We start from the raw sequence: 109,160 nt of genomic DNA on the forward strand, positions 1-109,160 counted from the left end.
CATGAATCGTATCCATGATGTTCTCCTTTTAAACTGACCTACTCAGTATAGAAGGGGGTGTCCATTTCATTATTTTGATTGTTTGACGATTTAAATAACCAGAGCCAGAAGGCTCAAGAACGGGTCGCGGTAGCCAAAAATACACTGGCCATAACAAACACACTTCCCATCCCTCGGTTTAAATTTTTCATACCACTGGGCTTCTTAATCAAACGGCGAATCTGCTTACCACCCAAAGCATAGACATAAGCGGCAATAAATTCAGTCACGCAAAAAGTCACTCCCATCCAGAAAAATTGCATTGGCACTGGCTGAGTCAAATCCAACATCTGTGGAAAAATCGCAGTAAACAACAAAATGGCTTTCGGGTTACTCACAGCAACCAGAAATTCCTGACGCATTCTGGCAAAGTGATTGGATTTTGCCCGCACACCATTTTCCGACTCGTGTTCCTGCAAAGCCGTTGCCGCACTACGCCAAGTTTTCACGCCAATGTAGAAAAGGTAAACCACACCGAGCCACTTAATGACACTAAACCAAAATACAGACGATACAATAATGGCCCCCAAGCCCAATGCGGATACCAACATCAAGAGACTGAACGCCAAGTTACGTCCAAATACCGCAATCACTGCAGGCACAGCACCGTACTGCATACCATTGTGCATCGCGGTAAAATTATTAGGGCCAGGCCCAAGCGACAACAACATAATCAAAGGTGCGATCGTCAACCATAAACTCAAGGTCACTTCAGCTTACTCCTACACTACAATCTGTTCAGAAAACCATCAAAAAGGGGCGCAACTTTACCTTGAGTTTCATCTTCTGCCAACTGTTTTATTAGATTCTATAAACGTGTTTTTTTATCCACCTAAGAGCGGCCATCTATTCGTAAGTCAGTCATCATCATTTCTTTCGAATCTAAAGCGAATCCCTTGCCTTACTTTGTCTTTGTTATGTCGCAAAACACAACTTAAACCTACAATTTTTCCCACGTAATAAAAGACGATTTATCCACTTTTTAAACAAGAGAAAAAAAGATGACGATTTCCCATTTATTTCTGTGGCTAACGGCGACGATTTGGGGTTTTGCCTTTGTCGCGCAAAGCGTTGGAATGGAATCCCTCGGCCCATACAGCTTCAATGCGGCTCGCTTTACCTTAGCCGCTTTATCCATGTTGCCATTGGCCTATCTATTTGAACGTCATCGCAAGGCAGACATGGGCTTAACCATAAAAGCTGGCGCTATTGCCGGATTAATCCTGTTTTCTGGAGCGACGTTACAACAAATAGGCCTGCTCTATACCACAGCCGCCAACGCAGGTTTTATCACCACCATGTACATGCTCATTGTGCCGATTGTTGGCTTGTTTCTAAAACACACCATTGAACGTCATACTTGGCTGGGTATTGCTCTCGCTGTCATCGGGTTATACACCCTTACTGTGGGGCCGAACTTAAGCATTCAAAAAGGCGACGCGATTGAGTTAGCGGGGGCTTTCTTCTGGGCGGCACATGTTTTGGTGGTTGGTTACTACTCGCGTAAAGTGCCTATCATTAGTTTCTCAATCGTACAGCTAGTCATTGTGGCGGTCTTTTCTTGGATCCTTGCCCTGTTAACAGAACAGCCCACTTGGCAAAACATTCAACAAAGCTGGCTGCCATTGGTTTACGCAGGTATTGCCTCTTCTGCCATCGCGTATTCTTTGCAAACCCTAGGGCAAAAAAATGTTGCACCAAGTTCGGCGGCATTGATCCTATCAACAGAAGCCGTTTTCGCCGCTATTGGTGGGTGGTTGTTAATGGATGAGTACTTATCAACACGTGAATTCATGGGTTGCACGCTGATCTTTGTCGGCATGATCATCAGCCAGTGGCCACGCCAAAATAAAATGCCGGCCAGTGTCGCTCAATAAGTCTCTGGCGTTTTCTCACTGTCCGCCGGTATTTCACGAGATACCGGCGTCGACAATATCATCATGGTATTGGTGTCACTTAGATCGATAAGACGTTCCAGCAATTGATCGAGCTTAGACATAGAATGCACTGCCACTCGTAACACAAAAGCATAAGGCCCAGTGACATTGTAACAATCCACCACCTCGTCCAGACTCATCACCAAAGCTTTAAATTCCCGCTCTTTAGTACGATACACCTGACACTCCACCAGCGCAGTGATAGGAATACCAATTTTTTCCAAATTGACCTTAACGTGATAACCAGTAATCACGCCTGCTTCCTCTAATTTTCGGATACGCTCTGCTACCGCAGGGGCAGACAGATGCACTAATTTGCCCAACTCAGCGTAGGTCAATCGCGCATTTTCGCCTAAAGCTTTGAGTAACTTCCAATTCGTTTTATCCACATTGCGTTCCTATCAAAGGGCTTCGAAATAGAAAGGCCGCGATAAATCGCGGCCTTTGAAGGTGACAAAAGGTTGTACTGTTAGTCCACGATCAAAGAGACAAGGTCTTCTCACCACGAGCAATACCAGAAACACCTGTTCGTACTACCTCAAGCAGGTGTGCTCCACCTAATGCTTGTAGAAAACCATCCAATTTGTCGGACTCACCAACAATTTGAACGGTATAGATCGACGGCGTCATGTCCACAATGTTACCACGGAAGATATCGACCGTACGCTTCACTTCTGCTCGCTGAGCCCCCGTGGCGCGTACTTTCACCAGCATCATTTCACGTTCAATGTGCTGCCCTTCGGTCAAATCCACCAGCTTAACCACATCAATCAACTTGTTCAGCTGCTTGGTGATTTGCTCAACCACTTGATCCGAACCAAAGGTTGTCAAGGTTAGACGAGACAAGGTTGGATCGTCCGTTGCGGCAACGTTCAAAGACTCGATATTAAAGTTTCGCTGAGAAAACAAACCCACTACGCGCGACAAAGCACCAGGCTCATTTTCCATTAGTACAGAAATAATATGTCGCATAATTAGGTTCGCTCCGTCTTACTCAAGAACATATCGCGCATAGAGCCGCGTGGCACTTGCATTGGATAAACGTGCTCTTCTGGATCCACATAGCAATTGATGAAGACCAATTGATCTTGCATTGCAAACGCTTCTTCCATCTTGGCATCGAGTTCATCTTTGGTTCGGATCTCAACATACTTGTGACGATAAGCATCCATCAGTACTTTGAAATCCGGCAATGAATCCATGTAGGAGTTCGAATAACGACCTTCATAGTTCATATCTTGCCATTGGCGAACCATGCCAAGATAACCATTGTTAAGACATAAAATCTTCACTGGCAAGCCGTACTGCAAACAAGTAGACAGCTCTTGAATATTCATCTGAATACTGCCTTCACCCGTTACACAAACCACGGTTTCTTTCGGGAAGTTCATTTTGACGCCCATCGCCGCCGGTAAACCGAAGCCCATCGTGCCTAAGCCGCCTGAGTTTACCCAACGATTTGGTTTGTCAAACTTGTAATACTGAGCTGCAAACATCTGGTGTTGGCCCACATCCGAAGCCACAAATGCGTCTCCTTTTGTGGCACGCCAGCAAGCTTCAATGGCCGCTTGTGGTTTAATTTTCTCACCACTGGTGTCGTATCGACCACCGTGTACTGCACGCCATTCATCAATCTGCTTCCACCAAGTTTCCAAGGCTTCGGTATTACTCTGCTCGCCAGCCACTAATGACTGCATTTCTTCTAATACCTGAGTAACAGGTCCGACAATTGGCACATCCGCACGAATGGTCTTAGAAATTGCCGCAGGATCAATATCAATGTGAATGATTTTTGCACCAGGACAGAATTGGTCTGGATCATTAGTAACACGATCATCAAAACGCGCGCCCACCGCCAAGATCACATCACTGTGATGCATGGTCATGTTGGCTTCGTAACTGCCGTGCATGCCTAACATACCGACAAATTGACGATCCGTTCCTGGATAAGCACCCAAGCCCATCAAGGTGTTGGTCACAGGTACATTTAATGATTTGGCTAGATTGACCAATAAATCCGACGCACCACCCATGATGACACCACCACCAGCGTAAATAACCGGACGCTTAGCTGCTAACAACAGCTCAACCGCTTTTTTAATCTGACCACTGTGGCCTTTCGTCGGTGGCGTATAAGAACGCAATGAAACCGATTCAGGGTATTTGTATTCGAATTTCTCACCCGGCATGGTCATGTCTTTCGGCACGTCGATAACGACAGGACCGGGACGACCACTGGACGCAATGTAATACGCCTTTTTCATGATGGTGGGGATTTCAGAAGGATGCTTTACCGTAAAACTGTGTTTTACGATAGGACGCGAAACACCGACCATGTCGGTTTCTTGGAAGGCATCTTCACCGATCAGGTAACTCATTACCTGACCACAGATAACCACCATTGGGATAGAGTCCATGTAAGCGGTTGCAATACCAGTGACCGTATTGGTTGCACCAGGTCCAGAGGTCACCAGCACAGTGCCAGCTTTACCTGTCGCGCGCGCATAACCATCTGCCATGTGGGTAGCCGCTTGTTCATGCCTAACCAGAACGTGCTTAACATCAGATTGACGATGCAAAGCATCGTAAATGTGAAGTGCGGCACCACCTGGATAACCATAGATATATTCAACTCCCTCATCTTTGAGGAAGCGGGCGATCATTTCACCACCGGATAATAACTCCACCTTGTTACCCTCTATAGTATTTATCTGCTGTTAAAATTATTAGTGCGGCTATTGTAACCGCATACGACAAGCAGATTAAAGTTGATAGAACGAAGTTTGCTGAACTAACTGAGGTAACTTTAAAAAAAGAACACTCAAACGCAATAAATCGCAGTTGTTACACTGCCCGCGTCTTTTCGCGAGGAGAAGCATAAAATAACGATATTGCGTCATGTTATGCTTGTGCTTATCAGACTGACTCTGATTGAAATGAGCTAGTGGCTCAAAGATATGACCTTATCGACTGGATGGTGTCGATTTATAAGAGGTTAATTCTCGCTTTGAGGCGATATATTGTCAACAGCAATACACGAAAACAAACAGAAAAACTTGCTCTAATATGCGCTTCATGGTGTCATACGCAGATTATTTGATTAGGAGTTTTACCATGGCTAACGAACTAAACCAACAACGCATCATCGACGAGTTCTTACGCTGTTTCCGTAAATTATTAATGGACCCAAAACTGGCTTCTGAATTAGTTCGCATTGCCAAAGAAAACATCAATGAGCCAAATGCTTATCAACGCATTGCAGAAGAAGTGTCTAGCCAGACCACCTTGAAAATCCCAGAAGAACATACCGAAGCGGATCGTATGTTTATCAAACTGTTAATGGACGTCGTGAAAGGCGATGCCTTGCTTTACTAATCAAATTGACTTTCGCTAGGCAGCCTTTGCCTAGCGTCAAGATAAACCGGATTTTCCTTGCTGCCTTCTTCACTTTCCACACCAGACGACCTTGCAAAACTGGTCACTGATATAAAAACATGGGCAACCGAATTTGGTTTTGCCGATGCACGCATTGTGGATCCCGACCTGGGTCAACACAAAGACCAATTCAACAACTGGTTAGACAAAGGCTATCATGCCGGCATGGATTATCTTGCCAACCATGGCGACATGCGCTTCTACCCTGAACAACTCCACCCAGGCACACGCCGAGTTATTTCCTTACGCATGCACTATCTGCCGCAATCAGTGGAAACGGTAGAACGCTTGCAAACCAAAGAAAAAGCTTACATTGCTCGTTACGCATTAGGCCGTGATTACCACAAACTAATCCGTAAACGTCTCACGCAACTGGCTAAGAAAATACAAGAACAGGTTGGTGATCATGGCTATCGCGCTTTTGTCGACAGTGCGCCCGTATTAGAAAGGCAAATTGCCGAACAAGCTGGCATGGGCTGGATAGGTAAAAATACTTTATTGTTAACCCCAAAAGCAGGCAGCTGGTTTTTACTGGGTGAAATTTTTACTAATTTACCATTGCCTGTGGATAAACCAACAAAAACGCGTCATTGCGGCAGTTGTGACGCTTGTTTAACTCAATGCCCAACTGACGCCTTTGTTGAGCCTTGGGTACTGGATGCGGGCAAATGCATTTCCTATCTCACCATTGAGCATAAAGGCCCTATTCCTGAAGCGTTAAGAAGCAAAATGGGCAATCGCATTTTTGGCTGTGACGATTGCCAATTGGTTTGCCCTTGGACCAAATTTGCCAAGCACACAGAAGAAGACGATTTTCAGCCCAGACACAACCTAGATAGCGCCGATTTGATCGACCTATTTCTATGGGATGAAGAAACCTTTTTAAAAAATACCGAAGGCTCCCCTATTCGTCGTACCGGCTATGAAAATTGGCAACGCAACATCGCCGTTGCCCTAGGGAACGCCCCCACCACAGAAAAAACTATAAAGGCGTTACAACAGGCGCTTGAACACAGCACACCTTTAGTCCAAGAACATATTCAATGGGCGCTGACACAGCATCATAGTTAATCTGTTTCTTGCCTTAGGCTATTTGTCTTTCGAATAGCGAATCAAGCCTTCTTGAGCCGTCGATGCAACCAACTCTCCTTTTTGGTTAAAAATTTGTCCCCGTGCAAACCCTCTCGCTGAAGAAGCAGACGGCGAATCTGCAACGTACAATAACCACTCATCTAAGCGGAATGGACGGTGGAACCAAATCGCGTGATCCAAACTGGCTATGTTCAAATACGGGTTGCCAATGGATAAACCATGGGGCATCAAGGCGGTTTCGATAAAACCATAGTCCGTGGTGTACGCCAACATGGATTGATGAATCAATTCATCATCTGGTAACGGAGCAACACTGCGAATCCACATATGGCGCTTAGCAATACCTGGACGAGGACGGAACGGATTTTGGTTCTCCACAATACGATATTCAATGGGACGATCTGCAGTGAAAATTTCACGCACTTTTTCTGGGATTTCTTCTGCATGCGCTCGGAATAAAGACAGTTCCGACTTAAAGGATTCCGGCCCAGGTACATTGGGCATGGCGTCCTGATGATCTAACCCCAACTCTTGCAAATGGAAAGACACCGTCATCACCAAAATACTCTTACCAAACTGAGACGCTACCACACGACGTAGACTGAAACTGCCGCCATCGCGGACTATTTCCACATCATAATGAATCGGTTCGGCGGAATCACCTGGGCGTAAAAAGTAGCAATGCAATGAGTGGGGGAAACGCCCTTCTACCGTTTGCGTGGCCGCACTTAGACCTTGGCCAATAACATGGCCTCCAAACAGTTTTGGAAAACCTATGTCCTGACTACGACCGATAAACTGGGTGTCAGATACTCGTTCTAGTTTCAATAATTCAATGAGATTATTTACAACAGGGTTCAAGATGCCACTCCTCGACAACAATAATATGCATCATATTATGACGTTTTTTCACACGTCCCACGATCCGCAAATTCAGATAAAATATGAATTCCTCGAATTAATCTCGCGAAAACCGCCTTGCTACTTTACTAACACAGGTCTTTTTTGCTTTTATGACAGTCTGCAAGTGGAGAAATGTCTTGGCTACGTCTGAACTGATCGATCCTTTTGGTCGCAAAATTGATTATTTACGCATCTCGGTGACCGATCGATGTGATTTTCGTTGCACCTATTGTATGGACGAAGACGTTTCTTTTTTAGCCCGCGAACAGATTCTCTCTTTGGAAGAGATTGTCTTTGTGGCGCAAACCTTTATAGCCATGGGCACCAAACGTATTCGCATTACAGGTGGTGAACCGTTAGTTCGTAAAAACATTCTTTGGGCGATTGAGAAAATCGCCAATACCCCCGGATTAGAAGAACTCACCATCACCACCAATGGCTCACAATTAGCAAAAATGGCCCCTGCCTTATTGAACGCAGGCGTCTCACGCATCAACATCAGCTTAGACACCTTGAAAGCCGAGCGTTTTTACCAGCTAACGCGACGAGATAAGTTCCAACAGGTCATTGACGGCATCGAACGCGCAGCCCAACTGCCTTTCAAACGCTTAAAACTCAATAGCGTCATTTTAAAAGGTCGTAATGATGATGAAGTGCCAGCCTTGGCTGACTTTGCTCTAAACCGTGGTTTGGACATCAGTTACATAGAAGAAATGCCTTTGGGCGTGATCCACGATCATGATAGAGCCGCCACGTACATGTCCAGCGATGATGTGATCGAAGCGATCTCGGGACATTACCAATTAAGCCCCAGTACCATGACCACAGGTGGCCCAACACGATACTATCAAGTCGCAGGGTATGAAAATCGTATCGGTACGATTTCCCCACACAGTCATAATTTTTGCGACACCTGTAACCGCGTACGCTTAACCGCAGAGGGTCGATTGTTACTCTGCTTAGGTAACGAACACGCTAAGGACTTAAAAAGTCTCTTACGATCCAATCCAAACAATACCCCGTTACTCGAAGAACGCATTATTGATGCTTTGGCTCTCAAGCCTCAGCAGCACCACTTCAATCTAGATGAAGCGCCGCAAATACTTCGCTTTATGAGCGCAACTGGCGGCTGAGAAGGAATACAATGGCAAAAACAGCAACCCCATTTCGACCACTAAACATCAGTGTTTTAACCGTTTCCGATACTCGCACACTGGCTGAAGATACTTCTGGCGAAGCATTAATTGAGATGCTAAACGCAGCTGGTCATCACCTTAAACAGCGCCAAATCGTCAAAGACGATGTCTATCAAATGCGCGCCGTCGTTTCCCAATGGATTGCTGATGAAGACACTCATGCCGTTCTCATTACTGGCGGTACAGGGTTTTATGCTCGTGACAGTACACCAGAGGCTATGACACCTTTATTCGACAAAACCATTGAAGGTTTTGGCGAGCTGTTCCGCCAAATTTCCTATGATGAGATTGGTACATCAACCATTCAATCTCGTGCCATTGCCGGCTTAGCTAACCGCACTTTAATATTTTGCTTACCAGGCTCAACAGGCGCCTGCCGAACCGCTTGGAATGGCATTTTGAAAGAGCAATTAGATGCCACCCATAAACCATGTAACTTTGTTGGTATGTTACTTGGACCATTGGCTTCAGAGGACACCGATGGAGTTGCCTCTTAATGTCTAATTTGCTCCCTTTTGAAGAGGCTTTGACGGCAATTGAAAAGGCCGCTACGGTGCGTGTAGCAAGCGAAACCTTACCTTTACCTAAGGCGTTAGGTCGTATCTTGGCGGAAAATATTGTGGCACCGATTAACGTCCCCCCACAAGCCAATAGCGCAATGGATGGTTATGCCATTGCCTATCAAGATTGGCAAGATGGCAAAGCCTTTAGGGTTAGCCAACGCATTGCCGCGGGACAAGCACCACAGCCCTTACAAGCTGGCACCTGTGCACGAATCTTCACGGGGGCTATTTTACCCGCTGGGGCAGATACCATTATCATGCAGGAAAACGCCCAAGTTGAAGCTGAGCAGGTTCGTTTTCTGTCGACGCCACAACAAGGTGATCATGTCAGACCAAGCGGCCAAGACATGCAACAGGGACAAACCGTTGCTTTGTCTGGCCAGCAACTGAGCGCGATGCAAATTGGTCTGCTTGCCAGTTTAGGAATTACTCAAGTTAGTGTTTTTCAACCATTACGAGTGGGCATTCTAACCACAGGTGATGAATTGGTCTCAGCAGGATCCCCGCTACTAATAGGTCAAATTTACAATTCCAATGGCCCCATGCTCGACGCTTTAGTCACTGAAGCCGGACATAAGGTTACCTGCTCGCTGCACGCAGCGGATACGCCAGAAGCAACAGAACAGGCTTTGCAGCAATTGACCAAAGAATGTGACGTCATTTTATCATCGGGCGGTGTTTCGGTTGGCGAAGAGGATCATGTCAAACATGTGCTAGAAAAACTCGGTACATTACACCTATGGAAAATAGCCATCAAACCGGGTAAGCCATTGGTGCATGCAAGCTTAAATGGAGTTCCTTTTTTAGGATTGCCCGGCAACCCCAGTTCAACCTTAGTGACGTTTCATTGGTTTGCTCGTTTATTGCTATCCGTCTGTGCTGGTGCTCAAGCGACGAGACCAAAAGCTTACACAGTTAAAGCGGGATTTCGTCGTTCCAAGGCCATTCAACGAGACGAATTCTTACGAGTAACAATCCAACAGGGTAAAGCACACCCCCATGCCCAACAAAGTTCGGGCGCTTTGCTAGCGGCCTGTGAAAGCCAAGGCTATTTGCACATCAAAGCGCGAGAATCCGTAGAAGAAAACCAAGAATACGATTTTTACCCTTTTAACAGCTTCTAAGTCTTCAACCTTTTCAAAATGGCCAATGCTCACCTAAACTGATGATAGTGCACTTAAAGTAGTGCGCTTTCATCGATTAAAGAGGTGTGCAAATGAGAGACTTAAATTGGGAAAATGCTCTTTATGATCATCAACACAGCATGATCAAAAGACTCGACTCATTCCGTAAGCAAACCAAAAACGGAGAATACAGCCGTGATGAAATCATGGTAATAGAGCATTCATTTCAACTTCTCGTTGCCTCTATGCTGGACCTGGCAAAATACGTTTTAAAACATCACTACCAAGCGGAAGTACACGCCCGTAAAGATGTACTAGACGCACTGATAAGTCATCAGGATGTCACGTTCGAACAGGCTGAACAGATCAAATATTTGATCCAATTAAGAGACACCATACTGCACGATTATCTGGAAGAAAATTTCGACGATTTAGCAGAAGCCATGACGTTAAAACGCTACAGTTTAGTAGAGGTACTAACAAAAGAATGGGTCAGCCGTTTAGCCAACTTGGAGAAATAACAAGAGCTCAGGGTGTTTAAGTGGTTTGTGTTGCTTTGATAAAAGCTTGTCTTAATAAACCACGAAACCAAATGTGCGCTGAATCGTGCTGATAACTTTCATGCCAGATCATAGAATAATCAAAGCTACGCGTTTGAAATGGTAACTCGAACAACTCTATGTCGGATGCCGTCTGAACCATGTCTTCGGCGAAGAGCTTTGGCACTGTTAATAGCAGATCACTGTTCATAACGGTTCTTGCCGCTGGCACAAAGTTTGGCAAATGCACAGACACATGTCGTTTGTGCCCCAGTTTATCAAGCTCTCTGTCCACCGCAAAGAATTCACGCCGTCCTAATACCACTTGAACATGGTCTGCCTGTAAATAAGCATCGAGCGTTAATCCTTGATTAAGAAGAGGATGTTCCTTACGCGCCAAACACACCATACAGTCACTCTGCAGACGCATTGCTCGTATACCTGGTGGTGGCTCCTTCGATAACACCGACACAGCCAGATCAATATTACGTTGATCAAGCTCCGTCACCATGTCTTCATTCCAGGATTTTACATCCAATACTGCGCTGGGCGCTTCTTGTCGAAACTGATCAAGTATCTTAGGTAAGACGGTTAGCGTGCCAAAGTCTGTCGTTGATAAAGAAAAACGTCGCTGGCTTTGAGCGGGATTAAACTCAACAGGCTGTATTAAGTTTTCAAGGTTTTTCAGAGTATCAGCCAAATACGGCGCTAAGCTCTGGGTTTTCGCTGTTGCCGACAAGCCATGAGACGTTCGGATAAACAACGGATCATCAAAGACATCTCTTAAACGAGACAAAGAACGACTTACGGCAGGCTGAGAAACATTTAAACGAGAGGCGGCTTTAGTCACGTTAAGTTCTTCAATTAACACTTGAAGCACATAAAGCAAATTTAGATCGATGTCCGACAACTTTATTTCTGACACAACCACACCTCATTTAGACTTATTATTATAACTGATGATCATAACAAGCTTTTCTAGAAGACCATAGTTTTCCCGTTAAATCAGCCTAATTTCATCAATCTTACCAATAAAGAGTAGAGATCATTAGGCTTCAAGGCGTTTTATTTCTGCTGAAGTCATACCTAAAAGATATAATATCCCATCTAAACCAAGCTGGTTCATCGGGCAAGGCGCTTGTTGACGGACAAGTGGTTTGGCATGCAAAGCTACACCAAGAGCGGCCTGATTGAGCATCAACAAATCGTTGGCACCATCGCCACAAGCAATAGTTTGCGACCAATCCACTTGCTGCTCTTCCACTATTTTAGACAGCAAGAACTTTTTACGCTCACCATCGACAATCTCGCCAAGGTGTTTGCCCGTTAATGCGCCATCTTCTATTTCCAAGACATTGGCATGCACTTCACTCATCTGATATTCTGCTTGCACTCGGTCTGCAAAGTAGGTAAATCCACCAGACAATATCGCGGTATGCCAGCCAAAATGATTCAGTACTGACATCAACCTGGCAATGCCATCCATCGGTTGGATGCGCTGATAAACGCCGTCCATCACTTCACTGCTCAACCCCTTTAAAAGCGCTAATCGTTGCACGAAACTTTCCACAAAATCGATTTCGCCTCGCATGGCGCTAGCCGTTACCGCCGCAATTTGTTCACCAATGCCCGCTTCAACCGCTAATTCATCCATGACTTCTGCTTTGATTAACGTCGAATCCATATCAAAGACGGCCACACCACCCGCTTTGATGTCTAGGGCCGTGGTTTGTAGGATATGATCTATACCAGTTTCATCCGCTAAGGCGAGTAACTCCGCTCGAAACGCTTCAGCCTCGAAATGTCCCTCTACTAGCGTCACTTGAGCCACTTTTACCGCATCATGATCGTCCGACAGCAAACGCGTCTCAGTAGAAAGATCTTTACGATTTAACCAAGCATGGAACTGTTTTAAGTAGTCGGTTCCGAACGATCCAATAAGCGTGATACAAGCTGACATAAGGGCTCCTCAAATAATGTGCTGACTACTATAACAAATCGTTTTCTATTCTCTAAGCAGGATTTATCTCGCAAGACCGGTAATATGAGTAAAAATAAAAGCCTTACTGATTGTTTAGAAAAACAAAAACTTATTCGACTGGCTTTGATGCCACTTAAAGATTTCAGAAAACGGCCGTTATCATGTGTATACTTAAGTCATTGTTCTGTGTATAAGCCTAAAGGAAATGAATGGACACCCAATCAAAAAAGAAGGTTTTCTCAGCGTTCATACGTAAGCGACTCAGCGCCTCTATGATCACGGTCGCCACGTTCCTTTCATTGATGATTCTAACCGTGTGTATTTTTTGGTACACCATGACTCACGCACTGAGTAATTACCTTTCCCAGCAAACGGAAGTATTGGGCAGTAGTTTGGCAACGCAAGCGGCCTTTAATGCCACCCAATCTATTTTGACCAACGACTTACTGAGTCTAAACGTCCTGTTAAATCGTCTTGTTGTCGATGAAAATATTCTCAGTGCACGAGTCTACAATAAGAAAGATGAACTCTTGGCCGAAGCGGATAGCAGTGGTGCAAGCATCCGCTCTGAACAGGAACTTAGACCCAGTGAAAAACGTCGGGTATACAGCTCTAGTATTAAATTCCGCGATGAAATCGTCGGACACGTTCTAATCACCCTAGACAAAACCCCCGCACAAGCCACTTTGAAACACCTCAATAACTTATTAATTGGCGTGGCTATTTTTATTTCCACCATCGCTCTGCTCATTATTGCGATCCTTACACGCTGGTTATTTAATCCCATTAATGACATCCGTGATGCATTAATTAATCTGGATAAAAAACAGAGAAAGTCGACCCTTGCTGAACCGATTTATAAAGAAGCACGCTTACTCTATCAAGCGGTTACCGAAACCCGTCCGAAGAAAAAAGTGGTCAAAGTCGCCTCAGAAACCAACACCGCTGAAATTTCATCGGAAGAAGAAATCAGTCAAGTCGAAAAAGCCCAATTTGAAATTAACTTTGATGCCATCTTTGAGGAATCTAAACAACGTAGCTGCTTGCTTTATTTCGACATTCTCAATCTGGAAAAATGGCATGAAGACTTATCCCCCCTTCAGGTTGCAAATTTATTAACCCCTATCTACCGTGCTATGTTTCAAGCGAGTGAAACATACCTAGGTCAAGTTCACCAATATCAGAACGATGCCGCTATCATCCTCTTTAGTGCCGAGCACTGTGAAGATAATTTATACCTGAATGCGATTTGTACCGCTGAGCTGTTCATTGGGTTAGTCGAGAAGCTCTATGAAAATGAACTCTACGAGGATGCCCCTAGACTCGACTTCCACTTAGGTCTTCACCAAGGTAATGCGCAAGTATCACATATGATTAAGGAAGATAAGCTGGAACCAGAGAGAATTGCGGGATTACTTGAGAAAGTCGCTCAATTGAAAAAAACAGAGCATATAAACAAACTAGTCATCACAGACGACATTTTTACCTTATCACAAATCCAAAACCGTGTATTTACTAGCCTTCCCGACATCATTGAAGAAGATGATGAAGAAATTTTGGCGTACGAAGTCAAAGGATTATCGGATAAATACAGCAAAAAAATACAACAATACATCCTCGATATGACCAACTCTGAAGCCCAACCAGAACAATAAGAATATCAAGGTAAAACAAAGTACAGACGAAAAGGCCCAAATCTTATTTGGGCCTTTTTTGTCATGCTTGTAGAGATCGAAATTTATTCATTCATGCTAATCACATCGTCCAATGACAAACCTTCTTTGTCTAGGATCAGACGTAATTTACGCAATGCCTCAACTTGAATCTGACGCACGCGTTCTCGTGTTAAACCGATTTCTGCACCGACATGCTCAAGCGTACTGGCCTCATGCCCACGTAGCCCAAAACGGCGCGTAATCACCTCACATTGCTTCTCACTAAGCTCATCAAGCCATTGTTCAATGCCTTGCAATACGTCGCCATCCTGACGATCCGCTTCTGGTCCTTGATGTAAATCATCCGCTAGGACTTCCACTAAGCTTTTATCGTTGTTTTCGCCACCGAAAGATGCATCAATAGAGCTGATTTTTTCATTCAAACCGAGCATCTTTTGCACGTCTTCAACAGGGCAATCAAGCTTGTCAGCAATTTCCTCTGGACTCGGTTCGTGATCCAAGGTTTGAGTCAATTCACGAGCAGCTCGAAGGTAAACATTAAGTTCTTTGACAACGTGAATGGGTAAACGAATCGTGCGGGTTTGGTTCATGATGGCACGCTCAATGGTTTGACGTATCCACCATGTTGCGTAAGTTGAAAAACGAAAGCCTCGCTCTGGGTCAAACTTTTCGACTGCCCTAATTAGGCCTAGGTTGCCCTCTTCAATCAGATCAAGTAATGAAAGACCACGATTGAGATAACGGCGAGAAATTTTTACAACCAAACGTAGGTTACTTTCAATCATGCGCTTACGCGCCTTCTCATCACCTTTCAGTGCTAGACGCGCAAAATAAACCTCTTCTTCTGCGGATAAAAGAGGTGAAAAACCGATCTCACTCAAATACAGCTGAGTAACATCCAAACTTTTAGAAGAGTCTGCTTCCGCATATCGAGCATTAACAGCAGATTCAAATTCTTCATCTGCTGCCTCTTCTTGAAAGCCATCAAGTGTATCAAGGTCAAAGTCTCTGACGTTCGAAACCTTAGCTGTGTTTTTATCCATGCTTGCTAACTTCATACCCCCTCCTTAAAAACGCTAGTTTTTACTCAATTTTTGGGTAATACATCTAACGGATTAATCGGCTGTCCATCTCGGCGAACTTCAAAGTGAAGCAAGGGTCTATCCGTCCCCTTACCACCGATTACAGCAAGGGAATCACCAGCTCGAACACTTTGCTTTTCTTTTACTATGATTCTTTCGTTGTACGCATAGGCACTTAAGTAAACATCATCATGTTTCACGATCACTAGGTTTCCATAACCAATGAGACCACTGCCTGCATACACAACAACGCCATTTGCCGCTGCTTTCACCAAGTCACCTTTCTGTGCTTTGATGTCTATACCTTTACTACTAACCCCAGCGTTTGAAAACCCCCTCTTTACTTCTCCATCGACAGGCCAAGCCCATTTAATGTCTTTTGTAACTGGAGTCGTGGTTTTTGTTGCGACTTTTTTAGGCTCGTTACGAGTTACAGAAGTGGCTGATTTAGGTCTCACACTAGTCGTTTGAGAAGAAACCTGAGACGAGGATTTGGACACTGAAGATGACGCTCTTTTCGCCTCTCTCAAACGTATTTTTTGATTCGGATAGATGACATAAGGAGCATCAATATTATTGGCATTAGCCAAGGCGCGATAATCCAAGCCATAGCGAAAGGCAATGGAAAACAGGGTGTCACCGCTACGAACGCGATAGTATCCCGATGCGGGCACAGAAGAAACACGCGCATGATTTGACGAATAAGAAGCGGAGTTTTTATCTGGAAAATGCAGAACTTGATAAGAGCATCCTGTCAGAAAAAAGCACAACAAAACCAATTGAGCCATACTACTGACCAAGGTTTGTTTGACAGACTTTTTGTCATGACAACTAAAGATAATATTTCCCTCAAGCAATAGAATTGTAGCGTTTATTAACTTTTGTCTTCATTTCGTAAATAAATGTAAGACGCACAAAAAATCATCAAAACTCCAACTAAAATAAAAGCCATTGGCACCACCAAATCGTTCAGCAATTGGTAGTTAGGTACCTGCCAAGGCCATATTAAATCTGTTTCTACTGGTATGTTTTTATCCCCAATTTGCTCCCAACTTATGGTCACTTTCCAAGGCCAAACTTTTACTAAAGCGCCGAGCATAATGCCTGTTAAGAACGACAAGGTCATGGCATGAGCTTTGTGTAACAAATAATTGAGGAACTTGGAAAAACTCAACAAACCAACCAGTGCCCCCGCAGCAAAAATGATAATGACGGTAAGGTCGAAGCTTTTTATCGCATTCAACACAAAACCGTACATACCCATTATCAGTAAGAGAAAACTCCCAGAAATGCCAGGTAGAATCATAGCGCAGATCGCAATCATCCCTGCGAAAAACACCATAAAATTAGAGGTGTTCATAGTCGTAGGCACTAACAGTGATAGGCTTGCACCGGCCGAAATACCGACGATTAGAGCAATACCGTGACGAACAGAAAAAGACTTGACCTGCTTTAATAAGAACACCGCAGATGCCAAAATCAAACCGAAGAAAAAGCTCCACAAATAAGTAGGATACACCGCCAATAAGTGCGTAATAAGGCCCGCGATCAAAAAAATACTCGTAACCACACCGGCCCCTAACGCCAATAAAAACCCCCCATCAAAATGACGCCATAAAGCTTTCACGTCGCCTTTGAATAGCATTTGAATGCTGTCTTTATTAACGCCGCTGAGAGCCGCGATCAAACGATCATACACCCCAACAATAAAGGCAACCGTACCACCAGATACCCCTGGCACCACATCCGCGGCCCCCATTAGGACACCACTTAAATATATTTTCAGCCACTTAGGCATGTTCCAATCCTTCTAATAAAGGGACAAAGTATGCGGACTCATTGCCCAAACATTTCCAACGCTCCCCTTCTTTGCGCCAGCACCCTATTTGCGGAGTAGGGTGGTCAATCGGCATAATCAGAATGCCATTTTCTTTTAAACAATTTGTCAGAGCTAACGGGATTTTACTGGCCATGGCAGTGATAATTACGGCATCCATTTCAATACGATGAGGCCAACCTGCTTGTCCATCCGCAAACAAATGCTCGACGTTATTAATCCCCATCGAAGACAACCTTTGCTTAGCTTGTTGATACAAAGAGTGCTGCCGCTCTATAGTGTGCACCTTATTAAAAAAATGCGCCAAAATACGGGTCTGATATCCAGAGCCGGTACCAATTTCTAACACTCGACCAAGCCTGGCATATTGCAACAACCACTCCGTCATTCTGGCCACCGTTAATGGCTGACTAATGGTTTGATTTCGACCTATGGGTAAAGGGGTAGCAGAATAAGCCAAATGCGAAAACGCGGGCTCCACAAACTCATGTCGCGGAATATTGCCCATTAAAGCCAATAGCTCAGAATGAGTAATACCCTGCTCTTCAAGCTGATGAATCATCCCGGATGCTCTTGGCTCCGTATGCGTGATTAACCAATTAAGGTCATGCTGGCTCATAGTGTGACGATATCAATCCATTTTTCCAAAGAAGATTTTACTTCGTAGCAAGTCATGTCGGTGTGAATCGGCGTCACGGAAACATAGCCATTTGCCACCGCATCAAAATCCGTACCTGACGATGCGTCATACGGATCCGATAAGGCGCCGATCCAATAACTCGGCATCCCACGAGGATGCTGAGCTGAGACGGGGGCTTGTGCTTTATAGCGATAACCCAACTTAGTTACACGAATGCCTTTGATCTCTTCATAAGGCAAATCCGGCACGTTCACATTGAGCAAAACACCAGTAGGCATATTCAATGTGTGAGTGTCTTTTAACAAAGCCAATACGACTTGCGCTGCGGTCGCAAAGTGTTGATTGCCAACCAATGACACGGCTAACGCAGGACGACCTAAATGCCTTGCTTCCATGGCAGCCGCGACCGTACCAGAATAAATCACGTCATCCCCTAAATTAGGGCCATGATTAATACCGGACACAACCAGATCAACTTCCCCATCAATTACACCAGACAAAGCCAGATTGACACAATCACTCGGCGTACCATCTACTTTATACGCACGCTCCGCCACTTTACTTGGTTGCAAAGGACGAGTCAGAGTAAGCGAGTTACTGGCACCACTGCGATTACGGTCAGGCGCGACCATCAAGGTGTCATATTGCGTTTGCAGATGCTTTGATAAGGTCTGAATGCCCAACGCATCGATGCCATCATCATTCGCGATCAGAATTCTCATGATATTTCTCAGCTGATTTGTCCGTAAAATTCACCATCTCTCGCAGAATACTAGTCGCGAAACAACCTTTCGGTAACGAGAATTCCAGTATTAACTGAGCATTGCCCGTCTCTTCCTTTAGCAATTCCCAGGCCATGTTCATTGGCACTAATCTGGCTAAACGACTGTCTCGAGATAAACCAAAATCCATTAAGGCTTCAACCAGTTCTCCATGGTCTGCCAATGACGCTTTTATAGCGGCTTCTCTTTGGGGTCCCGTACCCGCCTCCCAGCCTGGGCTTAGCAAGGGCAATACCGGGCTTATCTGGCCTCGCGCCACACTCAAATGCATCAAAGCTGATCGTTGCTGCACTCGGAACTGCTCTTCTTTATGCTGGAATTGTGCAATATCAGCATCACACAAACGATCCCACATGCCGTTTTCAACCTGATCACTCAAGGCCTGATTGAAGCACCAAGAGCGAATAGCAGATAACCAAAAAGACTCTGTCTTTGATAATTTGCGACGACTTTGCCGCCCTTTTAGGACAAACTCTTTGCCGTTGTGCAAATTATTACCGTTAATACCAAAACGCTGAGGGCCATAATAGTTCGGCACACCGCCTTGCTGAATCAACTGCAAGCGCGCTTCTAACTCTTCTAGGTCACCTGCCACATTACGCAAGCGAATGATAAAACGATTAGCAAAGTGCGTTCCGGTTTTTAGCTTTTTAGAATGGCGTAATTGAGCGACTACACGGACACTCTCAGGCTCACGGAAAGCCTGATGGAGATTCGATAAATCCGGTTCCTCGTTTAGGGTATGCAAACAAAACCATTGACGTGTGCAAGCATGGCGATCTTTTACACCACTGTAGGTTACCTTATTGGCCGCTACTCCAGCCAATTGAGCGAGGCGCTTGGCTAAGAAGTCAGTATTCACCCCAAGCTTTTCAATAAACACATAACAAAACTCGCCTTTGCCATCTGGCTCAAAACCGAGCTGCTCTTCCACATAAAAATCTTGGGCATGTGTTTTTAGGTCGCCCGTATTAGTAGGCTCTGACCAAGCGTATTGCCAATCCGTATTCATAAGGCTCCCTGCTTATACAGTAATGCCACCGCTTCCACTGCAATGCCTTCTTTACGACCCGTAAAACCCAATTTCTCTGTTGTCGTGGCTTTTACGTTCACCTGTGACATATCGACCTCAAGATCCTCGGCAATATTGGCTCGCATGGCGTCAATATGTGGTCGCATTTTTGGCGCTTGCGCTAGAATAGTCACGTCTACATTACCCACTAATAGCCCCAATGCTTTTACTTCAGAGAAAGCACGCTTTAATAAAATTCGACTGTCAGCCCCTGAAAATGCCGCATCGGTATCAGGGAAATGTTTACCAATGTCACCCAGAGCAGCCGCCCCCAGCAAAGCATCAGTCAATGCATGCAACACAACATCACCATCAGAGTGAGCGATCAAGCCCTGTGAGTAAGGAATCGACACGCCACCCAAAATAACATGATCACCCTCGCCAAATTTATGAACATCAAACCCATGACCTATACGAAATGGCATCATAAAAATAACTCCAACTTAATGCGCTTTTGAATTTGATAAATGTGAAAAAAGCGCCTCGGCAATAATCAAGTCCTCGGGCAATGTCACTTTAATATTACTGTTCTCACCCATTACTAAGTCTGGCTGCCAGCCTTGTAGCTCCATAGCGGAACATTCATCCGTAACCTGTTTACCATCCATGTCAGCCTGAACTAAGGCATCTAATAACGCGCCCAACGGGAATTTTTGTGGTGTTTGAGCCAGCCAAATATGACGTCGATCTAATGTGCTTTTTACTTTTGGGCTGGATTCCACTGAGCTGACATCCCCTTGTTGTTTCACCGTGTCTTTTGACGGCATCGCCAACAATGCTCCCTGCGCTGACTCATGTTTAATGATACGCGATAACGCCGTATGAGATAACAAAGGCCGTGCTGCATCGTGCACTAACACTTGACGATCGATCTCTACCGACATTTTTTGCAATAACTGCAATCCTTTTTGTACCGTGTCACAGCGCTCGGCACCACCGACATAGGTTCTTATCTCTGGGTTATCACACCATTTTGAGTCTGACCAATAAGCATCGTCCGCCCCTAAGCCAACGACCACCCCCGCAATGCATGGGTGAGTTAAAAACACCTCGATCGTGCGGTCTAAAATGGTTTCCCCTGCCAATGATAAATACTGCTTAGGGCAATCCGATAACATACGTTGTCCCACACCAGCTGCAGGAATAATCACCCACATTGCCTGGCTCATCTTTTTTCCACCATACGATAAAACACTTCACCATCTTTAATATATTGAAGCTCAGTACGAACATGCTCTTCTACCGCTTCTTCACCTAAGCGTAGATCTTCAACCTGAGCACGTAAGGCATCATTACGATGCTTTAACCTTTGATTAATGCGTTCTTGATAAGCAATTTGCTTAGCCAGCTCTTCCTGACGTTTTACCCCTTGCTCACCAAAATATAGGTGGTAGCACTGGTATCCAATGGCACAGACAAAAAAAGCCAATAATAAACGCGCCATAATATCCTCTACGATTAAAAGTCCTGTCCCTTATTATCAAAGGAATCGCATGAAAAAAACAAAAAAAGGGAGAACTAAGTTCTCCCTTTTTTTAGGTCAAGCAGAATTAAGCTTGACCCTTGATCTCAGAAAGACCTTTGTAAGGTGCTTTACCACCTAATTGCTCTTCGATACGTAGCAATTGGTTGTACTTAGCAACACGGTCAGAACGACACAAAGAACCGGTCTTAATTTGACCCGCCGCCGTCCCCACCGCCAAATCAGCAATCGTTGCGTCTTCGGTTTCACCTGAACGGTGAGAAATCACCGCTGTGTAACCTGCGTCTTTTGCCATTTTGATCGCTTCAAGCGTCTCAGTCAAAGAACCAATCTGGTTAAACTTGATCAAGATAGAGTTAGCGATGCCTTCATCGATACCGCGCTTCAAGATTTTAGTATTGGTTACGAAAAGATCGTCACCAACTAATTGGATCTTATCGCCCAAAATCTTCGTCTGGTAAGCAAAACCTTCCCAATCTGATTCGTTTAAGCCATCTTCAATGGAAACGATTGGGTAAGCCTCGCACAACTCGGCAAGGTAATCAGAGAAACCTTCAGAAGAGAAGACTTTGCCTTCACCTTTCAAGTTGTACTTACCGTCTTCGTAGAACTCAGACGCGGCACAGTCCATCGCAAGAGTAATGTCTTTACCAAGCTCGTAACCGGCTGCGGCAACGGCTTCTTTGATTACAGCAAGCGCTTCTGCGTTAGAAGCAAGGTTTGGTGCAAAACCACCTTCGTCACCCACTGCTGTATTCAAACCACGAGCACTCAATACTTTTTTCAATGCGTGGAAAATTTCTGCGCCATAACGTAGGGCTTCACGGAAGTTTGGCGCACCAACTGGCTGAACCATAAATTCTTGAATATCAACATTGTTGTCAGCGTGCTCGCCACCATTGATGATGTTCATCATAGGTACTGGCATAGAGTATTGACCAGAAGTACCGTTCAAGTCTGCAATGTGAGCGTACAAAGGGACTTTCTTAGACGTTGCTGCTGCTTTCGCTGCCGCCAAAGAAACGGCCAAGATCGCATTCGCACCAAAAGTCGATTTATTTTCTGTGCCATCAAGGTCAATCATTACCTTGTCTAGCTCAGCTTGTGCCAGTGCATCTTTCCCAATCAAAGCATCACGGATAGGGCCATTCACAGCGGCAACTGCTTTTAAAACACCTTTTCCTAGGTAACGACTTTTATCGCCATCACGTAGTTCTAAAGCTTCACGAGAACCGGTAGAGGCACCAGACGGTGCACACGCTGAACCTACAGAACCATCCGCCAAAATCACATCGGCTTCAACAGTAGGGTTACCACGAGAATCCAATACTTCTCTGGCTTTAATATCAACGATTTGACTCATAACAAACCTCTTTAAATAGATAAAAAATCACAAACAGCCTGTTTGCTTTAGAAAGTAATAAATAACGCTTTCTTACTTATTCTCTTTCCGTACTTATTTTTCTTTTCCTGCGTATTTCAATGCCGCGTGAACAAAGGCACTGAATAAGCCGTGACCATATCTAGGTGTTGACGTAAATTCTGGATGGAACTGACAAGCAACATACCAAGGGTGATCAGCAATTTCGATCATTTCAACCAAAGAGTTGTCTTCTGAACGACCTGAAATCGTCAGACCTGCCTTTTCTAAATCAGATACGTAGAAGTTATTCACTTCGTAACGATGACGATGACGTTCGGTTATCACAGCTTCTCCGTAAGCTTCAAAGGCTTTTGTGCCTTCAGTAAGATTACAGTTCTGCGCGCCAAGACGCATCGTTCCACCTAGGTCGGATTCCTCTGACCGGATTTCTTTGGAACCCTCTGCATTGGTCCATTCTGTAATCAGACCAACAACTGGATTCTCTGCTTTTAGATTAAACTCAGTGCTGTGCGCACCGTCTAATTTTGCCACATTACGAGCAAACTCAATAACCGCTACCTGCATGCCCAAACAAATCCCCAAATAAGGCACTTTGTTTTCTCGAGCATACTGAGCTGTCAATATCTTACCTTCAACACCACGTTCGCCGAAACCACCTGGTACTAGAATCGCGTCCATACCTTTTAACGCTTCGGTACCATTTTCTTCAATGCTTTCAGAATCGATGTAATGCAATTTCACTTTCGTGCGCGCATGAATACCAGCATGATCCATGGCTTCAATCAAAGACTTATAAGCATCCAACAGTTCCATGTATTTACCTACCATGGCAATGTTGATTTGCTTCTCAGGATTCAATTTGGCTTGCGTTACTTTGTTCCAGATTGCTAAATCAGGCATATTGCAGTCTAGGTTGAAGTATTCCACGATCAAGCTATCTAGACCTTGGTCATTTAACATTTGAGGAATACGGTAAATCGTGTCGGCATCTGGCAATGAGATAACAGCACGTTCTTCAACACTGGTAAACAACGCGATTTTCTTACGCTCAGGAGCTTCAATTGTCACTTCGGAGCGGCAGATTAAGATGTCTGGCTGGATACCAATAGAGCGCAATTCTTTCACAGAGTGCTGAGTAGGTTTGGTCTTCGTTTCACCCGCTGTACGGATGTAAGGAACCAAGGTTAAATGCATGAACAAGGCACGGCGAGAGCCCAATTCCACTCTTAATTGACGAACCGCTTCAAGGAAAGGTTGAGACTCAATGTCACCCACTGTGCCACCAATTTCGACTAGAGCAACATCAGCGCCTTCGGCACCCGAGATAACACGTCGTTTGATTTCATCTGTGATGTGAGGAATAACTTGAACAGTACCACCAAGGTACTCACCACGACGTTCTTTTTTCAATACATGCTGATAAACACGACCACTGGTGAAGTTATTACGCTTACCCATTTTAGTGGAAATGAAACGTTCATAGTGACCAAGGTCAAGATCGGTTTCAGCACCGTCTTCGGTGACATACACTTCACCGTGCTGGAAGGGACTCATGGTGCCAGGATCCACGTTAATGTACGGGTCCAGCTTTAACATGGTGACTTTTAGCCCACGAGATTCAAGAATGGCTGCTAGAGAAGCAGATGCCAATCCTTTACCAAGAGATGATACTACACCACCTGTTACGAAAATATATCGTGTCGCCATGAGTGTTTAACCCGCCTTAAAAATAGATAAATATGAAATTTGATGGTGCCGAAAAATGCACCTTCAGGACGGGAGGAAATGATAGCATCGCTGGCCTCATCTCTCAATGTAAAACATCCTTGTTTTGCATTCATTCGAGGCAAAAAATGGCACACATAAAAAGCGTGCCTTACAAGTCCAATTCTAGAATCTTCGACTTGGCACGAGAGCAACATGGCATCACCCAGTTACCCTGTTGTCGCTCCGCTTCCGTCAAAAACACATCTCTATGATCTGGAGTGCCGCTTACCACACCCGTTTGACAGGTGCCACAGACACCAGACTCACAAGAGACAGCCACAAATACCCCATGCTGATCCAGCGCCTCAAACATGGTTTGGTCTTCAGACACATTGATCAATTCCCCTGTACTGTGGACTTTCACTTGAAACGCCGCATTATCGGATTCTTGCTCTAAGGGTTCAGGGGCGGCAAAAAACTCACGATGTAACCTTTCTTCTGACCAACCCTGCATTCGGGCTTGGCTTAAAACCTCATTAATAAAATCCGCCGGACCACAGACATAAAGCTCCCCATCAAAGGCGTGACGAGATAAAACATTCACCATATCCATGCGGCCAGAGTCAGCCAGCTGACTAAAATGAAAAAACATTTTGTCAGCAAAAGAAGCCGTTTTTAATGCCTCTGAAAACGCGGCTTTTTCAGGTGTTTTAGCACAATAGTGAAATTCAAAAGACCGACCCTGCTGCTGTAATTGCTGCGCCATAGGCAACAAAGGTGTCACACCAATACCACCAGCGATCAACATACAGTGACGAGGACTGTCAACCAAACCAAAATGGTTACGAGGCGCACTAATCGCCAGCTCGTCTCCAATGGTCAGACGATGCACCTCTTCCGAGCCACCGCGTGATTGCGGGTCTTTCAGCACCGCTACTTCGTAATACTGTGGCTCAACCTGCAACCGACACAAAGAATATTGGCGAATCAGGCCACTCGGCAAATGCACATCAATATGCGCTCCTGCTTCAAAAGTAGGCAAATTCGCCCCATCACGGCTCCCCAAGACAAGTCGCACAACATTTTGCGCTTCCTCAACGATGTTTTTCACAACCACTGGAATCATTTCAACAACCTCATTCCCAAACCAACTAAAAAGAAATCACTTGCAGCGGACCATCAGATGGCGCTGCTTTGACATTTTCTTGCTGCTCTTGCGCAATAATACGCTCAATGATTTTTCGAGACTGCACACCACCAGCATCAATGTCCAGTTTCAATAAATCATAGTCGGGAAATGCTAATAAGTTTTCCTGCTGCCGCTCCAAGACCTCTAAATCTTCTGCGAAAATCGCCCCTTGCCCTTCTCGAATGCGATCCGTTAGCGCTTCATCTTGGGGATTAAAGTTTCGCGCCATCCCCCAAAAATACCAGATAGAGGTGTCACTTTCAGGCGTAATAAAATCCACTACTGTACTACTGGCTTTATGATCGTTACTGGCCTCAAAACCACCCTGTCCAGCATGCGCCACACCCACATCAATCATCACATGAGAAGGTGGACTGAAACGGCAAATCTGCCAACGATCGACAGGAACATCATCAGCCAAATTATTGCCACGTAACGCCGCTTGCCAGAATGGCGGCGGCATGATGTTTTCCATGAAACGACTGGTAATGACTTTATCACCATCGACTTTCGTATCCACAGGTGATTCATCAATTTCTTTCTGACCAATACTGCTCGCATGAACGTAAGTTTCATGAGTCAGATCCATCAGGTTATCAATCATCAAACGATAGTCACAATTAATGTGGTAAAGGCCGCCACCGTAAGCCCATTCTGGGTTGTCGGCCCACTCTAATTGAGGAATCAAAGAGACATCCGCTTTATCTTGTTCACCGGGCCAAACCCAGACAAACCCGTAACGCTCTTCGACTGCATAGGATTTCATACATGGAAAACCTTGAACTCGCTGCAGTGGCATCGACTTAGTTTTACCATCCGCGCCCATTTTTAAGCCATGATACCCACATACCAAAAGCCCATCTTCCACGTAGCCCAATGATAAAGCCGCACCACGGTGTGGACAAAAATCGAGAACGGCGGCGATCTGGTCATCATGAGAGCGATAGAAAGCGATGCTTTCACCACAAATTTTACGGCCAAGAGGTTTGCTGCCCGCCACCTCTTCAGACATGGCGGCCACATACCAAGCATTTTTGGGATAGGTTTGCTGTTTCATTAGAATACTCCTGCTTTTTATTGTATTTATTGGATCCAATATAAAACAAAAGCACATAATAACAAGTCCAAAATCACAAAATTGGATCCAGTAAGCTTTTTTTGAATGCCTCATCCACTTCTAAACTGTCAAAAAACATAAAATTGGATCCAATTTTCACATTTGCACTAGATGCGCTATTATTCTCTCTTTCTTTAATCTAGAACTGAGATAAGGCATGAGCAAATCGGGTCAGGAAGTAATCAGTCGATTAAGACAAATGGTGCTGTCAGGGGAACTGGCCGCAGGAGAACGAATCGCCGAAATTCCGACAGCAGAACGACTCGGTGTCTCGCGTACCCCAATACGCATCGCATTTCGAACCTTGGAACAGGAAGGTTTATTGACCAAACGACCTGCTCGTGGCTATGAAGTACGACAGGTCACCTTATCTGACATCACTGGCGCGATTGAAGTTAGAGGTGTACTTGAGGGCTTGGCCGCCAGACAAGCCGCAGAGAACGGGCTATCAGAATGCCAAAGAATAGAATTAAAGCAATTGCTTCAGTCGGGCGATCAGCTGTTTGAAAATGGTCAACTTGATGAACAGGACTTGGCACAGTATCACGACATCAACCAGCGCTTTCATCAAATTATTATCGATGCCAGCAATAACCCAGCCATCGCTGAAGCACTCAGTCGCAATGAACATTTACCTTTTGCCTCGGTGAGCGCATTGGCTTTTGATGGCAATAATTTGCGACTAGAATTTCGCCGATTTAACTTCGCTCACATGCAACATCACGCGGTGTTTGACGCCATTAGCCAAGGCCAAAGTAGCCGCGCAGAATCCATCATGCGGGAACACGCCAACGCCACGCTGGGTTATGCTAAAGTCTTCTCGCAAAAGGAAGAGACCAATGAAAAGATGCAAGTGCTCCAGTAACGGATCAACAACTAAGCTAAATCCGTATTACCCAATGGCACTTCTAGGGTATTTCCCGCCATGCTTGGTGGTTGACCCACCATCTCATCGTAGGCGCTTTGATGGCATAACACCATGGCATCCACCTGCTTCTCTTTGAACAAAGATTGCAGCTCGAGTTTGTTGTGGCTGGTCATAAAGCGCCCCTTACCATCCATAACATAATCCTCTTTACCCTCTATCACCACCGACAACTGATAGAGATTTGACTCCAAGGAATGCAACTTCACTTTGTCAAAATGTTGAGTACGTTTTAATTCTTTTAATTCCATGTTGAATGGCCTCAAAGGTTCTTTAGAAGGTACTATTGATACGCAAAGAAAGCCGTATAGGTTCAGAGAATATCTTAGACCCCCTAAATTTTTCAGAACCAGAGGCTCATACAACAATAATAAACATCACTCATAAGCAGCTGACTCAATGAACACAACACCCCACGATTTGTACCGAAACACAGCCGATGTAAAACAAGCAATTGATAAAATACAGAAGCATTTACAACAGGATAAACGCTATTTGATCGCGCTTGCAGGTGGTCCAGGCTCTGGAAAAAGCACGCTGGCTAATTACTTAGCTGAACATGTTAATACACAACATCCTTCACAGGTCGCTTGCCTGTCTATGGACGGCTTCCACCTCCCTAAACAGGCCTTAAGCGACTTACCAAACGCCAATGAAGCCTTTGCCCGCCGCGGCGCCGATTGGACGTTTGATCACCATAAATTTGCTCAGTATGTCACTAACATTGCCAACGCCTATCAAACCGTAGACTGCCAATGGCCCAGTTTTGACCATGCGTTAGGCGACCCAATTGACGACCACATATCCATTTCACAACACACTAAAGTCATCTTGATTGAAGGGCTTTACTTACTCTTACCTGAGACAGATTGGCAGAAAGCCGCGGATTATTATGATGAACGCTGGTTTCTAGATGTTCCACTCCCCATTGCAATCGAACGATTAGCATTAAGGCATCAAGCTTCATGGAATCTATCTTATCAACAAGCCATGAATAGAATTCAGCAAAACGATGCACTTAATGCTGAGCAAGTTGCTCAAACAAAAATATATGCAGATTGGCTCATTCAGGTTTAGTGATGATTAGGAAAGGGTAAGGCCTTGCTTGGTCGCCACTCGAACTGAAGCTGACCATAATCAGGGTGACGCCATAAATTGGCAATGGCGACTAACTCATCTTGGATAAACAAATAGGGTAAATGTTCGCGCCACCAAACCGGAATCTGCTGATCATTTAGCCATTTTTTCAATGACCGAGTCTGTCCATTTTGCATCAATAACTTGACCCCCAAAGGCCGAGTTCTTAGTTCAACGCCCTCTCCTTGGATCAGCTGCAACTGGTCAAAACCTCGTGTTTTCACTTGCCCAATGACCAATGTCCCGCACTCAACCAGACGCTCATTTGGCAACACATACAAGGTATTCTGATGACGCATCAAGCGACCATCAGCAAACACGAACTCGGGTTGCTTATCTTCAACGCCAGCAAACATATTAAGGACGCTGTCACATTGCGCTTGCGTTAAACTTCGGCCTTTTTGCTCTATGAATTGTCGTAACCAAAAACGCCTTTGTGGCATTGGCTGTTGATACAGCCAATTCAAATCCAACCCGCCATGTGCATTTGATACCGTCGATAAATGTTGCGCCGACAAGCTAGCCAACATTTCGTAGTCGTCAGCGACTCGTTGCGCCATGTTGGAAACACTCTGCTCCATATTTGGAAAGTGTGTTTTCATTAAGGGAATGACGTTTTGACGTAAAAAATTACGCGAAAAGCGTTCGTCTTGATTGGATTCGTCCTCAACCCAATACAAACCATGTTGCTGAGCATAATCTTCGATTTTAGCCTTAGTGATCGACAAAAGTGGCCGTACCAAGCAAGCCCCCTGATCCCCCAAAGGTCGAACTGCTGGCATGCCTGCCAACCCTTTCGTTCCAGTTCCTCTTGCCAGTCGAAACATCACGGTTTCCGCTTGATCCCCTTGATGATGAGCCAAAAGCAAAACATCACCAGCCACCAAGCGATCTTCAAAAACTTGATATCTTGCTTGGCGAGCCACATCTTCCACCGACGCTTGTACTTTCAAATCCACTTTTTGGGCATAAAAAGTGACATTAAGTGCTTGGCATACTTGTTCACAATGGTCTAACCATGCATCTGCATTTGGACTTAAGCCATGATGTACATGGATCACGGCAACCTTTGCTCTTTGCTCAGGAGTAATTTGACTCACCAAAGCGTGCAATAGTACGTGGGAATCAACACCACCACTGTAAGCTACCCAAACCCTGTTTGCTTGCGTAAACAAAGATGTCAACCAAATTGGATTAAACTCTAATTCAGTCGTAAGGGTGAAAGGCGGATGCGGCTGATAACTCATATAAAGTGAACCATTTTTTAAGCGTCAGAAGCAGAAACAAAAAAGCCTCCAATCAGGAGGCTTTTTAGCAAATCAATCGATTATAAGCCGTATGACATTAAGCGGTTGTAACGACGCGCCAACAACTCTTCTGTTGTTAGCGCTTCCATACGATCCAGTGCCGCTAAGATGTTTTCTTTCAGGCTGTGAGCCATTTGCTCATGAGCATTGTGTGCTCCACCCATTGGCTCTGGAATAATGGTATCAACCAAACCAAGCTCTTTCAGACGAGGCGCAGTGATGCCCATAGCTTTCGCCGCATCAGATGCACGTTCTGCACTCTTCCATAGAATAGAGGCACAACCTTCTGGTGAAATAACTGAGTAAGTGCCGTATTGCAACATCATCAGTTCATCACACACACCAATTGCCAACGCACCACCAGAACCACCTTCACCGATAACCGTTGAGATGATTGGTGTTTTTAGGCGTGACATAACGGCAAGGTTGTATGCAATGGCTTCACTCTGACCACGCTCTTCTGCACCAATACCTGGGTAAGCCCCAGGTGTGTCAATTAAGGTAACGATTGGCATATTGAAACGCTCAGCCGTTTCCATCAAGCGCAAGGCTTTACGGTAACCTTCTGGACGTGGCATGCCAAAATTACGCAATACTTTTTCTTTTACTTCACGGCCTTTTTGATGACCGATGATCATCACAGGACGACCATCTAGACGCGCAATACCACCAACAATGGCACGGTCATCTGCATAGTGACGATCACCGTGCATTTCTTCGAAATCCGTAAAAACGTGTTCAATATAATCCAGCGTGTAAGGACGCTTTGGGTGACGGGAAAGTTGTGATACTTCCCAAGCGCCTAAATTACTGAATAAACTTTTTGTTAGGGCGACTTTTTTGTCTTCTAGTCGGCTGATTTCATCACTGATGTTCAGTTCATTATCATTGCCTACTAGACGTAATTCTTCAATTTTTTGTTCAAGCTCAGCAATCGGCTGCTCGAATGGTAAATAATTTAAATTCATCGTTAACTACACTGCTGTCTGGTTGCCATCAAATATAAGGCAAATGGCATCATGCCAATTGCTCTAAAGCGATAAAACGTATTACTACGCCACATTCCTTTGCACAAATTATAAAATGAGCCTAAGTATACACTAACTGAACATTTTGTTTACCGTATTGTTTCTGTAGTTGGTGAATTAAATCGTCATCTGGACGAACTCGCCAACTCGAACCTAAACGGATATCGCCAAAAGCTTCAGGGGTATCAAACCCAATGACCACATCACAACCGTCTCCGCGGAATTCTGACATTTGATCAGCTAATGACTGAATATCAGCTGGTGTTACTGACTCTGAACTCCAAGTAATTCGCAATGCTTCGACATAACGAATACGAGCTTGAGCAATATCAAGTACATTTCGGGCAATGACTTTCTGTCCACCACGAAACTCGTCTACTGAAATCTCCCCCTCAACCACAACCACTTCGTCTTTGACGATGACGTCTTTGAAGTTTTCATAGTTGTCAGGAAACACCGTCACCTCAATACGAGCTGAGCGATCATCCAATGTGACGAAAGCAATGTTACCACCTTTTTTACTTTTTGTTACACGCAAATCCACAATCAATCCGGCCATGACTTGGGTATCGCCACGCTTAGGTTGCAGATCGACTATTTTGGAGCGTGCAAATCGTCTGATCTCCTTTTCATACTCATCAATCGGGTGACCTGTTACATACAAGCCTAGGGTGTCTTTTTCACCGTCTAAGCGCTGCCTACCAGGCCACTCATGCTGGATACCTATTTCCTTATAGGCATCTTCTGTGCTCTCTTCTACCGCCACCCCAAACAGGTCCATCATACCTGCATCTTGGTTTTTGGCATCCTGCACGGCTCGCTTCAACGCTTCATCAATGCAAGCATATAAGGTCGCACGGTTTGGCCCTATGGTGTCAAATGCCCCAGAACGAACCAATGCCTCCATCACGCGCTTGTTAACCTTCTTACCCACACGCTGACAGAAATCAAAAATGTGCTCAAATGGCCCCTCTTTGCGAGCTTCAACAATGGCTTCAATTGGGCCTTCACCCACCCCTTTAATGGCACCTAAACCATACACTATGGCGCCAGCTGGGTTGACCGTAAATTTGTAGACTGACTCATTAACGTTGGGCAATTCCAACGCTAAATTCATCGAACGACACTCTTCAATAAAGATAACGATCTTGTCGGTATTCTGCATATCGGCAGACAATACCGCGGCCATGAAAGGCGCCGGATAATGATTTTTCAACCAAGCGGTTTGATAGGATACTAAGGCGTACGCAGCCGAGTGAGATTTGTTAAAACCATAACCCGCAAACTTCTCCATCAAATCAAAGATGTTACCGGACAAATCCTTATCGACGTTGTTTTTAAGTGCGCCTTCCATAAAGATCAAGCGCTGTTCCGCCATTACCTCAGGTTTTTTCTTACCCATAGCACGACGCAACAAGTCAGCACCACCCAGACTAAATTTCGCCAAAACCTGAGCGATTTGCATTACCTGTTCTTGATACAAGATGATGCCGTAAGTGGGCTCCAAAACGGGGATCAAGTCTTCATGCTGGTAATCTGGATGTGGAAAAGCCAACTCAGAACGACCATGCTTACGGTTTATAAAGTCGTCTACCATGCCAGACCCAAGTGGGCCAGGACGATACAATGCCACCAAGGCGATGATATCTTCAAAGCGCGATGGCAATAGTTTCTTAATCAGTTCCTTCATACCACGGGATTCCAGCTGGAATACCGCCGTGGTTTCGGCTCTTTGCAGTAAGTCGTATGTGGATTTGTCTTCCAGATCAATCAGCGCGATATCCAATGGGGGTTTGCCTTCTAGGGCATGGATATCATTGATGTTTTTCACCGCCCAATCAACCACGGTCAAGGTTTTCAAACCCAAGAAATCGAACTTCACCAGACCGGCTTCTTCTACGTCGTTTTTGTCGTATTGAGTCACCAAGCCGGAGCCATCTTCTTCACAATACAGTGGGGCGAAATCAACCAGTTTGGTTGGGGCGATGACCACACCACCGGCGTGCTTACCAAAGTTACGCACCACCCCTTCCAAAGACATGGCCATTTCCATGACATCCGCCGCTTCTTCATCGGACGCCAAGAACTCTGGTAGAGCAGGCTCTTCTTCAAGGGCTTTACTGAGTGTCATGCCAATTTCAAAGGGGATCAACTTGGACAGCTTATCCCCTAAACTATAAGGCTTACCTTGTACCCGCGCGACATCGCGAACAACGGCTTTGGCTGCCATGGCACCAAAGGTAATAATCTGAGAAACCGCATCACGACCATAGGTACGCGACACGTAATCGATTACCTTATCTCGGTTATCCATGCAAAAGTCGATATCAAAGTCAGGCATGGATACCCGCTCTGGATTCAAGAATCGTTCGAATAGCAGATCGTATTCAAGCGGATCAAGGTCAGTGATTTTTAACGCATAAGCCACCAATGAACCGGCACCCGAACCACGACCAGGGCCTACCGGAATATCGTTATCCTTGGCCCATTGTATAAAGTCCATTACGATCAAGAAGTAACCAGGAAATCCCATCTGGTTAATAATGTTTAATTCAAAATCGAGACGATCCCAATATTCCTGGCGGCGTTTTTCAACACGTTCGCCATATTTCAACGTCAAAATATCAAAGCGTTCTTTTAAACCGTCAAAAGACAGCTTGTTAAAAAACTCTTCCATGGTCATGCCATCTGGCACGGGATAATCCGGCAAAAAATATTTACCCAGCAAGACATCAACACTACAGCGCTTAGCTATTTCGACGGTATTTTCCAAGGCTTCGGGAATATCTTGGAACAACTCAGCCATTTCTTCAGGGGTTTTAAAGTACTGTTCTTCAGAGTAGCGACGAACTCTTCGTGGATCATCAAGTGTGACACCGTCGTGAATACATACACGCGCCTCATGAGCTTCAAAGTTTTCTCGTTTGAGAAAGCGCACGTCATTGGTGGCCACCACTGGGCAACCCAGCTCTGCCGCCAAAGGAACAACCGCATGAATATAGTCTTCTTCACCCACTCGGCTGGTACGCTGCAACTCTACATAAAAGCGATTAGGGAACACGGACATCCAATAAGCCAAATGCTGCTTCGCTAACTCTGCCCGGCCTTTTTGCAACAACAAGCCGATGTCGCCATAACCAGCACCGGATAAAGCAATCACGTCTTCGCTAGATGCCTCAATCCAATCTCTCCGGATAACGGGTCGGCCTTCAACTTGTCCCAATTGATAACCTTTAGAAATGATTTCTATGATGTTTTTGTAACCTTTATTGGACATCGCCAACAAAGTCATACGATAACGAGATTCCAGCTCCTCGGTATCATCCTCGATAACGACGTCAGCACCACATATGGGCTTAATACCCTTATCCATAGCACCTTTATAAAAACGCACAAAACCACATAAGTTATTTTCATCTGTGATGGCCACCGCCGGCATGGACATTAATTCCGTTGTCCCTAACAGACCTTTGACCTTGACTAAGCCATCCACCAAAGAAAACTCAGTATGCACTTTTAAATGTATGAACGATGCGGACAAAACTTATCCCTCTAGAATCTTTTTAACGGGTGCGAAACTGCGTCTGTGCAAAGGAGTCACACCGAATTGTCGAATGGCTTCTAAATGCTGCGCTGTCGGGTAACCTTTGTGCTTTTCTAAACCATACTCTGGATACAAATCAGCCGCTTTTACTATGTCTCTGTCACGAGTCACTTTCGCCAAAATAGACGCTGCTGAAATGGCCGCATGTCGAGCATCCCCTTTCACGACGGCTTCAGCAGGACAAGGCAAATTAGGCGGCAGACGATTACCATCAATTAAACAATGCTCCGCCATTGGCGATAACATTGCCACGGCTCTGGACATGGCTAACATGCTAGCGTGTAAAATATTTAATTGATCAATTTCTTCAATACTAGCACTGGCAATGGCATAGCACAGGGCTTTTGCTTGAATTTCATCAAACAATGCTTCACGTTTTTTTTCAGACAATTTTTTGGAGTCAGCAAGACCGGCAATAGGCTGTTGTGGATCTAGAATCACTGCCGCCGCCACGACCTCACCAGCCAACGGCCCTCTGCCCGCTTCATCCACGCCAGCCAACAAGGTCCCCGAATACAACTCGCTTATGAAGGGCTCCATTAGACTTCCTTATCCGCCAACATATTGATAATCGCTTTTGCGCCTTGCTCTCCGGCATTTTTTCGAAGCATCTGATGCAAATCCAGATACTTTTGCTGTATTTTCTTATCTTGTCTAAAGGACTGCCAAGTTTGCACCAAACGTGTGGCCAAACTCTCCGGTACTGCCTCGTCTTGTAATAACTCAGGCACCAAGGTTTCATTTGCCAGCAAGTTTGGCAAAGACACATAAGGCACTTTAATCATACGTTTCATGATCGCAAAGGTTAAACGATTCACTTTATACGCCACGACCATAGGTCGTTTGACCAACATCGCTTCCAACGCCGCCGTACCTGACGCCAATAAAATAGCATCCGCAGCCGCCATCACAGTACGTGATTGCCCATCTGTAATCACCGCTTGCACATTCACTTCTTGTAGAATCGTTTCAATTTGTTCGCGTCTAGCCTGATTCGCCGCAGGCATCAGAAACGTCGCCTGAGGTTCCTGTTGTTTAATCAATTTAATGGTCTCAGCAAACAAGGAAGCAAGTCGAGCCACTTCGCCTTCTCGCGAGCCAGGTAAAATAGCAAACACTGGCCCTGTAATTGGGCCCAAATTTAGCGTTTCACGGGCTTGCTGCGGGTCACTTTCCAAGGGAATATCATCCGCTAACGTATGACCGACACACACCACAGGTATATTATGTTGATGATAAATAGGCAGCTCAAAGGGGAACAAGGCCAACATTAAATCAACCGATTTTTTAATCTTAAAAATGCGCTTTTGACGCCATGCCCAAACAGACGGACTCACATAATGCACTGTCGGAATGCCAGCTTGTTTTAGCTTTCTGGCCAGTGGTAAATTAAAGTCTGGGGAATCAATACCAATAAAGGCGGTAGGAGGATTCGCCAAACAGGATTGATAAAGACGTTTACGAATAGCCAGTAATTCTTTCAAACGACCAAGTACTTCCACCAGCCCCATCACAGACAATCTGTCCATTGGCACTATGCTGGTTAAACCTTCTGCTTCCATCAGAGGTCCACCAATCCCTTCAAACACTGCGTTGGGCTGTAACGCTTTTAAATGCTTGATTAAATTCGCCCCTAAAATATCACCAGATGCTTCTCCGGCAACCAACACGTAACGTGCTGTCGACGTCACTTTCATTAACACAACCTCTAATAACAAAAAAACCCCGAAGCGTTCCGGGGTTTTCTTTTTCTTGGGGAAGTTATCGAATTATCCCGCGCTCAGACGCTCGAATCGATATGACAAACTTTGCCACCTCAGGAATGGAATAGTCTGAACTCTGTTCCAATTCACTTAGTACAGACTCCAGTGTTAACCCTTTCAAGTAAACACTTTTATACGCATTTTTCAGTGCTCGTATAACCTCTTTCGGAGTGCCTCGCCGACGCATCCCTTCGAAGTTCATACCATGTGCTTTGGCTGGATTACCGGATACCATGATAAACCTTGGTACGTCTTTTGAGACCATGGACCCCATGCCACACATACTATAAGAATTCACCTGGCAAAACTGATGAATCCCTGTATAGCCACCCAAAATGACATTATCACCTAACGTCACATGCCCAGCTAAAGCGGCATAGTTCGCCATAATATTATTATCACCCACAACACAATCGTGACCGATATGCGTACTGGCCATAAACAAATTACCGCTGCCTATGATAGTAATACCTTGATCTTGCACGGTACCGCGATGAATAGTGGCATTCTCTCGGATAACATTACTGTCACCAATCACCAAACGCGTTGGCTCACCCTTGTACTTTTTGTCTTGGTTTGCTTCTCCAACGGAAGCAAACTGATAGATTTCATTATTCTCACCAATCTCAGTATGACCATTAATCACCACATGAGATTTAATAACACTACCAGCTCCAATTTTAACATTCGGTCCGATCACAGAAAACGGCCCAACTTCAACACTTGGGTCAAGTTCAGCACTCGGATCGACTAAAGCAGTTGGATGTATCGCCACTATAACTTCCTATCAGCACACATGATGGTTGCAGAACAAGCAAGCTGGCCATCTACCGTTGCTTTACACTCAAACTTCCAGATACCACGCTTTTCCGCGATGATCTTTGCTTCTAACTGTAGACGGTCACCTGGTACAACAGGACGTTTAAATCTAGCATTATCTGACCCAACAAAATAATAAATAGAGCCATCCTCAGGTGTCTTATCCATTGTTTTAAAACCAAGAACACCGGCTGCTTGCGCCATCGCTTCAATAATCAAGACACCAGGCATCACTGGGTGATCGGGAAAATGACCATTAAAGAATGGTTCGTTCACTGTTACATTTTTATACGCTACGATGGAATCGTTCAGATTTAACTCAACAACACGATCAACTAGTAAAAACGGATACCTATGAGGTAAATACTGACGAATTTCATTTACGTCCATCATTAAACATCAACCTTTTCTGAAAGCTTATTAATTTTCTGTTCCAGTGTTGTAATTTGCTTCGCCATATTATCAATTCGTCTAAAACGTGCGACAGAACGACGCCACTTAGGCGTTGGTTCTAAACCCATTCCGGAGGAATAAGAGCCCGCTTCTGGAATCGATTTACTGACCATACTCATCGCTGTAATATGAACATGATCTGTGATTGTGATATGACCCGCAATCCCTACGCAACCAGAAATTGTACAAAAAGCACCTATCCTTGCGCTTCCTGCTATCGCTGCACAAGCAGCAATGGCGGTATTATCGCCAATTACGACGTTATGAGCAATTTGAACTTGATTATCTATTTTAACGCCATGACCAATTTGCGTGTTTTCGATTGCACCGCGATCAATTGTAGTACTTGAACCTATCTCTACTCGATCGCCGATAACAACACCGCCAAGCTGATCTATTTTTTCCCATTCACCATTATTTGGAGCAAAACCAAAGCCGTCAGCTCCCACTATACAACCACTGTGGAAGATACAATCCGCCCCGACAGACACATCATGATAAAAAGTCACGTTGGGGTATAAACGTGTCGCCCGCCCTAACGAGCAGCCACGACTGACGACTGTATTCGCTCCAATCACACAATCATCACCAATGATGACGCCGCAATCGATCACCGCGTTAGGGCCAATCACGACATTGTTACCCAGTTGAACATCGTCCGCCACAACCGCAGAAGGATGTACACTCAGCCAAGATTCTTTCAGTGGTACAAATAAGTGCGTCAGTTGTGCAAAAGCAAGATATGGATTAGCAACAATAATGGCATGATCAAGATCAACCGCAAGCTCTTCAGTTTTTACTAGGACAGCACCCGCCTTGGTCTGTGCAAGCTGGCTTTGATACTTAGGGTTCGCTAAAAAACTTAATGCGTTTTTTGTGCTTTTTTCCAACGTCCCTAATCGATCAATAACGAGGTTACTGTCGCCTTTAACGACGCCCCCGACTTTTTCAGCCAATTGCCCTAGCGTATAATTCATAAATTAATTGTCCTTATTAATGCGTTCCACCAATTCGTTGGTGATATCCGATTCACTATTAGCATATAAGCTTAGCTGTCTATTTAATACTAAGTCTAGTTTACGTTCATCAATAATGGATTTTAGAGCGGCTTCACCTTTAGGAGTAAGGTCTTCAATCAGTTTTTGTTCTAATAATTTGGCTTGTTGCTGCATTTGTGCTGCCATTTGACGAATGCCATTTTGTCGCTTCACTAAATCACTGCGGCGTTTATTAAACTCTTCTGGCGCTAAGGTCAGTTCTTCTCGTTTGAGCTGTTCATCCGCCTCTTTTAACGCTGTCTGCTCTTGCTGTAAACGCGTTTCCATCTGCGCTACTTTTTGTTTTGGCTCTTTGGCCGCTTCTTGGCCAATATTACTTTGTAAAAGCGCAGCTCTAAAGTCGACCACGGCCATCTCTGTGGCGTGTGCATTGCTCATCAACATCAATGTACAAAGCGCCAATATCATTCTTTTCATTACAAATCCTCTTATGCTTTTACTCAGATTAACTTAAAAAGTTGTTCCCAACTGGAATTGGAAAACGTCGGTACTGTCACCGTCTTGCGCATTTAATGGTCTTGCAAAGTTAAACGACAGTGGGGCAATCGGTGTAATCCATGTCCAACTAATGCCTAGACTGAAACGAATTTCATCCAAATCTACCCCTTCATTACAATCGCTATTAGTAGACAAACAATTATCCGTAAAGACATTACCAGCATCTAAGAAAATCGACGTACGAACAGACTTATGATCCTCCACCATAGGAAGCGGAAAAATCAGTTCCGCGGTTCCGGTCATTAGAATATTACCACCTAATGCTGACGTACTAGCGTCTTCATCATCGTATGAGTTTTGCGGCCCTAATGAAGAAGCACCAAAACCACGTACGGAGTAGGCTCCACCTGCATAGTAGTTTTCAAAGAAAGGCAAGGAATCGCTGTCTCCATAACCTGCTCCGTAACCAAGACGACCTTTCAGACGGAACAACCACAAATCCGAACCACTTAAATTCCAGTACTTCTGTGATGTCAGACCTACTTTTGCATATTGCTGATCACCCACAGGTAGAGCAACTTCTAACGTTGCTTTGGTAGAATAGCCATTGGTTGGCAATACCCCACCGATCAAGTCGTTGTCCGACCAAGTTAGACTAGCAATAACATCATCATAATTATCACCATAAGTGTCGACATAATTTTCGGTTTCATTAGATGGGTCGTAACCCAACTGAACCGTACTTTCTTTTACCGTCATACCAAAAGTTAAACGTTGCGTATCGGAAATTGGGTAACCATAACTAACCCCCACACCGATTTCGTCTAGATCATAATCCTCAACATCATCGTCAGCATGATCACTGGTTTGATAGAAAACCTGAAAACCACGACTAACACCATCTACAGTAAAGTAAGGGTTATCATAGTTAATCGAGTAATCCTGAGTGGAATCAGTACGCGAAGCATTGAAGGATAACTTATTACCCGTTCCTAAAAAGTTGCGTTTAGAAATACCAAAACCCAGTACTGTACCGTCTTCTTGTGAATAACCAATGCTGGCTTGAATACTACCTGAGGCTTGCTCTTCTACGACCACATCGATATCAACTTGATCTGTCGTACCAGCAACAGGACGAGTACGTAGATCCACACTACCAAAGAACCCCAAACGCTCAATACGACGCTTGGATGATTGAATTTTAGAGTGTGTCGCCAATGCCCCCTCGAATTGCGTCATTTCACGGCGTAATACTTCATCCTGAGTTTCACTGTTACCGCTAAAGGTAATACGACGAACATAAACTTGAGGCCCTGGTGTAATTTGATAACTCAAACTCACCGTGTGATCATCTAATTTTTCAGGAATCACATTCACATTGGCAAACAAGTATCCATCATCGCCAAGTTCTGTTGAAATGCCTTCGATAATTTTCGTCACTTGGCTACGAGAAAAAAGATCACCTTTTTTCTGCGTTATTTGTTTCCAAACTCTGTCTTCTGCAATCGGCAAGCTACCACTCAATGTCACGTCATTCAGATAATACGGCTGACCTTCGTCAACGTTTATCACAATGTAAACATCACGTTTATCAGACGACAAACTAACTTGACTGGAGACCACTTGGAAATCTAAGTAACCATTATCAAGATAGAAGCTTTTTAAGGTATTAATATCACCTTGAATCTTAGCTTTAGCGTATTCATCGGCAGAGCTGAAGGGATTCCAATAACCGGTTTCGCGAGACTCAAAATCTTTCGTTAACGTTTCTTCGTCAAAACGGTTATTACCAACAATATTAATGTGAACAATCTTCGCTGTATCACCTTCGTCAATATTAATCTTAATGCCTGTGCGGTTACGTGGCATATCTTCAACAGAAATATCAACTTTGGCACTGTAACGACCCAAAGCATAATATTGTCGCTGTAATTCTTGTGCAATCTGATTCAGCGTTTCTGGCTTGTAAATTTCACCAATTTCTAACCCTGATAGTTTGAGGCCGCGCTCCAAATCTTCTGTTTTAACCAGTTCATTGCCTTCGATTGTGAGGTTGCCAATAGAAGGACGTTCAACAAGTTTAAAAACGAGCACATCGTTTTCTTCGTAGACATCAATGTCACTAAAAAATCCGGTATCAAATAACGCACTGATAGCCTGATAAACCTTCCCTGAGTCATAAGACTGATTTTCATTAAAACCGATCAAATCAAATGCTCTGGCTGATGGCATTTGAACTAAACCATCAATTCGGACATCCTCAACCGTTTTTGCAATACTTTGCACACTGATTAAAGCCAACAATACAGCTAGAACGACTCTCACATATACCTCTCTACAAGCGGGCAATATCATTAAAAATGGCAACGGCCATCAGAGCAAACAACAAAGAAGCCCCAATACGATACGCCACCCCCTGAACCTTCTCAGAAACGGGTTTACGACGAATGGCCTCAATACTAAAAAACAACAAATGCCCACCATCCAACATAGGGATGGGTAACAAATTCAACACACCAAGACTCACACTTAAGTAAGCCATAAACTTCAAGAATGACTGCAGACCGGAATCAGCAGAAGCACTGGCTACCTTCGCAATGGTGATCGGTCCGGATAAATTATCCAGTGAAATTAACCCTTGTAGCATTTTCCCAATGGAGGAGACCGTCAAAGAAACCATCTTTGCTGTTTGTTGAAAGCCATAACCTATGGCTTCAAACATACCGTAATGACGCTCTCGAATTAAACTCTCATCCCATTTGGGTGGTACTACGGCCAAGCCAGCATAACCCATCACTTTACCATTGCGGTCCGCAGCCGCCGGCGTTAAAAAGAGGGTTTTACTTTGTCCTTGCCTTAATACTACTACTGTCAGACGTTTACTTGGGCTGGTTTGCACTTTCTTTACAACCTGCTGCCAGCTCGACATGGCCTCATCATTGATTGATTCGATGGTATCGCCAGCTTCAAAGCCACTAGCCTGTGCCGCACCACCTTCAACCACCTGAGCAATAACAGGCACGACGGTCGGTTGCCATGGTAACAAACCAAAAGATTGAATGAGGTTATTCGGTTCCTCACCAACTAACCATCGATTCAAACTAACCGGATCCTGCTGAATACTGCTTAACCCTTCAACACGATAGCGAACGATAATAGTTCTTGTTTGCCCAATCAAGCCCGCCAGCGTTAAATTCACCTCTTCCCAAGAAGAAACCGCTTCCCCAGCCACTTCAACCAGCTCATCGCCCTCTCGCATCTGTGTCTGAGAAGCCAAACTCCCTTCAGCAATATGACCAACTTTTGGCGCCAAGCTCTGAATGCCCAGCAAAGCAACGAGACCATAAATCACCACCGCCAAAATAAAATTCGCCAGAGGCCCAGCCGCCACAATAGCAATACGCTGCCAGACATTTTTCTGAGTAAAAGCTTGATGCTTAAGAGCTGCTGGTACATTGCCTTCACGCTCATCCAGCATGCGCACATAACCACCAAGGGGAATCATCGCCAAAGTAAATTCAGTGCCGGTTTTCTTACTTACATAACGGTAAATAGGTTTGCCAAAACCCACCGAAAAACGCAGCACTTTCACACCACAACGACGCGCCACATAATAATGACCAAACTCATGAAAGGTAATCAGTACACCTAAAGCAATAACAATCGAAAAAATGTTTTGCAGCATTAAAATGCCTCCTGAGCAATACAGGCTTCAGCGAGTTGGCGGGCATGAGCGTCCGCGGCAAAGACCACTTCAAGGTCATTCACAGGGATTACTTCTGCTTGATGCAATACGCTATGATTGACACGCGCTATGTCTAGGAAACCAATTCGTCCCTGCAGAAAGGCCGCTACCGCGATTTCATTCGCCGCGTTCAGTGTTGCCATTGCCGTTCCGCCCAAATACCAAGCATCGGCTGCTAGCTGTAGATTAGGGAAGCGCTGTCGGTCTGGTGATTCAAAATTTAACCGGGCAATTTCGGTAAGATTCAATACAGGGACATTGGTTTCAATTCGATTGGGCCAAGTCATGCCATAAGCAATGGGGATTTTCATGTCAGGGTTGCCCATTTGAGAAATGACCGACCCGTCGCGATACGACACCATAGAATGAATAATACTTTCAGGGTGAACCACCACATCAACATCCTCAGGGGTGACATCAAATAACCAACAGGCTTCGATGAGTTCCAACCCTTTGTTCATTAGCGACGCAGAATCAATGGAAATCTTTTGTCCCATCGACCAATTAGGATGTTTACAAGCTTGCGCAGGGGTGACGTTAGCCATTTCATCTAATGACCAAGTGCGAAATGGACCACCAGATGCGGTTAAAATGATTTTATCTACGTCTTGCTTGTGCGCTCCAGTTGAACGCTGAGGCAAGCTTTGATAGATTGCATTGTGTTCACTGTCAATCGGCAACAAACACACATTGTGATTGGCCACTTCATCCATAAACAACTTGCCAGCTGTCACTAAGGACTCTTTGTTTGCCAATAGAATACGTTTGCCCGCGCGAATCCCAGATAAGGTTGGCTTTAAGCCAGCAAACCCCATAATCGCCGCCATTACTTGATCAACCGCGCTGTCCGCAGCAATGCTTTCTAAAGACGACTCTCCCCATTCAAAGGAAATATCAAGATCCGCACACAACACGGCTAACTCATCTCGAGCAGCCTGAGTACCCATTACAACCCGCTGAGGCCGGAACTGGCGACAAATATCCGCCATTTTGGCCACGCTAGTATTGGCAGAAGCACTGACAAGAGAAAACTTATCTGGATGCTGAGCGATAATGTCCAGCGTACTTTGCCCAATTGAGCCCGTTGCGCCTAACAGACAAATACCTTGCATCTAAAGCCATCCACTTAACAATAAAAACAAAACATATACTGGTGCTGCGGCTGTCAAACTATCGACACGATCCATCACACCACCGTGACCAGGAATCAAATGGCTAGAGTCTTTTAACGACTCATGGCGTTTGAACAAACTCTCCGTCAAGTCCCCCAGCACCGAGACTGCGGTGGTCAACAAAGCAACTAAGGCCAATAGAAGCCATTCAGGTGCGCTAAAACCTTGCCATTGGCAGAACAGAGCAACACCCAGTTGCGTTAGGATAATGCCACCAATCACCCCTTCCCACGATTTACCAGGGCTAACGAATCTGGCCAATTTACGCTTACCAAATGCACGACCGGCAAAATAAGCACCTGAGTCAGCGCCCCAAATCAGCCCCATCAGCAACAGTACCCAGACCACAAAATCAGTGGATTGTTTTAAAACCACCAAGGCCGCCCAAGTCGACACCATCACCAATACCCCAAATACCAGCCGAGCATAAGTATGCTGCCAAACTAAAGGCGTTGGGTAGCGAATCACCCAATATAAAGCAAGACACCATAAAATAGGGCTAATGTACAAACTAAGGGTAAGTAACTGATAGACAGATGACGCATAACAAAGCAAAGCGACCAGAGCCGCAAAACCAACACGACCCACTTGCCCTTTAACGCCAGATAAACGTGCCCACTCCCAAGCCGCCAGCACAACAATACCCGCCATAGAAACGGAGAAAGCGAACGCATCTAAAAAAAAGACCGCATAGATAAACAAAAAAGCCATTACTATGGCACTGAGAACACGAGGAAGTAGCATGATTATCGCCCACCATAGCGACGCTGACGATTTTGATAAATACCAATGGCTTCATCAAAATCAGATTGATCAAAGTCCGGCCATAAAACCGGTAAAAAGACAAACTCTGAGTACGCTGATTGCCACAACATAAAGTTACTAATACGCTCTTCGCCAGACGTTCGGATTAACAAATCCGGTTCAGGCAAATCTGCCAACTGAATTCGTGACGCCAATTTTTCCGCTGTAATATCTTCAGGAGATAACTGACCTGATGCCACTTCTTCGGCTAACAATTTGGCCGCTTGCGCGATGTCCCAACGACCACCATAGTTCGCGGCGATGACTAGCGTCATCTGATCATTATCTTTAGTAGCGTGTTCAGTGGCGCGAATTTGCGCCTGTAAACTGTCACTAAAGCCTGATACGTCCCCCATTACTCGCAGTCGAATTTTATGAGCCTTGAGACGTTTTAGTTCTTTTTTCAGGGAGCGCATAAAGAGCCCCATCAAACCATCCACTTCCACCTGTGGGCGCTTCCAGTTTTCACTGGAAAATGCGAACAAGGTCAACACCTTTACCCCAGATCGAGCAGCCGCTTCAACCGTACGACGTACTGCTGCCGCACCTGCCGTATGACCAGCAATGCTTGGGAGATGTTTTTTCTTCGCCCAGCGATTATTACCATCCATGATAATGGCAATATGAGCCGGGCCGACTGCAGACTCAGTGCTGCCGTCAACCAATTCAGACATACATATATCCTAGCCAATAAAAAAAGCGAGCTAAGCTCGCTTCTCTCATTAAATTTCCATCAAGTCTTTTTCTTTCGCCGCAAGGCGTTCTTCTACCTGAGCGACAAACTTATCTGTTAGCTTCTGAACTTGATCTTGGCCACGACGATCTTCGTCTTCAGAGATTTCTTTCTCTTTCACCAAATCTTTCAGATTCGCGTTTGCATCACGACGAATATTACGGATGGCGATACGACCATTTTCCGCTTCGGACTTGGCTTGTTTGAAATAATTTTTACGGGTTTCTTCCGTCAAAGCCGGCATTGGAATACGAATAAGACTTCCGTTTGTTGCCGGATTCAAGCCAAGATCTGATTTCATGATGGCTTTTTCGATCTCTGGAACAAGGTTACTTTCCCAAGGAGAAACACCTAAGGTACGAGCATCCTCAACCGTAATATTGGCCACTTGACTTAAAGGAGTATCAGAACCGTAATAGTTCACTTTGATCGAATCTAACAAGCTTGGGTGAGCACGCCCGGTACGGATTTTTTTAAACGCGGATTCAACAGAAGATACCGCTTTACTCATACGTTCTTCTGCGTCTTTTAAAATTTCGTTAATCATAACTTCCTCACTCAATCAGTGTGCCTTCATTGCCACCAACCATGATATTGATCAGGGCGCCTGGCTTGTTCATATTAAATACTCTTAATGGCATAGAATGGTCACGAGTCAAACAAATAGCGGTTAAATCCATCACGCCTAATTGCTTCTCTAATACCTCATCGTAACCCAATTTATCATATTTAACGGCATCAGGATCTTTCATCGGATCCGCCGAGTAAACGCCATCTACTTTTGTCGCTTTCAATACAACATCGGCGTCAATCTCAATACCGCGCAAACAAGCAGCAGAGTCCGTTGTAAAGAAAGGGTTACCCGTGCCTGCTGAGAAGATCAATACATCACCTTCTTTCATTAAACGCATCGCACGACGTCTATCGTAAGGCTCAACAATACCTGTCATGGTAATGGCCGACATAACACGCGTTGCAATGTTCGCTCTTTCTAGCGCATCACGCATGGCCAAGGCATTCATTACCGTTGCCAACATCCCCATGTGATCACCTGTCACACGGTCCATGCCAGCCTGACTCAAGGCTTGACCACGAAATAGGTTACCGCCACCAATAACAATCCCGACCTCAACCCCAATGCCGCGTAATTGACCAATTTCCAGCGCAATACGGTTCAATACTTTAGGATCAATACCGAAAGACTCATCACCCATCAAGGCTTCGCCACTCAACTTAAGCAAAATACGTTTGTAATTTGGATTCTTTTCTTTTGGCATACCCACCTCCGGCAAGGGATTTCATCTTTAGAGCAATTGAATCAAATAAAACGACTCTTTTGCATCCAGCTTTCATAAAAAGGGGCAGTCAAGCTGCCCCTTTTAAAAACATTACACAACTTGGAATTAACCTTTAAGCTGTGCAGCAACCTCTGCAGCGAAGTCAACTTCTTCTACTTCAATACCTTCACCTACTTCAAGGCGAACAAAAGAAGTAACAGAAGCGCCAGCGTCTTTCACAAGTTGACCCACTTTAATTTCTGGGTTCTTAACGAAAGGCTGTTCAACAAGGCTGTTTTCAGCCAAGAACTTCTTCATACGACCAACAATCATCTTATCAACGATTTCTGCTGGCTTACCAGCCATGTCTGGCTGCGCACGAATAATTTCTTCTTCTTTAGCCAGAACGTCTGCAGGCATGTCTTCGCCTTTAACAACGCGAGGCGCTACCGCCGCAACATGCATAGAAACGTCTTTTGCTAGCTCGTCAGAACCGTTTTCTAGTTGAGTCAATACAGCGATTTGACCGTTACCGTGTAGGTAACCACCAATTAGACCACCTTCAACGATAACCGCACGACGAGGTGTGATGTTTTCACCAATTTTTTGAACCAAAGCCTCACGAGCCTGACCAATTTCGCCAGCCAACAAGGTTTCCATGTTGGTTTCTTTCGTTGTAAAAACGACGTCAGCAACTTTATTAGCAAACGCAACAAAACCTTCATCACGTGAAGCGAAGTCAGTTTCAGAGTTTACTTCAACCAACACACCGTAAGAAGCATCGTCAGCAACACGCATAACGATCGTTCCTTCCGCTGCAGTACGGCCCGCTTTCTTAGCAGCTTTCATACCACTAGATTTGCGAAGCTCTTCGATAGCCACTTCGATATCACCGTTAGCAGCGACAAGTGCTTTTTTACACTCCATCATGCCAAGGCCAGTACGTTCACGTAGCTCTTTTACTAATGCTGCAGATACTGCGGCCATGTTAAATCCTCTTTTACCAATTCAAATTTAAAAAAGGAGGCGAGTCACTCGTCCTCCCTTTAGAAACCAGAACAAACTCGAAAGTTTGCTTACGCTTCAGTAGCTTCGTTTACTTCAACGAATTCATCAGCACTGCCAGCCGTTGCAGAACGGCCTTCAAGTACCGCATCAGCAAACGCTGAAACATAAAGCTGAACCGCACGAATCGCATCGTCGTTAGCTGGAATGATGTAGTCAACGCCATCTGGGTTACTGTTAGTATCAACGATACCGATAACAGGGATACCTAGCTTGTTCGCTTCTTTGATCGCGATACGCTCGTGATCAACGTCGATAACAAACAATACGTCTGGTAGACCACCCATGTCTTTAATACCACCCATTGAAAGCTCAAGTTTTTCAAGCTCACGAGTACGCATCAAAGCTTCTTTCTTAGTCAATTTTTCGAACGTACCATCAGTCATCTGAGACTCAAGCTCACGAAGGCGCTTGATTGAAGCACGGATGGTTTTGTAGTTCGTCAACATACCACCTAACCAACGATGGTTAACGTATGGCATGCTTGCACGAGCTGCTTGCTCTTTGATTGTTTTAGATGCTGCACGCTTTGTACCAACAAACAAAACCTTGTTTTTGTTCTCAGCCATTTTTTTAACTAGCTCTAGAGCTTCGTTAATAGCAGGAACAGTGTGTTCAAGGTTGATGATATGAATCTTGTTACGAGCACCGAAAATGAAAGGCTTCATTTTTGGGTTCCAGTAACGAGTTTGGTGACCAAAGTGTGAACCAACCTGTAGAAGGTCGCGCATAGAAACTGTAGGCATTTTACTATCCTTTATTTGGGTTAAATTGTGCTTACCAGCCAAAAGCATCAGTCAAACAAGGTTTAAGGCAACCTAAGACACCCCAGACACTTTCATTTATTGCGGCAAGATCGTTAGTTTTAAGTAATCACTTAACTTGTGGACATAAGCCCGTTAAGCCGGCGTTTTATACCATAAACAAGAGTAAATCAAAAGACAAAAAGCGCATTTTAGCCATTAAACCAAGCAATGTTTTTTCATTTAGAGAGGCGATTCTGCCGCTCAACTCATGTAGAATACCCCACAACTAAATGAAAACTCTTTAAGATCGATAGACTATGAGCAACGAAATTCTACAAAAAGTTGAACAACTCACTCAAAATGGCCGCCTTGACGTTCCTAAAGCGACACCTCGCCCTGCGGCGACTCGCTTCACCGACATCAGTGACATTGAAGGCATGCGAACCGCTGGAAAACTGGCTGCAGACGTTCTAGTGATGCTAGAAGAATTCGTTGTGCCAGGCGTGAGCACCGAACAGCTTGATATCATCGCCCACAACTACATTGTTGAACAACAAGGCGCGATTCCGGCACCGCTGAATTATCACGGCTTCCCAAAATCTTGCTGCACATCGGTAAACGATGTAATTTGTCATGGCATTCCAAACGATAAAGCTTTGAAAAAAGGCGATGTGGTCAATATCGACATCACCATCATCAAAGATGGTTATTACGGTGACACCAGCAAGATGTTTTTTGTTGGCCCCGTTGCACCGCACGCTGAACGCCTCGCCAAAGTAACTCAAGAATGTCTGTATTTAGCCATCGACATGGTTAAACCGGGCGTACAACTGGGGGATATTGGCGCAGCCATTGCCGCTCATGCTCACAAAAATCATTACTCAGTGGTTGAAGAGTATTGCGGTCATGGCGTCGGCACCACCTTCCACGGTGAACCACAAGTGGCTCACTACGGTAAAGCTGGCACAGGTGTTGCACTAGAAGAAGGCATGACTTTGACCATAGAGCCAATGATTAATGCTGGCAAGAAACAGGTTAAGCATTCCGGTCCTGACAACTGGATTGCGAAAACAAAAGACGGCCGTTTGTCAGCTCAATATGAGCACACACTGCTTGTCACAGCGGATGGAGTAGAAGTTCTAACTCGCCGCCCAGAGGAAACGCGCTTCGCATAGAAGCGCAGTTTCAGTTAACTAAACACTCAGATCAACCCTATCCATTCTTCGAGGCTTTTGTATGGACTTCCCTGCTTTTCCAGACGCTCCGCCACTTCTTTCAAATGAAGAAAAACACGAGCTTTCCCAAGCGGATTGTTCGATTCCTCGCTACAAAGCCATTATTGAAGAAAAAACCAACGCCTATAATGATCTATTTCACTCTCTCTATCCAATTGAGAAGCTGGTCAAAGGCCTTTCCGCTTTTTTTGATGAGGTATTACAAGCCGCTTGGAAAGCCAAAGGGCTAGATATTGAAAAGCACGTAAGCTTAGTTGCCGTTGGTGGGTATGGACGCAGTGAACTGCACCCGAAATCAGACATTGACCTGTTGATTCTGATAGAGAACGAAACCTCGGCACCAAAAGACAAGCTTGAGGCTTTTATCACTTTTTTGTGGGACATCAATTTAGACATAGGCCACAGCGTACGCAGTCTGGATGAATGCACAGATATCGCCAAGCAAGACATCACCATCATTACCAACCTGATCGAATCGCGAACGCTGAGCGGTCCAGAAAGTTTATTGAGCAAACTGCTAGTAAACATTGATACCGACAAAATGTGGGATGGTCGCTCGTTTTATGAAGCCAAACTACAAGAGCAGAAACAGCGCCACGGCAAATATCAAAATACGGCCTACAACCTAGAACCCAATTTGAAAGAGTGTCCTGGCGGTTTACGTGATATGCAAGTCATTGACTGGGTTGCCAAACGTCACCTTCACACTCATAGACTCAGCGCATTAATTGACAAAGAATTCCTGTCAGAAGACGAATACATTCAGATCAAAGGCGCTGTCAGTCACTTGTGGCGTATTCGCTGGGCACTGCACATGATCGCCGGGCGCAAAGAAGATCGCCTGCTATTTGATCATCAACGCACCTTAGCAAAACTCTTCGGTTTCGATGATGATGATTTAAAACGCAACGTTGAACGTTTTATGCAGGGCTATTATCAAAGTGTCGCGGCCATTCAGCAATTAAACGATCTCCTATTGCAGCACTTTGAAGAATCTTTTTTAAGCAGTGATGAGAAAGACAATATTGAAGTCATTAATGATCACTTTCAAATTGCCAATGGTCAGTTAGAAGCTCGGTCTAGCCGTTTATTTCAAGACAACCCATCTTGCATGCTGGAACTCTATGTACTGCTAGGCGAGTATGAAAACATTCGTGGCATTCGCGCCAACACCATGCGCCAATTACGCGACAGTTTGGATTTGATAGACGATGACTTTCGCAACAACAAAGTCAACACGGACCTGTTTTTAGACATTATTGCCAGCCGCTATCGACTTACTAGCATACTACGTTCGATGAAGCATCTGGGACTTTTGGGCCGCTACTTGCCAGAATTCGGTGCCATTATTGGTCAGATGCAGCATGACTTGTTCCACATATATACGGTCGATGCGCACACTCTACAACTGATCGAAAATTTGCGCCGCTTGTGGTTAGCTGAATTTAAACAAAAGTTCCCTATCTCTGCACAGGCGATCCGCCACGTTCCTAAAGTAGAGTTACTCTACATTGCCGGTTTGTATCACGACATTGCCAAAGGCCGTGGTGGTGATCACTCTGAGTTGGGCTGCGTTGATGCGCAACTTTTCTGTGAACGACATGGTTTATCGAAACGCGATACGGAACTGGTCATCTGGTTGGTTCGCAATCACTTGTTTATGTCGGTAACCGCACAACGTAAAGACATATCTGATCCCGAAGTTATTTGGGAATTTGCCAGCTATGTCAAAGATCAAGAGCACCTAGACTACCTCTTCATCTTGACGGTAGCCGATATTAACGCCACCAATCCAACCATGTGGAACAGCTGGCGTGCATCATTGATGCGCCAACTCTATTTGGAAACCAAGCGCGCCCTACGTCGCGGTCTTGACTCACCAATTGATGCCGAAACCATCAGTGATGAACACAAACAAAGAGCCCTTGAATTCATCATTGAACGTAATGTCGACATTGCGGAAGCAGAAGCCATTTGGGACACCATCGAAGAGGAATACTTCATTCGCTCAAATGGGGATGAAATTGCTTGGAACACCGAAGCCATTATACGCCACAGACCGAGCGATAAACCTCTGATTGCTATTACGCCATTGGGAGGAAGAAACTTCTCAGGGGCCAGCAAAATTTTTATTTACACCCCCATCAGTGAACATCTATTTGCGGTCACAGCAGCCATTTTTGAACAATTGGGCCTAACCATTCTGGACGCAAAAATTAGCCACACCAGCGACAATTACACCTTAGACAGCTTTGTGGTTATGGACAGTAACGAAGCGGACAAGAACCTATACCTTGATAAACAACGTATCGACTTGATAAAAGACACCTTGATGGAGCAACTGGAAAACCCTTCTTCCTATGGCAGTGTCGTACAACGCCATACACCAAGGATTTTGAAGATTTTCAATTCCCCTTCAACTGCGCATTTTGTCAGCCAACCAGAAGAAGTATGGTCCGCTTTAGAGGTGACAGCCCCTGATCGTCCTGGGCTATTAGCCCTAATCGGCCAATTCTTTATGAACCATAACATCATGCTGCACAAAGCCAAGATTGCGACGCTGGGCGAACGCGTAGAAGACACATTTTACATCACCGATGACCAAGGTGAGCTGATCAGTGATCCGCAGCGTATGGACTCCATTTGTAACCTATTAAAAGAAAAAATTGACCGCTTTTCGCAAGCGACGGATTAAAGAAAACATGAACCCATTTATTGACTCCTTACACCCTTACCCATTTCAGAAGTTAGCTGAGCTCTTAGAAGACATACAGCCCAACCCAGATAAGACGCTGATCAAACTAACCATTGGTGAACCACAACATCAGGCACCTCAAGTGGCGATGGAAGCACTGGCCAATAATCTTAATGGCGTGAGCAAATACCCGAGCACCAAAGGTGAGGCAGCATTACGCCAAGCCATCAGCAACTGGACCAAAGCTCGCTTCCAATTGGACGATCTAAACCCCGATACTCAAGTGTTGCCTGTCACTGGCACACGTGAAGCCCTGTTCGCCATTACCCAAACATTGGTCGGAGAAAAAACCTCTCCACTGGTGATTAGTCCTAACCCTTTTTACCAAATTTATGAAGGTGCCGCGATTCTGGCGGGTGCTGATCGCCATTTCTTGCCATGCGATGCCAGCAACCAATATAAAATCGATTACCAAGCGGTAACCGATGAGGTTTGGAAACGTTGTGAGATTTTATTTGTCTGCTCACCAAACAACCCAAGCGGCACCATTACAACCCTAGAGGAATACGCCTTTCTTATTGAAAAGGCCAAACAGTTTAATTTCACAATCGTCGCAGACGAATGCTACTCAGAAATTTACTTCGGCGAAGCAGCGCCTCTAGGCTTATTAGAAGCTTGTCAGCAACTAGGCCACTTAGACTATAAGCATTGTCTGATTTTCCAATCACTTTCCAAACGCTCTAATCTACCAGGTCTAAGATCGGGATTTGTCGCTGGAGATGCCGACATACTTAAGCCTTTCCTGCTGTATCGCACCTATCAAGGCTGCGCCATGCCAATCCATCATCAAATGGCCTCTATTGCCGCTTGGAATGATGAACAGCACGTGATCGAAAACCGTCAAATTTATACCCGTAAATTTGACGCTGTGTTAGACATACTCGAACCCGTCATGCAGGTCAGCAAGCCCGAAGCGGGCTTCTATTTATGGCCACAACTGACCATGTCTGACGAGGAATTCTGCACTGCGTTATACCAAGAAGAAGCCGTTTTGGTATTGCCTGGCAGTTACCTTGGTCGTGAAGTAGACGGACACAATCCTGGCTGCCAACATGTTCGCATGGCATTGGTTGCCGAAGAATCAGAATGCACTGAGGCGGCACACAGAATAAACGCCTTCCTCAGTCGCAGATAACCCCTTAGCTATACAACTCAGTTGGAGATAAATACATGAGTAACTCAATTTTTGCATTCGGTCTTGGTATCGGCACTCAAAACAAAGAAGGCGACTGGCTTGAAGTCTTTTATTCAGCACCTTGCTTAGGCGCTGAAAAGACCACGCTTGACGCGTTAGTAGAAAGCACAAATTATGAAGGCGGTAACAGCACACTCGTTCTAGATGAAAGCGATCTAAACCGCCTTCACATGAACCTACTAAAAGCCGGTAACATTGAACAAGCTGAATTGGCTTCTCGCCTGAAAGCCTCTACTCAGCCTGTTATTCTATGTGTCTTGGCAACTGATGAAGCCCCAAGCAATCCAGCTGAAGTTTACTTGAAACTGCAACTTATCTCGCATCGCCTAGTTAAACCACACAGCACTGTACTGGATGGTATGTTCGGTCTATTGATTAACACTGCTTGGACCAGCGAAGGCCCTATTGATGTTCGCGAACTTGCTGACCGCCAACTAAGCGCTCGTATGGAAGGTCGTACCATTGAAGTCTTTAGCGTAGATAAATTCCCTAAAATGCTTAACTTTGTTGTACCAGCTGGTATTCGTGTTGGCGATGCAGCACGCATCCGTCTTGGCGCTCATTTAGGTGAAGGCACCACAGTAATGCACGAAGGTTTTGTTAACTTCAATGCCGGTACACTTGGCACTAGCATGGTTGAAGGTCGTATTTCAGCAGGCGTTGTTGTTGGTAATGGCTCTGACTTGGGCGGCGGCTGTTCAACTATGGGAACTCTATCTGGTGGCGGTAACATTGTCATTGGTGTTGGTGAGCAATGTTTGATTGGTGCGAACGCAGGTATTGGCATTGGTCTAGGCGATCGCTGTACAGTTGAATCTGGCTTGTACATCACTGCAGGCTCTAAAGTAACCGTACTGGATGAAGACAACCAAGTTGTCTCTACCGTTAAAGCCCGCGACTTGTCTGGTCAATCAGATCTATTGTTCCGTCGTAATTCTGAAACCGGCGCAATTGAATGCAAAACCAATAAGACGGCCATTGCTTTGAACGAAGCATTGCATGCACATAACTAGTCTTTAATAAGTCAAATCGTGGCGCTTTAATGTAACGTTAAAGCGCCATCTTTTTATCTTTAACCTTATGGGAGTCCGTCATGCTGACTATTTACGGTATTAAAAATTGCGACACGATGAAAAAAGCTTTTCGCTGGCTTGATGAGCACCAAGTGGAATATCAATTCCATGATTATAAAAAAGAAGGCGTGAATGCAGAACTAGCTGCCACGTGGGTCGCGAGACTGGGTTGGGAAGCCGTCATTAATAAACGTGGCACAACTTGGCGTAAGCTGACTGATGACGTGAAAGAGAATATGAATGAAAGCAATGCGGTTGCACTTATGCTTGAACAGCCTTCAGTGATTAAACGCCCACTTATTATCAAAAACAATGACGTGTATTTAGGATTTAATGCCGAACAATATACTCAAGCCTTACTTTAACGTAAAACTGGGGTATAAATACGAGGTGTTTCCTTTCTTTGAGACATAGGCGTTACGGTTGGAGTGTATCCTGAAGTCGATACATCTGAGCGAATCACAGGCACAAAAAAAGATTCCTGAATAACAGGTTGTGGTCCAAAAAAGCTGCAACCAGCGACAACAGAACTCAATAAAATGACAACACCTAGCTTCATAATCCCACCTTTATACAAATCTCCTGTTATAGTAACAGAATCTTTTATAAAGTAGCGAAAACCAACACAAAGGTAAAGAATGTCTGACTTGTCTCCTACCCTAAATCTTGCCATAGATCTTATCTCACGTCCTTCCGTCACACCTGAAGATGCAGGCTGCCAAGAAGTGATGATCCAACGTCTCGAAAAGCTTGGTTTTAAGATCGAAAAAATGCCTTTTGGCGAAGTGAAAAATTTCTATGCAAAACGCGGAGACTCGGGACCAAACCTTTGTTTCGCTGGTCATACAGACGTCGTACCAACTGGTCCTGAAAGCGAATGGAAAGTTCCACCTTTCCAACCAAAAATCATTGATGGCATGCTTTACGGACGTGGTGCCGCTGATATGAAAGGCAGCTTAGCCGCCATGGTCACAGCAGTGGAAAACTTTGTACAAGCTCACCCAAATCATCCGGGACAAATCTCCTTCCTCATTACCAGTGACGAAGAAGGTCCCTTTGTTGATGGCACCACACGAGTCGTCGATGCCTTGATGGAACGCAATGAAAAAGTCGATTGGTGTATTGTTGGCGAACCATCCAGCACGAAGCAACTTGGCGACATCATCAAAAATGGCCGTCGCGGTTCGTTTAGCGGTGACCTCACTGTCTATGGTAAACAAGGTCATGTTGCCTACCCGCATCTGGCCGTCAACCCAATTCATCTAGCTGCACCTGCTCTAGCGGAAATGGCTAATACCCATTGGGATAATGGCAATGACTTCTTTCCACCGACCAGCTTTCAAGTCTCTAATATCCAAGCCGGAACAGGTGCAACCAATGTTGTTCCAGGTACACTAAAGGCACAATTCAATTTCCGTTTTTCATCTGAACTGGATTTTGACACCTTAAAAGAACGCGTGTTAAGCATTCTTGAGCAACATCAATTGGAATACCACATTGACTGGACTTATAACGGCCTTCCTTTCTTAACTAAGCCAGGGGAACTGGTTGATGCCATGGTTAAGGCAATAGAAGCGAACGTTGGCATCACGCCAGAACTGTCCACTTCTGGAGGCACTTCAGATGGCCGCTTTATCGCTAAAATGGGCACTCAAGTTGTCGAACTTGGACCAATAAACGCCACCATTCACCAGATCAACGAATGTGTAGACGCCAACAGTCTAGAACAGCTATCCAATGTTTATTCTGGTATTTTAGAAAACCTGTTTGTGAAGACAAAATAACGATTCAGCAATGAGAGAAAAAATCCACCGATTAGCCATGAAGCTAGGCAACAGTCCAAAACTCGCCTTGATCAAAATGATTCAAGGCGGCTTGCTTTTTGTTTTTGGTGTTTTGGTGCTGATGGTATCTGACCGAGTATTAAGCGAATCACTCTCACAAGAAATCATTGCCCTATTTGGTTTGATCTTAGCAAGCTGCGGTGTGATCTGGACAATGGCTGGTTATCTATCAATGAGCGTCTTAAGGATTTATCATATGCTACAAAAAAGGGATGAAGACGATGCAAACTGACATCGAAATTTACCTACTATCCTGTCCAACTGATAAAATCATCAATTGGCTAGAAGGCGAGTTCAACGTCATTGAGAAAACGCAGCCTACAGCGGTCTGCACTAAACTCACCTTCGAATATCAACAGACAGACATCAAGGTCACCATCTTAGAACAAGCTGCAGGAAAGCGCTTTACGTCGGTATGGTTTGACTCTGACAAAACCCCTTGGGAAGACGATATGGCTTGCGCTAGACAAGCCTTCTCCACCCTAAATTGTGAAGTCCGCTGCAATTATCAAGGATGGGAAGAAGCTGGCGAACAAGACCCTGACCAATGGTGGCGAATCAACCAACAGGGCGAAGGACCATTCATTTGGACGTAATATCGCTGACACCCACAAGGTAAAAGCGCACCAAGAAAATAAGAGTAGAGAGACTGTAATGCAAGTAACACTTTTGAAAGGCAAACTTCATATGGCCAGCGTTACCCAAGCTGAGCTTTGGTACGACGGTTCATGCGCAATCGACAAAGACCTAGTTGAGTTAGCGGGTTTTCGTGAATTTGAAAAAATTGATATTTACAATGTCGATAATGGCGAACGCTTTCATACTTACGTCATTTTAGCTGAAGCGGGTTCAGGCACCATTTCTATGAATGGCGCAGCGGCTCGTCGTGTACAAGTTGGTGATCGTGTCATCATCGCCGCTTACGGCCAGCTTGATGAAGCAGAAGCTGATCAATTTAAACCTAAGCTGGTTTATCTCAATAAAGATAACAGTGTTGAACGATCAACTAACACCATTCCAATGCAAAAAGATTAAACCTGCATTGTTAATGCGCTGAATCTGTAAATAAAAAAATCCCAGCCAAAGGCTGGGATTTTTATGAACATCAAAATTACAAAGACGCTAATGCGGCTTCATAGTTAGGCTCATCTGCCGTTTCTGCAACTTGCTCTGAATAAAGCACCTTGCCAGACTCATCCAATACAATAACAGAACGAGACAACAAACCAGTCAATGGACCATTAGCAAAAGCCAAGCCATAGTCCGTTCCAAAAGTAGAACGGAAGCTAGAGCCTGTATCCACATTATCAATGCCTTCAGCACCGCAGAAACGAGCAGCGGCAAAAGGCAGATCCGCAGACACACAAATCACATTAACCCCTTTTAGGGCTGCCGCTGATTCGTTGAACTTGCGAACCGATGTCGCACAAGTCGGCGTGTCGATAGATGGAAAAATATTCAGTACTAATTTAGCCCCCTGGTAATCGGCTAGCGTTGTGACAGACAAGTCTGTTTTAACCAATTCAAAATCAGGAGCTTGAACCCCAACAGCAGGTAAAGTACCGACTGTATCAAAAGGGTTTCCTTTCAATGTTACCTGAGCCATATTTGCCTCTTAAAATTCAATCGCGATCATTAGCCGCGAACAATGGATACGTTTTCAGCTTGCTTACCTTTCTCACCTTCTGTGACATAAAAGCGAACAAGTTGACCCTCAACTAGGAATCGACGACCACGGCCACGAATCGCACGGTAATGAACAAACACATCGTCACCGTTTTCCATGGTTAGAAAACCAAAGCCCTTTGAAGAGTTAAACCACTTCACAGTGCCCTGCTCACGATCATCATCGTCATCTTCATGACCAGCTGATCCAGACACTCGAATTTGACTTACCATAGTGCCAAGGTAAACCGATACTAAAACAAAACCAAAATACACTAGGTAGTTGGTGGCAATGTCTTCTTTTAAAACCCCTGCAATTAGTAATGGCACAATAAGTGCGATCACTAAGCTAACAATAAAAGCGCGCAATGAAAAAAAACCGGCACTAGACGTACCTTGACTCGAAAAATTATCTTGATGATCATTCATAACAATATATCTCTTATCTTATTAAATAGTATTGTGATGCGAAATTGGCCAAATAAAGCCAGTTTCGTGTTAGTAAAAGTGAATAAATAGATATTTTTACCAAACTCTTTCTAAATGCCATGTGAAGCCAATAAAGATGAGAGTAAAATACCTGCATCCTATCAATAGGCAATTTTCACGCCATTCTTACTTTATAAATGACCGCAACATAAGTCATGTAATTTTTAGAGAATGACTGTAAAAATATGAGCTTAGCTTAATAAGATTAACACACTGAAGGCCTCTATGAATACCTCACAACTCAATCTACGTATCGATGAATTAGAGATAAAAGTACAGTTTCAAGAAGACACGATTGACAGTTTAAATCACGCACTGATTCAACAACAAAAAGACATGCTGATATTGCAAGAACAGTTAGGCTTGTTTGCAAAACAATTGGAAAGCTATCGACAGCAGCAATCCATTAATGACAATGAAACACCACCACATTATTAATGACTATTTTTCGTGTTAGGAAAGATCGAGTGATTTCAGAACATACACATCGAAGCGGCCAGATTTACCATCTAATTGATAAGTCGGTTCCTCACCATTAAGGTATGGTGCGCCTTTTGGTCGTTTTACAACTACTCGATATTCCGCTCGCTGTTTCGCCTCGGTTAATAAGCGATCGGCATCTTCGTCTTTACCAATCAAATCACGAAAAAAAGCCATCTCTTTCTTAGCCGCCGCAGAGGATTTTTCAGTATGTGGATACATGGGATCAAGATAAACCACATCGAATGTGGCCTCTTCATCCATCTCAGCGATATCTCCCACTTGTAACGTCATCTTGGCGGCAATCTCAGCCACCTCTGCGTGTATCGATGCGCGATACAACCCATCTTCTAACATCTGACGCACAAAGCCGACACGTTCGCACAAGCTAACGTCACAGCCCAAACAGGCCAATACAAAGGCGTCGCGCCCCAAACCAGCCGTTGCGTCTAAAACGGATAACTGATTGCGCTTATTTAACCCTACCGCCTTAGCGATATCTTGACCTTTCCCGCCACCAAAACGTCGCCTGTGATCGGCCGCTCCAGAAGTAAAATCAACAAAAACCGGCTTAGGCGCGCCTTTGCCTGTTTTCGCAATCGCCACTCCCTGAGTATTTTTCAATAACAGATAATCATACTCAGTCGCGAATTTAAGCTCTTTTTTCAGAAAAACATACGGCAATTGCAGCTGTTGTGATAAGGCTTTTACCTCATTAGCGAATGAGAATTCATTTGTCGAAACGGCAATAGAACTTGGCATAACCCCACCCTAATGAAACAAAAAAACCTAATACAATTAGGCGTAAACCATAAATAAGAGAATCACACCCAAAACGAGGCGATAAATAAAGAATGGGAAAAAACCTATAGTATTTAACCATTTTAAAAACAGGTAAATACATAAATAGGCACTGATGGCGGATAAAATCACACCCATGATAAGACTAGTCCAATCCACCACAATTGCCGAAGACACTAGCTCAATCAGTTTTAAACTGCCAGCTGCGGTAATCAGAGGAATAGAAAGTAAAAATGAAAAACGTGCGGAGGTTTCACGAGTAAAACCCAGACTGCGGGCTGCCGTCATAGTAATACCGGATCGAGACGTTCCTGGAATCAAAGCCAAAGCCTGAGCCAAACCTATCGCCAGCACATTTTTGAAGGCAAAATCTTGCTGTGTTTTATGTGAATGCCCAAATCGGTCAGCGAGCCAGAGCAAGACACCAAAACCAATGGTGGTATAGGCTATCACCTCAATAGAGCGCAAGTGTGTGCTGATAAAATCATCAAACAAGAGACCCGCAACACAAGCCGGAATGGTCGCCAAGACAATCCACCAAGCCAGCTTGCTATCATTGCAACCACCTTTGCCAGAAACCGAGCCCATCCAAGCACAAAGAATCTTCCGTAAATCGGCTCGAAAATACCAGACGATGGCTGCTAAAGTACCAACGTGCACCGCCACGTCAAAGGCCAATCCTTGATCAGGCCAATTCAGCAGTTGAGCGGGAAGAATAAGATGAGCCGAACTGGAAATGGGCAGAAATTCCGTCAGGCCTTGAATCAAGGCCAGAAATACAATGTGGTACCACAACATGTTAACGCTTTCCTATACGAGGCGCCTGTTTTTCCCAGGTGATTTCATCCCTTAAATAAGTTGGAATCGCGTCATACGCAGAAACCACTTCCCCTTTCGCCAATTTGATAGCCGCCAATTCAGCAATACAAGCCGCTCGTGGCGCTAAATCATCCAACACATGCGATGGCATGTCAGGCAATAAAGACGCTAGTCTCTCTTGATAGCACCAACCTGAACCGACCCCGTTAAAAGCATGCTCAAATTCCGGCAGTTGATCCGGTTTTGATACGCTTTCTGGAAACAAACACTCAACTTGATGACCTTGAGCATTTTTATCAACTCGATAACCCGCTATGTACACTTCTCCCATGCGAGCATCCAGTGCCGCCAACCAATGTGCTTGGCTAGTTTTTTGAAAGCCTTCTAACGCCAAAGCCTCCAATGTCGACACAGGAACAACTGGTAAATCCGCACCAAAAGCAAGCCCTTGAACAACACCCGCACTAATACGGAGCCCAGTAAACGAACCAGGACCACGTCCAAATGCAATAGCGTCTAAATCGGACAAGGTAAGTTCAGCTTGTTGAAGAAGTTGATCCACCATAGGTAAGATCAAATCATTATGCAGACGCGGTGCCATGCGAAAATCTTCTAACACAACACCATCAATATTCAACGCCACAGAACATGCTGGCGTTGACGTATCTAATGCTAAAATGGCGGTCATTGAAACATTAAGCCTGTAACGCAGTTAATAGGTTTTGTTTAATCTCATTCAGATCACCAACACCGTTCACTTTAACGAATTTAGGCGCATTTACACCATCAACTTTCAACCAATCTTGGTAGTAGCCAATCAGTGGCGCCGTTTGCTCGTGATACACACCTAAACGCTTACGAACCGTTTCTTCAGTGTCATCAGCACGCTGAATGAGCTCTTCACCAGTCACGTCGTCTTTACCTGCCACTTTTGGTGGATTGTAAACAAGGTGGTAACTACGCCCAGATGCTTCGTGCACGCGACGGCCACTCATGCGCTGAACAATTTCTTCATCGGCGACATCAATTTCGACAACGTAATCAATTTTCACACCAGCCTCTTTCAACGCATCGGCTTGTGGAATGGTACGTGGAAAACCATCAAACAAAGCGCCCTTAGCGCAATCATTTTGTGTTAAACGTTCTTTTACTAAACCAATGATAATGTCATCAGAAACAAGCTGACCCGCATCCATAACGGCTTTTGCTTTTAAACCAAGTTCGCTTCCTGCTTTTACAGCGGCACGCAACATATCACCTGTCGAGATTTGTGGAATACCAAACTCTTCGGTAATAAACTGAGCCTGAGTTCCTTTACCTGCACCTGGCGCACCTAATAGAATTACTCGCATAATAAAGTCTCCAAAAGACAGCGTTAACTGAATTGCAAGATTGGCTGACACAATAAGACTAAAACGCACCCATTTGGTCGCGATAAAAAGTGTACAGACAAACTATTTGCATATTAAAAAATTGAATGGCCGCCAAGCATACCCAAGCCGCCCTTCATTTTGCAAATTTACCTGCCTTTTTTTGTCATTTTCATACCCATAGTGAGTATTTTTTAACCTTTTTAATAAATTAGCCTGTATTTTGCATACCACTGGCAATACCCGCCATGGTAATCATCAAGGCTTTATTCACTTCAGCATTTTCCTCGTCACGACGACTACGGAACAAAAGCTCAGCCTGTAAGTAATGCAGCGGATCAATATAAGGGTTACGCACATCAATTGACTGACGTATGGTTTTGTTGTCCTCTATTAAACGCTCTTGCTGCTTTAGCGTCTTCACTAAACCACTAACTTGATTAAGCTTGCCTCGCAACAATCTACCAAGACCTTGAAGCTCTTCAGGTACCAAGCGTTTTTCATAGTATTCGGCAATCTCAGGTTCAGCTTTGGCCAAGACCATGTCTAACATATCCAGATAAGCACCAAAAAACGGCCACTTTTCGTGCATTTCACGAATCTTATCTAAGTTTCCAGACTCTATGGCTTGCTCAATTGCGCTTTCGGCTCCTAGCCAAGCGGGTAACATCAAGCGAATTTGCATCCAGGCAAAAATCCATGGAATAGCTCGCAAGCTTTCAACTCCGCCATCCGAACGACGTCGAGCTGGCCTTGAACCGAGAGGCAGTTTTGCCAACTCTTGCTCAGGCGTGGTCGCTCGGAAATATGGTACAAAATCGTCATGGCCACGAACAATAGAACGATACTGATTCATGCCAACTTCAGCCATTTCATCCATAATGGCACGCCACTCTTCTTTTGGTGGCTCAGCAGGTATCAAGGTTGCCTCCATCACGGCAGAACAATAAAGCTCTAACGAGCGTACGGCGATGTCAGGAATACCAAATTTGAAACGAATCATTTCGCCTTGCTCTGTGACTCGAATCGCACCATTCACCGAGCCTGGAGGTTGCGATAAGATCGCCACATGAGCTGGACCGCCGCCACGACCGACGGTACCACCACGTCCGTGAAACAAGGTTAAATGAATGCCATGTTTCTGACACAGTCGAGTTAAAGCTTCCTGAGCACGATATTGCCCCCAAGTCGCCGCAATTTGACCTGCATCTTTCGCCGAATCAGAGTAACCAATCATGACTTCTTGACGGCCGTTTATGTAAGACTTATACCAAGGCATGGAAAACAATTGTTCGATAATGGGTTCTGCATTATCCAAATCGGCCAAGGTTTCAAACAAAGGCACAATTCGCATGGGAAAACTCACCCCTGACTCTTTCAGCATCAGAGCAACCGCCAACACATCAGAAGGAGCGCTGGCCATCGAAATCACATAAGAACCAAACGAACTTTGCTCCCCTTGTGCGATCATAGCAAACGTATCAAGAACCTCTTTTACTTCATCGGTAGGAGACCAATCCAGTGGCAACAACGGGCGCTTAGAGTTCAATTCTGCTAATAAAAAAGCCTGACGAGATGCTTCATCCCATTCGGCATAATCACCAAGACCATAGAAGCGAGTAATGGCTGATAAAGCATCAATGTGTCGCGCCGAATCTTGACGAACATCCAAGCGTACCAGTGTCATACCAAAGGTAGCGGCACAGCGGATCAAATCCAACAAGGAGCCGTTGGCGATGACCTTCATCCCACTGTCCAGAAGAGACTGATAACACAACACCAAGTCACGGATTAACTCCTCACTGTTGAGAAACACACCCTCGTCGGATACCGATTCACCGTCCAAACACGCTTTGGCCCAGTTTTTCGTTTTATGCATTTTCGTTTCAAGCTGGCGCAACACTTCACGATAAGGCTGAGCACTGTCACCCACTCGTGCTCGTAAAGCGTCGTTACATTGGGTCATGGAAAATTCAGAACGTAGGACGTTTAAGTCTTTGATATAAAGATCAGCCGCCATCCAGCGAGCCAATAACGCCACTTCTTTAGTCACCTTGTGGGTCACATTCGGGTTACCATCACGATCCCCTCCCATCCAGGTTGCAAAACGAATGGGCGCCAAATCCAATGGCAAATGCTCTTGTTGGGAATGCTCACGAAACTGTTCATCCAATTGACGAAAAAAACGAGGTACCGCTTGCCACAAAGATTGTTCAATGACCGCAAATCCCCATTTAGCTTCATCTACTGGTGTTGGACGCTCTTCACGAATCTCGTCCGTGTGCCAAGCTTGAGTAATGATCTCTTTCAGACGACGAATGTGTTTCGTTTCTTCCAAGGGTAAGATGTTGTCTTTATCAAGGGCTTCTAATTCGCTCGAAATATTATCGTATTTACGAATTAACGAGCGTCGAACCACTTCGGTAGGGTGAGCCGTTAGAACCAGCTCGATAGACTGTCCCTGTAACGCTTCGATCATTTGCTCTGAGGTGTAATTTTGTTTTGCTAAACGTTCCAGCAAATCCCCCACAGGGTTATGATACACCCCCAAACTTTCATTAGTGCGACGGCGGTGAACGCGATGATACTGTTCCGCAATGTTAGATAGGTTAAGGAACTGATTAAACGCTCGAGCAACAGGGACGATTTCTTTATCATCTAACGCTTCTAGAGCATCGATGAGTGCGGCAGAATCCCCTGACTGTCGACCATCTTTAGAGAGCATACGGATGTTTTCAACCTTTTCAAGGAAGCCCTCTCCCAAGTGATTACTCATGCTCTCACCGAGACAATCTCCCAGCAACCTAACATTTTCACGTAACGACGCTTGACGATCACTCACCTCAACCTCCTAAAAAGTACCACAAACACTTATTGAGTCGCGTTATTATTCTTTCTATTACAAGGCTATAAACCTTCGCTTTTAGCTTGCTCCCAGTAACGGTCCAATTCTGCCAAAGAACAGTCCGTTAATTTTCTACTCTGTGCTACTAACAATGTCTCGATTCTAGCAAAGCGACGTCGAAACTTAGTATTGGTTTTGTTTAATGCTATATCTGGTGAAACCTGTAAATGGCGTGCCAAATTAGTCATAGCAAATAACACATCGCCCATTTCTTCAGTAATATGTCCCTGCTCGCCAAGCTGTATGGCTTCTTCCAACTCATCCAACTCTTCGCGAATTTTGGCAAACACTGGCCCGATGTCCACCCAATCGAATCCAAACTTAGCGGCTTTTTGTTGCAGTTTAACGGCTTGCATCATGCTCGGCATAGAGCTTGGTACATCATCTAATACCCCCCGCTTAGGTTTTGACGCTTTTTCCTGTGCCTTAATCGCTTGCCACTGAGCGGAAATGTCTGCTTCAGACAAGTTGCTTGGCTCACCAAAGCGGTTAAGCTCACCTTGTGGAAAAATATGCGGATGACGGCGCAGCATTTTAGCCACGATGCCATTCACCACATCGTCAAAACTAAACTTGTCATCTTCACGCGCAATTTGAGAGTAAAAGATAACTTGGAACAGCAAATCCCCAAGCTCATCTTTTAAGTCATCAAAATCCGCTCTTTCAATGGCATCAATGACTTCATAAGCTTCTTCCAAGGTATAAGGCGCAATGGTTTGATAGGTTTGTTTCTTATCCCAAGCGCAACCAAAGTCTTTATCGCGCAAACACGTCATTAAATATTGTAGGCGCTGGATTGCTTCACTCAAAAGTCTTTCTCTCTAAACACGTTTAATACATTTGGCAGTTGATTAATTCGATGTAATAACTTACTCAACACACTCAATTCCCCTACCTCGATGGTAAAGCGGATACTGGCTGTGTGGTTCTCTTTTGCGGATAAGGTATTCATCGATAATAGGTTCACTTTCTCATTGGCAAGTAAGCCAGTAATGTCATTAAGCAAACCTGTTCTGTCGTATGCTTCCACTTGAATGTTCACTGGGTATTGATTGTCTAAACGCTCGCCCCAGCTCACATCAATAATACGCTCGGGCTCATCCATGCCCAACTGCACAATATTAATACAATCCTGACGGTGCACAGAAACCCCTCGACCGTGAGTAATGTAGCCTGCAATGTCATCACCAGGAATCGGCGTACAACACTTAGCCATTTGAGTTAGGAGTTTTCCAACACCGAGAATATGAATGTCATTATCAGAGGATTTATGGCGGCTTTTCTTCAAACGAATTGGACGAGTTGTACTCGGTGCTTCACCATCCAAACTGAAGAATTCATCAACGACTCTTAATACTCGAGCCAATTGAATGTCACCAGCCCCTAATGCCACATAGACTTCATCCGCATTGGAGAAGTTAAATCGTGCCGCTACTGTTTGTAAGTCGAATCGACTGTCGTCCACGCCCAAACGCTTAAGCTGTTTATCCAATAAGGTCTTACCCGCTTCAAGATTTTTATCTCGATCTTCTTTGCGGAACCAGTTTTGAATTTTGGCGCGGGCACGGTTGGTTTGCACATACCCTAAAGTTGGGTGTAACCAATCCCGGCTTGGGCCGCCTTCTTTTGTGGTGAGGATTTCAACCTTGTCACCCGTTTTAAGGTGCGTCACCAACGAAATGATCTTGCCATTTACCTTAGCACCACGACACCGGTGACCAATTTCGGTATGCACACGATAAGCAAAGTCTACGGGGGTCGCATTTACTGGTAAATCCACCACGTGACCATCTGGTGTAAAAACATAGATACGATCTTGCTCAATATCACTGCGGACTTGTTCAGATAAAGATTCTAAATCCCCTTGAACCTCATGGAAGTCCAAAATGGTTCTCAGCCACTGCAGTTTTTCTTCGTAACTGCTGCTATTCGAACTTAGGTCTGTGCCTTTGTATTTCCAATGAGCACACACCCCAAGTTCCGCATCTTCATGCATTTTATGAGTACGAATTTGTATTTCTAAAGCACGACCTTGAGGCCCAACAACGGCCGTATGAAGCGATTGATAACCGTTTGATTTAGGGTTGCTGATGTAATCATCGAATTCTTGTGGAATAGGCCGCCATAAATTATGAACCACACCAAGAACGCCATAACACTCCATTGGCTCATCCACTAAGATACGTACAGCACGCACATCATAAACTTCATCAAAACCAATATTTTTACGCTTCATTTTGCGCCAAATGCTGTAAATGTGTTTTGCTCGCCCCATTAGATCCGCATGAATATTAATGCCTTTGAGACGTTGATCGAGCAGACCAATCACATCTTCTATGTACTGCTGACGATCAAGGCGTTTTTCATCCAACCATTTGGCAATGCGCTTGTATTCGGTTGGGTAAAGGTATCGGAACGAAAGGTCTTCGAGTTCCCATTTGATGTGACCAATCCCTAAACGGTGTGCCAAAGGAGCATAGACACTTTGTACTTCCAAAGCGACCGCGACGCGACGATCTTCGTCTTGATATTTCGCTTCCTTAATCGCACAAGCTCTCTCAGCCAGTTTGATCAACACAACGCGCACATCATCGATGATTGAAACCAGCATTTTACGCAATGATTCCAGCTGATTTTCGTTACTACCTAAGACCTCGACAGCTGTGTCTGCGGTTAAATTCTTTGACACCTCTCCCATGCGAATCACCCCTTCAACCAGAGAGGCTACTTTACGGCCAAACATGTCAACCACACGGCTAATCGGCAGTTGGTCTTCTCGAACGGCTCGATACAAGGCCGCGGCAACAAGGGAATCTTGATCAGCTCGGAAACCGGATAAAATCTCAACCATTTCCAAACCAGCACGAAAGGTACTGGCTTGCGGCCCCCAATAGGAAGGTCGAGCACATTGTAACTCAGCTTGTCGCGCCAATTCACAAGCCATCCTTAGAGGCACTCGTGCACTGTCATCAATTAGATCGGAGAAATTCGACATCCAAGCATCAATATCAACACTGCCATCTTCTAATACTGGATGATCTTTTCTTACTGTTACCATTTATCCGTCCTTCAATTCACTTTTGCTTTTGCAATAGCATCATGGTTTCCACATGTGACGTTTGCGGAAACATGTCCATTAATCCCGCTCGCACTACCTTGTAGCCATTTGACACTAAATACTCGGCGTCTCTCGCCAAAGTAGAAGCATTGCAAGAAACATACAAGATTTGCTGTGGCGCGATATGAATAATGGTATCTAAAAACTCAAACGCTCCGGCTCGCGGTGGATCAAGCAATATCTTATTAATTTTTGGGGTTGAAAACTGCCCTGCGACAGGCTGTGTTAAATCCGCCGCCACAAAGGTCAGATTATCCAAACCATTCAAGCTGGCATTATGTCGACCAGCTTGAACCATTGATTCCTGTAACTCGACGCCGATTACACTGCCAGCAAGTTGGGCTAATGGCAAAGAAAAATTCCCAACCCCACAGAACAAATCCAACACAGCATCCTCTTTCTGAGGCGCCAACCAAGCCATAGCTTGCGCTACCATCTTTTGATTCATCACCTCATTTACTTGAATAAAGTCTTGAGGATGATATTTCAAGCGCAAATTTCCCATATCATAATAGCGCATTTGCTCTTCTGTCAGATCCGCTCTGCTCGCTTTTGGTGCCTGCCAATGTAAATTCACACCCTGCTGTTGTGCCCAATCAAGATAAGCCTGTTGTTGAATGGTAGTAATGTCAGACACTAGACGCAGTAGTACAGACAAACCTTTGCTGTCTTCTAACAACTCAATATGGCCAAGCGACGATAGAATAGGATACTGCTTCAAACACGCTTTAAGGGAAACGAATAAGGCTTGTAATGATGGTGTTAAGACATGACATTGCTCAATATCAACAACTCGATTAGAGGCTTTACCGCGAAAGCCAAGGGTCAGTGTATTTTTTTTATGATCAATCGCGAGGCGAGCTCGACGACGATAGCCTGAGCTCACATCAAATAAACACTCAATTTGCTCTTTTGGTAGTACGTTTCTTAATTGCCCGGCCAACCAGTGCTGTTTAGCAACGCGTTGTTTGGACACCGCTAAATGCTGGAAACTGCAGCCACCACAATCACCAAAATGCTGGCAAGTTGGCGACACACGATCATCACTGATTTCAACAAGGGTATTCAAAATGGCTTCGTCAAAACGACGACCTGGTTTTGTTACCTGAGCGGTGACTGTCTCCCCAGGTAACGCCCCTTCAATAAAGGTGACTTTGCCGTTAAGGCGAGCGACCCCTTTCGCCTCATGAGTCAAACCATCAATTTGATAGGTCTGTATTGGCCCTAACGAGGCTTTTTTAATCGGGCGACGGGCTGAATTTCTTCTTCTCAAGATGCGTTCTCGATTGGCAGTAAAATGGATATTTGGTCCGCATTCTAACGTATCTGAGCAAAGATCAACATGACAACTTTTGTTAATCAAACACACCTGTCGACAAATATCGATCTCCTCGATCGCACACAATGGCCACGATCACAGCATCATTTAACTGCTCAGATAACGCCATTGCCATCGCTACAGAACCACCAGATGAGACACCACAAAAAATCCCTTCCTCCTTCGCCAAACGACGCATGGTTTGTTCCGCATCTTGCTGGGACACATCCATCACAGTATCCACTCGTGTATCGTCGAAAATAGACGGCAGATACTCTTTGGGCCAACGTCGTATGCCTGGAATACTAGCACCATCTTGTGGCTGCAATCCTATTATCTGAATCTGATCACTCTGCTCTTTCAAATACTGAGAGACTCCCATAATCGTTCCTGTGGTGCCCATGGAACTGACAAAATGCGTAACCGTGCCCTGTGTTTGCTGCCAAATTTCCGGCCCAGTTGACAGGTAATGGGCATTGGGATTGTCTTGATTTGCAAACTGATTAAGCACTTTACCAATGCCTTGATCCTGCATCTCTTGAGCCAAATCTCTGGCTCTTTCCATGCCCTCTTGTTTGCTAACCAAGTGCAACACTGCCCCATATGCTGCCATCGCAGACTTGCGCTCTTGGCTCATATTATCAGGCATAATCAAGTGCATTTTATAACCTTTAATGGCTGCCGCCATCGCCAATGCAATGCCAGTATTTCCACTGGTCGCCTCAATTAAACTGTCGCCCGGTTTAATTTCACCCCGTCGCTCAGCCTGCAAAATCATATTCAAGGCTGGACGATCTTTTACCGAACCGGCAGGGTTTTGTCCTTCCAGTTTTAGCAGTATGGTATTGTTAGGATTTGGATTGATTCTTTGTAGACGTACCAAAGGGGTTTGCCCAATCAAAGACTCGATAGTTGGATACTCGATCATATAAAAACTTCATTGACATTAATTACGGACAGCATAACACTTAACTCATTATTGAGCCTATTTAAGACCACTTGCTAGCAAGAGTACAATAAGAAAGCGTTATAAACTTAGTCTCAACCACTCAATGATAAGGCAAGCACATGAGCTACCAACATATTTTTTCGGTTTTCACTCTTGTAATACTGCTCAGTGCCTGTGAACAAAATGAGAATATAACCACTAACTTAAGCAATTTAGAGCTAAGAACCCAATGGCGTCAGTGCCTTTATGACTCAGCGAAAAAAAGCGACGACAAAGCCTGTCAGCAGTACCAAGAAGAATGTGAAAAACGCCAAGCTACTGACAACTTTGCCTGTTATTAGTCAATAAAAAATAGGACCCCATGATTAACATTCGTTTACCAAAACTTCAGCTAAACCATGACAACAAACTGTTTTGGTCTTTATTTTCACCTGTTTTTGGTATTTCTATTATCACGTGCGCATTCTTAATCTTCAGCCGCTTTAATGACCTTGACGATAATCTTTATCAACGTACGCAACACATCACTGAACAAGTCGCCACCACCAGCGAATACGCAATCGTATTTTCAGACCAAAATATGATGTATCGAATTTTACAGAATGCGCTCAGCAACCAATATATAAGCAGCGTTCAATTGTTTAACAGTGAACAAAAAATTATCGCCGAACTGGGTACAGAGTTTGTCGTAAAATCAACCAACTTCCCAAACCGCAGCGAAATACAAACATTTCCTGATCATTTTATTTCCATTAGTGCAGTTCATTACAACAACAACGCATTGGATGGCGCATTTAATCCACAATCGGACTTATTTGGCCCAGTAAGCCAACAAAACCTCATTGGCTGGGTCAAAATTCAAGCCGATACCGCACTAGTTCAAATCAAAAAGTATCAATATGCTAGCTTAGTTCTATTAGTTTTCTTTGCCTTCAATTTAGGCAGTGGACTCATTTTCTTACGCATCACCAAACAATTGATACTGCCCGTTAAAAATGTCGAAAGCACTTTGAACAAACTGGCAAAAGAACAATTTTCTGCGGCAAAACTGTTGCGCCTCCCAGCAGAATATCAATCTCTGCAAAAAGATTTGTTGTTTCTAACAGAGCGACTTGAACACAACAAGCATGAAATGAATGCTGGGATCGAACAAGCAACAGAAGACCTTCGCCGAAGCATGGACAGTATGGAAGAAAAAAGTGCCCAATTACACATTGCCAACCGAGAAGCAATGGAATCCAATCGCCTAAAATCTCAGTTTCTCGCCAATATCAGCCATGAAGTCAGAACCCCTTTAAATGCCATCTTGGGATATACCAAGACCCTACAAAAAGGCATCAAGGACCCACAACATAAACTGTATATCGATACCATTGAACAATCGACAAACAGTTTGCTCGCCATCATTGGCGATATCTTAGACTTTTCCAAAATAGAAGCGGGAAAATTAAGCTTAGAAAGCAATCACTTTAACCTTCGAGCTTTAATCGATGATGTTTACCAAACCCTGAGCATCAACCTGCTAACCAAAGAAAAGCAGATTGATCTGGTGACAGAATACGATGTACAACTGCCAGAATGGATCATTGGAGACAGCACTCGCATTCGCCAGATCCTCACCAACCTAATTGGTAATGCTATTAAGTTTACCCATCAAGGCTCAGTCAAAACTAAAGTATCTTGTCAGGCCCAATCTGATAATAAGCTAACCCTACTATTCCAAATCGTCGACACCGGCATTGGTATCCCAGAACATAAAATTGATCGTCTTTTTAAACCATTCTCACAAGTAGACACCAGCACAACACGACAGTTTGGCGGCACAGGACTAGGGCTAGTAATCAGTAAAAAATTGGTTGAGCAAATGCAAGGAAAAATCGAGGTCAGCAGCGATCCAAGCATTGGCTCTACATTTCGCTTCTCTCTTTGTCTACAAGCTTCTGGGAACCTAATGAATCAAAAAGACTCATTAGACCGACATATCATTCTACTCGAACCTAGCAGCACCTATCGAGCTCATCTAACCAGCTATTTACATAGCATCGGGGTTAAAACCACCCGTTGTAGTGACATCGAACAATTGATTTCCGCTCTGCATGAAAAGGCCAGCACTGTTGACGGTATTATGCTGAGCTTAGGACCAGAAGAAAGCAGCGTAGAAGAAACAAAAGAATTGATTAGTTATGCTGGTCAACACTTTGCCATACCCTGCATTGTCATGATTCAACCTCCTAGAAGCATCACCCAAAATCCAGAGCTCAAGGCTCTTGCTAGCGAAATGCTACTCAAACCAGTCAGCCATGATCGCCTTTATAAAGCATTACAACAAATCAACCAAAGAGGGATTCAAGGTGAGGATGACATTAGCCCTGTTATTGAATCAAATCAGACGCGTAAAGGCCTTAGAATCTTGGCAGTAGACGATGCGCCAATCAATTTACAACTGCTCAGTCATTGGTTACAACCACACGGCATCGACGTTACGTTAGCCTATAGTGGTCAGCAAGCCTTGGCATTAGCATCTGAGCAAGCATTTGACCTCATTTTCATGGATATCCAGATGCCAGAAATGGATGGCATGGAGACTACTCAACAATTACGACAATTAAACGCCTATCAAAACACACCAATCATTGCCCTAACGGCACACGCCCTTGGTTCAGAGCAACAACAAATTCTCGCCAGTGGCATGAATGCTTACTTAACTAAACCCATTGATGAAGAAGTATTGTTTCGCACCATAGACGAGTGGTGCTCTAATACCAAAACCTTCCAGCAACAAGTTGATGCCACATTAGTGAATATTTTCGACATGCAAAAAGCCTTAGACATCGTCAATGGTAAAGCAGACATCGCTAAAGAAATGTTTACCATGTTGGCCGACTCACTAGACAACGAAAAAAAGCTAATTCAGCATCACTTAGAACACCAAGACACGGAAAAGCTCATTGAAGTAGTTCACCGAATTCACGGTGCATCTAAATACACTGGTACCTTTAATATTGCGCGTCATGCTGGCTTTTTAGAAACACACTTAAAAGAACTTGGCATGGAAGATGTAGAAGGCGTAGCGGAAGATTTCATTCACGCCATTGATGATCTGCTAAATCATAGAGATCTGATTACTTGGTCTCAAGAATAACAAAAGCCTGCGCATAAGCACGCTCATCCGTTAAGCTTAAATGCCACACCACTGGGTGCTCAAAACGCACAGAAATACTATCGTCCACCTCTAAAAAAGGCTGACCAGAAGGTAGGTTAATCACAGTAAAATGCTGAAAGCTGACACCAGAACCAATGCCTGTTCCCAAAGCCTTCACCGCCGCTTCTTTCGCAGCAAAGCGTTTTGCCACATAAGCATTGGCTTGATCTGGATGAGAAATAGCCTGCCAACGTTGCTTCTCTTGTGCGGTTAGAATGCGATCGACAAATCGCTCACCCAAACGCGCCACAGAATCAGCAATACGTTCAATTTCAACCAAATCAGTTCCAACACCTAAAATCACAACGCTACCCTTATCGTTAAAACGCCCTTACTAGGCTCGAAATACTGGCACACCTAAATGTAACTCGCCATTGAATGAGGTGGCTGGCAGCAACTCACGAGACACTACCGGCTTACCATTTAACAAACCATCTAACCAATGCCGATGCAATACCTTTGCTAAGCTTAAAACCTGTTTATTACGCCATGCACCAACGTGATATTGTAATGCCACTTGTCCTTCAACGAAGAGAATCGGGGCTTGCTTCAATATCTCACCATGATAAGGACGTAAACCGAATTGACCATGAAACTGATACATCTGCTTCGCGTCCAACGGTTCACCACGCCCCGTCACCCCCATACTAATGCTCGACCCCAAGTCAGCAAACAGCCCCACTTCAAAACGCCTTAACAAAGGCGCTATGGGCGCACCAGCATGCAAATTTTCAATCAGCCATTGGTATAAAGCATAGACATCTGGAAGAGGCAAATTGGTCGGTAACAGCTTCTCTAGCAATTCATGGACATACAAAGCCGCGTACAAATTGAGCCCTTCAAGTGAACTTGGGGCAGACAGAGACTCCAAGCTTTTGATCGTCTTTAAGTCACTGCGTCCCACATACTCCAGCTCATAACGCAAAAAAGGCCCAGGTAAGACCCGAGCCTCTTTTTTTGGTAATCGCCAAACACCGCGCATCAACCCCTGTTCTTCGGTCAATAGGTCAACCAACACCTTATTGTCCTGAAACGGACGAGTATGAATGACATACCCATTAGCGCGCATCCGACTTATTCTTCCTGATAACCCAGACTGGCTAAAGCACGCTCATCATCAGACCAACCAGAACGCACTTTAATCCATAAATTCAACATCACTTTATGTTGAAACAACTCTTCCATATCAATACGAGCTTCTTTACCAATAAGCTTAATCTTTTCTCCACGATCACCAATGATGATGCGCTTTTGACCATTGCGTTCAACCAAAATCAAGGCACTAATATGAATCGCAGACTCTTCGTAAACAAACTCTTCAATTTGTACCGCCACTTCATAGGGCACTTCCTGGCCCAATTGACGGGTAATTTTTTCACGGACGATTTCAGCTGCTAAGAAACGCGAACTGCGATTGGTGATTTGATCTTCTGGGTAATACTGCATTCCCTCTGGAATATAGCTTTCCACTAAACGCTCAAGTCGATCTAGATTTTTATTTCGCAGTGCTGAGATCGGCACAATTTGAGCAAAGTCCATGCGTTCAGATAAATTCGCCAAACGAGGCAGCAACTCGTCTTTCTGATCCAGCTGATCGACTTTATTGACCACCAAGACCACAGGACAAGAGGCAAACTTTACCTTTTGTAAGACGGATTCGTCTTCCTCGGTCCAACGATCTGCGTCCACTACAAATAACACCAAATCCACATCTTTCAATGCTGCAGTCGCAGTCCGATTCATAATGCGATTAATGGCTTTGGTTTCCCCCAAATGCAATCCAGGAGTGTCCACATAAATGGCCTGAATATGCCCCTCGGTTTTCACACCGAGAATCTGATCTCGCGTGGTCTGTGGCTTACGAGAGGTAATAGAGAGTTTTTGCCCTAGAATATGGTTAAGCAGGGTCGATTTGCCCACATTCGGGCGGCCAACTATGGCAATATAACCACAATGGGTTACTTCAACATCAGACATTCACTTTTTCCAACTTTTCTAGGGCTTTGGCCGCTGCATTTTGTTCAGCGATACGACGACTGTTACCACAACCTTCTATCGCGTCATCACACAATTCAATATGACAATGAACATGAAACGTTTGATCATGAGGTTCACCAACAATATCCACAACATCGTATTGAGGCAGAGCATGTTTTCTGGCTTGCAAGTATTCTTGCAAACGTGTTTTGGCGTCTTTCGTCACCACTTTCAGCGAGGTCGCATTCAAACGATCTTTGTACCAAGCTAAAATATGTTGACGACAAACGTCCATGCCAGCATCTAAATACATAGCGCCGATAATACCTTCAACACTGTCGGCTAAAATTGAGTCACGACGAAAACCACCACTCTTCAACTCACCAGCACCCAACTTCAAAAAGTCTCCAAGCTGAAATTCACGCGCTAATTCAGCCAAGGTATCCCCTTTAACCAATGAGGCACGTAAGCGACTTAATTCTCCTTCCTTGGCTTTTGGAAAACGATGAAACAAGTCTTCCGCTATCACATAATTGAGAATCGAATCACCTAAGAACTCAAGGCGCTCATTGTTTTTCCCGCCATAACTGCGGTGTGTCAGCGCCAGTTCAAGCAATCCAAGGTCGGCAAAAAAGTAGCCTATGCGCCGACACAACTTCTGATACAGTGAACTCAAAATGTCTCCAATTATTTATTCAATTAAACCGTTATTTTTAAAACTTGGGATACTGAAAAAATCGTCCCAATGAAGCCACACATAAAATGCACGCCCCTTCATATTTTCTTCTGGCACAAAGCCCCAGAAGCGACTATCTGCGCTGTTATCGCGGTTATCACCCATCACAAAATAATGACCTTCCGGAACAACCCAATTACCTTCATGTGGTGTGTTGCGATTACTATTATAGATATCGTGCTCAACTCCACCTAAGTTTTCCTTAAATAAAGTAACTGGCTCTCTATTCGGATTGAGCGAAATAGGCAAAGCGGCCAAAAACGCTTTACTGACCTGCTGACCATTCACCGTTAACACCTTATCGTGATAGCGGATCTTGTCACCAGGCAAACCAACCAAACGCTTAATGTAGTTTAGACTAGGATCCAAAGGATATTTAAACACCACCACATCGCCACGCTTCGGTTCAGACGTTGGGATTAATGTGGTATTGGTAACAGGCAAGCGCAAGCCATAATCAAACTTATTCACCAGAATGAAATCGCCGATCTGCAACGTCGGTAACATAGATCCTGATGGGATTTGAAACGGTTCAACCACAAACGAGCGCAAGCCAAATATCACCGCGATAATCACAAAGTAAGATTTGACCTCAGATACCAGCTTAGGCGTATCAGCCAAACGTTCTTTGGCTTCTTTACTTATGGCCTTTTGCGCCGCTTGATCCATACCAGACAAAATCTGTTTACGCTTTGGCGCAAACACAATACGGTCATATACCCAGAAAGCACCAGTAACCAAAAAGGCAACGGCCAGTATCAACTCAAAATCAAAACCCATACAACATTACTCCACCGAGATGCTCACGCATCGATTTGGTTTTTTATTAGCTGTCCAGCTGCAAAACCGCAAGGAAAGCAGATTGTGGCACTTCCACATTACCGACCTGCTTCATGCGTTTTTTACCTTCTTTCTGCTTCTGTAACAATTTTTTCTTACGACTCACATCACCACCGTAACATTTTGCTGTTACATTTTTGCGCATGGCTTTTACGGTCGTACGTGAAATCACTTTTGCTCCAACCGCACCTTGAATCGCCACATCAAACATTTGACGTGGAATCAAATCTTTCATTTTTTCACACAAAGCACGCCCTTTAGATTGAACGTTATCCTTGTGCATAATCAAAGCCAAAGCATCGACACGCTCGCCATTGATCAAGATGTCTAAGCGACATAAAGCCGCTGCACTAAAATGCGAGAAGCTATAATCTAAAGAGGCAAAACCACGGCTACAAGATTTCAATTTATCAAAGAAATCCATCACCACTTCGTTCATCGGCAACTCATAACGTAATTGCACCTGACGACCAACATATTGCATGTCTTTTTGAACACCACGTTTTTCCACACAAAGTGTAATAACGTTACCTAAAAACTCTTGCGGTACCAGAATGTTGGCTTCAACAATCGGTTCGCGCATCTCTTTGACCGTTCCCGGGTCAGGCATTTTAGAGGGGCTATCAACATACACCACCTCGCCACTGTTTAACTCAATTTCATACACTACCGTTGGCGCGGTGGTAATCAAATCCAGATCGTATTCACGCTCCAAACGCTCTTGGATGATTTCCATGTGCAACATACCAAGGAAGCCACAACGAAAACCAAATCCTAACGCATCTGAGCTTTCTGGTTCATAAAACAAGGACGCATCATTTAACGTCAACTTGCCTAAGGCAACACGAAAGTCTTCGTAGTCATCTGAGCTAACAGGAAACAAGCCAGCGTAAACTTGTGGTTTTACTTTTTGGAAACCAGACAATTGCTCTACATCAGGAGTAGTGGCATGAGTAATGGTGTCGCCCACTGGCGCCCCATGAATGTCTTTAATACCCGCCACGACATAACCAACTTCACCCGCTTTCAAAACACCGGTTTCCTTACGTTTTGGCGTAAAAATGCCGGCCATGTCTACTGGATGTGCTTGCTTAGTGGATTTAATGAAGATCTTATCTTTCTTACGCAAAGTCCCCTGCTTGATTCGAACCAAAGACACAACGCCTAAGTAGTTATCAAACCATGAGTCAATGATGAGGGCTTGCAATGGAGCGTCCGTATCCCCTTCTGGCGCTGGTATCGTGGACACCAAGCGCTCCAATACGTCTTCAACCCCCATCCCAGTTTTCGCCGAACAAGTCACTGCGTCCATTGCATCAATGCCGATAATTTCTTCAATCTCAGCACTCACTCTTTCGGGTTCTGCTTGCGGCAAATCAATTTTGTTCAAAACTGGCATGACCTCAAGGCCTTGCTCAATGGCAGTATAACAATTGGCAACAGACTGTGCTTCTACACCTTGCGCCGCATCCACTACCAACAAAGCCCCTTCACAAGCGGCCAATGAACGAGAAACCTCATATGAGAAGTCTACGTGCCCTGGAGTATCAATGAAATTTAACTGGTAGGTTTCGCCGTCTTTCGCTTGGTAATCCAAGGTCACACTTTGCGCCTTGATGGTAATACCACGCTCACGTTCAATGTCCATTGAATCAAGTACTTGAGCAGACATTTCACGTTCACTCAAACCTTCGCAGGCTTGAATAAAACGATCCGCCAAAGTGGATTTACCGTGGTCAATGTGGGCGATAATACTAAAATTGCGTATGTGCTTAAGATTGTTTGAAGACACTATTTTCTCACACTATAAAAGCGATATTAAAATGATCATAGGTTGATAAGAAGCCACAAGATAGCCAGTTTCCCACAAGATACTCTCTCGCAAAGCGCATCAAGCCGAGTTATCAACTTATTATCTGGTTAGAATTTGCCGAGCATTCTACCGAAATTCCGCTTAGGACTCCATTGATTTCACGCCTTCCTTCAAGGCAAGACAATGCCTTTCTCTTTTAATACTCGCTCTACCGTATCCACGGTTGCTTGAGTATGAGCGTCAATCTCCAAATTTACCTTATCCCCAACAGACAAGATCGAAAACGTCGTTAATCGCAACGTTTCTGGAATTAAAGACACTTCCAGCCAATCATCACCTATGTCACTAATGGTCAAGCTAGCGCCATTCAATCCCACATAACCCTTATCAAACAAATAGCGTCGCGCATCCACTTCTTGCTGACGATCCGTGACGAAACGAATGTGCACACTTTCCTCTATTTTCTCTATACGAGAAACCGTCACTGACGTCATGATATGGCCCGACATAACGTGACCACCAATTTCATCGCCCATTCTAGCAGCACGTTCAAAATTCACCGTATCACCGACTTGCAATAAGCCAATATTGGTCAAGGCAAGCGTCGTATCAATGACATCGAATGTCAGCACATCATGAGCTATTTCCGCCACCGTTAAGCAAACACCATTGATGGCCACACTGGCCCCCAACTGCTGACTTAACATCACCCCTTCAGGGAACAAGATTTCTAAACGTTTATTTCGACCATCTTGAGTAACCGATTGAACACTTGCCTTGCCTTGAATAATACCTGTAAACATAAGCTCCCCTACTTCTGGTCAGCATAAAAAAGAAACAACATTGCGCAAGATTCATACTTAATTTCGGCACTGAAGAAGAATTGAACACTCCCTCGCAAAGCACGATTTATACTGGCCTCCAATGAGTTATCATTAAGTCACCAATAGGGTTATCCACAGGTTACGGGGATAACCGAAACACGCAAGCTAAACCCTACTAATGCGCCCTAATTTCCACTTTTCAAGCAAGCCGAGGTAACTAATTACGCATTATTCAGCTCAATGCTTCAATCATGGCTTGAGTGACTAAGGTAATGCCATCTTCGTTTCGGTAAAAACGCGCGCTATCTTGTTGTGGGTCTTCGCCAATAACGGTACCTTCAGGAATCTGGCAATCAGAATCCACCACCACCTTGTTCAAGCGACAATGACGACCTATGTCACAGCGCGGCAAAATAACGCACTCATTTACATGAGAATACGAGTTCACGCGCACATTATTGAATAAAATAGATTGCTCCACGGTCGACCCAGAAACAATGCAACCCGCTGATACCACCGAGTTTAAGGCAGTACCAATGCGCTCTTCGTAGTTGTAATTAAACTTCGCTGCCGGCCGTTGATAGTGTGCGGTTCGAATTGGCCAATTCTCATCGTACAAATCCAACTCAGGTACAAGCTTAGTAAGATCCATATTGGCTTCCCAATAAGCTGTTAACGTCCCCACATCACGCCAATAAGCATCTTGTGGATAATTTTCGTTCACCACCACACTATTGGAAAAATGATGCGCTTTAATATGGCTTCGACCAACAAAATAGGGAATTAAATCTTTGCCGAAGTCGTGGCTAGATTCTTTATCTTGCGCATCTGAACACAAGTTCTCAGATAAAAATTTGGTATTAAAGATATAAATCCCCATACTCGCCAAGGACACTTCAGGCTTACCAGGCATAGTTGGAGGATGGACGGGCTTCTCTTCAAAAGCGATGATATTGTCATCTTCATCTACGTGCATGATGCCAAACTGATGCGCTTCTTCCACTGGCACTTCAATGCAAGAAACCGTCACATCAGCACCACTTTCAAGGTGTTCTTTTAACATCAAGCTGTAATCTTGCTTGTAGACATGATCCCCCGCCAAGACCAATATGTATTCACTTTGTAAGTCTCTAATCATGGCCAAATTTTGATAAACAGCATCCGCTGTACCGCGATACCAATCACCTCCCGTTTGTTGTTGAGCCGGCCATAATTCAATGAACTCATTAAAGTCCGAGCGTAGAAAATTCCAGCCTCGTTGCACATGCTGATTCAATGTATGAGATCGATATTGAGTTAATACCGCAATCCGTCGCATACCAGAATTGATGCAATTGGACAGAGGGAAATCGATGATTTTATACTTGCCAGCAATTGGCACAGCTGGCTTAGAGCGTTGATCCGTTAACTGTTTTAACCTAGAACCACGCCCACCTGCTAAGATGATGGATATGGTTTTCATGCACGCTGTATTTAAGTCCATGTGAAGCCCTTTAAAGTGATAAATTACTCTCATCCAAACGTCAGTTAGGTATACTTCAAAAACCTACTACACAAAATAAAGACACCTAACCATGAAAATACTTTTCGCAGCCTCGGAAATTTACCCATTGATCAAAACTGGAGGATTGGCTGATGTCGCAGGATCGTTACCGCTTGCTCTGCGAACAAAGGGTCATGACGTCAAGCTCATCATGCCAGCTTATCAAGGCATATTAGAAAAGGTAGCGCCTATTCAGAAGACTATCAACTTAGGCAACCCATTTGGTGTCGGGGATTTACGCATTCTTGAAACTCACATACCGGAAAATGATACGCCCATTTGGTTAGTTCAATGTCAGGCACTTTATGAGAGAGAGGACGGCCCCTATGTGGATAAAAATGGCCAAGACTTCGAGGATAATCATCTACGCTTTTGCGCCTTTTCTTGGGCGGCAGCCTACCTAGTCAGCAACAGTGAACTAACTGATTGGCAAGCTGATATTCTTCATCTTAATGACTGGCAAACAGGATTTGCAGCGGCCTATTTAGAAAGCTGGGAAAACAAATCTGTCGCCGTCGTGACAACGGTTCACAACTTGCGCTACAACGGTAGTTTCGAGATGCATAAATTTGCCAGCACTCAGCTGTCTACAGAATTGCTCACGATGCAAGGCATGGAGTTCTATGGTCGATTTTCAGGCCTTAAAGCAGGCTTAGTCTATGCCGATGCCATTACCACCGTCAGCCCTTCTTACGCTCAAGAAATCCTCACACCAGAATATGGTGACGGTCTAGACGGCATTCTCAATGTCCTATCCGATAAACTCACAGGCATACTCAATGGTGTCGATTACAATGCTTGGAACCCAGAAATTGATCCCTTGATTCGCCAGACTTACAGTACTACGTCACTACAACAGAAAACCACTAACAAACGGGCACTTTTAGCTGAAAACAATTTATCAACCGATCTAACGAAACCATTATTTGGTGTGGTGAGCCGACTTACAGAGCAGAAAGGCCTTGATCTAATCCTCGAAACACTGCCAACGATACTCGCTCAAGGCGCTCGTTTTGTCTTATTAGGATCAGGGGATAAAACCCTAGAACAAGGATTTATGGCGCTACAACAGCAATTCCCAGAGCAAGTGGCTATTCGTATTGGTTATGACGAAGCCTATTCTCATCGCCTACAAGCTGGATTAGACGTACTCTTGATTCCGTCTCGATTTGAACCTTGTGGTCTTACTCAGCTTTATGCCCTTAAATACGGCACATTACCTCTGGTTCGACAAACAGGTGGGTTGGCTGACACCGTTTTTGAAGAGGGAGAAAAAGCGAACGGCTTCCACTTTCAGGACGCCACAAGCGAGGCCTTACAAGCCTGTTTACAACGCTGTTTAGAAACGTATCATCAACCAGCTATTTGGCATCAAAAACAAATTAACGCCATGCAGTATGACTACAGTTGGGACAAGGTGACTGACCAATGGATTGAATTATATTCGTCTTTAATTCAATAATGCCTGACGATTTTTAAGTGACCAAAGCGCCGCCCCATCAAGCAAGGCTTGCTCCATAAAGCCTTCTTGACTCATATCTCTCAAGGCAACGGCGATTCGATGACGAAGGCTTGGAGTGTTACAAGCAGAGGCTTTTGACAAGGTCAGATATAAACCCTCGCTGCTAATATGAGGCTCAACAGCGTCTAGCTTTTCCGATAATCCTAGTAGTCCTGCGTATGCTTGAGCAGGGCTTTTTTCATAAAGCACATAATCAACACGATTCGTGGCCAACATTTTTAACGCTTGCGCTAAACTGGCTACGGTCAAGATATTGAGATTGGCTTTGGCATAACGATCAAATTGCTCACCAAAGCTATTATTTATCACGGTAACGCCCCAACGGCCTTGTAAATCTTCTTTCCTTTGGAAAGGAAACGGTGTCGCTTTACGTTGCCAAACCACGCTCTGGGTATACAAGAGAACTGGTGTAAAGTAATCCATGTAATCAGCTCGATTACTGGTATAAAACGCGCCAGCCATCAGGTCTACACGACCAGCTTTAACTTCGCTTTGAGCCCTTGACCAAGGTCCCGCATGCTGCAATCGAATTGGCACCTCAATACGACGACTTAATTCATCCATAATGATCCGATTGGCGCCTTGTAATTGAGTTGAATTCTGCTTGTCGCGCCATAAAAAAGGTGGATATTCTGAATTGCCTGTTGCGGTAAGTTCATTACAGGAAGCAAAATTCCCCCCTGCCGCCATACCGCATTGCGACAATGCCATCAACACAAAGCTAGACAAATAAGATAAAACAGCACGTGACGTCATTCAAGACCAGCCTTATCAGGATTTTTTAGCAAGCTTGCCCCCTAACAAATGATAAAAACATATACACAACAATAGCTTACTCTATGGTTATGACAAACAAAAAACAAGAGCAGTCAGATAGGTTTAGATTCATTTATCAAAAAGGCCAAAAACAAGAACTGGATTTCTTCGGCTCTGTACCAAGCACAAACGCCAATGACACTTTGTTGTCACAGCGATCTGCAGCCTTTTCAAACGAATCATTCAATACCTGAAAACGTCCCGCGCCAGAAGGTAAATCGTTAGGAAGTGAAGTTGAATTTACATGACGCGTAAAATCAATCCAGACTTTTTGTGCACCACTGCTACCGGTAATACTAAGAGGGACATTCTCATCATCACCAAGCCAAACTGTGGTTGAGTAATCCCCTGTAATGCCGATGTACCAACTGTCCTTTTGCTGGTTTGTGGTACCGGTTTTCGCAGCAAAGGTTAAATTCGGTAAGGCCGCTTTCGCCGCTCGGGCGGTACCAATTTCAGGCGTTTTGGTCATACCATCTAAGGTGACGGCCAGTATAGCGTCAGTAAAAGGCACATCAGTTTGCCGATTAAAGCGCTTAATCAAGCGATTATTTTGGTCCATGACCGCTAAGACAACGCCTAACTCACTACTTTTCCCTCGCGATGCGATCGGTTGGTATAACCGTGACACTTCAAACGGTGACAACTCAAGAGCGCCCAGAGCCATTGCGGGGTGCATCGTAAAGGGTCGTTTCACCCCCAGCTGTCGTAAAGTGTCGCCCACTCGGTCAAAGCCAATTTGATTCGCTAAAGAAATCGTTGCTAAGTTATAAGACTTGGCCATGGCTTCATATAAGTGAACCTCACCATGAACCCGTCGGTCATAGTTCTCTGGTGCCCAAATATCCCCGCCAACCTTGAAACGTAAACGCTCGTCTTTAATTTTTGTCCACCAGGTATAACGCCCAGTAGCCAATGCTGACAAATACAAAGGGGGTTTCACTAGAGAGCCAATGGGGCGAACAGCACCAAGCGCACGATTAAAGCCAGTGTAATATTGATCACTTGAACCAACAATTGCTCGCACCTGTCCAGAAACACGATCAGTAACCACCATCGCCCCTTGCAACCCTAATAATTGACGATCACCACGTTCAAGATTCGCGACTTGGCGCTGCATCGCTTGGCTAGCCGCACGTTGTGCTCGAATGTCTACCCCAGTGTAAATTTTTAAATTTTCCGTTGCCAAGGTATTTTCATCGAAATCTCGAGACAACTGCATGGCCACTAGGTCTAAATAATCACCGTACACTGAACGTTCACGCTTTTTATCAGCCAAACGAATTGGCTGCTTAATGAGACTCTGATAATCCGCTTGCGACAATCTTCCTTGTCGGTTCAAGACGGACAGTACCACATTACGTCGAGTTTTGGCCCGCTCGGGCGAGCGTTGGGGATTGTACAAAGAAGGCCCTTTCACCATGCCTACCAGCAAAGCAAATTCATCAATGTTTAATTCGTTTAGTGGTCGACCAAAAAAATGCTGACTGGCCGCCGCAAAACCATGTAAGGCGCGATTGCCAATTTGTGCGAGATACACTTCGTTCATGTAAGCGGTTATGATGTCTTGTTTAGAGTAATGGAACTCTAACAATAAGCTCATTATGACTTCTGTGAGCTTACGGGTATAGGTTCGTTCTGAACTTAAGTACATGTTTTTGACAAGCTGCTGAGTCAGCGTAGACCCACCTTGTCGTCGTGAACCATGGGTTAAATTAACCACCAAAGCTCGGGCAATACCGGTTAACGAAATTCCCCAATGCTGGTAGAAATCTTGGTCTTCGACGGCCACCAAAATATCTAACAAAGTTTGTGGGATTTGATCATAGGTTAAAATCTGTCGGCTCTCCGTATTACCCCCATACAAAAAGCCAATACGCTGCGGCTCAATACGAGCTTCGTCTATGGCATCTCCATTCAAGGCATTAATTTGCAATTCCCCACGTTCAAAGGAAAAAATACGACGCTGACTGTCATGAAAGCCCTGATGATCAACATAAGAACGTAAATGCGCGCTGACTTTAGTGCGACTTCGAGCTGCCCACCCGACTTTTTGACTGTTACGTCCAAATCGATAGCCGGTTTCTTCCAACAGGTTTTCTAGGTCAGCTTTTTTCCACGGCGCACCGCTTTTGAGGATGATAGGCGCGCTGTAAACTTCTGATGGGACTTGCCATTTCTGCCCTTCAAAACGGCTAACGACTTGTCCGTTAAGCCACCATACCCAAATAGAAAAAGGCACACTGGCGAAGAGTGCGAAAAGACATCCCCATTTGAACATCCCGCGAAAGACACGCTTCAGGACAGAGGGCTGAGTGTTTTTTTTACGTTTCGTCGAGGACTTACGCGTTGGTTTTTTGGAAGTTTTCTTGGCCATGGGTCGCAAGTATAGGGAGCAAAGCTTGGGCAAGCAACGCTGAAAAATAAACTAACTCAATTCTTGCATATTGACTCAATTAACTTACCGAATTAGAGTCTTCCTACGCAGAAAATAGATTGAGCTGGCATTTCGCTGCGTATTTTTGTTTCAGTTGGTGGTAAATAGAAGCTTGGCTTCCGTTTATTTTAGTCATTCTAATCATTATAAAAATAGTACGGTCATCACGTGTTTCAGAAGCATCTAATACCTAATGCGCAAGACCTACCCGAAGGAAAGGCGCTAACACTAAAAATTGAAAATTACGATTTCTTAGTCACTCGCCAAAAAGGCGAAATTGTGGCCTACGAAAATCGCTGTCCACACCAAAACAAGCCATTACATTGGTCTGATCAAGAGGTTGTCGCCGATGAAGATTATTTAAAATGTCATCATCATGGTGCTCTTTTTTCCCCATTGGATGGCACTTGTATAACCGGCCCTTGTCAAGGTAGCCATTTGAAAAAAGCCACGGTTGGCATTGAGCAAGGTAATTGCTATTTACTTTTGGCTTAAGGGTTTTCTTAAGCCAGCACGCCGCAGGGATAACGAAGCAAGATGAAAAGCGACTCTACTATGACCATCAAGCTTAGCCCCTGTGTTTTCAAAGTCTGTCTCATATTTGCTCTTTTAATCCTTGTCTATCTGCCTTCAACGGTTAAGGCTCAGACCCTTAAACTTGCTGTGGCGTCAAATTTCATTAATCCCATCAAGGTCATTGCGGAAGATTTCCGACAGGAGACAGGGCAAAACTTAAGTTTATCCTTTGGCTCTTCTGGGAAATTATTCGCGCAAATACAACACCTTGCACCTTATGATGTGTTTCTTTCAGCCGATGTTCAAAAGCCTCAAATATTAATAAATAAAGGATTAGCGAAAGCTGACAGCTTTGCGGTTTATGCCAAAGGCAAACTGGCTTTATGGGCACCGTCCTCTCTCATCACGGGCGACATCACTGAGGCATTAAGCATGGCAAACAAAATTGCCATTGCGAATCCTAAACTGGCCCCATATGGAAAAGCGGCGCAACAAAGTTTGCAACACTTAGGCATCTGGTCATTGATCGAACACAAACTCATCACTGGAGAGAACATTGGTCAGACTTATCAATTTGTCCGTTCTGGAAATGTGGCATACGGTTTTGTCGCGTTATCACAAACCCTGAAAGACAGTTCACTAGGCCACATAGTGCCCATTCCAGAAACCTTTCATGAACCGATTCTTCAAGCCGGTGTCATCCTATCCCATTCAGACAAACTTTCCTTAGCGCGAGATTTCATGACATTTTTACTGAGGGCAGATACACAAGCAAAGCTACAGTCATTTGGCTATAACAGTGCGTACTAATACCTTATGATGAACTTTAGCCCAGCCGATCTAACTGCCATCTGGCTCACTTTAAAGTTGGCCAGCATAGTTACCATGCTCTTGCTGATATTCTGTACCCCTATCGCTTGGTGGTTAGCACGAACACACTCTATTTTAAAAGCACCAATCAACGCTTTAATCACCATGCCATTAGTACTACCACCTACCGTATTGGGTTTTTATTTGCTCATATTTCTAAGCCCAAACAGTACATTAGGCAAAATCTTATCTGATTTAGGCGTTGCCTCCTTGCCATTTAGCTTTGCAGGCCTTGTCGTCGCGTCTATGTTGTACTCTCTACCTTTTGTCATGCAGCCACTGCAAAATACCTTTGTTAGTCTTAACGACAAGCATCTGGACGCTGCAGCCACTCTCGGTGCTTCGCCAATGGACCGATTCTTCTCCGTTGTCATACCACTGTCGAAACCAGGATTTATAAGCGCTGCGGTATTGGGATTTGCCCATACAGTAGGAGAGTTTGGCGTTGTCTTGATGATCGGCGGTAATATCCCAGGTGAAACCAAGGTCATTTCCGTGCAAATTTATGATCATGTTGAGGCATTAGAATACCCACAAGCACACACCTTATCTCTAATAATGATGGCTTTTGCGTTTCTCGTCTTATGTCTGCTCTACTTTGCTCAAAGAAACACACATGAGCAACATAAAAAAGGAATCTGGTGATGACTCAGTCGGGCTTGAAGATTCAGTTTAATCAAGTAAAACGCCCCTCCTCAGACTTTGCCTTAGAGTTAAATGTTCAACTCGAACCTTCAGGTGTGACTGCGTTGTTCGGGCCTTCTGGCTCGGGGAAAACAACATTATTACGCTGTATTGCAGGCCTCCAGCCTAACATCCAAGGCCATTTGGAATATGCTGGGCAGACTTGGCAAGATGATCAAACCTTTTTGCCGACACACCAAAGGCCGATTGGTTTCGTTTTTCAAGATACTAGCCTATTTCCTCACCTCACCGTACAGCAAAATCTCCACTTTGCTATCAAGCGAGCGAAACAAAAAAAACAACGCTTTGACTATCAAGATGTGTTGTCTCTAATGAACCTCAAACCTTTACTAGAACGTTATCCAAATCAAATATCAGGTGGGGAGGCGCAACGAGTTGCTATTGCTCGTGCCATGTTGTCACAACCTAGTATACTGTTGATGGATGAGCCTTTATCGGCGTTGGACAACCGTCTAAAGCAAGACATCTTGCCTTACCTAGAAAAAGTCTGCCTAGCGACAGATATCCCAATTTTATACGTTAGCCATTCTCTAGATGAGGTCAGTCGATTAGCGAATCATATTTTAGTGATAGAGCAAGGGAAATTGGTGGAGTCAGGTAAAGCATCAGACCTACTTAGTCAATTAGACTCCTCCTTTGCCAATCACCAAGATGCCAGTGTATTGATCTCTGGAAAGGTCATCGAGCAAAATGCCGACTGGCAGCTATCGACGATTCGTCTTGGTCGCCAGTCGATTGTATTTGCACAAGGAGACGAGGTACTAGGAGAAACGGTTAGGTTGAGAATTCAAGCCAGAGACGTTAGTTTGAGCTTAACCCATTCGGATCAATCCAGCATTCTGAACCGCCTCTCTGCCGTCATTGATGACCTCCAACAGGAAGCCAATAACCCTAGCATGACCCAAGTAAGGTTGTTGATTGACGATACCCCTATAGTGTCCAGAATTACCAGTTTTTCAGCTCAAAAATTAGGTTTGTCTATCGGTATGTCAGTGATCGCTCAAATTAAATCTGTTGCCTTATGTCGCTAAATTGTCTCAGGCTTTGGCCAAAAAAGCCGTCAAGCGACGTTTAATTACCAAGGACATCAAAATAGAGAAAACAATCCCCATAGGCAATGCGGCTAGGAAAGTCGTCCCCCATTGCTTAATAAAAACTTCTATTGCCAACCAACCGTGCAAATTGATTGTTGTAACAACCGCCATAATGGATTCCATAATCAGCGCCATAATCAAACCGAATACAAGATCTTGTTTCAGCTTAGATAAGTTAGGCAAAGTACCATCCACCAAATGATGTACCAAATAGGAAATCACACCACCAATTGGCGCAATGCACAACACGCACAAAGCAAAGGTTGATAACCAAGAAATCATAAAGCCATCACCAAAACCCAGATTACGCCAGGTCATGACAAAAGTAAGTGTGCCCCCTATAACCGTAACTAAACTGGCAATGATGGCAATTTTTTGAAGCATTTTTGACATAAGTATTCTCTCAGGGAAATTTTAGTTGTTTACTCGGAAAAAGTGGTTGATAATGTCAATTATTACATCAACAAGTTGACCTTGTCAACCATATTGGAACACTTAACGTCTATGTCCCATCTCGAATCTCAGTTACAACAAATGTTTATGCAGACCATAAGAGGTCTACAAAGGTCCATGAAGCAAACGATGAAGCTTCAACAACTTTCATTAACGCCCTTATCTTTCCTGATGCTGAAAACAATCCATGACACAGCGGAATGTACAGCTCACTCAATTGCGGAGATTACCAACAAAGATAAAGGGCAAATCACCCGTTTACTAAAAGAAGTGATTGATCAGGGACTGATTGAAAAGCACCCAAACCCAAAAGATAAACGCAGTCAAATATTAACCCTTACAGAACAAGGAAAATCGGCTTTTAAAACGCTTCAGCGAGCAGATTATGCGGCATTAAATGCCTTAAAAGCGGGTTTAACGGATGAAGAGTTGAATCATTTTTTAACCATAGGTCAAAAAATGATTCACAATATTAATGAATTTAATGCCAAAAGAGAGGGCTAGATTTCCTGTTTCAACTGAGTCAAAAATTGACGCATGAAGTTCTCACGTCGTTTCCCTTCACGACGAGCTGCTGCGGTCTTTAATGAATCGGTAATATTGAAAAGTTTCACATAGAAATGATCAATCGAATAGTGTTTGTCGTCTAAAGGTCGAGACTCACAAAAAGGGTCATCGATATGATACAAAGCGCGATTGAGTGCGCCACTGACCTGCATACAACGAGCGACTCCAATCGCGCCCAGAGCATCCAAACGGTCCGCGTCCTGAACAATCTCAGCTTCAATGGTTTTTGGCGTTATTTGCGCACTAAAACTGTGGGCACAAATACTATGATGAATTGCCTCTAAAAAGCATTCTGGATAATCAATTAAACGCAGAAAAGTCACCGCTTTATCTGCCGCCATACGTGATGCGAAAGCACGCTGGGGGTGATTCTTAGGCAATGACACACAATCGTGTAACCAAGCCGCAGGCACCACAACATCAAGCTTCGCATCTTCTTCAATGGCTAACTGCTTAGCCACTTTTACCACCCGGAAAATGTGGTTAAGGTCGTGAGCAACATCCGCCGTTTCCTGCGCCTGTAAAAAAGCCCTAAACCTTTGCTCAAACGACACCAACGCTTCTACTATCATATTGATCACTCAAACCATAAACTGGCGCACATTATGGATTAGTATAAAGCGAAAATAAAAGCCCTTAGCCATATCGCTAAGGGCTTTTTAATCAAACATGTCTGGATCAATCTAAAAGCTTAAATTGAAACCAGCTTTTCCACTATTAAAAAGTGTAACCAACACTGGCCATAAACGTGATCGGATCAATATCCGCATCAATTGTGCCAACTGCCGTCTCCACATCGGTATTAATGTCCATATACCAGAGCGAAGCGTTAGCGAACCAATTGTCAGCGAACGTCACGTCAACGCCAACTTGAGCCGCTAAACCGAAAGAGTTATCTAAGCTCACATCCGTACCAGCTAAAGCCCCCTCGCCCTCTTCGTCAAAAAAGATCGTGTAGTTCAAACCAGCACCGACATAAGGACGAACCTGACTGTTTGCTTCACCAAAATAATATTGCGCCATGAAAGAAGGTGGTAAATGAGAGACTTCAGCCACTTTACCAAGATCACGAGTCGACACATCATGAGTAAAGGGGGTTGCTGCAAGCACTTCCAAACCAAATTTATCCGACAACATATAAGTTAGCGTCACCCCCACTTGGGTATCATTATTCAACTCCAGTTCACCGCTGCCCGCCACGTCGTCACTGCTTTCATTTGGCATCACTGTCGCTAGACCACCACGAACAAACCAGTCACCTGCATCGTGTGCTAAAGCAAACGATGAACACAAAGCAGAGGCTAAAACCAATGGATAGATCGCTTTCATAATTAACTCCTTTTTATTGAACATAGTGTTTTGGTAGAACAAAGTGTTAGCCACTAAACTACTCGCTCAAAAAAAGAAAAAATTAATCTAGATCAAGGTTCTCACCTACAAAAGAAGATCATGATAAGCAATAAGCCTTTACGTCAAACAAAGCTCAGTTACCACAAAGAATTCACAATAAGATAATATTCACGAAAGCAACCAAACACTGACCAGCAACATGGACATGCCCCCAAAAAAAATTAGTAAACTTTTATAATTGAAAAAGTAAACTGCTTTCCCTCCTAAGTAGAAGCCAGTAAACTTATCGACAAATTCATTAACGGAATCTAAGTCATGCCTATACTTCTCGCCGTGACCCTATTATGGGCCTTTTCCTTTAGCTTGATTGGTGTTTATCTTGCCGGACAAGTCGATGCTTGGTTTTCAGTCCTGATGCGGGTTTCATTAGCCACATTGGTATTTTTGCCATTTTTGAAACTGCGCCAGATTGAAGCCAAAATAGCTTTACTGTTGATGATTTGTGGGGCATTACAACTTGGTATCATGTACGGTTTTTACTACCAATCTTTTCTCTACTTATCCGTGCCTGAAGTTCTGCTTTTTACTGTCATGACGCCGTTGTATGTCACGCTATTGAACGACATTCTAGACCGTCGACTTAATGTAGGATTTGCGGTGAGTGCCTTATTGGCGATATTGGGAGCGGTTGCCATTCGTTATCAAGGCGTCGACGATGGCTTCATTAAAGGTTTGTTAATTGTACAAGGAGCTAATCTTTGCTTTGCCGCTGGGCAAGTTGGCTATAAACGTGTGATAGAGAAACAGCGCCCTGATTTGCCTCAAAGAACCGTTTTCGGTTGGTTTTTCATTGGTGCGTTGGCCGTGGTCATTCCATGTTATTTGACCATGGGTAACCCAGATAAACTACCAACCACTACCCTACAATGGGCCATTTTGACGTATCTTGGTATTGTCGCTTCTGGACTCGGGTACTTTGCTTGGAATAAAGGGGCAACCTTAGTCAACATTGGGACGCTGGCTGTCGCCAACAACTTATTGATCCCAGCTGGCATCATAGTCAATGTCCTGTTCTGGAATCGTGATGCCGATATTATGCGCCTAACTATTGGTGGCGGCATCATACTCTTGGCACTTTGGGTGAATGATAAGTTTAATCAAAAAATTGCCGCCCGAGCTAATCTCGTTAACGAGACTCACTAGATAATAGAAGGGTGCCAATACGGCATGACAACGTCATCTGTATTGGCTCTCTTTAATGCTTCTTCTGCTATTCGTTCACCAACCAAATCTGAAACGCTTTCTTGGCATCATCATCCGCCTTGTTGTACCACAACGTCATCATGTCTAATTGTATATTTGAAACCTTCGCTTGGTATTGAGCATCTGCAATCCAAATACGCATGGCTTTTCGTGTTGCCGGATCAGATTTGTTGTACCAAAATTTCATCATCTCTAGAGCTGGATCCGTCTCCATACGTGAAGGGGCCGCGCTTGGGCCATTAGAATCCTCAACAGTACGATTATTGAGTTGCTTTACTTCAGCCAGATAATCACGCAGATTTTGCAACCCCGCTTTTTCTTTCAACACCCGCTTTTGATAACTCACCTCTCGACCACTGGCTTCATCATGTAATGTAAATGTTGGAGCCGCAGCGTACTCTTCGGCTTGTCGAGAAGTTGATATATAAGGCGCTTTAAGTTGTAAGTAAGCTCCTTTAGTGACTTCTACATCCATCACAATGGGCTCGGATTGAAACACTTCTGAATCGTCACCAGTGCGTACAATTTTATTAAAGCGCAACACGATTTGATGTTGTCCTGGCGTTAACGACACTTCAAAATCATTACCAAACTGTTTTGAAGCCTGTTGATCCACGTACATGATTTCAAACCATCTCGGCACTTCTAACGTTTCACCGTATACCGACAAGCTAGTAAAAGTCGACAAGACAAGACTTAGACAGGTTAACCATTTATTCTTCAGCATTTTCATTCCTTAGCGCTTTAATTTGCCATAACGCTACCACAATCTAGTAACAGGACTCTGTTTGCCTCAATAAAGTCTCTGAAAATTCGATTTTTAGCCTAATTTCATGCAATATAATGCCTTTCATACGCCTCTTTTCTTGCTAATACTGAGCATCATAAAAATGTGTTAACAAATCACCTAAAGACACACATTTTCAGTTAGGTATGATGAGGAATCCTATTAGCCTCCCAGACTTAAGCACCCTATGTCAGACGTAAGCCAAACACAGTTAAATCACAAACTTACCCTGAGAATTATCGAAATGGCTTTCGTCACCCTGCTGTTTTCGTTGATTGCCCGTCCGATCATTGCAGAATTACACCCATATTACTTATGGTTGGGCATCTTTGATCTGATCATTACCGGCAGCTTATATGTTTTGGTGCGATCGAATAAATGCCCTAAATGGCACATTTCCCTATCACTTATTTCTGCTCTAATCATTATGTTGCCCATGTTATTCATATCCGGGGGCGTGAACAGTCAAGTCGCCTTCTTTTTGCCGTTATACCCCATAGTGGGCGCTTTAATAGGAGGACGAGTTGAATCACTCTTAATGAGTCTGTTTTTAATCGTGACCATTCTATTCGCAACGATTTTTAGTCACACCATAATCAATGTTTCAGGTGAGTATTATGACGCCAATACTTCTTATCTGAGAGGGTTTTGGTTAATCCTCGCGATTATGTTCAGCGCCATGTTTGGACAGTTTTTTCTCAACCGCTACACTGAATTAACAAAGAAACTAAAAGCCGAAAACTTACAAGACCCTTTAACAGAGCTACTTAATAGACGAGGATTGAACTTACACTTTGCACAAGAATTAGAACAGGCAAAGGAAAAAAACTCCCCCTTTTGTTTGATGCTGATTGACATTGATTACTTCAAAAAAATTAATGATCAATATGGACACGATGTAGGCGACACTTGCCTTATCGAGGTCGCGGAACGACTAAATAAAGGTATTCAAGTACATCATTACTTAGCACGTTTTGGCGGCGAAGAGTTCATTATCGTGTTACCCAATACGCCTCTATCAGAAGCCGAAACCATTGCTGAGCAATTAAGACACATCATTGCTAAAGGCCGCTTTAGCTCTTTTCAAATCCCTTTAACCATTACTCTAGGCATCGCCACACTGCATGGGGGAAGAGACAACGCATTAAAAATTATTAAACGGGCCGATAAAGCACTTTATCGAGGCAAGGAAAAAGGTCGTAATTGCGTTGAACTAGAATCCTAAGCAGTGCATCAAGAAAACATAGCGGAGGCGTAGATAAAATGCCTCAAATTGGATTAATCCGTTCGTCCCACACGCACACTATTAATCACGCGCTCAAGGTCTTCGAATAAAAACGGTTTACTTAGAAAAGCATTCATTCCTGACTGCAAACATTTACGTTTGATGTCTTCTTCAATGTGCGCCGTCAAGGCGACGATCGGTGTTTCTGATAATTGCTGTTCTGCTTCAATCTGGCGAATTGCACGAGTAGCGGAAAAACCGTCCATTTCGGGCATATTGCAATCCATAAAAATCACATCATAAACTTGCGACTGCTGAAACCGCTCTTTGGCAATCAAACCATTTTCCGCCACCTCAACACGACACCCTAATTTCAGTAGAAATTGCTCACAGACAATTTGATTCACTTTATTGTCTTCGACCAATAAAACACGTAATGATTGAGTAAGATCAGGGACGCTTGCCAAGCTCTGAGGAACAGATTTCACTTCCTTATTGGGCGTTTTTTCTACCTTATCGAAGGGCAAAGTGACCGTAAACACAGTGCCAATCCCAAGCTCACTCTGCAAAGATATTGTTCCACCTAATAATTCCACTATGCGCTGAGTGATACTCAAACCGAGGCCGGTTCCTCGAACGTCTGGATTAAATTGATTCACCTGATAAAACTGCTCAAAAATTTGTTGCTGATCCTCTGACGCAATACCAATCCCCGTGTCTTTAACCGCAAAAGACACTATGCACTCATTAGCGTCCTCACTTGATTTATCGCCAGACACTTGAATGGCTACCTCTCCTTGATGGGTAAATTTAAACGCATTACCGACCAAATTATAAAGAATTTGATGAAGACGATGAGGATCCCCCAAAACAGACTCAGGAACATTTTGAACATCACAATAAAGCTTAATCCCCTTCTTTTCAGACTGTGTTGAAAGCAGTTGAACCACATCATTCACCACATCCTGTAGATTAAAAGATGTTTTTTGCAAGGTCAGCTGTTGAGCGTGAATTTTGGAGTAATCTAAAATATTGTTGATGATATGCATTAAGGTGCTTCCAGCATTGTTTATAACCGTCACTTGCTGACGTTGCTGGTCGCTCAATTCTCCCATAGAAAGCAGTTGTGCCATCCCTAATACGCCGTTCAAAGGGGTACGTATTTCATGAGTCATAGCGGCTAAGAAATCTGCTTTGGCTTGGCCTGCTGCCTCTGCAGCTTCTTTCGCAGCCGCCAACTCTTCTGCCTGTTCTGACAACTTCAAATTATCATTCAATGCTTGCCAGTAAGTGACATTCAGCTGCTTCCCTGTCAGGTAAATAAAGAAGCCATATCCAACAATTAACCCCATGACAATCCAATTACCAGGTCCCTCCAAAAAAGCCGCCGCAGCAAACGCAAAAGGTAAGCCTATCAGCAAACAATAGTTACGGAGCATCTTATAAGATAAGGCCAATATGGTCACACCACCAATACTGATCCCCGCAGCCGACATCACATTCACAGTGACCGAGATATCAATCAATGGGTTAACGTAAAACAACCATGCAGAACCACTGGTCCAAACAAGCGCTGAAACATTGTAAACGAAGGAGTAACGAGCAAAGTATCGCGATACAGAAAGTGTCTTACTGGAAAAAACCTTGTGGTAAAGATAAAAACGCCCTAACTGCAACAGCACAAAACAAACCGAAAAAGCGCCTATTACCACTAAATACTCACGGGCCGTTGCAGAACTGAATACCGAGGCCCAAAATGCCAACAAATAAAATAAACCGCCGAATCGGGAGCGTCGAGCTAAATCCTTTAGACTAATCTCACTAACTTGTTTATCACCAAGGGTGTAGCGTGAATTCATTAAGGCCTTTCTCAAATATTTTGAGGGTAAATGCTGTTTTTGAAGCAGTCTGAGCTAATGCTGTAACCATAACATCGAAAAAAGACCAGAGTACATAATCTAAACAAGATAAAACAATCCTCTACAGCTTCCTTCTGATTATTAACATTAAGTGCTTATACTGATGATTAGGATTAAAACAGTACAAATCTAATCACTAAACAACGATTCTCAAGCCATGGCAAAGGGCATAAAAAAAGAGCGCAAACGCGCTCTTTTTACTGGCATTCTGATTTACACCTGTTTTACTCAAGCAGTAACTCTGCATTGATAATATACAGTTGATTCGAATCAACTGTATTGCCATTCAAATATTTTTGTTCGAGCTTCCCTTTCGTTGACCAAGTGGCAAAATCATCGTCATTAAGCACACCTAAATGATGATGATCAATGATCCACAAGCCTTCCATTTTATCATGTGGGTAAGCCACTTCTTTAACCATATCCACCACCAGCGTTTTACTCACAGGTTTAATGCCTTCTGCCGCTAGAGCGGCCCAACCTCGTTGCTGAGCATATTGTTCTAAGGTCAAGCCATCGATCAACAGGCCATGGCTTTCATCTCGCGTCACCGAATTTGACAAAGCCACACTGGATAACGGGGTTGCTGAACTTAAATCGATACGATATACCTGCTTTTGAGCCTTTGGATTGGCTTTTTTAGGGCCGCCTAGCAAAAAACTACCATCCCGTTCAATGACTAAAAATTGAGTCTGAGTCAACGCGGCAATTTCTGAATTGGAATTTTCATTTTTTTCCTGACGATACAAGTATTGCTCTGTCTTACCTGTCTGTAGATTCACCGTCACAATACGTGTTAGGTCGCCCTTTTGAGCCGATTTATCAGGGTTACGCATGGTTGATTGCATAATGCCAACTAGTGTTTGCTCATCTGGGGTGATTGCTAACCCTTCCATGCCTCGGTTGGCGCGACGATGCTGGAAGACAGCGGGGAGATTAAAGGTGTTACGGGAATCCATCTTAAATGCATTAATACGGCCGATTTCAACACCATTAGCATCATAGTGAACCATATGTGGTCCATACTCATCGCTGACCCAGAAAGTACCGTCTTTTAATGCGACCAAACCTTCTCCATCTAACCCATAATCATCCAATTTAATTGGGTTCGTTTGGGCGTTATAGGGTTTTGAATCGTCCATTAAGACTGGCAGTCCATTCGCGTGGTAAGGCGTTTCACCTGTACCACCAAGCGCAGAAGTATTTGGTAAACCTGAAATCAATTGACCGTCAGGACGCTTTAATAAAATACTTTTTAGCTGAGTAATTTGAGCGCCTTCAGATACCTCAAATAAGCCAATACGTGGCGTATAATCGGCCACAGGGAAAGTTTTCCCTTTGCCATAATCCCCTGAGTAATTTGCATTCGGACCACGATCTGTCAGCGCATAAAACTGATGACGAATACTTGGATGAGCTGTCATAGCCGAACCAAAACCACCATTACGAACCTCAAAGGGCTGGTTGGTTTTCCCATCCAACAGATCGGCTCTTAACACCTCATAAGACAAAGACACACCTTGTTTCGGAAAATCTTCCGCGAACTCAGTAGACCCCGAAGTTGATGAACTGGAATGACTCATACAACCACTTAAAACAAGAGTAGAAATCAAACTAATCAACCACACTTTACTTATCATCACTCGCCCCATTGTGTATTTTTTAATCGTCAAAACAGCATAAGAGAGCGTGATGACGCTTTCATGACATGGCTTAATCTAAAACGCTGGGACTCGTCATCATAAAAAAGGACCTAGCGGGGAACGGCTAGGCCCTTTGGGTTGACATAATGTTTCTTGGGGAATTAAATCGCCGCGAATTGATTCATGGTGTTATCTTTACCAGACGCTTTCAAGGCGTTATCGCCAGAGAAATACTCTTTATGGTCATCACCAATATTAGAACCCGACATGTCTTGGTGTTTCACACAGGCTAGACCCTCACGAATTTCTTTACGTTGTACTTCTTTTACGTAGCCCAACATACCCTGCTCACCAAAGTAATCTTTTGCCAGATTATCGGTAGACAATGCCGCAGTATGGTAAGTAGGTAAGGTAATCAAATGATGGAAAATCCCAGCTTGAGCCGCAGCATCGCGCTGGAAGTTACGAATACGCTCGTCCGCTTCATCAGACAAGGCGGTACCATCGTACTCTTGTGACATCAAACGATCACGTTCATATCCACTGGTATCTTTACCCGCGTCTTGCCAAGCATCAAATACTTGCTGACGGAAATTTAAGGTCCAGTTAAAAGATGGGCTGTTGTTGTACACCAACTTCGCATTTGGCACCGCCTCACGAATACGGTTTACCAGCTCAGCAATTTGACCAATGTGTGGTTTCTCCGTTTCGATCCACAATAGGTCTGCGCCGTGTTGCAAGGAAGTAATGCAATCCAACACCACTCGATCCGCTCCGGTATCAGGCTTGAAGCGCACCAGACCATTCGCCAGACGAGTGGGTTTAATGCAGGTATCTCCTTGCTTCAATAGCATATCGCCAGATTGCATTTGCTCTAAAGAGGTCACTTCTTCACCATCAATGAAGGCACTGTATTGCTCCGCCAAATCACCAGCCGATTGCGATACAGGAATTTTCTGCGTTAGGCCTGCGCCCAGTGAGTCAGTACGAGCGACAATCACACCGTCATCCACTCCCAACTCTAGGAAGGCATAACGCACAGCATTGATCTTCGCGAGAAAGTCTTCATGAGGCACGGTAACTTTACCGTCTTGGTGACCACATTGTTTCGCGTCAGATACCTGGTTTTCAATCTGAATACAGCAAGCACCAGCTTCAATCATTTTCTTTGCCAACAAGTACGTCGCTTCTTCGTTACCAAAACCTGCGTCAATGTCTGCAATGATTGGCACCACATGGGTTTCAAAGTTATCGATACTTTCCTGTGCTGCTTGTTCACGTACTTGATCACCGGCCAGACGAGCGTCATCAAGCTCTTTAAATAAATGCTGCATTTCACGGGCATCGGCTTGTTTTAAAAAGGTATACAGCTCTTCGATTAAAGCCGGTACTGAGGTTTTTTCATGCATAGACTGATCTGGCAGAGGACCAAACTCAGAACGCATGGCAGCAACCATCCAGCCTGAAAGGTATAAGTAGCGACTACGAGTGGTGCCAAAATGTTTCTTAATCGAAATCATTTTTTGTTGGCCAATAAAACCATGCCAGCATCCCAAAGACTGGGTGTAGTTAGCTTGGTCTTGATCGTAACTTGCCATGTCCTCACGCATGATCTTGGCCGTGTATTTCGCAATATCCAAGCCCGTATTAAAACGGTTTTGTAACTGCATACGAGCGACGTATTCTGGGTTCATACTCGCCCAAGTCATACCTTGCTGACCAATGAGTTGACTCGCTTGTTGCATTTTATTTTTATAAGTTTGCATAGTATTTCTCGCTCTTTATGGTGTTAAATTGGGTTATGTATTTGTGACATTCACGCTTGTTTTACTTTTATTCGATAGGCGTGAAGCAAAGGCTCTGTGTAGCCATTGGCTTGAATCACGCCTTTGAATATCAAATCTTGCGCGGCCTTAAAGGCCTGACTGTTTGCGCCTTGCTCAGACATAGGACGATAGCCAGGTGTTGCTTGGTTTTGCTCATCCACAACCCTAGCCATACGTTGCATCGACTCTTCAATTTGTGCCTTGCTACAGATGCCGTGCAGCAGCCAATTTGCTAGGTGTTGGCTGGAAATGCGTAAGGTCGCTCTGTCTTCCATCAATCCAACATTGTTAATATCAGGCACTTTGGAACAGCCCACACCGTCTTCCACCCAGCGCACAACGTAGCCCAACAAGCCTTGAATGTTGTTGTCTACTTCTCGTTCAATGACATGCTCAGACAGGGTTAAGTTGTCGGGAATCAATGGCACAGTAAGTAAGTCTTTAAGACTGGCTGGGGCACGTTGTTTTAGTCTTTCGTGACGAGCAAACACATCGATTTGGTGATAATGCAAAGCGTGCAAAGTGGCTGCGGTAGGTGACGGTACCCAAGCCGTATTCGCACCGGATTTCGGATGCGTCACTTTGGCTTCCATCATGGCGGCCATTTCATCAGGCATGGCCCACATGCCCTTACCAATTTGCGCTCGACCAGGTAAACCACATGCCAAGCCAATCTCTACATTGCGATTTTCATAAGCTTGTATCCAAGCCTGAGATTTGATTTGTTCTTTCGGTAAAAAAGCCCCCGCCTGCATACTGGTATGAATCTCATCACCGGTTCTGTCTAGGAAGCCTGTATTGATAAACACCACCCTTTCTTTAGCAGCACGAATGCATTCTTTGAGATTCAAGGTAGTGCGGCGCTCTTCATCCATGATGCCGATTTTCAAAGTGTTTCTGGCTAAGCCCAGCATGTCTTCAACACGAGCAAACAACTCACAACTAAAGGCCACTTCTTCAGGGCCATGCATTTTCGGTTTTACAATATAGATACTGCCAGTACGACTGTTGCGTAGCCCTTCGGTTTTCTTCAAATCCACAGCGGCAATCAAAGACGTTACCACCGCATCCACAATGCCTTCTGGCACAAAGTTACCCAAGCCATCTTGCATGAGATCGCATTCCATTAAATGACCGACGTTGCGAATCAAGAGCAATGAACGGCCGTGTAATCGATACGCTTGCCCATCCAGATCGGTAAAAAATTTATCTGGATTCATGCGGCGCGTTTGCATTTCACCGTCTTTTTTGAAGCTGGCCTCTAACGTACCTTGCATTAAGCCAAGCCAATTACGGTACACCTCAATTTTGTCTTCTGTGTCCACCGCAGCGACGGAATCTTCGCAGTCGATAATGGTACTCAGAGCCGACTCAACCAAAATGTCGTTGATATTGGCCTTATCTTTCACGCCATTGGCACCATTACGGTCAAACTGGATTTCTACATGCAAGCCATTGTTGCGTAATAAGATGGCTTCAGGCTCACTGCGCTGACCATTGACCGCCACCAGCTGACAAGCTTGCTTCAAGCCAGATTGGCTGCCATCCTCAAAGAAAGCCAACAAATGATGGTAGTAAACGACATAACTGGACACATCTTGGTGAGAGCCATTTTCCAATGGAAACACCTCATCCAAAAATGCTTTGGCCTTGGCAATGACAGCCTCTCCGCGTGTTGGGTTATAGCCTTTATTCGTTTCCAGACCATTGTTTTTGGCGATCACATCTGTGCCGTAAAAGGCATCGTATAAACTGCCCCAACGGGCATTAGCGGCATTCAAAGCGAAACGCGCATTCTTCACCGGCACAACCAATTGCGGCCCTGCTAGCTTGGCAATTTCATCGTCTACATTAGTGGTCGTAATGGTGAAATCCTCACCTTCCTCAACCAAGTAGCCAATTTCCCTTAGAAACGCTTCGTATTCGTTGATGTCCATTGGTTGACCCTTGCGAGCCATGTGCCAGTCATCAATTTGCTGTTGTAAGCAGTCACGTTTTGCCAAAAGTTGGCGATTAATAGGAGACAGATCTTCAATCAATTGCGAAAAGTCTTGCCAAAATTGATTGGCATCCATCTTATGTAATGGCAATACTTCTTCGTTGATGAAGCGGCTAAAGTCGGGCTGTATCAAACTATTATTTTTGGGTTGCGGCATAGTCATGTTGGTTACCTTTATTCTTATCTTCATCAAGCCACATTTAATCAATGTGGTTTCACAAATGCCTAATCACTTGCTTGATTTATAGTCTATGCCGGACTAACCTAAAATTTCACAATAAGAATTACACAGTGTAAATTTTACAAAAATGAAAAATAAAAATAGTTTAAATCGCAAAGCCCATTTTCTTGGCACAAAAATCCGCAACCTGAGGAAGCGTAATCGTTTGACCATGGAAGACTTGTCTTCACGTTGCATCAAACTTGACCCTGAATCCGCGCCATCCGTTTCGTATTTGTCGATGATTGAAAGAGGCAAACGAGTACCAAGTGAAGACGTCCTAGAGGTCATTGCAGAAGTTTTTCAGAAAACCGTCAGTTGGTTTCTGGACGACATTCCGGAAGAAGATGCCATCACCCCCTCAAAAGGATCGGGGGGTGGTATAAGTGGCATGGCCCTCGAACCCAATTTCTTGTTTTCAAATGAAATTTTACAAATCGCCATCCCTGAAATGCTGTCTCAAACAGGCACCAGCGGTCGTCAATTCGCCCACCTACTCATTCGAGCACACCAAGAACACCACCAAAATCACTTTCCTGATTTAGAAAGAGCCGCTGAAGGAGTTGGGCTAAAACGCTTACCTCTGAGCATTGATGAATTAATCGCCATTACGAAACAAATGGGTATGCAAATTAAATGGTTTCGTAAAACGCCCCTTTCCGTACTGCAAAGTATGGGGATAGATGAACACCATGTGGTTACCTCATTTTTCGATCCACCAAGCACCATTTACATCAACCAAATTATGAAAAACCAGACTCAACGTCTGAAGTACAATTTGGCGGTGCACATAGGGCATGCGGTTTTACACGATAAAGATGGTATGAAAAACGTCTTAGTGACTGGTCGCAATGAAATTTCACCGTTACAAGATAAAAATGCCAAGATACAAACCTCTGGCATGGATGCACAAGACATCCTATTAGCGTGGCGTGACTTTGAGTGCAGCTTTTTTGCCGGCGCGTTATTGTGCCCTAAAGTTCCCTTTAGACAGTTATTAGATCGCAATGGTTATGAAATCAATACAGCGAAACTGGCCGGTGTTTCAGAGTCCGTTGCTATGCGTCGTATGACCGCCGCTTCACCCTATCCTCACTGGCATTATTTTGATGCTTATGCCCCCGGTAAACTCAAAGCCGTCTATCGTGGCAATGGTATTCCCTTGCCTTGGGGAAACATGAGTCTAGTGGAAGATCCCTGTCAACATTGGGCGGTATTTCGCATGATAAATGAGTCCTTTACCGGCACCTCAGCACAGATATCCATTCTAAACGTCGGAGATGAAGCGCGGATCTATGCTTGTGAATCCGTCAAGGTGGAAGATCTGGCAGGCAAAAGCCATGTTCTTTGTTCAGGTATTGACCTTAATCCAGCCATTGCCGCGCAAGGAAAAGATGCACTGAGCATTGCCAATGATCTCAAACAAGCCTGTGTTGCAAACAGTGGCTCATCACAAATCCCCAAGAGCATCAAAAAAGACTTGTTGAGTGTGGCTCGTATTCTCAATATCAATTGGGTTGAACGAGGTATCGATAATGATGCAAGGTTGATCTGCTCACGTGGTTCCGTCTGCCCAAGGTCACCAAGTTGTTACCAGCACTGTCAACAAAGCTGATCATTCAACCTTTCAACCCTATTCTCATCTGGCCTGTTCATTTCGCCAGATGAGAAGCAATTCGATAAGCAAACCCACATCTTTGTGAAAAATGGAATTTATCCATCATTTGCCCTATCGAAACGCGCCAACAAGTATTAAAATTGGCGCAAATTTCCCCTACCCCTTAGTTAAGGATCTTTCATGACTTTGTCGACCAGTCAGTCAACTAATGTCGTAATTGTTAGTAACTCATCTGACAATCCATTTGCTATTGATATTGCCTATGCCATGGGCCAATTTGATGACATTGCTGACCTCATCAGTATGAAACAGTTCATGAACTCAGAGTTCTGTCCTCGCTTCATTTCAGACGAGCAAGACTTTCAAAACATTGGCCAAAAGTTAAACGGTAAATCCGTGGTGATTGTCAGTACTGGCAGCCACATCAAAAGCCGTCAAGAACTGGCCATGGCGAATATGATCATTGCCAGAGCAGCGAAAGAAAATGGAGCCGAACGCGTCATTCTGGTGGAGCCTGACTTATTCTACAGTGCTCAAGATCGTGGTCCGAGCAAAGACTTAGGGGAGACCAGCTTCGAACGTGACATCCAAGACATTAAAAAATTCGACGGCCAACCCTTCACTGCCAAACTATATGCTCAGCTATTGAAGCTTTCCGGTGTTGATACAGTGATGACGATTCACAATCACTCCGATTCTGTACAGAAAATCTTTAATGAAGTTTTTGCTGGCGACTTCCATAACCTGATCCCTTATGAAATCTACGCTCACTATTTATTAAACTCAGACATTCTACATTACGGTAAAGACGGCGAAGGCCTCGTGCTTTGTGCGCCAGATAAAGGCGCTCGTGATTTCGTCAAAGAGATGTTTAATCGCCTTGGTCTAAGCAAAGCCAAATTCATCATGTTAGATAAAGAACGTACTGCCGAGCGTAAGGTTGAAATTACCCTACACAAAGAAAGTGAACACACGTTTGACGGCCTCGATGGTGCCAGCATCATTCTGTTTGACGATATGGTTCGTACCGGTTCTACCGTTGTGAAATCCTGCCAATTTTTACAACAGATTAATCCGCAACGTATGGTCTTTGCGGTATCTCACTTCTATGCCAGTGATGAAGGTCGCGAGCGCATGGCGCACCCAGCGTTAGGAGAGATTCTGACATTAAACACGCTGCCAACGATTTTGAATCGTGATGAGCAAGGTCGTCTGCGTAAGAAGATGGTGGTCCTTAAAGTTGAGAAGTGGTTAGCTCAAGAATTATGCAACATTCTTGGTCTGCCTGATCATCAGGAAGCCAATCCTTACAAGATCGACATGTCTTCGAAAAACCCTCGCTTCAAACGTAAAATTTGGTTTAGCGAAGAGTTACAAGAACTGCAAGCCAAAGCTAAGTAACAGCAACACATTAAAAAAGGCCGCTACAGCGGCCTTTTTTAATGCTTCATATAAATGGTTAACCACGAAAGGTTAACAACAAGATGTCTCTCATTTTACGCTCGACTTCGAGTCCCGCTTGATCAAAATCCACTTTTTCCACTTTGTACAAGAATGGCTGAACAGCGCGCAGTTTTTTTATCGCTTGAGGATCATCTGCTAGTAAAATGGCCACATAGGAAAAAGCATCATAATAGGTAAACGCCTGCTCTTTTAGAGCATTTAGATAAGAATCAACACTCTCTTCTCCGAACACTTGTTTAATACCAGTAATGGCACCAAATACCGCGACACCTTCACATAAATTGGTACGACTGGCGTTTTTTTCCATTGGCCAAAGACCTTTGACCATTTCCTGTAAAACATCAGCCAACAAAATGACCTGATTGGTGAAGCTGCGCGCCGGAATCTGTATTTTGTACTGATAAGGCGTATTCTCATCAAGAACAGCAACGGGCTTCGCCACCTCTTCACCAATTTCAAAGCCTGAAAAGCGTGCTTCTGGTACCGCTTCCCCAAAAAGAAACTCAACCGCGGGTTGCCAAGCTGTACGAAGTTTTTCTAACTGTTTGATCTGAATAGTTTGGGTATCTGACACGAGCTTATCCTATCTTGAGAAACAGCAAAGCAGAGTAACTCTGCTTTGTATGGATTCATAATAGGCGCCACTTTATCACATGGCGCTCAATGGGTCAGAGGAAATTCCCAGACTTTCAGCGAATAATGAGACAAGTCAAGATTAAACGGGATACCAGATAGCCTGTTTACGACGCAGCGTAACAATGACAAGAGCTAATAATAAAAGGATCAAAGCAGGCACCGCGGATGGCACAGCGTAAGTTAAATGGAAATAAGCCGCACCTAGCAAAATTGGGACCATGCCGGTTGCTGCTAAAGCCGCCCATTTAGGCACCAATAAGCCAATACCAGCCAACAATTCTAAAGCACCAATAAAGTAACCAAACCATTCAGGTAAGCCCATCATTTTAAAACTTTGATGTAGTTCCGGCACACCAGACAATTTAGCCAATCCGGCCAGAATTAAAGGCAAGGCCAATAAAAGGGTTGGTACCCAAATTTTTAATTTCGCTTTCATATTTTTTTCCTCATGGGGATCTGTTTAATAGCGAAATTATCTACCATGCATTAACATAAATAATATTTATTTTTTATTATATACTTCATTAGGTTTTATTATGGTTTCGATTGATCAACTCAAGGTATTGATCGCAGTCGCAGAAAGTCGCTCATTAAGCCAAGCAGCAGAGCGAGTGCACAAAACACAACCGGCGTTAACCACAGCCATTAAACAACTAGAATCACAATTAAACTTGTCTTTATTTAATCGCGATCAATATCGTATGCAACTCAATGCACAAGGTCAGGTAATTTATCAAAAAGCCAAACAAGTGATTGCTGAACACTGTCACTTGCTGGATACCGCCACTTGTTTTGCTAACGGAGAGGAAAGTGTCATCACCTTGGTCATTGAAGCCTCTTTTGAAATAGAGCAAATTTTGCCTGCGTTAGAGCAAGTTCAGCAAGCATTCGCTTCGACTCAAATCGTGCTTAGCCAAGAGTATCTCTCTGGACCAATTGAGCAACTGCAAGAAAGCAAAGTCGACCTCGCCATCTCTCCACTACCGAACCAACTTATGCGCAATAATCAATTAGAATACAAGGTAATTGGACAAGGCTATTTACTCAATGTGGCCGCCGAAAAATTAATTCAGAAATTTGACAATCTCACCAGTGTTAGACAATTAATCGATACCTATCAAGTGGTTGTGAAGGATTCAGGGATGCTGACCAACGGTATAAAAGTCGGTGTTCAAGATGCCCAACGACATTGGTATGTGAATAACTTTGCGACCAAATTATCACTGATTCAATCCGGCATGGGGTGGGGGCGGCTACCTGAACATTTTGTACGGGAAGCACTGGCTAAACAACAATTAAAAGAACTCAAGCTTAGCGATTACGACAGCCGCATTGAGATGCATTATGGCTTAATCAAAATAGCCAACAAACCATTAGGACCAGTGGCCTCAGCCATATGGAAAGCATTGTAAGGATAAAGTACTGCATTCATGGTTAATTCGATGGCGAAAGATAAAGATCTTTTAACCACCAATCATGTAACGTTTTAACGTACGCTAGCAGCAGTTAATATAAGGAACAACACACTAAATAAGCCCTTATTCTTAAGAAAAAATTATCGTAAAACGCGCTTTTTCTGATCCTATTAAACTGAATAAAACCCAAGTTTTCTTTTGTTTCATTCAATCCATCTTCTCTGTAGCTGTGTTAGAATCATTCTCAGTTCCAGCCGCAAGAGCGGTGGCCTTACTTTGCCATTTCTAATGGTATTCGATGATTTTTAGGAGATGAGATTATGCGTCAAACCGCGCTTAAAATCGTATTGGCTGTAATAGCCACTTTACCCGCTCTTGCTCTTGCTCACCCAGGGCACGAACACACTAATAGCTTTATGACAGGTTTTCTTCATCCACTTGGTGGACTAGATCATTTATTAGCCATGGTCGCTGTTGGTATTTGGGCAGCGACATTAGGAGGGCGAGCGATCTGGGCTGTTCCAGCTGCGTTTGTTGCCACCATGCTAATCGGAGGTGGTCTTGCCGTTGGAGGTATTCAGGTCCCCTTCATTGAACAAGGCATTGTCTTATCCGTTGTGTTCATGGGCGCTCTACTACTCGCTAGTGCTAAATTTTCATTGCTAAGTTGCGCATTAATCGTCGGCTTTTTTGCACTATTCCATGGCGCTGCTCATGGCTTAGAAATGCCTTTAAATGCTAACGGCGCGCTTTATGCTGTAGGATTTGCTAGCGCTACTATGCTACTGCATACGGTTGGTATTGCGTTTGGTGCCGTTGTCGCAAGCATTCAGGCACCTATCATCAATCGCATTACTGGTAGCGTCATTGCCCTCGCTGGTATGGTTCTCGCTTTCGCTTAACCACGCTTTATTTGTATCCCAAAAAGCCGGCCATTGAACTGACCCCCAATAGTTGGACATTCCAATTACTGGGGGTCTTTTTATGTCCAAATATCACAGAGCATTTAAAC

General features: G+C 44.3%; 105 protein-coding genes. 34 read left to right on the forward strand and 71 right to left on the reverse strand.

Annotation, left to right across the window (positions count from 1 at the left end; all coding sequences use genetic code 11):
• Nucleotides 1-113: 113 nt before the first annotated feature.
• A complete protein-coding gene (locus tag ACHUFM_RS14805; RefSeq protein WP_394183131.1) occupies nucleotides 114-749 on the reverse strand; it encodes a LysE family translocator in 636 nt (211 codons plus the stop codon).
• A 291-nt stretch (nucleotides 750-1,040) separates the two neighbouring features.
• On the opposite strand from ACHUFM_RS14805, the gene ACHUFM_RS14810 reads away from it, so the two are divergent.
• On the forward strand, nucleotides 1,041-1,916 hold the full coding sequence (locus ACHUFM_RS14810) for a DMT family transporter (RefSeq protein ID WP_394183133.1): 876 nt from the start codon (nucleotides 1,041-1,043) through the stop codon (nucleotides 1,914-1,916).
• On the opposite strand, the gene ACHUFM_RS14815 is transcribed toward ACHUFM_RS14810, so the two are convergent.
• The 3 genes from ACHUFM_RS14815 to ACHUFM_RS14825 form a co-directional block, all read right to left on the reverse strand.
• Nucleotides 1,910-2,365 (reverse strand): Lrp/AsnC family transcriptional regulator, encoded by a 456-nt coding sequence (locus ACHUFM_RS14815; RefSeq protein WP_063333945.1) that lies wholly within the window; start codon nucleotides 2,363-2,365, stop codon nucleotides 1,910-1,912. The genes ACHUFM_RS14810 and ACHUFM_RS14815 overlap by 7 nt on opposite strands.
• 91 nt (nucleotides 2,366-2,456) lie before the next feature.
• On the reverse strand, nucleotides 2,457-2,948 hold the full coding sequence (gene ilvN / locus ACHUFM_RS14820) for an acetolactate synthase small subunit (RefSeq protein ID WP_063333944.1): 492 nt from the start codon (nucleotides 2,946-2,948) through the stop codon (nucleotides 2,457-2,459).
• A 2-nt stretch (nucleotides 2,949-2,950) separates the two neighbouring features.
• The gene (locus tag ACHUFM_RS14825; protein ID WP_394183136.1) at nucleotides 2,951-4,663 is read right to left on the reverse strand and encodes an acetolactate synthase 3 large subunit; all 1,713 of its coding nucleotides are present in this window, start codon (nucleotides 4,661-4,663) and stop codon (nucleotides 2,951-2,953) included.
• 427 nt (nucleotides 4,664-5,090) lie between these two features.
• Here ACHUFM_RS14825 and ACHUFM_RS14830 point away from each other — a divergent pair, with 427 nt between their 5' ends.
• Nucleotides 5,091-5,351, forward strand: coding sequence for a hypothetical protein (locus ACHUFM_RS14830; RefSeq protein WP_063333942.1), 261 nt, complete (start codon nucleotides 5,091-5,093; stop codon nucleotides 5,349-5,351).
• A 57-nt stretch (nucleotides 5,352-5,408) separates the two neighbouring features.
• On the forward strand, nucleotides 5,409-6,482 hold the full coding sequence (gene queG, locus ACHUFM_RS14835) for a tRNA epoxyqueuosine(34) reductase QueG (protein WP_394183137.1): 1,074 nt from the start codon (nucleotides 5,409-5,411) through the stop codon (nucleotides 6,480-6,482).
• An 18-nt stretch (nucleotides 6,483-6,500) separates the two neighbouring features.
• Here queG and ACHUFM_RS14840 read toward each other — a convergent pair whose 3' ends face one another.
• Nucleotides 6,501-7,364, reverse strand: coding sequence for an acyl-CoA thioesterase domain-containing protein (locus ACHUFM_RS14840; RefSeq protein WP_394183139.1), 864 nt, complete (start codon nucleotides 7,362-7,364; stop codon nucleotides 6,501-6,503).
• 179 nt (nucleotides 7,365-7,543) lie between these two features.
• Between ACHUFM_RS14840 and moaA the strand changes: the two genes are divergently transcribed.
• The 4 genes from moaA to ACHUFM_RS14860 all read left to right on the forward strand — a co-directional run bounded on the left by moaA (nucleotide 7,544) and on the right by ACHUFM_RS14860 (nucleotide 10,810).
• Nucleotides 7,544-8,539: a GTP 3',8-cyclase MoaA gene (gene moaA / locus ACHUFM_RS14845; protein WP_394183141.1), complete on the forward strand. Its 996-nt coding sequence runs from the start codon at nucleotides 7,544-7,546 to the stop codon at nucleotides 8,537-8,539.
• A gap of 11 nt (nucleotides 8,540-8,550) precedes the next feature.
• Nucleotides 8,551-9,099 carry a molybdenum cofactor biosynthesis protein B gene (gene moaB, locus ACHUFM_RS14850; protein ID WP_394183142.1) on the forward strand — a complete coding sequence of 183 codons (549 nt, stop codon included), beginning with the start codon at nucleotides 8,551-8,553 and terminating at the stop codon, nucleotides 9,097-9,099.
• Nucleotides 9,099-10,289: a molybdopterin molybdotransferase MoeA gene (locus ACHUFM_RS14855; protein WP_394183143.1), complete on the forward strand. Its 1,191-nt coding sequence runs from the start codon at nucleotides 9,099-9,101 to the stop codon at nucleotides 10,287-10,289. The genes moaB and ACHUFM_RS14855 overlap by 1 nt, the downstream gene beginning before the upstream one ends.
• Nucleotides 10,290-10,381: 92 nt before the next feature.
• Nucleotides 10,382-10,810, forward strand: coding sequence for a HepT-like ribonuclease domain-containing protein (locus ACHUFM_RS14860; RefSeq protein ID WP_113873688.1), 429 nt, complete (start codon nucleotides 10,382-10,384; stop codon nucleotides 10,808-10,810).
• Between the two features lie 16 nt (nucleotides 10,811-10,826).
• On the opposite strand, the gene ACHUFM_RS14865 is transcribed toward ACHUFM_RS14860, so the two are convergent.
• Together ACHUFM_RS14865 and serB are read right to left on the reverse strand one after the other, a co-directional pair.
• Nucleotides 10,827-11,753 (reverse strand): LysR family transcriptional regulator, encoded by a 927-nt coding sequence (locus ACHUFM_RS14865; RefSeq protein ID WP_113873687.1) that lies wholly within the window; start codon nucleotides 11,751-11,753, stop codon nucleotides 10,827-10,829.
• 123 nt (nucleotides 11,754-11,876) lie between these two features.
• Nucleotides 11,877-12,788 carry a phosphoserine phosphatase SerB gene (serB, locus tag ACHUFM_RS14870; protein WP_394183144.1) on the reverse strand — a complete coding sequence of 304 codons (912 nt, stop codon included), beginning with the start codon at nucleotides 12,786-12,788 and terminating at the stop codon, nucleotides 11,877-11,879.
• A gap of 230 nt (nucleotides 12,789-13,018) precedes the next feature.
• Between serB and ACHUFM_RS14875 the strand changes: the two genes are divergently transcribed.
• Nucleotides 13,019-14,464 (forward strand): YtjB family periplasmic protein, encoded by a 1,446-nt coding sequence (locus ACHUFM_RS14875; RefSeq protein WP_394183146.1) that lies wholly within the window; start codon nucleotides 13,019-13,021, stop codon nucleotides 14,462-14,464.
• A gap of 83 nt (nucleotides 14,465-14,547) precedes the next feature.
• Here ACHUFM_RS14875 and rpoS read toward each other — a convergent pair whose 3' ends face one another.
• The 13 genes from rpoS to ACHUFM_RS14940 form a co-directional block, all read right to left on the reverse strand.
• Nucleotides 14,548-15,543 carry an RNA polymerase sigma factor RpoS gene (gene rpoS, locus ACHUFM_RS14880; protein WP_394183147.1) on the reverse strand — a complete coding sequence of 332 codons (996 nt, stop codon included), beginning with the start codon at nucleotides 15,541-15,543 and terminating at the stop codon, nucleotides 14,548-14,550.
• Nucleotides 15,544-15,572: 29 nt separating this feature from the next.
• Entirely contained in the window at nucleotides 15,573-16,355 is a 783-nt protein-coding gene (locus ACHUFM_RS14885) for a peptidoglycan DD-metalloendopeptidase family protein (RefSeq protein ID WP_394183148.1), read from the reverse strand.
• Between the two features lie 86 nt (nucleotides 16,356-16,441).
• Nucleotides 16,442-17,365 (reverse strand): DUF368 domain-containing protein, encoded by a 924-nt coding sequence (locus tag ACHUFM_RS14890; RefSeq protein ID WP_394183150.1) that lies wholly within the window; start codon nucleotides 17,363-17,365, stop codon nucleotides 16,442-16,444.
• On the reverse strand, nucleotides 17,358-18,023 hold the full coding sequence (locus ACHUFM_RS14895; protein ID WP_394183152.1) for a protein-L-isoaspartate(D-aspartate) O-methyltransferase: 666 nt from the start codon (nucleotides 18,021-18,023) through the stop codon (nucleotides 17,358-17,360). Before ACHUFM_RS14895 ends, ACHUFM_RS14890 begins: the two co-directional genes overlap by 8 nt.
• Nucleotides 18,020-18,766: a 5'/3'-nucleotidase SurE gene (gene surE, locus ACHUFM_RS14900; RefSeq protein WP_394183153.1), complete on the reverse strand. Its 747-nt coding sequence runs from the start codon at nucleotides 18,764-18,766 to the stop codon at nucleotides 18,020-18,022. Before surE ends, ACHUFM_RS14895 begins: the two co-directional genes overlap by 4 nt.
• Nucleotides 18,744-19,838 carry a tRNA pseudouridine(13) synthase TruD gene (truD, locus tag ACHUFM_RS14905; protein WP_394183154.1) on the reverse strand — a complete coding sequence of 365 codons (1,095 nt, stop codon included), beginning with the start codon at nucleotides 19,836-19,838 and terminating at the stop codon, nucleotides 18,744-18,746. The genes surE and truD overlap by 23 nt, the downstream gene beginning before the upstream one ends.
• A complete protein-coding gene (ispF, locus tag ACHUFM_RS14910; protein WP_113873679.1) occupies nucleotides 19,835-20,326 on the reverse strand; it encodes a 2-C-methyl-D-erythritol 2,4-cyclodiphosphate synthase in 492 nt (163 codons plus the stop codon). The genes truD and ispF overlap by 4 nt, the downstream gene beginning before the upstream one ends.
• A 15-nt stretch (nucleotides 20,327-20,341) precedes the next feature.
• Nucleotides 20,342-21,067: a 2-C-methyl-D-erythritol 4-phosphate cytidylyltransferase gene (ispD, locus tag ACHUFM_RS14915; RefSeq protein WP_394183156.1), complete on the reverse strand. Its 726-nt coding sequence runs from the start codon at nucleotides 21,065-21,067 to the stop codon at nucleotides 20,342-20,344.
• Nucleotides 21,064-21,342 carry an FtsB family cell division protein gene (locus tag ACHUFM_RS14920; RefSeq protein WP_013797108.1) on the reverse strand — a complete coding sequence of 93 codons (279 nt, stop codon included), beginning with the start codon at nucleotides 21,340-21,342 and terminating at the stop codon, nucleotides 21,064-21,066. Before ACHUFM_RS14920 ends, ispD begins: the two co-directional genes overlap by 4 nt.
• A gap of 106 nt (nucleotides 21,343-21,448) precedes the next feature.
• Nucleotides 21,449-22,744, reverse strand: a complete 1,296-nt coding sequence (eno, locus tag ACHUFM_RS14925) for a phosphopyruvate hydratase (protein WP_394183159.1) — start codon at nucleotides 22,742-22,744, stop codon at nucleotides 21,449-21,451.
• A 93-nt stretch (nucleotides 22,745-22,837) separates the two neighbouring features.
• Nucleotides 22,838-24,472, reverse strand: a complete 1,635-nt coding sequence (locus tag ACHUFM_RS14930) for a CTP synthase (RefSeq protein WP_113873676.1) — start codon at nucleotides 24,470-24,472, stop codon at nucleotides 22,838-22,840.
• A 169-nt stretch (nucleotides 24,473-24,641) separates the two neighbouring features.
• A complete protein-coding gene (locus ACHUFM_RS14935) occupies nucleotides 24,642-25,598 on the reverse strand; it encodes a PDR/VanB family oxidoreductase (protein ID WP_394183161.1) in 957 nt (318 codons plus the stop codon).
• 25 nt (nucleotides 25,599-25,623) lie between these two features.
• A complete protein-coding gene (locus ACHUFM_RS14940; protein ID WP_394183162.1) occupies nucleotides 25,624-26,718 on the reverse strand; it encodes an aromatic ring-hydroxylating dioxygenase subunit alpha in 1,095 nt (364 codons plus the stop codon).
• A gap of 217 nt (nucleotides 26,719-26,935) precedes the next feature.
• Between ACHUFM_RS14940 and ACHUFM_RS14945 the strand changes: the two genes are divergently transcribed.
• Nucleotides 26,936-27,643, forward strand: a complete 708-nt coding sequence (locus ACHUFM_RS14945; protein WP_394183164.1) for a GntR family transcriptional regulator — start codon at nucleotides 26,936-26,938, stop codon at nucleotides 27,641-27,643.
• Nucleotides 27,644-27,654: 11 nt separating this feature from the next.
• Here the strand turns inward: ACHUFM_RS14945 and ACHUFM_RS14950 are convergent, their stop codons facing one another.
• Nucleotides 27,655-27,954, reverse strand: a complete 300-nt coding sequence (locus ACHUFM_RS14950; protein ID WP_394183165.1) for a DUF6482 family protein — start codon at nucleotides 27,952-27,954, stop codon at nucleotides 27,655-27,657.
• A 148-nt stretch (nucleotides 27,955-28,102) separates the two neighbouring features.
• Between ACHUFM_RS14950 and ACHUFM_RS14955 the strand changes: the two genes are divergently transcribed.
• On the forward strand, nucleotides 28,103-28,780 hold the full coding sequence (locus tag ACHUFM_RS14955) for an AAA family ATPase (RefSeq protein WP_394183166.1): 678 nt from the start codon (nucleotides 28,103-28,105) through the stop codon (nucleotides 28,778-28,780).
• On the opposite strand, the gene tilS is transcribed toward ACHUFM_RS14955, so the two are convergent.
• From tilS to rpsB, 18 genes are all read right to left on the reverse strand, one after another.
• A complete protein-coding gene (tilS, locus tag ACHUFM_RS14960; protein WP_394183167.1) occupies nucleotides 28,777-30,087 on the reverse strand; it encodes a tRNA lysidine(34) synthetase TilS in 1,311 nt (436 codons plus the stop codon). The genes ACHUFM_RS14955 and tilS overlap by 4 nt on opposite strands.
• Before the next feature lie 80 nt (nucleotides 30,088-30,167).
• Nucleotides 30,168-31,115, reverse strand: coding sequence for an acetyl-CoA carboxylase carboxyl transferase subunit alpha (gene accA / locus ACHUFM_RS14965; protein ID WP_113873669.1), 948 nt, complete (start codon nucleotides 31,113-31,115; stop codon nucleotides 30,168-30,170).
• Nucleotides 31,116-31,236: 121 nt separating this feature from the next.
• Nucleotides 31,237-34,716: a DNA polymerase III subunit alpha gene (gene dnaE, locus ACHUFM_RS14970; RefSeq protein WP_394183169.1), complete on the reverse strand. Its 3,480-nt coding sequence runs from the start codon at nucleotides 34,714-34,716 to the stop codon at nucleotides 31,237-31,239.
• A gap of 3 nt (nucleotides 34,717-34,719) precedes the next feature.
• On the reverse strand, nucleotides 34,720-35,319 hold the full coding sequence (rnhB, locus tag ACHUFM_RS14975; protein ID WP_394183170.1) for a ribonuclease HII: 600 nt from the start codon (nucleotides 35,317-35,319) through the stop codon (nucleotides 34,720-34,722).
• Complete coding sequence (lpxB, locus tag ACHUFM_RS14980) at nucleotides 35,319-36,476, reverse strand: lipid-A-disaccharide synthase (protein ID WP_394183171.1); 1,158 nt, start codon at nucleotides 36,474-36,476, stop codon at nucleotides 35,319-35,321. The genes rnhB and lpxB overlap by 1 nt, the downstream gene beginning before the upstream one ends.
• A gap of 64 nt (nucleotides 36,477-36,540) precedes the next feature.
• Nucleotides 36,541-37,317 (reverse strand): acyl-ACP--UDP-N-acetylglucosamine O-acyltransferase, encoded by a 777-nt coding sequence (gene lpxA / locus ACHUFM_RS14985; RefSeq protein ID WP_394183173.1) that lies wholly within the window; start codon nucleotides 37,315-37,317, stop codon nucleotides 36,541-36,543.
• On the reverse strand, nucleotides 37,317-37,754 hold the full coding sequence (gene fabZ / locus ACHUFM_RS14990) for a 3-hydroxyacyl-ACP dehydratase FabZ (protein WP_013797122.1): 438 nt from the start codon (nucleotides 37,752-37,754) through the stop codon (nucleotides 37,317-37,319). The genes lpxA and fabZ overlap by 1 nt, the downstream gene beginning before the upstream one ends.
• Entirely contained in the window at nucleotides 37,754-38,791 is a 1,038-nt protein-coding gene (lpxD, locus tag ACHUFM_RS14995; RefSeq protein ID WP_394183175.1) for a UDP-3-O-(3-hydroxymyristoyl)glucosamine N-acyltransferase, read from the reverse strand. The genes fabZ and lpxD overlap by 1 nt, the downstream gene beginning before the upstream one ends.
• Before the next feature lie 3 nt (nucleotides 38,792-38,794).
• Complete coding sequence (locus tag ACHUFM_RS15000; RefSeq protein ID WP_394183177.1) at nucleotides 38,795-39,289, reverse strand: OmpH/Skp family outer membrane protein; 495 nt, start codon at nucleotides 39,287-39,289, stop codon at nucleotides 38,795-38,797.
• A 33-nt stretch (nucleotides 39,290-39,322) separates the two neighbouring features.
• Nucleotides 39,323-41,665 (reverse strand): outer membrane protein assembly factor BamA, encoded by a 2,343-nt coding sequence (gene bamA, locus ACHUFM_RS15005; protein ID WP_394183179.1) that lies wholly within the window; start codon nucleotides 41,663-41,665, stop codon nucleotides 39,323-39,325.
• The gene (rseP, locus tag ACHUFM_RS15010; RefSeq protein WP_394183181.1) at nucleotides 41,646-42,995 is read right to left on the reverse strand and encodes an RIP metalloprotease RseP; all 1,350 of its coding nucleotides are present in this window, start codon (nucleotides 42,993-42,995) and stop codon (nucleotides 41,646-41,648) included. Before rseP ends, bamA begins: the two co-directional genes overlap by 20 nt.
• A complete protein-coding gene (gene ispC / locus ACHUFM_RS15015) occupies nucleotides 42,995-44,167 on the reverse strand; it encodes a 1-deoxy-D-xylulose-5-phosphate reductoisomerase (protein ID WP_394183182.1) in 1,173 nt (390 codons plus the stop codon). Before ispC ends, rseP begins: the two co-directional genes overlap by 1 nt.
• A complete protein-coding gene (locus tag ACHUFM_RS15020) occupies nucleotides 44,168-44,971 on the reverse strand; it encodes a phosphatidate cytidylyltransferase (RefSeq protein WP_394183184.1) in 804 nt (267 codons plus the stop codon).
• Nucleotides 44,972-44,973: 2 nt separating this feature from the next.
• Nucleotides 44,974-45,705, reverse strand: coding sequence for a polyprenyl diphosphate synthase (gene uppS, locus ACHUFM_RS15025; protein ID WP_394183186.1), 732 nt, complete (start codon nucleotides 45,703-45,705; stop codon nucleotides 44,974-44,976).
• Between the two features lie 48 nt (nucleotides 45,706-45,753).
• Nucleotides 45,754-46,311 (reverse strand): ribosome recycling factor, encoded by a 558-nt coding sequence (frr, locus tag ACHUFM_RS15030; RefSeq protein ID WP_113873731.1) that lies wholly within the window; start codon nucleotides 46,309-46,311, stop codon nucleotides 45,754-45,756.
• Between the two features lie 7 nt (nucleotides 46,312-46,318).
• Complete coding sequence (pyrH, locus tag ACHUFM_RS15035) at nucleotides 46,319-47,041, reverse strand: UMP kinase (protein ID WP_013797131.1); 723 nt, start codon at nucleotides 47,039-47,041, stop codon at nucleotides 46,319-46,321.
• Nucleotides 47,042-47,167: 126 nt separating this feature from the next.
• On the reverse strand, nucleotides 47,168-48,028 hold the full coding sequence (gene tsf / locus ACHUFM_RS15040; RefSeq protein ID WP_394183189.1) for a translation elongation factor Ts: 861 nt from the start codon (nucleotides 48,026-48,028) through the stop codon (nucleotides 47,168-47,170).
• An 89-nt stretch (nucleotides 48,029-48,117) separates the two neighbouring features.
• Nucleotides 48,118-48,852, reverse strand: a complete 735-nt coding sequence (rpsB, locus tag ACHUFM_RS15045; protein WP_063333904.1) for a 30S ribosomal protein S2 — start codon at nucleotides 48,850-48,852, stop codon at nucleotides 48,118-48,120.
• 317 nt (nucleotides 48,853-49,169) lie between these two features.
• On the opposite strand from rpsB, the gene map reads away from it, so the two are divergent.
• From map to ACHUFM_RS15070, 5 genes are all read left to right on the forward strand, one after another.
• Nucleotides 49,170-50,027 carry a type I methionyl aminopeptidase gene (gene map / locus ACHUFM_RS15050; RefSeq protein ID WP_181799793.1) on the forward strand — a complete coding sequence of 286 codons (858 nt, stop codon included), beginning with the start codon at nucleotides 49,170-49,172 and terminating at the stop codon, nucleotides 50,025-50,027.
• Between the two features lie 61 nt (nucleotides 50,028-50,088).
• Nucleotides 50,089-52,782 (forward strand): [protein-PII] uridylyltransferase, encoded by a 2,694-nt coding sequence (gene glnD, locus ACHUFM_RS15055; RefSeq protein ID WP_394183191.1) that lies wholly within the window; start codon nucleotides 50,089-50,091, stop codon nucleotides 52,780-52,782.
• 7 nt (nucleotides 52,783-52,789) lie between these two features.
• Entirely contained in the window at nucleotides 52,790-53,977 is a 1,188-nt protein-coding gene (gene dapC, locus ACHUFM_RS15060; protein ID WP_394183193.1) for a succinyldiaminopimelate transaminase, read from the forward strand.
• 35 nt (nucleotides 53,978-54,012) lie between these two features.
• Nucleotides 54,013-55,050 (forward strand): 2,3,4,5-tetrahydropyridine-2,6-dicarboxylate N-succinyltransferase, encoded by a 1,038-nt coding sequence (gene dapD / locus ACHUFM_RS15065; RefSeq protein WP_113873654.1) that lies wholly within the window; start codon nucleotides 54,013-54,015, stop codon nucleotides 55,048-55,050.
• Between the two features lie 80 nt (nucleotides 55,051-55,130).
• Nucleotides 55,131-55,475, forward strand: coding sequence for an ArsC family reductase (locus ACHUFM_RS15070; protein WP_394183195.1), 345 nt, complete (start codon nucleotides 55,131-55,133; stop codon nucleotides 55,473-55,475).
• On the opposite strand, the gene ACHUFM_RS15075 is transcribed toward ACHUFM_RS15070, so the two are convergent.
• Nucleotides 55,472-55,669 (reverse strand): hypothetical protein, encoded by a 198-nt coding sequence (locus tag ACHUFM_RS15075; protein ID WP_394183197.1) that lies wholly within the window; start codon nucleotides 55,667-55,669, stop codon nucleotides 55,472-55,474. The two genes, ACHUFM_RS15070 and ACHUFM_RS15075, sit on opposite strands and share 4 nt — an antisense overlap.
• A 79-nt stretch (nucleotides 55,670-55,748) precedes the next feature.
• Here ACHUFM_RS15075 and dapE point away from each other — a divergent pair, with 79 nt between their 5' ends.
• From dapE to panD, 4 genes are read left to right on the forward strand one after another with little or no spacing between them, the layout of a single operon-like run.
• Nucleotides 55,749-56,894, forward strand: coding sequence for a succinyl-diaminopimelate desuccinylase (gene dapE, locus ACHUFM_RS15080; protein ID WP_394183198.1), 1,146 nt, complete (start codon nucleotides 55,749-55,751; stop codon nucleotides 56,892-56,894).
• A gap of 10 nt (nucleotides 56,895-56,904) precedes the next feature.
• On the forward strand, nucleotides 56,905-57,186 hold the full coding sequence (locus tag ACHUFM_RS15085; protein ID WP_394183200.1) for a hypothetical protein: 282 nt from the start codon (nucleotides 56,905-56,907) through the stop codon (nucleotides 57,184-57,186).
• The gene (locus tag ACHUFM_RS15090; protein ID WP_394183201.1) at nucleotides 57,176-57,550 is read left to right on the forward strand and encodes a hypothetical protein; all 375 of its coding nucleotides are present in this window, start codon (nucleotides 57,176-57,178) and stop codon (nucleotides 57,548-57,550) included. The genes ACHUFM_RS15085 and ACHUFM_RS15090 overlap by 11 nt, the downstream gene beginning before the upstream one ends.
• A gap of 58 nt (nucleotides 57,551-57,608) precedes the next feature.
• Nucleotides 57,609-57,989: an aspartate 1-decarboxylase gene (panD, locus tag ACHUFM_RS15095; RefSeq protein WP_063333895.1), complete on the forward strand. Its 381-nt coding sequence runs from the start codon at nucleotides 57,609-57,611 to the stop codon at nucleotides 57,987-57,989.
• Nucleotides 57,990-58,065: 76 nt separating this feature from the next.
• On the opposite strand, the gene tpx is transcribed toward panD, so the two are convergent.
• Both tpx and ACHUFM_RS15105 read right to left on the reverse strand, forming a co-directional pair.
• Nucleotides 58,066-58,560, reverse strand: a complete 495-nt coding sequence (gene tpx, locus ACHUFM_RS15100; protein ID WP_394183204.1) for a thiol peroxidase — start codon at nucleotides 58,558-58,560, stop codon at nucleotides 58,066-58,068.
• 29 nt (nucleotides 58,561-58,589) lie between these two features.
• Nucleotides 58,590-59,048: a cold-shock protein gene (locus ACHUFM_RS15105; protein WP_394183206.1), complete on the reverse strand. Its 459-nt coding sequence runs from the start codon at nucleotides 59,046-59,048 to the stop codon at nucleotides 58,590-58,592.
• 285 nt (nucleotides 59,049-59,333) lie between these two features.
• Between ACHUFM_RS15105 and ACHUFM_RS15110 the strand changes: the two genes are divergently transcribed.
• Nucleotides 59,334-59,546 (forward strand): SlyX family protein, encoded by a 213-nt coding sequence (locus tag ACHUFM_RS15110; protein WP_394183208.1) that lies wholly within the window; start codon nucleotides 59,334-59,336, stop codon nucleotides 59,544-59,546.
• Between the two features lie 15 nt (nucleotides 59,547-59,561).
• On the opposite strand, the gene ACHUFM_RS15115 is transcribed toward ACHUFM_RS15110, so the two are convergent.
• From ACHUFM_RS15115 to cysM, 9 genes are all read right to left on the reverse strand, one after another.
• Nucleotides 59,562-60,350: a class I SAM-dependent methyltransferase gene (locus ACHUFM_RS15115; protein WP_394183210.1), complete on the reverse strand. Its 789-nt coding sequence runs from the start codon at nucleotides 60,348-60,350 to the stop codon at nucleotides 59,562-59,564.
• A 36-nt stretch (nucleotides 60,351-60,386) separates the two neighbouring features.
• Nucleotides 60,387-61,187 carry an undecaprenyl-diphosphate phosphatase gene (locus tag ACHUFM_RS15120; protein WP_394183211.1) on the reverse strand — a complete coding sequence of 267 codons (801 nt, stop codon included), beginning with the start codon at nucleotides 61,185-61,187 and terminating at the stop codon, nucleotides 60,387-60,389.
• 1 nt (nucleotide 61,188) lies between these two features.
• Nucleotides 61,189-61,896 carry a tRNA (adenosine(37)-N6)-threonylcarbamoyltransferase complex dimerization subunit type 1 TsaB gene (tsaB, locus tag ACHUFM_RS15125; protein ID WP_394183213.1) on the reverse strand — a complete coding sequence of 236 codons (708 nt, stop codon included), beginning with the start codon at nucleotides 61,894-61,896 and terminating at the stop codon, nucleotides 61,189-61,191.
• Nucleotides 61,897-61,903: 7 nt separating this feature from the next.
• On the reverse strand, nucleotides 61,904-62,560 hold the full coding sequence (gene adk, locus ACHUFM_RS15130) for an adenylate kinase (protein WP_394183214.1): 657 nt from the start codon (nucleotides 62,558-62,560) through the stop codon (nucleotides 61,904-61,906).
• Nucleotides 62,561-62,789: 229 nt separating this feature from the next.
• Nucleotides 62,790-65,420, reverse strand: a complete 2,631-nt coding sequence (ppc, locus tag ACHUFM_RS15135) for a phosphoenolpyruvate carboxylase (RefSeq protein WP_394183216.1) — start codon at nucleotides 65,418-65,420, stop codon at nucleotides 62,790-62,792.
• A gap of 65 nt (nucleotides 65,421-65,485) precedes the next feature.
• Entirely contained in the window at nucleotides 65,486-66,292 is an 807-nt protein-coding gene (gene mazG, locus ACHUFM_RS15140; protein ID WP_394183218.1) for a nucleoside triphosphate pyrophosphohydrolase, read from the reverse strand.
• Complete coding sequence (gene relA, locus ACHUFM_RS15145; protein ID WP_394183220.1) at nucleotides 66,289-68,541, reverse strand: GTP diphosphokinase; 2,253 nt, start codon at nucleotides 68,539-68,541, stop codon at nucleotides 66,289-66,291. The genes mazG and relA overlap by 4 nt, the downstream gene beginning before the upstream one ends.
• Before the next feature lie 16 nt (nucleotides 68,542-68,557).
• Entirely contained in the window at nucleotides 68,558-69,964 is a 1,407-nt protein-coding gene (gene rlmD, locus ACHUFM_RS15150; protein ID WP_394183221.1) for a 23S rRNA (uracil(1939)-C(5))-methyltransferase RlmD, read from the reverse strand.
• Entirely contained in the window at nucleotides 69,957-70,847 is an 891-nt protein-coding gene (gene cysM / locus ACHUFM_RS15155; protein WP_394183222.1) for a cysteine synthase CysM, read from the reverse strand. Before cysM ends, rlmD begins: the two co-directional genes overlap by 8 nt.
• Before the next feature lie 140 nt (nucleotides 70,848-70,987).
• Between cysM and ACHUFM_RS15160 the strand changes: the two genes are divergently transcribed.
• Nucleotides 70,988-71,209 (forward strand): hypothetical protein, encoded by a 222-nt coding sequence (locus ACHUFM_RS15160; RefSeq protein WP_394183223.1) that lies wholly within the window; start codon nucleotides 70,988-70,990, stop codon nucleotides 71,207-71,209.
• Between the two features lie 20 nt (nucleotides 71,210-71,229).
• Nucleotides 71,230-74,010: a response regulator gene (locus tag ACHUFM_RS15165; protein ID WP_394183224.1), complete on the forward strand. Its 2,781-nt coding sequence runs from the start codon at nucleotides 71,230-71,232 to the stop codon at nucleotides 74,008-74,010.
• On the opposite strand, the gene acpS is transcribed toward ACHUFM_RS15165, so the two are convergent.
• The 8 genes from acpS to glgC all read right to left on the reverse strand — a co-directional run bounded on the left by acpS (nucleotide 73,991) and on the right by glgC (nucleotide 81,743).
• Nucleotides 73,991-74,374, reverse strand: coding sequence for a holo-ACP synthase (gene acpS / locus ACHUFM_RS15170; protein ID WP_394183225.1), 384 nt, complete (start codon nucleotides 74,372-74,374; stop codon nucleotides 73,991-73,993). The two genes, ACHUFM_RS15165 and acpS, sit on opposite strands and share 20 nt — an antisense overlap.
• A gap of 30 nt (nucleotides 74,375-74,404) precedes the next feature.
• Entirely contained in the window at nucleotides 74,405-75,139 is a 735-nt protein-coding gene (gene recO / locus ACHUFM_RS15175; RefSeq protein WP_394183226.1) for a DNA repair protein RecO, read from the reverse strand.
• A 5-nt stretch (nucleotides 75,140-75,144) separates the two neighbouring features.
• Entirely contained in the window at nucleotides 75,145-76,047 is a 903-nt protein-coding gene (gene era / locus ACHUFM_RS15180; RefSeq protein WP_113873632.1) for a GTPase Era, read from the reverse strand.
• Nucleotides 76,040-76,723 (reverse strand): ribonuclease III, encoded by a 684-nt coding sequence (gene rnc / locus ACHUFM_RS15185; RefSeq protein WP_394183227.1) that lies wholly within the window; start codon nucleotides 76,721-76,723, stop codon nucleotides 76,040-76,042. Before rnc ends, era begins: the two co-directional genes overlap by 8 nt.
• A 15-nt stretch (nucleotides 76,724-76,738) precedes the next feature.
• On the reverse strand, nucleotides 76,739-77,563 hold the full coding sequence (lepB, locus tag ACHUFM_RS15190) for a signal peptidase I (protein WP_394183228.1): 825 nt from the start codon (nucleotides 77,561-77,563) through the stop codon (nucleotides 76,739-76,741).
• 46 nt (nucleotides 77,564-77,609) lie between these two features.
• Entirely contained in the window at nucleotides 77,610-79,415 is a 1,806-nt protein-coding gene (gene lepA, locus ACHUFM_RS15195; RefSeq protein WP_394183229.1) for a translation elongation factor 4, read from the reverse strand.
• 191 nt (nucleotides 79,416-79,606) lie between these two features.
• Nucleotides 79,607-80,239, reverse strand: a complete 633-nt coding sequence (locus ACHUFM_RS15200; RefSeq protein WP_063333875.1) for a riboflavin synthase — start codon at nucleotides 80,237-80,239, stop codon at nucleotides 79,607-79,609.
• 253 nt (nucleotides 80,240-80,492) lie between these two features.
• Nucleotides 80,493-81,743, reverse strand: a complete 1,251-nt coding sequence (gene glgC, locus ACHUFM_RS15205) for a glucose-1-phosphate adenylyltransferase (protein WP_394183230.1) — start codon at nucleotides 81,741-81,743, stop codon at nucleotides 80,493-80,495.
• 91 nt (nucleotides 81,744-81,834) lie between these two features.
• Here glgC and glgA point away from each other — a divergent pair, with 91 nt between their 5' ends.
• Nucleotides 81,835-83,265 carry a glycogen synthase GlgA gene (glgA, locus tag ACHUFM_RS15210; protein ID WP_394183231.1) on the forward strand — a complete coding sequence of 477 codons (1,431 nt, stop codon included), beginning with the start codon at nucleotides 81,835-81,837 and terminating at the stop codon, nucleotides 83,263-83,265.
• On the opposite strand, the gene ACHUFM_RS15215 is transcribed toward glgA, so the two are convergent.
• Nucleotides 83,254-84,081: a substrate-binding periplasmic protein gene (locus ACHUFM_RS15215; protein WP_394183232.1), complete on the reverse strand. Its 828-nt coding sequence runs from the start codon at nucleotides 84,079-84,081 to the stop codon at nucleotides 83,254-83,256. The genes glgA and ACHUFM_RS15215 overlap by 12 nt on opposite strands.
• A 136-nt stretch (nucleotides 84,082-84,217) precedes the next feature.
• Nucleotides 84,218-86,518, reverse strand: a complete 2,301-nt coding sequence (locus ACHUFM_RS15220; protein ID WP_394183233.1) for a transglycosylase domain-containing protein — start codon at nucleotides 86,516-86,518, stop codon at nucleotides 84,218-84,220.
• 228 nt (nucleotides 86,519-86,746) lie between these two features.
• Between ACHUFM_RS15220 and ACHUFM_RS15225 the strand changes: the two genes are divergently transcribed.
• The 4 genes from ACHUFM_RS15225 to modC are packed head-to-tail and all read left to right on the forward strand — an operon-like array spanning nucleotide 86,747 to nucleotide 89,700.
• On the forward strand, nucleotides 86,747-87,073 hold the full coding sequence (locus ACHUFM_RS15225; RefSeq protein WP_394183234.1) for a Rieske (2Fe-2S) protein: 327 nt from the start codon (nucleotides 86,747-86,749) through the stop codon (nucleotides 87,071-87,073).
• 42 nt (nucleotides 87,074-87,115) lie between these two features.
• Nucleotides 87,116-87,904, forward strand: a complete 789-nt coding sequence (gene modA / locus ACHUFM_RS15230) for a molybdate ABC transporter substrate-binding protein (RefSeq protein ID WP_394183235.1) — start codon at nucleotides 87,116-87,118, stop codon at nucleotides 87,902-87,904.
• A gap of 6 nt (nucleotides 87,905-87,910) precedes the next feature.
• Nucleotides 87,911-88,609 (forward strand): molybdate ABC transporter permease subunit, encoded by a 699-nt coding sequence (modB, locus tag ACHUFM_RS15235; protein WP_394183236.1) that lies wholly within the window; start codon nucleotides 87,911-87,913, stop codon nucleotides 88,607-88,609.
• Nucleotides 88,609-89,700 carry a molybdenum ABC transporter ATP-binding protein gene (modC, locus tag ACHUFM_RS15240; protein WP_394183237.1) on the forward strand — a complete coding sequence of 364 codons (1,092 nt, stop codon included), beginning with the start codon at nucleotides 88,609-88,611 and terminating at the stop codon, nucleotides 89,698-89,700. Before modB ends, modC begins: the two co-directional genes overlap by 1 nt.
• A gap of 6 nt (nucleotides 89,701-89,706) precedes the next feature.
• Here modC and ACHUFM_RS15245 read toward each other — a convergent pair whose 3' ends face one another.
• Nucleotides 89,707-90,156 (reverse strand): DUF2798 domain-containing protein, encoded by a 450-nt coding sequence (locus ACHUFM_RS15245; RefSeq protein WP_394183238.1) that lies wholly within the window; start codon nucleotides 90,154-90,156, stop codon nucleotides 89,707-89,709.
• Nucleotides 90,157-90,333: 177 nt separating this feature from the next.
• Here ACHUFM_RS15245 and ACHUFM_RS15250 point away from each other — a divergent pair, with 177 nt between their 5' ends.
• Nucleotides 90,334-90,720, forward strand: coding sequence for a MarR family winged helix-turn-helix transcriptional regulator (locus ACHUFM_RS15250; RefSeq protein ID WP_394183239.1), 387 nt, complete (start codon nucleotides 90,334-90,336; stop codon nucleotides 90,718-90,720).
• Here ACHUFM_RS15250 and ACHUFM_RS15255 read toward each other — a convergent pair.
• Together ACHUFM_RS15255 and ACHUFM_RS15260 are read right to left on the reverse strand one after the other, a co-directional pair.
• Nucleotides 90,717-91,355 (reverse strand): HD domain-containing protein, encoded by a 639-nt coding sequence (locus tag ACHUFM_RS15255; RefSeq protein ID WP_394183240.1) that lies wholly within the window; start codon nucleotides 91,353-91,355, stop codon nucleotides 90,717-90,719. The genes ACHUFM_RS15250 and ACHUFM_RS15255 overlap by 4 nt on opposite strands.
• A gap of 145 nt (nucleotides 91,356-91,500) precedes the next feature.
• Nucleotides 91,501-92,112 (reverse strand): OmpW family outer membrane protein, encoded by a 612-nt coding sequence (locus ACHUFM_RS15260; protein ID WP_394183241.1) that lies wholly within the window; start codon nucleotides 92,110-92,112, stop codon nucleotides 91,501-91,503.
• Nucleotides 92,113-92,448: 336 nt separating this feature from the next.
• Between ACHUFM_RS15260 and ACHUFM_RS15265 the strand changes: the two genes are divergently transcribed.
• Nucleotides 92,449-93,336, forward strand: coding sequence for a carboxylate/amino acid/amine transporter (locus ACHUFM_RS15265; protein ID WP_394183242.1), 888 nt, complete (start codon nucleotides 92,449-92,451; stop codon nucleotides 93,334-93,336).
• Nucleotides 93,337-93,403: 67 nt separating this feature from the next.
• Here the strand turns inward: ACHUFM_RS15265 and ACHUFM_RS15270 are convergent, their stop codons facing one another.
• Nucleotides 93,404-94,123: a YccT family protein gene (locus ACHUFM_RS15270; protein ID WP_394183243.1), complete on the reverse strand. Its 720-nt coding sequence runs from the start codon at nucleotides 94,121-94,123 to the stop codon at nucleotides 93,404-93,406.
• A gap of 304 nt (nucleotides 94,124-94,427) precedes the next feature.
• On the opposite strand from ACHUFM_RS15270, the gene ACHUFM_RS15275 reads away from it, so the two are divergent.
• Nucleotides 94,428-95,408: a GGDEF domain-containing protein gene (locus ACHUFM_RS15275; RefSeq protein ID WP_394183244.1), complete on the forward strand. Its 981-nt coding sequence runs from the start codon at nucleotides 94,428-94,430 to the stop codon at nucleotides 95,406-95,408.
• A gap of 53 nt (nucleotides 95,409-95,461) precedes the next feature.
• On the opposite strand, the gene ACHUFM_RS15280 is transcribed toward ACHUFM_RS15275, so the two are convergent.
• From ACHUFM_RS15280 to ACHUFM_RS15295, 4 genes are all read right to left on the reverse strand, one after another.
• Nucleotides 95,462-97,267, reverse strand: a complete 1,806-nt coding sequence (locus ACHUFM_RS15280; protein WP_394183245.1) for an ATP-binding protein — start codon at nucleotides 97,265-97,267, stop codon at nucleotides 95,462-95,464.
• A gap of 284 nt (nucleotides 97,268-97,551) precedes the next feature.
• Entirely contained in the window at nucleotides 97,552-98,967 is a 1,416-nt protein-coding gene (locus tag ACHUFM_RS15285; RefSeq protein WP_394183246.1) for an esterase-like activity of phytase family protein, read from the reverse strand.
• A gap of 164 nt (nucleotides 98,968-99,131) precedes the next feature.
• Nucleotides 99,132-100,736, reverse strand: a complete 1,605-nt coding sequence (locus ACHUFM_RS15290; RefSeq protein ID WP_394183247.1) for an isocitrate lyase — start codon at nucleotides 100,734-100,736, stop codon at nucleotides 99,132-99,134.
• 50 nt (nucleotides 100,737-100,786) lie between these two features.
• Entirely contained in the window at nucleotides 100,787-102,958 is a 2,172-nt protein-coding gene (locus tag ACHUFM_RS15295; protein WP_394183248.1) for a malate synthase G, read from the reverse strand.
• Between the two features lie 145 nt (nucleotides 102,959-103,103).
• Between ACHUFM_RS15295 and ACHUFM_RS15300 the strand changes: the two genes are divergently transcribed.
• The gene (locus tag ACHUFM_RS15300; protein WP_394183249.1) at nucleotides 103,104-104,630 is read left to right on the forward strand and encodes a DUF3612 domain-containing protein; all 1,527 of its coding nucleotides are present in this window, start codon (nucleotides 103,104-103,106) and stop codon (nucleotides 104,628-104,630) included.
• A gap of 183 nt (nucleotides 104,631-104,813) precedes the next feature.
• On the forward strand, nucleotides 104,814-106,034 hold the full coding sequence (locus ACHUFM_RS15305) for a ribose-phosphate diphosphokinase (protein ID WP_113873608.1): 1,221 nt from the start codon (nucleotides 104,814-104,816) through the stop codon (nucleotides 106,032-106,034).
• A gap of 58 nt (nucleotides 106,035-106,092) precedes the next feature.
• On the opposite strand, the gene ACHUFM_RS15310 is transcribed toward ACHUFM_RS15305, so the two are convergent.
• Together ACHUFM_RS15310 and ACHUFM_RS15315 are read right to left on the reverse strand one after the other, a co-directional pair.
• Nucleotides 106,093-106,671, reverse strand: coding sequence for a hypothetical protein (locus ACHUFM_RS15310; RefSeq protein ID WP_394183250.1), 579 nt, complete (start codon nucleotides 106,669-106,671; stop codon nucleotides 106,093-106,095).
• Between the two features lie 141 nt (nucleotides 106,672-106,812).
• Nucleotides 106,813-107,169, reverse strand: a complete 357-nt coding sequence (locus tag ACHUFM_RS15315; protein ID WP_394183251.1) for a DoxX family protein — start codon at nucleotides 107,167-107,169, stop codon at nucleotides 106,813-106,815.
• 100 nt (nucleotides 107,170-107,269) lie between these two features.
• On the opposite strand from ACHUFM_RS15315, the gene ACHUFM_RS15320 reads away from it, so the two are divergent.
• Nucleotides 107,270-108,145 carry a LysR family transcriptional regulator gene (locus tag ACHUFM_RS15320; RefSeq protein WP_394183252.1) on the forward strand — a complete coding sequence of 292 codons (876 nt, stop codon included), beginning with the start codon at nucleotides 107,270-107,272 and terminating at the stop codon, nucleotides 108,143-108,145.
• A gap of 323 nt (nucleotides 108,146-108,468) precedes the next feature.
• Nucleotides 108,469-109,050, forward strand: coding sequence for a HupE/UreJ family protein (locus ACHUFM_RS15325; protein ID WP_394183253.1), 582 nt, complete (start codon nucleotides 108,469-108,471; stop codon nucleotides 109,048-109,050).
• Nucleotides 109,051-109,160 lie beyond the last annotated feature (110 nt).

Source organism: Marinomonas posidonica (genome assembly GCF_043643765.1).
Classification (GTDB): domain Bacteria; phylum Pseudomonadota; class Gammaproteobacteria; order Pseudomonadales; family Marinomonadaceae; genus Marinomonas; species Marinomonas posidonica_A.

What these genes read in the sequence shown, in the direction of transcription:
- ACHUFM_RS15280 (WP_394183245.1), bottom strand. Translation starts at nt 97,267, where the DNA reads ATGAATTCACGCTACACCCTTGGTGATAAACAAGTTAGTGAGATTAGT.
- ACHUFM_RS15075 (WP_394183197.1), bottom strand. Translation starts at nt 55,669, where the DNA reads ATGAAGCTAGGTGTTGTCATTTTATTGAGTTCTGTTGTCGCTGGTTGC.
- bamA (WP_394183179.1), bottom strand. Translation starts at nt 41,665, where the DNA reads ATGATATTGCCCGCTTGTAGAGAGGTATATGTGAGAGTCGTTCTAGCT.
- ACHUFM_RS14945 (WP_394183164.1), top strand. Translation starts at nt 26,936, where the DNA reads ATGAGCAAATCGGGTCAGGAAGTAATCAGTCGATTAAGACAAATGGTG.
- cysM (WP_394183222.1), bottom strand. Translation starts at nt 70,847, where the DNA reads ATGATCGAGTATCCAACTATCGAGTCTTTGATTGGGCAAACCCCTTTG.
- ispD (WP_394183156.1), bottom strand. Translation starts at nt 21,067, where the DNA reads ATGAGCCAGGCAATGTGGGTGATTATTCCTGCAGCTGGTGTGGGACAA.
- ACHUFM_RS15290 (WP_394183247.1), bottom strand. Translation starts at nt 100,736, where the DNA reads ATGCAAACTTATAAAAATAAAATGCAACAAGCGAGTCAACTCATTGGT.
- ACHUFM_RS15000 (WP_394183177.1), bottom strand. Translation starts at nt 39,289, where the DNA reads ATGAAAAGAATGATATTGGCGCTTTGTACATTGATGTTGATGAGCAAT.
- ACHUFM_RS15300 (WP_394183249.1), top strand. Translation starts at nt 103,104, where the DNA reads ATGAAAAATAAAAATAGTTTAAATCGCAAAGCCCATTTTCTTGGCACA.
- truD (WP_394183154.1), bottom strand. Translation starts at nt 19,838, where the DNA reads ATGAATACGGATTGGCAATACGCTTGGTCAGAGCCTACTAATACGGGC.
- accA (WP_113873669.1), bottom strand. Translation starts at nt 31,115, where the DNA reads ATGAATTTAAATTATTTACCATTCGAGCAGCCGATTGCTGAGCTTGAA.
- relA (WP_394183220.1), bottom strand. Translation starts at nt 68,541, where the DNA reads ATGGTAACAGTAAGAAAAGATCATCCAGTATTAGAAGATGGCAGTGTT.
- lpxB (WP_394183171.1), bottom strand. Translation starts at nt 36,476, where the DNA reads ATGAAAGTGACGTCGACAGCACGTTACGTGTTGGTTGCCGGAGAAGCA.
- ACHUFM_RS15325 (WP_394183253.1), top strand. Translation starts at nt 108,469, where the DNA reads ATGCGTCAAACCGCGCTTAAAATCGTATTGGCTGTAATAGCCACTTTA.
- ACHUFM_RS15220 (WP_394183233.1), bottom strand. Translation starts at nt 86,518, where the DNA reads ATGGCCAAGAAAACTTCCAAAAAACCAACGCGTAAGTCCTCGACGAAA.
- ACHUFM_RS15120 (WP_394183211.1), bottom strand. Translation starts at nt 61,187, where the DNA reads ATGTTGTGGTACCACATTGTATTTCTGGCCTTGATTCAAGGCCTGACG.
- lepB (WP_394183228.1), bottom strand. Translation starts at nt 77,563, where the DNA reads ATGGGTTTTGATTTTGAGTTGATACTGGCCGTTGCCTTTTTGGTTACT.
- glnD (WP_394183191.1), top strand. Translation starts at nt 50,089, where the DNA reads ATGGACTTCCCTGCTTTTCCAGACGCTCCGCCACTTCTTTCAAATGAA.
- ACHUFM_RS15250 (WP_394183239.1), top strand. Translation starts at nt 90,334, where the DNA reads ATGAAGCAAACGATGAAGCTTCAACAACTTTCATTAACGCCCTTATCT.
- ACHUFM_RS15260 (WP_394183241.1), bottom strand. Translation starts at nt 92,112, where the DNA reads ATGAAAGCGATCTATCCATTGGTTTTAGCCTCTGCTTTGTGTTCATCG.
- ACHUFM_RS15105 (WP_394183206.1), bottom strand. Translation starts at nt 59,048, where the DNA reads ATGAATGATCATCAAGATAATTTTTCGAGTCAAGGTACGTCTAGTGCC.
- ACHUFM_RS15110 (WP_394183208.1), top strand. Translation starts at nt 59,334, where the DNA reads ATGAATACCTCACAACTCAATCTACGTATCGATGAATTAGAGATAAAA.
- ACHUFM_RS14955 (WP_394183166.1), top strand. Translation starts at nt 28,103, where the DNA reads ATGAACACAACACCCCACGATTTGTACCGAAACACAGCCGATGTAAAA.
- rpsB (WP_063333904.1), bottom strand. Translation starts at nt 48,852, where the DNA reads ATGCCTACAGTTTCTATGCGCGACCTTCTACAGGTTGGTTCACACTTT.
- tilS (WP_394183167.1), bottom strand. Translation starts at nt 30,087, where the DNA reads ATGAGTTATCAGCCGCATCCGCCTTTCACCCTTACGACTGAATTAGAG.
- moaB (WP_394183142.1), top strand. Translation starts at nt 8,551, where the DNA reads ATGGCAAAAACAGCAACCCCATTTCGACCACTAAACATCAGTGTTTTA.
- ACHUFM_RS14930 (WP_113873676.1), bottom strand. Translation starts at nt 24,472, where the DNA reads ATGGCGACACGATATATTTTCGTAACAGGTGGTGTAGTATCATCTCTT.
- ACHUFM_RS15295 (WP_394183248.1), bottom strand. Translation starts at nt 102,958, where the DNA reads ATGACTATGCCGCAACCCAAAAATAATAGTTTGATACAGCCCGACTTT.
- ACHUFM_RS15255 (WP_394183240.1), bottom strand. Translation starts at nt 91,355, where the DNA reads ATGATAGTAGAAGCGTTGGTGTCGTTTGAGCAAAGGTTTAGGGCTTTT.
- ACHUFM_RS15020 (WP_394183184.1), bottom strand. Translation starts at nt 44,971, where the DNA reads ATGCTACTTCCTCGTGTTCTCAGTGCCATAGTAATGGCTTTTTTGTTT.
- surE (WP_394183153.1), bottom strand. Translation starts at nt 18,766, where the DNA reads ATGAGAATTCTGATCGCGAATGATGATGGCATCGATGCGTTGGGCATT.
- glgC (WP_394183230.1), bottom strand. Translation starts at nt 81,743, where the DNA reads ATGGACTTAAATACAGCGTGCATGAAAACCATATCCATCATCTTAGCA.
- tsaB (WP_394183213.1), bottom strand. Translation starts at nt 61,896, where the DNA reads ATGACCGCCATTTTAGCATTAGATACGTCAACGCCAGCATGTTCTGTG.
- ispF (WP_113873679.1), bottom strand. Translation starts at nt 20,326, where the DNA reads ATGATGCCATTTCGTATAGGTCATGGGTTTGATGTTCATAAATTTGGC.
- recO (WP_394183226.1), bottom strand. Translation starts at nt 75,139, where the DNA reads ATGCGCGCTAATGGGTATGTCATTCATACTCGTCCGTTTCAGGACAAT.
- rseP (WP_394183181.1), bottom strand. Translation starts at nt 42,995, where the DNA reads ATGCTGCAAAACATTTTTTCGATTGTTATTGCTTTAGGTGTACTGATT.
- map (WP_181799793.1), top strand. Translation starts at nt 49,170, where the DNA reads ATGAGCAACGAAATTCTACAAAAAGTTGAACAACTCACTCAAAATGGC.
- ACHUFM_RS14920 (WP_013797108.1), bottom strand. Translation starts at nt 21,342, where the DNA reads ATGGCGCGTTTATTATTGGCTTTTTTTGTCTGTGCCATTGGATACCAG.
- ACHUFM_RS14855 (WP_394183143.1), top strand. Translation starts at nt 9,099, where the DNA reads ATGTCTAATTTGCTCCCTTTTGAAGAGGCTTTGACGGCAATTGAAAAG.
- pyrH (WP_013797131.1), bottom strand. Translation starts at nt 47,041, where the DNA reads ATGCCAAAAGAAAAGAATCCAAATTACAAACGTATTTTGCTTAAGTTG.
- lpxD (WP_394183175.1), bottom strand. Translation starts at nt 38,791, where the DNA reads ATGAATTATACGCTAGGGCAATTGGCTGAAAAAGTCGGGGGCGTCGTT.
- ACHUFM_RS14860 (WP_113873688.1), top strand. Translation starts at nt 10,382, where the DNA reads ATGAGAGACTTAAATTGGGAAAATGCTCTTTATGATCATCAACACAGC.
- ACHUFM_RS15245 (WP_394183238.1), bottom strand. Translation starts at nt 90,156, where the DNA reads ATGTCAAAAATGCTTCAAAAAATTGCCATCATTGCCAGTTTAGTTACG.
- dapC (WP_394183193.1), top strand. Translation starts at nt 52,790, where the DNA reads ATGAACCCATTTATTGACTCCTTACACCCTTACCCATTTCAGAAGTTA.
- ACHUFM_RS14810 (WP_394183133.1), top strand. Translation starts at nt 1,041, where the DNA reads ATGACGATTTCCCATTTATTTCTGTGGCTAACGGCGACGATTTGGGGT.
- era (WP_113873632.1), bottom strand. Translation starts at nt 76,047, where the DNA reads ATGTCTGATGTTGAAGTAACCCATTGTGGTTATATTGCCATAGTTGGC.
- ACHUFM_RS15275 (WP_394183244.1), top strand. Translation starts at nt 94,428, where the DNA reads ATGGCTTTCGTCACCCTGCTGTTTTCGTTGATTGCCCGTCCGATCATT.
- ACHUFM_RS15215 (WP_394183232.1), bottom strand. Translation starts at nt 84,081, where the DNA reads ATGACGTCACGTGCTGTTTTATCTTATTTGTCTAGCTTTGTGTTGATG.
- eno (WP_394183159.1), bottom strand. Translation starts at nt 22,744, where the DNA reads ATGAGTCAAATCGTTGATATTAAAGCCAGAGAAGTATTGGATTCTCGT.
- ACHUFM_RS15160 (WP_394183223.1), top strand. Translation starts at nt 70,988, where the DNA reads ATGAGCTACCAACATATTTTTTCGGTTTTCACTCTTGTAATACTGCTC.
- ACHUFM_RS14830 (WP_063333942.1), top strand. Translation starts at nt 5,091, where the DNA reads ATGGCTAACGAACTAAACCAACAACGCATCATCGACGAGTTCTTACGC.
- glgA (WP_394183231.1), top strand. Translation starts at nt 81,835, where the DNA reads ATGAAAATACTTTTCGCAGCCTCGGAAATTTACCCATTGATCAAAACT.
- modB (WP_394183236.1), top strand. Translation starts at nt 87,911, where the DNA reads ATGATGAACTTTAGCCCAGCCGATCTAACTGCCATCTGGCTCACTTTA.
- ACHUFM_RS15265 (WP_394183242.1), top strand. Translation starts at nt 92,449, where the DNA reads ATGCCTATACTTCTCGCCGTGACCCTATTATGGGCCTTTTCCTTTAGC.
- ACHUFM_RS15070 (WP_394183195.1), top strand. Translation starts at nt 55,131, where the DNA reads ATGCTGACTATTTACGGTATTAAAAATTGCGACACGATGAAAAAAGCT.
- panD (WP_063333895.1), top strand. Translation starts at nt 57,609, where the DNA reads ATGCAAGTAACACTTTTGAAAGGCAAACTTCATATGGCCAGCGTTACC.
- frr (WP_113873731.1), bottom strand. Translation starts at nt 46,311, where the DNA reads ATGATTAACGAAATTTTAAAAGACGCAGAAGAACGTATGAGTAAAGCG.
- fabZ (WP_013797122.1), bottom strand. Translation starts at nt 37,754, where the DNA reads ATGATGGACGTAAATGAAATTCGTCAGTATTTACCTCATAGGTATCCG.
- ACHUFM_RS14940 (WP_394183162.1), bottom strand. Translation starts at nt 26,718, where the DNA reads ATGAAACAGCAAACCTATCCCAAAAATGCTTGGTATGTGGCCGCCATG.
- ACHUFM_RS15305 (WP_113873608.1), top strand. Translation starts at nt 104,814, where the DNA reads ATGACTTTGTCGACCAGTCAGTCAACTAATGTCGTAATTGTTAGTAAC.
- ACHUFM_RS14875 (WP_394183146.1), top strand. Translation starts at nt 13,019, where the DNA reads ATGGACACCCAATCAAAAAAGAAGGTTTTCTCAGCGTTCATACGTAAG.
- dapE (WP_394183198.1), top strand. Translation starts at nt 55,749, where the DNA reads ATGTCTGACTTGTCTCCTACCCTAAATCTTGCCATAGATCTTATCTCA.
- adk (WP_394183214.1), bottom strand. Translation starts at nt 62,560, where the DNA reads ATGCGAGTAATTCTATTAGGTGCGCCAGGTGCAGGTAAAGGAACTCAG.
- ACHUFM_RS15200 (WP_063333875.1), bottom strand. Translation starts at nt 80,239, where the DNA reads ATGTTTACAGGTATTATTCAAGGCAAGGCAAGTGTTCAATCGGTTACT.
- ACHUFM_RS14890 (WP_394183150.1), bottom strand. Translation starts at nt 17,365, where the DNA reads ATGCCTAAGTGGCTGAAAATATATTTAAGTGGTGTCCTAATGGGGGCC.
- rpoS (WP_394183147.1), bottom strand. Translation starts at nt 15,543, where the DNA reads ATGAAGTTAGCAAGCATGGATAAAAACACAGCTAAGGTTTCGAACGTC.
- ACHUFM_RS15315 (WP_394183251.1), bottom strand. Translation starts at nt 107,169, where the DNA reads ATGAAAGCGAAATTAAAAATTTGGGTACCAACCCTTTTATTGGCCTTG.
- ACHUFM_RS14895 (WP_394183152.1), bottom strand. Translation starts at nt 18,023, where the DNA reads ATGAGCCAGCATGACCTTAATTGGTTAATCACGCATACGGAGCCAAGA.
- ispC (WP_394183182.1), bottom strand. Translation starts at nt 44,167, where the DNA reads ATGCAAGGTATTTGTCTGTTAGGCGCAACGGGCTCAATTGGGCAAAGT.
- tpx (WP_394183204.1), bottom strand. Translation starts at nt 58,560, where the DNA reads ATGGCTCAGGTAACATTGAAAGGAAACCCTTTTGATACAGTCGGTACT.
- ilvN (WP_063333944.1), bottom strand. Translation starts at nt 2,948, where the DNA reads ATGCGACATATTATTTCTGTACTAATGGAAAATGAGCCTGGTGCTTTG.
- ACHUFM_RS15090 (WP_394183201.1), top strand. Translation starts at nt 57,176, where the DNA reads ATGCAAACTGACATCGAAATTTACCTACTATCCTGTCCAACTGATAAA.
- uppS (WP_394183186.1), bottom strand. Translation starts at nt 45,705, where the DNA reads ATGTCTGAATTGGTTGACGGCAGCACTGAGTCTGCAGTCGGCCCGGCT.
- ACHUFM_RS14935 (WP_394183161.1), bottom strand. Translation starts at nt 25,598, where the DNA reads ATGATTCCAGTGGTTGTGAAAAACATCGTTGAGGAAGCGCAAAATGTT.
- ACHUFM_RS15320 (WP_394183252.1), top strand. Translation starts at nt 107,270, where the DNA reads ATGGTTTCGATTGATCAACTCAAGGTATTGATCGCAGTCGCAGAAAGT.
- rnhB (WP_394183170.1), bottom strand. Translation starts at nt 35,319, where the DNA reads ATGGAGCCCTTCATAAGCGAGTTGTATTCGGGGACCTTGTTGGCTGGC.
- ACHUFM_RS15115 (WP_394183210.1), bottom strand. Translation starts at nt 60,350, where the DNA reads ATGCCAAGTTCTATTGCCGTTTCGACAAATGAATTCTCATTCGCTAAT.
- ACHUFM_RS14950 (WP_394183165.1), bottom strand. Translation starts at nt 27,954, where the DNA reads ATGGAATTAAAAGAATTAAAACGTACTCAACATTTTGACAAAGTGAAG.
- modC (WP_394183237.1), top strand. Translation starts at nt 88,609, where the DNA reads ATGACTCAGTCGGGCTTGAAGATTCAGTTTAATCAAGTAAAACGCCCC.
- ACHUFM_RS15285 (WP_394183246.1), bottom strand. Translation starts at nt 98,967, where the DNA reads ATGATAAGTAAAGTGTGGTTGATTAGTTTGATTTCTACTCTTGTTTTA.
- ACHUFM_RS15085 (WP_394183200.1), top strand. Translation starts at nt 56,905, where the DNA reads ATGAGAGAAAAAATCCACCGATTAGCCATGAAGCTAGGCAACAGTCCA.
- ACHUFM_RS15270 (WP_394183243.1), bottom strand. Translation starts at nt 94,123, where the DNA reads ATGCTGAAGAATAAATGGTTAACCTGTCTAAGTCTTGTCTTGTCGACT.
- modA (WP_394183235.1), top strand. Translation starts at nt 87,116, where the DNA reads ATGAAAAGCGACTCTACTATGACCATCAAGCTTAGCCCCTGTGTTTTC.
- tsf (WP_394183189.1), bottom strand. Translation starts at nt 48,028, where the DNA reads ATGGCCGCAGTATCTGCAGCATTAGTAAAAGAGCTACGTGAACGTACT.
- ACHUFM_RS15165 (WP_394183224.1), top strand. Translation starts at nt 71,230, where the DNA reads ATGATTAACATTCGTTTACCAAAACTTCAGCTAAACCATGACAACAAA.
- serB (WP_394183144.1), bottom strand. Translation starts at nt 12,788, where the DNA reads ATGTCAGCTTGTATCACGCTTATTGGATCGTTCGGAACCGACTACTTA.
- ACHUFM_RS14885 (WP_394183148.1), bottom strand. Translation starts at nt 16,355, where the DNA reads ATGGCTCAATTGGTTTTGTTGTGCTTTTTTCTGACAGGATGCTCTTAT.
- dapD (WP_113873654.1), top strand. Translation starts at nt 54,013, where the DNA reads ATGAGTAACTCAATTTTTGCATTCGGTCTTGGTATCGGCACTCAAAAC.